The organism is Streptomyces sp. NPDC007983 (assembly GCF_042958345.1).
Classification (GTDB): domain Bacteria; phylum Actinomycetota; class Actinomycetes; order Streptomycetales; family Streptomycetaceae; genus Streptomyces.
This window is the reverse complement of sequence record NZ_JBIBJI010000010.1, coordinates 115,343-227,631: the sequence shown is the minus strand read 5'-3', so window position 1 is coordinate 227,631 and position 112,289 is coordinate 115,343. Positions and strand designations below refer to the sequence as shown.

The 112,289-nt window shown below is 71.6% G+C and carries 98 protein-coding genes, 1 tRNA gene and 2 pseudogenes (2 of these 101 running past the window's edge); 52 read left to right on the top strand and 49 right to left on the bottom strand.

Going from position 1 to position 112,289, the window contains the following annotated elements; all coding sequences use genetic code 11:
- Together ACFZCY_RS29130 and ACFZCY_RS29125 are read right to left on the bottom strand one after the other, a co-directional pair.
- Positions 1 to 1,091, bottom strand: partial view of an MFS transporter gene (locus ACFZCY_RS29130; RefSeq protein ID WP_391179596.1) — the 5' portion only. The gene continues 340 nt to the left of window position 1, outside the view; the window shows 1,091 of its 1,431 coding nt (coding positions 1-1,091); the start codon lies at positions 1,089 to 1,091; its stop codon lies off the left edge, out of view.
- Positions 1,088 to 1,666 carry a WHG domain-containing protein gene (locus ACFZCY_RS29125; RefSeq protein ID WP_391179593.1) on the bottom strand — a complete coding sequence of 193 codons (579 nt, stop codon included), beginning with the start codon at positions 1,664 to 1,666 and terminating at the stop codon, positions 1,088 to 1,090. The genes ACFZCY_RS29130 and ACFZCY_RS29125 overlap by 4 nt, the downstream gene beginning before the upstream one ends.
- An 86-nt stretch (positions 1,667 to 1,752) precedes the next feature.
- On the opposite strand from ACFZCY_RS29125, the gene ACFZCY_RS29120 reads away from it, so the two are divergent.
- The 4 genes from ACFZCY_RS29120 to ACFZCY_RS29105 all read left to right on the top strand — a co-directional run bounded on the left by ACFZCY_RS29120 (position 1,753) and on the right by ACFZCY_RS29105 (position 4,016).
- Positions 1,753 to 2,502, top strand: a complete 750-nt coding sequence (locus ACFZCY_RS29120) for a Clp protease N-terminal domain-containing protein (protein ID WP_391179590.1) — start codon at positions 1,753 to 1,755, stop codon at positions 2,500 to 2,502.
- A 130-nt stretch (positions 2,503 to 2,632) separates the two neighbouring features.
- Complete coding sequence (locus tag ACFZCY_RS29115) at positions 2,633 to 2,866, top strand: hypothetical protein (RefSeq protein ID WP_391179588.1); 234 nt, start codon at positions 2,633 to 2,635, stop codon at positions 2,864 to 2,866.
- Positions 2,867 to 3,016: 150 nt separating this feature from the next.
- Positions 3,017 to 3,640: a histidine phosphatase family protein gene (locus ACFZCY_RS29110; RefSeq protein ID WP_391179585.1), complete on the top strand. Its 624-nt coding sequence runs from the start codon at positions 3,017 to 3,019 to the stop codon at positions 3,638 to 3,640.
- 91 nt (positions 3,641 to 3,731) lie between these two features.
- Positions 3,732 to 4,016, top strand: coding sequence for a hypothetical protein (locus tag ACFZCY_RS29105; RefSeq protein WP_391179582.1), 285 nt, complete (start codon positions 3,732 to 3,734; stop codon positions 4,014 to 4,016).
- A gap of 68 nt (positions 4,017 to 4,084) precedes the next feature.
- Here the strand turns inward: ACFZCY_RS29105 and ACFZCY_RS29100 are convergent, their stop codons facing one another.
- The 5 genes from ACFZCY_RS29100 to ACFZCY_RS29080 all read right to left on the bottom strand — a co-directional run bounded on the left by ACFZCY_RS29100 (position 4,085) and on the right by ACFZCY_RS29080 (position 7,643).
- A complete protein-coding gene (locus ACFZCY_RS29100) occupies positions 4,085 to 4,321 on the bottom strand; it encodes a hypothetical protein (RefSeq protein ID WP_391179580.1) in 237 nt (78 codons plus the stop codon).
- Positions 4,322 to 4,715: 394 nt separating this feature from the next.
- Positions 4,716 to 4,788 (bottom strand) — tRNA-His (locus tag ACFZCY_RS29095).
- Positions 4,789 to 4,881: 93 nt separating this feature from the next.
- Positions 4,882 to 5,490 carry an oligoribonuclease gene (gene orn, locus ACFZCY_RS29090; protein WP_391179577.1) on the bottom strand — a complete coding sequence of 203 codons (609 nt, stop codon included), beginning with the start codon at positions 5,488 to 5,490 and terminating at the stop codon, positions 4,882 to 4,884.
- A gap of 5 nt (positions 5,491 to 5,495) precedes the next feature.
- Positions 5,496 to 6,815 (bottom strand): helix-turn-helix domain-containing protein, encoded by a 1,320-nt coding sequence (locus ACFZCY_RS29085; RefSeq protein WP_391179573.1) that lies wholly within the window; start codon positions 6,813 to 6,815, stop codon positions 5,496 to 5,498.
- Positions 6,816 to 7,301: 486 nt separating this feature from the next.
- Entirely contained in the window at positions 7,302 to 7,643 is a 342-nt protein-coding gene (locus ACFZCY_RS29080; protein WP_391179570.1) for a hypothetical protein, read from the bottom strand.
- Between the two features lie 566 nt (positions 7,644 to 8,209).
- Here ACFZCY_RS29080 and ACFZCY_RS29075 point away from each other — a divergent pair.
- Positions 8,210 to 8,731 (top strand): universal stress protein, encoded by a 522-nt coding sequence (locus ACFZCY_RS29075; RefSeq protein WP_055552630.1) that lies wholly within the window; start codon positions 8,210 to 8,212, stop codon positions 8,729 to 8,731.
- Positions 8,732 to 9,108: 377 nt separating this feature from the next.
- On the opposite strand, the gene glmS is transcribed toward ACFZCY_RS29075, so the two are convergent.
- Positions 9,109 to 10,953, bottom strand: a complete 1,845-nt coding sequence (gene glmS / locus ACFZCY_RS29070) for a glutamine--fructose-6-phosphate transaminase (isomerizing) (RefSeq protein WP_391179567.1) — start codon at positions 10,951 to 10,953, stop codon at positions 9,109 to 9,111.
- 94 nt (positions 10,954 to 11,047) lie between these two features.
- Complete coding sequence (locus tag ACFZCY_RS29065; RefSeq protein ID WP_055552634.1) at positions 11,048 to 11,323, bottom strand: hypothetical protein; 276 nt, start codon at positions 11,321 to 11,323, stop codon at positions 11,048 to 11,050.
- 229 nt (positions 11,324 to 11,552) lie between these two features.
- Here ACFZCY_RS29065 and ACFZCY_RS29060 point away from each other — a divergent pair, with 229 nt between their 5' ends.
- The gene (locus ACFZCY_RS29060) at positions 11,553 to 13,226 is read left to right on the top strand and encodes a family 20 glycosylhydrolase (RefSeq protein WP_391179564.1); all 1,674 of its coding nucleotides are present in this window, start codon (positions 11,553 to 11,555) and stop codon (positions 13,224 to 13,226) included.
- A gap of 9 nt (positions 13,227 to 13,235) precedes the next feature.
- On the opposite strand, the gene ACFZCY_RS29055 is transcribed toward ACFZCY_RS29060, so the two are convergent.
- The 5 genes from ACFZCY_RS29055 to ACFZCY_RS29035 all read right to left on the bottom strand — a co-directional run bounded on the left by ACFZCY_RS29055 (position 13,236) and on the right by ACFZCY_RS29035 (position 20,195).
- The gene (locus ACFZCY_RS29055; protein ID WP_391179560.1) at positions 13,236 to 14,240 is read right to left on the bottom strand and encodes an RICIN domain-containing protein; all 1,005 of its coding nucleotides are present in this window, start codon (positions 14,238 to 14,240) and stop codon (positions 13,236 to 13,238) included.
- 87 nt (positions 14,241 to 14,327) lie between these two features.
- A complete protein-coding gene (locus ACFZCY_RS29050) occupies positions 14,328 to 15,494 on the bottom strand; it encodes an acyl-CoA dehydrogenase family protein (protein WP_391179558.1) in 1,167 nt (388 codons plus the stop codon).
- 3 nt (positions 15,495 to 15,497) lie between these two features.
- Positions 15,498 to 16,430 (bottom strand): hydroxymethylglutaryl-CoA lyase, encoded by a 933-nt coding sequence (locus ACFZCY_RS29045; RefSeq protein WP_391179555.1) that lies wholly within the window; start codon positions 16,428 to 16,430, stop codon positions 15,498 to 15,500.
- Positions 16,430 to 18,511, bottom strand: coding sequence for a biotin carboxylase N-terminal domain-containing protein (locus tag ACFZCY_RS29040; protein WP_391179762.1), 2,082 nt, complete (start codon positions 18,509 to 18,511; stop codon positions 16,430 to 16,432). The genes ACFZCY_RS29045 and ACFZCY_RS29040 overlap by 1 nt, the downstream gene beginning before the upstream one ends.
- A 31-nt stretch (positions 18,512 to 18,542) precedes the next feature.
- The gene (locus ACFZCY_RS29035; protein WP_391179552.1) at positions 18,543 to 20,195 is read right to left on the bottom strand and encodes a carboxyl transferase domain-containing protein; all 1,653 of its coding nucleotides are present in this window, start codon (positions 20,193 to 20,195) and stop codon (positions 18,543 to 18,545) included.
- A gap of 94 nt (positions 20,196 to 20,289) precedes the next feature.
- Between ACFZCY_RS29035 and ACFZCY_RS29030 the strand changes: the two genes are divergently transcribed.
- The 3 genes from ACFZCY_RS29030 to ACFZCY_RS29020 all read left to right on the top strand — a co-directional run bounded on the left by ACFZCY_RS29030 (position 20,290) and on the right by ACFZCY_RS29020 (position 23,106).
- A complete protein-coding gene (locus ACFZCY_RS29030; protein WP_391179550.1) occupies positions 20,290 to 20,937 on the top strand; it encodes a TetR family transcriptional regulator in 648 nt (215 codons plus the stop codon).
- A 52-nt stretch (positions 20,938 to 20,989) separates the two neighbouring features.
- Positions 20,990 to 22,147, top strand: a complete 1,158-nt coding sequence (locus ACFZCY_RS29025; protein WP_391179548.1) for an acyl-CoA dehydrogenase family protein — start codon at positions 20,990 to 20,992, stop codon at positions 22,145 to 22,147.
- Positions 22,148 to 22,212: 65 nt separating this feature from the next.
- Positions 22,213 to 23,106 (top strand): acyl-CoA thioesterase domain-containing protein, encoded by an 894-nt coding sequence (locus ACFZCY_RS29020; protein WP_391179546.1) that lies wholly within the window; start codon positions 22,213 to 22,215, stop codon positions 23,104 to 23,106.
- 75 nt (positions 23,107 to 23,181) lie between these two features.
- Here the strand turns inward: ACFZCY_RS29020 and ACFZCY_RS29015 are convergent, their stop codons facing one another.
- From ACFZCY_RS29015 to ACFZCY_RS29005, 3 genes are all read right to left on the bottom strand, one after another.
- On the bottom strand, positions 23,182 to 23,991 hold the full coding sequence (locus ACFZCY_RS29015) for a phosphatase (RefSeq protein WP_391179543.1): 810 nt from the start codon (positions 23,989 to 23,991) through the stop codon (positions 23,182 to 23,184).
- A gap of 158 nt (positions 23,992 to 24,149) precedes the next feature.
- A complete protein-coding gene (locus ACFZCY_RS29010; RefSeq protein ID WP_391179540.1) occupies positions 24,150 to 25,751 on the bottom strand; it encodes a DEAD/DEAH box helicase in 1,602 nt (533 codons plus the stop codon).
- Positions 25,752 to 25,855: 104 nt separating this feature from the next.
- On the bottom strand, positions 25,856 to 26,059 hold the full coding sequence (locus ACFZCY_RS29005) for a cold-shock protein (protein WP_015607926.1): 204 nt from the start codon (positions 26,057 to 26,059) through the stop codon (positions 25,856 to 25,858).
- A gap of 407 nt (positions 26,060 to 26,466) precedes the next feature.
- Between ACFZCY_RS29005 and speB the strand changes: the two genes are divergently transcribed.
- Complete coding sequence (gene speB, locus ACFZCY_RS29000; RefSeq protein WP_391179536.1) at positions 26,467 to 27,453, top strand: agmatinase; 987 nt, start codon at positions 26,467 to 26,469, stop codon at positions 27,451 to 27,453.
- Positions 27,454 to 27,462: 9 nt separating this feature from the next.
- Here the strand turns inward: speB and ACFZCY_RS28995 are convergent, their stop codons facing one another.
- From ACFZCY_RS28995 to ACFZCY_RS28985, 3 genes and pseudogenes are all read right to left on the bottom strand, one after another.
- Positions 27,463 to 28,125 (bottom strand): M15 family metallopeptidase, encoded by a 663-nt coding sequence (locus tag ACFZCY_RS28995; RefSeq protein WP_391179759.1) that lies wholly within the window; start codon positions 28,123 to 28,125, stop codon positions 27,463 to 27,465.
- Positions 28,126 to 28,412: 287 nt separating this feature from the next.
- Positions 28,413 to 29,404: pseudogene (locus ACFZCY_RS28990) on the bottom strand (aldo/keto reductase).
- Positions 29,405 to 29,607: 203 nt separating this feature from the next.
- Entirely contained in the window at positions 29,608 to 30,195 is a 588-nt protein-coding gene (locus tag ACFZCY_RS28985; protein WP_391179534.1) for an NAD(P)H-dependent oxidoreductase, read from the bottom strand.
- A gap of 242 nt (positions 30,196 to 30,437) precedes the next feature.
- Here ACFZCY_RS28985 and ACFZCY_RS28980 point away from each other — a divergent pair, with 242 nt between their 5' ends.
- From ACFZCY_RS28980 to ACFZCY_RS28945, 8 genes are all read left to right on the top strand, one after another.
- A complete protein-coding gene (locus tag ACFZCY_RS28980) occupies positions 30,438 to 31,166 on the top strand; it encodes a TetR family transcriptional regulator (RefSeq protein ID WP_391179531.1) in 729 nt (242 codons plus the stop codon).
- Between the two features lie 250 nt (positions 31,167 to 31,416).
- Positions 31,417 to 32,361 carry an alpha/beta hydrolase gene (locus tag ACFZCY_RS28975; protein WP_391179529.1) on the top strand — a complete coding sequence of 315 codons (945 nt, stop codon included), beginning with the start codon at positions 31,417 to 31,419 and terminating at the stop codon, positions 32,359 to 32,361.
- Complete coding sequence (locus ACFZCY_RS28970; protein ID WP_391179525.1) at positions 32,354 to 33,559, top strand: acyltransferase family protein; 1,206 nt, start codon at positions 32,354 to 32,356, stop codon at positions 33,557 to 33,559. Before ACFZCY_RS28975 ends, ACFZCY_RS28970 begins: the two co-directional genes overlap by 8 nt.
- A 10-nt stretch (positions 33,560 to 33,569) precedes the next feature.
- A complete protein-coding gene (locus ACFZCY_RS28965; RefSeq protein WP_391179522.1) occupies positions 33,570 to 34,907 on the top strand; it encodes a histidine kinase in 1,338 nt (445 codons plus the stop codon).
- A complete protein-coding gene (locus ACFZCY_RS28960; protein ID WP_391179519.1) occupies positions 34,904 to 35,581 on the top strand; it encodes a response regulator in 678 nt (225 codons plus the stop codon). Before ACFZCY_RS28965 ends, ACFZCY_RS28960 begins: the two co-directional genes overlap by 4 nt.
- 118 nt (positions 35,582 to 35,699) lie before the next feature.
- Positions 35,700 to 38,426, top strand: coding sequence for a glycosyl hydrolase family 65 protein (locus tag ACFZCY_RS28955; protein WP_391179516.1), 2,727 nt, complete (start codon positions 35,700 to 35,702; stop codon positions 38,424 to 38,426).
- 131 nt (positions 38,427 to 38,557) lie between these two features.
- Positions 38,558 to 38,839, top strand: coding sequence for a helix-turn-helix domain-containing protein (locus ACFZCY_RS28950; RefSeq protein WP_391179513.1), 282 nt, complete (start codon positions 38,558 to 38,560; stop codon positions 38,837 to 38,839).
- A 198-nt stretch (positions 38,840 to 39,037) separates the two neighbouring features.
- The gene (locus tag ACFZCY_RS28945) at positions 39,038 to 42,958 is read left to right on the top strand and encodes an ABC transporter transmembrane domain-containing protein (protein WP_391179757.1); all 3,921 of its coding nucleotides are present in this window, start codon (positions 39,038 to 39,040) and stop codon (positions 42,956 to 42,958) included.
- Positions 42,959 to 43,065: 107 nt separating this feature from the next.
- Here the strand turns inward: ACFZCY_RS28945 and ACFZCY_RS28940 are convergent, their stop codons facing one another.
- Positions 43,066 to 43,509: a hypothetical protein gene (locus tag ACFZCY_RS28940; protein ID WP_039941875.1), complete on the bottom strand. Its 444-nt coding sequence runs from the start codon at positions 43,507 to 43,509 to the stop codon at positions 43,066 to 43,068.
- A gap of 181 nt (positions 43,510 to 43,690) precedes the next feature.
- Between ACFZCY_RS28940 and ACFZCY_RS28935 the strand changes: the two genes are divergently transcribed.
- Positions 43,691 to 45,097, top strand: coding sequence for a S28 family serine protease (locus ACFZCY_RS28935; protein ID WP_391179510.1), 1,407 nt, complete (start codon positions 43,691 to 43,693; stop codon positions 45,095 to 45,097).
- Between the two features lie 60 nt (positions 45,098 to 45,157).
- On the opposite strand, the gene ACFZCY_RS28930 is transcribed toward ACFZCY_RS28935, so the two are convergent.
- The 3 genes from ACFZCY_RS28930 to ACFZCY_RS28920 all read right to left on the bottom strand — a co-directional run bounded on the left by ACFZCY_RS28930 (position 45,158) and on the right by ACFZCY_RS28920 (position 49,069).
- Positions 45,158 to 47,056 carry a glycoside hydrolase family 3 N-terminal domain-containing protein gene (locus tag ACFZCY_RS28930; RefSeq protein WP_391179507.1) on the bottom strand — a complete coding sequence of 633 codons (1,899 nt, stop codon included), beginning with the start codon at positions 47,054 to 47,056 and terminating at the stop codon, positions 45,158 to 45,160.
- A 141-nt stretch (positions 47,057 to 47,197) separates the two neighbouring features.
- Positions 47,198 to 47,782: a hypothetical protein gene (locus ACFZCY_RS28925; protein WP_391179505.1), complete on the bottom strand. Its 585-nt coding sequence runs from the start codon at positions 47,780 to 47,782 to the stop codon at positions 47,198 to 47,200.
- A gap of 375 nt (positions 47,783 to 48,157) precedes the next feature.
- Complete coding sequence (locus ACFZCY_RS28920; protein WP_391179502.1) at positions 48,158 to 49,069, bottom strand: LysR substrate-binding domain-containing protein; 912 nt, start codon at positions 49,067 to 49,069, stop codon at positions 48,158 to 48,160.
- A gap of 91 nt (positions 49,070 to 49,160) precedes the next feature.
- Here ACFZCY_RS28920 and ACFZCY_RS28915 point away from each other — a divergent pair, with 91 nt between their 5' ends.
- Complete coding sequence (locus tag ACFZCY_RS28915; protein ID WP_391179499.1) at positions 49,161 to 50,063, top strand: EamA family transporter; 903 nt, start codon at positions 49,161 to 49,163, stop codon at positions 50,061 to 50,063.
- 101 nt (positions 50,064 to 50,164) lie between these two features.
- Positions 50,165 to 51,673, top strand: a complete 1,509-nt coding sequence (locus ACFZCY_RS28910) for an alpha/beta fold hydrolase (RefSeq protein WP_391179496.1) — start codon at positions 50,165 to 50,167, stop codon at positions 51,671 to 51,673.
- Between the two features lie 7 nt (positions 51,674 to 51,680).
- On the opposite strand, the gene ACFZCY_RS28905 is transcribed toward ACFZCY_RS28910, so the two are convergent.
- Positions 51,681 to 52,478, bottom strand: a complete 798-nt coding sequence (locus ACFZCY_RS28905; RefSeq protein ID WP_391179493.1) for a TIM barrel protein — start codon at positions 52,476 to 52,478, stop codon at positions 51,681 to 51,683.
- A gap of 237 nt (positions 52,479 to 52,715) precedes the next feature.
- Between ACFZCY_RS28905 and ACFZCY_RS28900 the strand changes: the two genes are divergently transcribed.
- The gene (locus tag ACFZCY_RS28900) at positions 52,716 to 53,360 is read left to right on the top strand and encodes a hypothetical protein (protein WP_391179490.1); all 645 of its coding nucleotides are present in this window, start codon (positions 52,716 to 52,718) and stop codon (positions 53,358 to 53,360) included.
- A 10-nt stretch (positions 53,361 to 53,370) separates the two neighbouring features.
- Here the strand turns inward: ACFZCY_RS28900 and ACFZCY_RS28895 are convergent, their stop codons facing one another.
- Positions 53,371 to 53,772, bottom strand: a complete 402-nt coding sequence (locus ACFZCY_RS28895; RefSeq protein WP_391179487.1) for a Rid family hydrolase — start codon at positions 53,770 to 53,772, stop codon at positions 53,371 to 53,373.
- 101 nt (positions 53,773 to 53,873) lie between these two features.
- On the opposite strand from ACFZCY_RS28895, the gene ACFZCY_RS28890 reads away from it, so the two are divergent.
- A complete protein-coding gene (locus ACFZCY_RS28890) occupies positions 53,874 to 54,257 on the top strand; it encodes a winged helix-turn-helix transcriptional regulator (RefSeq protein WP_391179485.1) in 384 nt (127 codons plus the stop codon).
- 76 nt (positions 54,258 to 54,333) lie between these two features.
- Here the strand turns inward: ACFZCY_RS28890 and ACFZCY_RS28885 are convergent, their stop codons facing one another.
- Positions 54,334 to 55,479 carry a methyltransferase gene (locus tag ACFZCY_RS28885; protein ID WP_391179754.1) on the bottom strand — a complete coding sequence of 382 codons (1,146 nt, stop codon included), beginning with the start codon at positions 55,477 to 55,479 and terminating at the stop codon, positions 54,334 to 54,336.
- Positions 55,480 to 55,933: 454 nt separating this feature from the next.
- Between ACFZCY_RS28885 and ACFZCY_RS28880 the strand changes: the two genes are divergently transcribed.
- From ACFZCY_RS28880 to ACFZCY_RS28855, 6 genes are all read left to right on the top strand, one after another.
- Positions 55,934 to 57,031 (top strand): NAD-dependent epimerase/dehydratase family protein, encoded by a 1,098-nt coding sequence (locus ACFZCY_RS28880; RefSeq protein ID WP_391179482.1) that lies wholly within the window; start codon positions 55,934 to 55,936, stop codon positions 57,029 to 57,031.
- A gap of 133 nt (positions 57,032 to 57,164) precedes the next feature.
- Positions 57,165 to 58,196, top strand: a complete 1,032-nt coding sequence (locus ACFZCY_RS28875) for an endonuclease/exonuclease/phosphatase family protein (RefSeq protein ID WP_391179480.1) — start codon at positions 57,165 to 57,167, stop codon at positions 58,194 to 58,196.
- A gap of 511 nt (positions 58,197 to 58,707) precedes the next feature.
- On the top strand, positions 58,708 to 59,676 hold the full coding sequence (locus ACFZCY_RS28870) for a UbiA family prenyltransferase (RefSeq protein WP_391179477.1): 969 nt from the start codon (positions 58,708 to 58,710) through the stop codon (positions 59,674 to 59,676).
- Positions 59,677 to 59,727: 51 nt separating this feature from the next.
- Positions 59,728 to 60,900, top strand: coding sequence for a glycosyltransferase (locus ACFZCY_RS28865; protein ID WP_391179475.1), 1,173 nt, complete (start codon positions 59,728 to 59,730; stop codon positions 60,898 to 60,900).
- Entirely contained in the window at positions 60,897 to 61,874 is a 978-nt protein-coding gene (locus ACFZCY_RS28860) for a lysylphosphatidylglycerol synthase domain-containing protein (RefSeq protein ID WP_391179472.1), read from the top strand. The genes ACFZCY_RS28865 and ACFZCY_RS28860 overlap by 4 nt, the downstream gene beginning before the upstream one ends.
- Positions 61,875 to 61,942: 68 nt before the next feature.
- Complete coding sequence (locus tag ACFZCY_RS28855; protein WP_391179469.1) at positions 61,943 to 63,334, top strand: nucleotide sugar dehydrogenase; 1,392 nt, start codon at positions 61,943 to 61,945, stop codon at positions 63,332 to 63,334.
- Positions 63,335 to 63,535: 201 nt separating this feature from the next.
- Here the strand turns inward: ACFZCY_RS28855 and ACFZCY_RS28850 are convergent, their stop codons facing one another.
- Positions 63,536 to 64,042, bottom strand: coding sequence for a GNAT family N-acetyltransferase (locus ACFZCY_RS28850; protein WP_391179466.1), 507 nt, complete (start codon positions 64,040 to 64,042; stop codon positions 63,536 to 63,538).
- A 5-nt stretch (positions 64,043 to 64,047) separates the two neighbouring features.
- Positions 64,048 to 65,106, bottom strand: a complete 1,059-nt coding sequence (locus ACFZCY_RS28845; RefSeq protein WP_391179462.1) for a substrate-binding domain-containing protein — start codon at positions 65,104 to 65,106, stop codon at positions 64,048 to 64,050.
- Between the two features lie 224 nt (positions 65,107 to 65,330).
- Here ACFZCY_RS28845 and ACFZCY_RS28840 point away from each other — a divergent pair, with 224 nt between their 5' ends.
- The 11 genes from ACFZCY_RS28840 (at position 65,331) to ACFZCY_RS28790 (ending at position 77,160) form a co-directional block, all read left to right on the top strand.
- Complete coding sequence (locus tag ACFZCY_RS28840) at positions 65,331 to 66,506, top strand: Gfo/Idh/MocA family oxidoreductase (protein ID WP_391179459.1); 1,176 nt, start codon at positions 65,331 to 65,333, stop codon at positions 66,504 to 66,506.
- 7 nt (positions 66,507 to 66,513) lie between these two features.
- Positions 66,514 to 67,470 (top strand): DUF6807 family protein, encoded by a 957-nt coding sequence (locus tag ACFZCY_RS28835; RefSeq protein ID WP_391179457.1) that lies wholly within the window; start codon positions 66,514 to 66,516, stop codon positions 67,468 to 67,470.
- A 5-nt stretch (positions 67,471 to 67,475) separates the two neighbouring features.
- Positions 67,476 to 68,234 carry a cupin gene (locus tag ACFZCY_RS28830; protein WP_391179454.1) on the top strand — a complete coding sequence of 253 codons (759 nt, stop codon included), beginning with the start codon at positions 67,476 to 67,478 and terminating at the stop codon, positions 68,232 to 68,234.
- A 71-nt stretch (positions 68,235 to 68,305) separates the two neighbouring features.
- The gene (locus ACFZCY_RS28825) at positions 68,306 to 69,604 is read left to right on the top strand and encodes an extracellular solute-binding protein (protein WP_391179450.1); all 1,299 of its coding nucleotides are present in this window, start codon (positions 68,306 to 68,308) and stop codon (positions 69,602 to 69,604) included.
- Positions 69,601 to 70,563, top strand: coding sequence for an ABC transporter permease subunit (locus tag ACFZCY_RS28820; RefSeq protein ID WP_391179448.1), 963 nt, complete (start codon positions 69,601 to 69,603; stop codon positions 70,561 to 70,563). The genes ACFZCY_RS28825 and ACFZCY_RS28820 overlap by 4 nt, the downstream gene beginning before the upstream one ends.
- Positions 70,560 to 71,438 carry an ABC transporter permease subunit gene (locus ACFZCY_RS28815; protein WP_391179445.1) on the top strand — a complete coding sequence of 293 codons (879 nt, stop codon included), beginning with the start codon at positions 70,560 to 70,562 and terminating at the stop codon, positions 71,436 to 71,438. The genes ACFZCY_RS28820 and ACFZCY_RS28815 overlap by 4 nt, the downstream gene beginning before the upstream one ends.
- A gap of 6 nt (positions 71,439 to 71,444) precedes the next feature.
- On the top strand, positions 71,445 to 72,032 hold the full coding sequence (locus ACFZCY_RS28810) for a hypothetical protein (protein WP_391179443.1): 588 nt from the start codon (positions 71,445 to 71,447) through the stop codon (positions 72,030 to 72,032).
- Positions 72,029 to 73,837: a hypothetical protein gene (locus ACFZCY_RS28805; RefSeq protein WP_391179441.1), complete on the top strand. Its 1,809-nt coding sequence runs from the start codon at positions 72,029 to 72,031 to the stop codon at positions 73,835 to 73,837. Before ACFZCY_RS28810 ends, ACFZCY_RS28805 begins: the two co-directional genes overlap by 4 nt.
- A 181-nt stretch (positions 73,838 to 74,018) precedes the next feature.
- Complete coding sequence (locus ACFZCY_RS28800; protein ID WP_391179438.1) at positions 74,019 to 75,179, top strand: Gfo/Idh/MocA family oxidoreductase; 1,161 nt, start codon at positions 74,019 to 74,021, stop codon at positions 75,177 to 75,179.
- On the top strand, positions 75,176 to 76,333 hold the full coding sequence (locus tag ACFZCY_RS28795; protein ID WP_391179435.1) for a DUF993 family protein: 1,158 nt from the start codon (positions 75,176 to 75,178) through the stop codon (positions 76,331 to 76,333). Before ACFZCY_RS28800 ends, ACFZCY_RS28795 begins: the two co-directional genes overlap by 4 nt.
- Positions 76,330 to 77,160, top strand: a complete 831-nt coding sequence (locus ACFZCY_RS28790) for a TIM barrel protein (protein ID WP_391179433.1) — start codon at positions 76,330 to 76,332, stop codon at positions 77,158 to 77,160. Before ACFZCY_RS28795 ends, ACFZCY_RS28790 begins: the two co-directional genes overlap by 4 nt.
- 25 nt (positions 77,161 to 77,185) lie before the next feature.
- Here the strand turns inward: ACFZCY_RS28790 and ACFZCY_RS28785 are convergent, their stop codons facing one another.
- Positions 77,186 to 77,575 carry a signal peptidase I gene (locus ACFZCY_RS28785; RefSeq protein ID WP_391179431.1) on the bottom strand — a complete coding sequence of 130 codons (390 nt, stop codon included), beginning with the start codon at positions 77,573 to 77,575 and terminating at the stop codon, positions 77,186 to 77,188.
- Between the two features lie 244 nt (positions 77,576 to 77,819).
- Here ACFZCY_RS28785 and ACFZCY_RS28780 point away from each other — a divergent pair.
- A pseudogene (locus tag ACFZCY_RS28780) lies at positions 77,820 to 77,999 on the top strand (GNAT family N-acetyltransferase); the annotation flags it as partial.
- 17 nt (positions 78,000 to 78,016) lie between these two features.
- On the opposite strand, the gene ACFZCY_RS28775 reads toward ACFZCY_RS28780, so the two are convergent.
- The 3 genes from ACFZCY_RS28775 to ACFZCY_RS28765 all read right to left on the bottom strand — a co-directional run bounded on the left by ACFZCY_RS28775 (position 78,017) and on the right by ACFZCY_RS28765 (position 79,556).
- Positions 78,017 to 78,364: a hypothetical protein gene (locus ACFZCY_RS28775; RefSeq protein WP_391179428.1), complete on the bottom strand. Its 348-nt coding sequence runs from the start codon at positions 78,362 to 78,364 to the stop codon at positions 78,017 to 78,019.
- Positions 78,361 to 79,005, bottom strand: a complete 645-nt coding sequence (locus ACFZCY_RS28770) for a sigma-70 family RNA polymerase sigma factor (protein WP_391179426.1) — start codon at positions 79,003 to 79,005, stop codon at positions 78,361 to 78,363. The genes ACFZCY_RS28775 and ACFZCY_RS28770 overlap by 4 nt, the downstream gene beginning before the upstream one ends.
- 71 nt (positions 79,006 to 79,076) lie before the next feature.
- Positions 79,077 to 79,556, bottom strand: coding sequence for a hypothetical protein (locus ACFZCY_RS28765; protein WP_391179423.1), 480 nt, complete (start codon positions 79,554 to 79,556; stop codon positions 79,077 to 79,079).
- Positions 79,557 to 79,816: 260 nt separating this feature from the next.
- Here ACFZCY_RS28765 and ACFZCY_RS28760 point away from each other — a divergent pair, with 260 nt between their 5' ends.
- A complete protein-coding gene (locus ACFZCY_RS28760) occupies positions 79,817 to 80,980 on the top strand; it encodes a serine hydrolase (RefSeq protein WP_391179420.1) in 1,164 nt (387 codons plus the stop codon).
- Between the two features lie 157 nt (positions 80,981 to 81,137).
- Here the strand turns inward: ACFZCY_RS28760 and rbsD are convergent, their stop codons facing one another.
- From rbsD to ACFZCY_RS28735, 5 genes are all read right to left on the bottom strand, one after another.
- The gene (rbsD, locus tag ACFZCY_RS28755) at positions 81,138 to 81,536 is read right to left on the bottom strand and encodes a D-ribose pyranase (protein WP_391179418.1); all 399 of its coding nucleotides are present in this window, start codon (positions 81,534 to 81,536) and stop codon (positions 81,138 to 81,140) included.
- A complete protein-coding gene (locus ACFZCY_RS28750) occupies positions 81,533 to 82,459 on the bottom strand; it encodes a PfkB family carbohydrate kinase (RefSeq protein WP_391179415.1) in 927 nt (308 codons plus the stop codon). The genes rbsD and ACFZCY_RS28750 overlap by 4 nt, the downstream gene beginning before the upstream one ends.
- A gap of 158 nt (positions 82,460 to 82,617) precedes the next feature.
- Entirely contained in the window at positions 82,618 to 84,567 is a 1,950-nt protein-coding gene (locus tag ACFZCY_RS28745; RefSeq protein WP_391179412.1) for a substrate-binding domain-containing protein, read from the bottom strand.
- Entirely contained in the window at positions 84,557 to 86,176 is a 1,620-nt protein-coding gene (locus tag ACFZCY_RS28740) for an ATP-binding cassette domain-containing protein (protein ID WP_391179410.1), read from the bottom strand. The genes ACFZCY_RS28745 and ACFZCY_RS28740 overlap by 11 nt, the downstream gene beginning before the upstream one ends.
- Positions 86,173 to 87,189 carry a substrate-binding domain-containing protein gene (locus ACFZCY_RS28735; RefSeq protein WP_391179407.1) on the bottom strand — a complete coding sequence of 339 codons (1,017 nt, stop codon included), beginning with the start codon at positions 87,187 to 87,189 and terminating at the stop codon, positions 86,173 to 86,175. Before ACFZCY_RS28735 ends, ACFZCY_RS28740 begins: the two co-directional genes overlap by 4 nt.
- Before the next feature lie 209 nt (positions 87,190 to 87,398).
- Between ACFZCY_RS28735 and ACFZCY_RS28730 the strand changes: the two genes are divergently transcribed.
- On the top strand, positions 87,399 to 89,606 hold the full coding sequence (locus ACFZCY_RS28730; protein ID WP_391179404.1) for an ATP-dependent RecD-like DNA helicase: 2,208 nt from the start codon (positions 87,399 to 87,401) through the stop codon (positions 89,604 to 89,606).
- Positions 89,607 to 89,792: 186 nt separating this feature from the next.
- Positions 89,793 to 91,082: a citrate synthase gene (locus tag ACFZCY_RS28725; RefSeq protein WP_361474902.1), complete on the top strand. Its 1,290-nt coding sequence runs from the start codon at positions 89,793 to 89,795 to the stop codon at positions 91,080 to 91,082.
- Between the two features lie 407 nt (positions 91,083 to 91,489).
- On the opposite strand, the gene ACFZCY_RS28720 is transcribed toward ACFZCY_RS28725, so the two are convergent.
- The 3 genes from ACFZCY_RS28720 to ACFZCY_RS28710 form a co-directional block, all read right to left on the bottom strand.
- Complete coding sequence (locus tag ACFZCY_RS28720) at positions 91,490 to 93,781, bottom strand: heavy metal translocating P-type ATPase (protein WP_391179400.1); 2,292 nt, start codon at positions 93,779 to 93,781, stop codon at positions 91,490 to 91,492.
- A complete protein-coding gene (locus ACFZCY_RS28715) occupies positions 93,778 to 93,999 on the bottom strand; it encodes a heavy-metal-associated domain-containing protein (RefSeq protein ID WP_179934388.1) in 222 nt (73 codons plus the stop codon). The genes ACFZCY_RS28720 and ACFZCY_RS28715 overlap by 4 nt, the downstream gene beginning before the upstream one ends.
- Positions 94,000 to 94,185: 186 nt before the next feature.
- Positions 94,186 to 94,836 carry a TetR family transcriptional regulator gene (locus tag ACFZCY_RS28710; RefSeq protein ID WP_391179396.1) on the bottom strand — a complete coding sequence of 217 codons (651 nt, stop codon included), beginning with the start codon at positions 94,834 to 94,836 and terminating at the stop codon, positions 94,186 to 94,188.
- 169 nt (positions 94,837 to 95,005) lie between these two features.
- Here ACFZCY_RS28710 and ACFZCY_RS28705 point away from each other — a divergent pair, with 169 nt between their 5' ends.
- Positions 95,006 to 97,429 (top strand): MMPL family transporter, encoded by a 2,424-nt coding sequence (locus ACFZCY_RS28705; protein WP_391179393.1) that lies wholly within the window; start codon positions 95,006 to 95,008, stop codon positions 97,427 to 97,429.
- A gap of 34 nt (positions 97,430 to 97,463) precedes the next feature.
- Here the strand turns inward: ACFZCY_RS28705 and ACFZCY_RS28700 are convergent, their stop codons facing one another.
- The 8 genes from ACFZCY_RS28700 to ACFZCY_RS28665 all read right to left on the bottom strand — a co-directional run bounded on the left by ACFZCY_RS28700 (position 97,464) and on the right by ACFZCY_RS28665 (position 104,992).
- Positions 97,464 to 97,676 (bottom strand): MerR family transcriptional regulator, encoded by a 213-nt coding sequence (locus ACFZCY_RS28700; RefSeq protein WP_391179391.1) that lies wholly within the window; start codon positions 97,674 to 97,676, stop codon positions 97,464 to 97,466.
- A gap of 140 nt (positions 97,677 to 97,816) precedes the next feature.
- On the bottom strand, positions 97,817 to 98,839 hold the full coding sequence (locus ACFZCY_RS28695; protein WP_391179389.1) for a Gfo/Idh/MocA family oxidoreductase: 1,023 nt from the start codon (positions 98,837 to 98,839) through the stop codon (positions 97,817 to 97,819).
- A 34-nt stretch (positions 98,840 to 98,873) separates the two neighbouring features.
- Positions 98,874 to 99,731 carry a TIM barrel protein gene (locus tag ACFZCY_RS28690; protein WP_391179386.1) on the bottom strand — a complete coding sequence of 286 codons (858 nt, stop codon included), beginning with the start codon at positions 99,729 to 99,731 and terminating at the stop codon, positions 98,874 to 98,876.
- A 101-nt stretch (positions 99,732 to 99,832) separates the two neighbouring features.
- A complete protein-coding gene (locus tag ACFZCY_RS28685) occupies positions 99,833 to 100,852 on the bottom strand; it encodes a Gfo/Idh/MocA family oxidoreductase (protein ID WP_361474918.1) in 1,020 nt (339 codons plus the stop codon).
- A 63-nt stretch (positions 100,853 to 100,915) separates the two neighbouring features.
- A complete protein-coding gene (locus tag ACFZCY_RS28680) occupies positions 100,916 to 101,836 on the bottom strand; it encodes a sugar phosphate isomerase/epimerase (RefSeq protein WP_009717803.1) in 921 nt (306 codons plus the stop codon).
- A 186-nt stretch (positions 101,837 to 102,022) separates the two neighbouring features.
- Positions 102,023 to 102,895 (bottom strand): ATP-binding cassette domain-containing protein, encoded by an 873-nt coding sequence (locus ACFZCY_RS28675; protein WP_391179381.1) that lies wholly within the window; start codon positions 102,893 to 102,895, stop codon positions 102,023 to 102,025.
- Positions 102,896 to 102,900: 5 nt separating this feature from the next.
- The gene (locus tag ACFZCY_RS28670) at positions 102,901 to 103,971 is read right to left on the bottom strand and encodes an ABC transporter permease (RefSeq protein WP_391179378.1); all 1,071 of its coding nucleotides are present in this window, start codon (positions 103,969 to 103,971) and stop codon (positions 102,901 to 102,903) included.
- Positions 103,972 to 103,978: 7 nt separating this feature from the next.
- Positions 103,979 to 104,992 carry a substrate-binding domain-containing protein gene (locus tag ACFZCY_RS28665; protein WP_391179376.1) on the bottom strand — a complete coding sequence of 338 codons (1,014 nt, stop codon included), beginning with the start codon at positions 104,990 to 104,992 and terminating at the stop codon, positions 103,979 to 103,981.
- Between the two features lie 284 nt (positions 104,993 to 105,276).
- Between ACFZCY_RS28665 and iolC the strand changes: the two genes are divergently transcribed.
- The 7 genes from iolC to ACFZCY_RS28630 form a co-directional block, all read left to right on the top strand.
- The gene (gene iolC, locus ACFZCY_RS28660) at positions 105,277 to 106,224 is read left to right on the top strand and encodes a 5-dehydro-2-deoxygluconokinase (protein ID WP_391179373.1); all 948 of its coding nucleotides are present in this window, start codon (positions 105,277 to 105,279) and stop codon (positions 106,222 to 106,224) included.
- A gap of 51 nt (positions 106,225 to 106,275) precedes the next feature.
- Positions 106,276 to 107,154, top strand: a complete 879-nt coding sequence (locus tag ACFZCY_RS28655; RefSeq protein WP_391179371.1) for a deoxyribose-phosphate aldolase — start codon at positions 106,276 to 106,278, stop codon at positions 107,152 to 107,154.
- A 66-nt stretch (positions 107,155 to 107,220) separates the two neighbouring features.
- Positions 107,221 to 108,135 (top strand): 5-deoxy-glucuronate isomerase, encoded by a 915-nt coding sequence (gene iolB / locus ACFZCY_RS28650; protein ID WP_391179369.1) that lies wholly within the window; start codon positions 107,221 to 107,223, stop codon positions 108,133 to 108,135.
- Positions 108,132 to 110,009 carry a 3D-(3,5/4)-trihydroxycyclohexane-1,2-dione acylhydrolase (decyclizing) gene (gene iolD, locus ACFZCY_RS28645; RefSeq protein ID WP_391179367.1) on the top strand — a complete coding sequence of 626 codons (1,878 nt, stop codon included), beginning with the start codon at positions 108,132 to 108,134 and terminating at the stop codon, positions 110,007 to 110,009. Before iolB ends, iolD begins: the two co-directional genes overlap by 4 nt.
- Before the next feature lie 28 nt (positions 110,010 to 110,037).
- Entirely contained in the window at positions 110,038 to 111,534 is a 1,497-nt protein-coding gene (locus ACFZCY_RS28640) for a CoA-acylating methylmalonate-semialdehyde dehydrogenase (RefSeq protein WP_391179365.1), read from the top strand.
- Between the two features lie 156 nt (positions 111,535 to 111,690).
- The gene (locus ACFZCY_RS28635; RefSeq protein ID WP_391179362.1) at positions 111,691 to 112,155 is read left to right on the top strand and encodes a hypothetical protein; all 465 of its coding nucleotides are present in this window, start codon (positions 111,691 to 111,693) and stop codon (positions 112,153 to 112,155) included.
- Positions 112,156 to 112,239: 84 nt separating this feature from the next.
- Positions 112,240 to 112,289, top strand: the beginning of a protein-coding gene (locus ACFZCY_RS28630; protein WP_391179359.1) for an FUSC family protein. 2,071 nt of this gene lie beyond the right edge of the window; only the first 50 of its 2,121 coding nucleotides appear in the window; it begins with the start codon at positions 112,240 to 112,242; its stop codon lies off the right edge, out of view.

Sequence of the window (112,289 nt, the reverse complement as noted above, 5' to 3'; positions counted from 1 at the left end):
CCGGCCCCGATCGTGAAGAAGCAGCCGCCGATCTCCAGGGCGGTCGCCGCCCGGTCGAGCCGGGAGAAGAGCAGGATGCCGAGCGCGACGAGGACCATCCCCGTGCCCGCCGTGCGCCGCGGCCCGTACCGGCGCAGCAGGACGGCCGAGACCGGCGCGCCCAGCACCATCGTCGCGGCCAGCGGCAGCACCCGCAGCCCGCTCTCCAGCGGGTCCAGGGCGAGGACGTCCTGAAGGAAGTACGTGCCGACGAACAGCGCCCCGAACAGCGCCGCCGACGCCGTCACCAGCACCCCCAGCGCCGAGGCGACCGTCGCCGAGCGCAGCACGCCGGGCGGCACCAGCGGGCTCGGCGTACGGCGCCCGTGCCGTACGAACGCGCCCCCGGCGGCCGCCGTGGCGAGGAACCCGAGCGCGGTGGCCGCCGTCCACCCGGTCTCCGGTATCCCGGCCAGCGTATGGACCAGGCACACCAGGGCCAGCGCCAGCAGACAGGCGCCCGGCAGGTCGAGCGCCACGCCGGTGCGCGGCCCGTCCGCAGGGAGGCGTACGACGAGCGCCAGCACGCCGACCACGACCGCGGGGGCCACGCTCAGGAAGAAGACCGACCGCCAGCCGAACTGCGCGGCCAGCGCCCCGCCCACGATCGGCCCGGCGGCGGCCGCCACCCCGATCCCGCTGGTGCGCAGCGCGATCGGCATCCCGAGCCGGTCCCGTGGATACGCGGCGCGCAGCATCCCCAGGGTGGCCGGCTGGAGCAGCGCGCCGAACACGCCCTGCGCGACCCGCAGTCCGATCACCCAGCCGATACCCGGCGCCACCCCGATCCCCGCCGACGCGGCGGCGAAGCCCAGCGTGCCGACGGCGAACACCCGGCGATGGCCGTACCGGTCGCCGAGCCGCCCGGCGAACACCAGCAGGCCGGCGACGGCGATGAGATAGCCCGTGCTGGTCCATTGGACCTGTACGAGCGAGGCGTGCAGATCGCGCTGCAGGGCGGGCTGGACGACGGTCAGCACGGTGCCGTCGAGGGCGACGATCACGGCGCCGGTGATGCTGCCGACGAGGGTGATCCGCTGCCGCGTCTTCACGCCGTCCCCAGATGGGCGTCCATCGCCGCCCGCAGCAACGGCTCGACGTCCTCCGTACCGGTCGCGAGCTGGAGGCTGCCCCATTGCCGCAGTTGCGCGATGCCGTGCAGATTGGCCCACAGGGCCCCCGCGACGACGCCCGCCTCGGCCTCGGGACGCACCCGGCGCACCAGCCCCACCAGCAGCTCGAACAGCGGCAGGCTGGTCTCCCGCAGCCCCAGCCGGTTGCTCTCCAGCAGATCGTGACGGAACATCAGCTCGAACATGCCGCGGTTGGCCCGCGCGAATTCCAGATAGACCCGCCCCAGCGCCATCACCTGCTCCCGGGGCCCCCGCCCCTCGCCCTCGCCCTCGGCGGCCGCCGCGGCCTCCCGGGCCAGCGCTTCGAATCCCCTCCGCGCGATGGCCGACAGCAGCGACAGATGCGTCGGGAAGTAGCGCCGCGGGGCCCCGTGCGAGACCCCGGCCTGCCGCGCGATCTCGCGCAGCGACAGGGCCGATACGCCCTCGCGGTCCACCAGCTCGACGCCCACGTCGACCAGTCGGGCCCGCAGGCCCGTGTCCTCTTCACTCATAGACAGTGTCTACCAGCGGTGAGTAGACACTGTCTATTGTCAACCATGGGTTGACACTCCCAGGAGCGTCAACCCATAGTTGACACATGACGAACTCGAACCCCGAGCGCATGACGAATCCCGTACGCCTCGACGACCTGATCGAGGCCATCAAGAAGGTCCACACGGATGCCCTGGAGCAGCTCACCGACGCCGTCCTGGCCGCCGATCACCTCGGCGAGGTGGCCGACCACCTGATCGGTCACTTCGTCGACCAGGCCCGCCGCTCGGGCGCGTCCTGGACGGACATCGGCAAGTGCATGGGGGTCACCCGGCAGGCGGCCCAGAAGCGCTTCGTCCCCAAGGGCTCCGCCGCCCCGGACCTCGACCCCAGCCAGGGCTTCACCCGCTACACCCCGCGCGCCCGGAACGTGGTGGTCTCCGCGCAGAACGAGGCCCGCGCCGGCACCCACGCCGAGATCCTCCCCGCCCACCTCGTCCTCGGCCTTCTGGCCGAGCCCGAGGGCCTGGCCGCCAAGGCGATCCTCGCCCAGGACGTCCAGCTGGACGCCGTCCGTCAGGCCGCCACCGCCACCCTCCCGCCCGCCGCCGACTCCATGCCCGCGCTCGTCCCCTTCGACGCGGGCGCCAAGAAGGTTCTTGAGCTCACCTTCCGCGAGGCCCTGCGCCTGGGCCACAACTACGTCGGCACCGAGCACATCCTGCTGGCCCTCCTCGAACACGAGGACGGCTCCGGCGTCCTCGCGGACCTCGGCATCGACAAGACCGGCGTCGAGGCGACCCTCGCCCGGATGCTGGAGCAGATCCAGGCGGCCTTCCCCGAGAAGGAGGCGTAATCCCCCGTGCGACCCGACTGCCCCGCGCCCGCGGGGCAGTCGGCGCCCCGGCCGCCGAACGGGTCGTACGGGCGGCGTAGGCCGAGAGGTACGCACATACGCCCGAAGCATCGGACTTATGATCCAACGCGTGGACATCCCCGACAGACTCATCGCCCTCCAGCAGACCGCGGACGCCGAGCACGCCAAACTGACCGGACTCGCGGACACCGAACGCGAGACCCAGTGGAAGCACTGGTACGACGCCGCGGTCACCGTGCAGGCCGCCATCACCGAGCACGCCCGGGAAGCGGGGCTCAGCCGCGCCGCGCTGGAGTCCGAGGTGAAGAAGGCCGTACGGCACCCGGCCCCGGCCGACGGCTGAGGGGGCGCGGCGGCCCGGGCGGTGTGAGGTGCGCGACCGCGCCGCGTGTTCCCTCCCCGGACCCGCTGAGCGACGATGAGAACGGCGCCCCGGCCTCCGTGACCGGGCGCCGTTCCCCGTGCCCGCTCCCCGAGAGGACGCCCGCCGCACATGCGTCTCCTGCTCGTCCGCCATGGCCAGACCACGTCCAACGTCATCCACGCCCTCGACACCGACATGCCGGGCGCGGAACTCACCGCGCTGGGGCAGCAGCAGGCGGAGGGGCTGGTGGAACGCCTCGCGGCCGAACGGATCGACGCCCTGTACGCGTCCCCGCTGCGCCGCGCCCAGCAGACGGCGGCGCCCCTCGCCCGCGCCCGCGGCCTGGAGGTCGTCGTCCGCGAGGGCGTGCGCGAACTGATCGCCGGTGACCTGGAGATGCGCGACGACGCCGAGTCCGTGCAGCTCTACCTCAAGACGGTCATGGCCTGGGCCGCCGGCCAGACAGATCTGCGGATACCGGGAGGGCAGACGGGCGAGGAGGCCCTGGCCCACTACGACGAGGTGATCGAGGAGATCGCCGCTTCGGGAGCGGAGAGCGTCACCGTCATCAGCCACGGCGCGGCCATCCGCACCTGGACCGCTGCCCGGGCCCGCAACCTCGACCCCGCCTACGCCGCCCGGAACCCCCTGGAGAACACCCAGGTCGTGACCCTGGAGGGCGACCCCCGCCACGGCTGGGCCGTCACGCACTGGGGCACCGAGCCGGTCGGCCGGCCTGCCGGGCGCCGCTGACCCCGGCAGGCACATCCGGGCTGTGTCACTCGCGCGAGCCTGGGCACCCAAGGGGGGACCGGAGGGGGGAACCTCCCGGAGGAGTACCGCCGTGATCAAGAAGCTGCACGACATGGGCCTGCGCAGCGAGCACGCCTACACCGCCGCCATCACCTCCATCGGACTGTCCGTGCTGACGTGGACTGCTTCGCTCCGCGCCGAGCCCGGCCGGGGCCTGGACCGGGCCGACCGGTGGGGCATCTTCGTCGGGGAGTGGGCGCCCACCCTCTTCGGCCTCGGCCTCGCGCTGTCCCACTACGAGCAGGAAGAGGGCTCGCTGATGGGCAAGGCCCACGCCGATGGGGAACGGCAGCGGCAGATGGCAGGCACCGCCTAGGTACGGGCACGACGAAGGGCTGACCTGCCCTGTCAGGTCAGCCCTTCGCGCTTGGCGGCGTGCGGGCGTTACGCGGCCGGCCAGCGTGGGCCCGTCTCCGGGTCCCGGCACCATGCGTACTGCCGATCAGGCGTCACCGTCAGGCCGAAGTCGTACAGCTCGGGACGCTCCTCGGCCAGCCACCAGTCCCAAGCCCGCTCCACCTCGTCCGCCAGGTTCCGGGGCCCGCCTTGGTAGGCGACCGCACGTCCACGTCCGGACCGCTTGAGCTGCCCACCCGCGGCCGCCGCCAGCTCGGCGTCCACCTCGGGTCCACCTCGACGCTGACCACAGAGCCTGCCCGCTGGTCCATGGCGGCATCCAGCGCGGCGCGCAGCCCCTCTTGATCGGTCACTTTCTGCGCGTCCCGCCCCCGGGCTGCGGCGGCGGTACCTGCCCATCGGAATTGCCCGGCGGGGGCTTGCCCTGGCTCGTGTCCGGCGGCGGCTTCTCGTGCTTCCCCACGGGCAGGTCCCCTCCGTCGTCGGGTGCGAGCGTCCATGGTGACGCTGGGCCGGGGCGGTGCGGCAGGGCAGGGGTGCGGTACGGGTCCTCTCCAGGCGGGCGTGCTGACGGAGACGCGTCGCATGGTCTGCGAATACCCGGGGTGACAGACCAAGGGCCTGACCTGCTTTCGCAGATCAGGCCCTTGGCATTCAGGGTGAGTAACGGGACTTGAACCCGCGACATCCTGGACCACAACCAGGTGCTCTACCAGCTGAGCTATACCCACCATGACCGGTGCTTTCCGCACCGGCCGAGAAAAAGTATACAGGCTCGGCGGGGGTGCTCGCTCCCGGCTGTCACGCGTGCCGGGAGCGAGTCGCTACGGCTGCCGGGCGGGCAGGACGTGGCGGGCCGCGATGGACTTCGCCGTGTCCGAGTCCGGGCCGGGCTGGGGGACGAAGACGGCCTCCCGGTAGTAGCGCAGTTCGGCGATCGACTCGTGGATGTCGGCGAGCGCGCGGTGATTGCCGTTCTTCTTCGGACTGTTGAAGTAGGCCCGCGGATACCAGCGGCGGGCCAGCTCCTTGACCGAGGAGACGTCGACGATCCGGTAGTGGAGGTACGCCTCGAGCGTCGGCATGTCCCGCAGGAGGAAACCGCGGTCGGTGGAGACCGAGTTTCCGCACAGCGGGGCCTTGCCGGCGTCCGGGACGTGCTCGCGGATGTACGCCAGGACCTGCGCCTCGGCATCCGCCAGCGTGGTCCCGCCGTCCAGCTCCGCGAGCAGCCCGGAAGCCGTGTGCATCTCCCGCACCACCTCGGGCATGGTGGTCAGCGCCTCGGCGGGCGGCCGGACAACGATGTCCACTCCGTCGCCCAGGATGTTCAGCTCGGAGTCCGTGACCAGCGCGGCCACCTCGATGAGCGCGTCGTCCGACAGCGAGAGCCCGGTCATCTCGCAGTCGATCCACACCATGCGATCGTTCATGCGTCTCACCCTACGGGGCGTTCCCGCTGGCCGGGCAGGGTCGGACGGCCCGGGGCGCGACCCGTGGCCTGCTCGGGCAGGCGAGGGGCGTACGCATCGGATTCCGGCTTGCCCGGTTCCGTACCGCCCGGTGGATGCGGCGAGTGCGGAGGGTGATGGTGGTGGCCCGTATGGGTGACGGGACCTCCGGCCCGGCGCAGCGGCATGGCGTGCTCCCCGGGGCGCTGTTCGAGCACCTCGGTGCGGTCGCCGCCGCCGAGCCGTTCGGCCCGCTCCAGCCGGTCAGGGCCGCGGTCCGGGGCGCCGCCCTGGGGTCTGCGGGCCCGGTACGCGGCCCGGTAGGCGGCCGGGGAGGACCCCAGCTGCCGCCGGAAGTGCCCGCGCAGCGCGACCGGGGACCGGAAGCCGCAGCGCCCGGCGACCTCGTCGACCGAGTAGTCGGAGGTCTCCAGGAGCCGCTGGGCCTGCAGCACCCGCTGGGTGATCAGCCACTGGAGTGGAGCGCTCCCAGTGAGCGACCGGAACCGGCGGTCGAAGGTGCGCCGGCTCATATAGGCGCGGGCGGCCAGGGCCTCGACGTCGAACTGCTCGTGCAGATGCTCGAGCGCCCACGCCACGACCTCGGCGAGCGGATCCGCGCCGATCTCCTCTGGTAACGACCTGTCCAGGTAGCGCTCCTGCCCTCCGCTGCGGCGCGGTGGCACGACGAGCCGGCGGGCCAGGGCCCCCGCGGCGTCCGCGCCGTGGTCGGTGCGCACGATGTGCAGGCACAGGTCGATCCCGGCGGCGGTGCCCGCCGAGGTCAGTACGTCGCCGTCGTCCACGAACAGCTCACGCGGGTCCACGTGGACGGATGGGTAGCGCTTGGCGAGCGTCGGCGCGTACATCCAGTGTGTGGTCGCCGGGCGGCCGTCGAGCAGCCCCGCGGCGGCCAGTACGAAGGCCCCGGTGCACAGGCCCACGATGCGCGCGCCCTCCTCGTGCGCGCGCCGTAGCGCGTCGAGCGCCGCGGCCGGTGGCGGCTGGGTGATCGACCGCCAGGCCGGTACGACGACGGTTCCGGCCCGGGACAGTGCCTCCAGGCCGTACGGTGCGGTCAGTTCCAGTCCGCCAGTCGTTCGCAGTGGCACATCTTCGCCCGCGCACACCAGCAATCGGTACCGAGGGACACCGGCGTCCTGCCGGTCGATACCGAAGACGGAGAGCGGGATGGAGCTTTCGAAGATCGGTCCGCCGCTGAACAGCAGCACCGCGACGATTTCTCGTCGCCGGCGTCCGGAGAGCTTGCGCGAGGTCTCCGGTGCGGTCGTGGAGTCCTGGCTCATGGCTCTAAGCCCCCCTCGGTGGTCGCGTCCTCTCGGTCCTGCACGTTTCCCCTCGGTCCTGAACGGTTCCCCCGCCGGTCATGGCCAAGATCGAATCTACTGTGTCGCGTGTGGTCGCCGTGACCAGTTCACCACCCGCCACTATGTCGACATGACAACTTGGCGCGAAGCATTCGATCACGAAGCGTTGCACTCGTAGGCCTCGCTGTGAAGTGGGCCTCCTGCTAGCGCCCACTTCCCGTAGGGGGTACGGGTGGCTCGTACCCCTTTCCACGCTGGCCGGAAGGGGGTTGAGCATGGCGTTTGCCAAGGGAAGAACTACGTTGCGAAGTTGGCTGAAAACCAGCGGGCGCAGACGTGCGGACGGGTCCTTCGACCGGCGTACGTCCGGCTCATGCCGCGTCGCGGTTGTCCGTACGGAGCACGACGTGGCGCGCTTACGGAGCCGGCCGGGCTCCGCCGGGACGCGCCGCTCCGGGCCCGGCGTCAGCTCCGCCGGCCGCCCCGGTGCGTCCCGATCCCGGTGCGCCCGTGCCGTCCCCGGTGCGGGCTCGCCGCGCCGGCGCCCAGCCGGGCGGCCGCGCGTTCGTAGTAGCGCAGAAAGGAGTGGCTGGCGGCGGTCACGGCGCCGAGGCCCAGGGCGGCGCCCGCCGCGCCGCTCAGGGGTGATCCGCAGAGCAGGAGGACGGCGGGGACCACGGCGCAGCCGAAGGCGGACCAGCGGACGACCTCGTTCACCGGGTCGCAGCCGGGCCCCCGGCCGGGGGCGCTGCCGGGGGCGCGGTCGGGGGCGCTGCCGGGGGCGTCGTACTCACGGATGCCTGGCACGGTGGCGGCTCCTCTCGCGCGGTGGACAGACGGGTGGACGGACCGGTGGACGGACGGTGGACGGGTGGGGAGAGGGCGGGTCGGCGGAGGCTGGAAGAGTGGTGGAACGGGGCTCGAACGCAGGTCGATCCCGGCGTCCGGGAGGAGCCCGCGGGGAGGTCGTGGCGGCGGCCGGTACGGGCCGTCCGGGCCCGTTCCGTACGGAGGTGATCGCTCCGCGGCTACTACAACGTCCGGCCTGCCGACAGGTCACTGCCGGGCGTCCGCGCGGCGTATGCGAGGGATCGGCGCGGCCCGAGTCGGGACCACTTGGGGCATTGCGTTACGGGCCGCCCTCCGGCATGCTCCGGGGAACGCTTCGGCCGCTCCGCTGCCGGGGCAACCTCTGGGCAGGCGAGGAATGGCGCCGTACCCTGGGGGGTAAGGGCTTGGAAAGATGAATCCCGGACGGATTTTCTTCGTTCGATACTCGTCTCGAGCTCTAGCGGAGCTCTAGTCCCCCGCCAACTTCAACCTGAGCCCCCGCCGTATCCCTCCGCACGAGGACACCCTTCGCCGAGACACCGATGGCCGGTCACGAAATCCCCGAACCCGCGGACCGCAAGCGGGTCGCCGATCACCTGGCGCACCCCCAAGCGGCGGAAGAAACACGTCATTCCTGCGACCCCGCCTTCCAGCACGGCGTCGTGGTCGGATTCGACGGTTCCACATCGAGCGAGCGCGCCCTCGCCTACGCCATCGGCATGGCCCGGCGCTCCGGCTCAGGTCTGATCATCGTCCATGTGGCCAATCGGCTGCCGACGACCGTCTGGGCGGGCTGTGAGCCCCCCGTCTTCGTCGACGTTCCCGATCACCGCACCGAGGTGCTGGGCCTTGAGCTGGCCTGTGCCGATCACCTCACCGAGGTGCCGTGGATCCTCGTCGAGCGGGGCGGCGACATCTGTCATGAGCTGGAGGAGGTCGGCCGGGAGTACGCGGCCGACGCGATCGTGGTCGGCTCCACGCACGGGCTGGTGGGGCGGATCTTCGGCTCGGTCGCGGGGCGGCTCGCGCGGCGCGCGCAGCGGCCCGTCATCGTCATCCCCTGACATCCCCCGGACCATCCGCCGAGCATCCCCCGAGCCCGGGCCCGGTTTGGGCCCCGTGCTTTTCTCCAGCGGTCCCGCGCTGAAACCTCCGGGCGGGCACCGCCGCGGCCGGACGTTCAGAACTGGACAGCCTCAACTCCCTTTTTCCGCAGCCGAGATGGTCCCAAGACCGTCTTGACACCCGCGGAAACTACCCGTGCGTAGAGGTGAATTGGGCACGTGTGCGGGGCATAAACCGTTCGGCGTGGCGCCGGGCGGGAAGTGACGGTTCCCGCGCGGTGGCCAGCGCCGGCGTAAGGGCGACGCCGGCCCAGGGGCGGCCCCCGCGTGCGTGGTGGCGCACGCGGGGGACCGCCGAATCCAGGGTCAGCCGGAGATCACTCCACGGTCACCGACTTCGCCAGGTTGCGCGGCTTGTCGATGTCCCGGCCGAGCGCCAGCGCCGTGTGGTACGCCAGCAGTTGCAGCGGGATGCCCATCAGGATCGGGTCCAGCTCGACCTCGTTGCGCGGTACCACGACCGTGTGGTCCGCCTTCTCCTGCTCCCGGTGCGCGACGGCCAGGATCCGGCCGCTGCGGGCCTTGATCTCCTCCAGCGTCGCGCGGTTCTTCTCCAGCAGATCGTCGTCCGGGAGAACCGCGACGGTGGGCACCTCGGGCTCGATGAGCGCGAGCGGTCCGTGCTTCAGCTCCGAGGCCGGGTACGCCTCGGCGTGGACGTAGGAGACCTCCTTCAGCTTCAGGGACGCCTCGCGCGCCACCGGGTAGCCGCGCACCCGTCCGACGAACATCATGCTCTTTGCATTCGCGTATTCCGCGGCGAGCTTCTTGATCTCTTCCTCGCCGCGCAGCACCTCGGAGATCTGCTCGGGCAGCTTGCGCAGCCCCGCGATGATCCGCTTGCCGTCGGCGACCGACAGGTCGCGGATCCGGCCGAGGTGGAGTGCGAGCAGCGCGAAGGCGACGGCGGTGTTGGTGAAGCACTTGGTGGAGACGACGCACACCTCCGGCCCCGCGTGGACGTACACCCCGCCGTCCGTCTCGCGGGCGATCGCGCTGCCCACGACGTTGACGACACCCAGCACCCGCGCGCCCTTGCGCTTCAGCTCCTGGACGGCGGCCAGCGTGTCGTACGTCTCGCCGGACTGGCTGACCGCGATGTACAGGGTGTCCGGGTCCACGACCGGGTTGCGGTAGCGGAACTCGCTGGCGGGCTCGGCGTCCGCGGGGATGCGGGCCAGCTCCTCGATCAGCTGCGCGCCGATCAGGCCCGTGTGGTACGCCGAACCGCAGCCGAGGATCTTCACCCGGCGGACCCCGCGCGCCTCGCGCGCGTCCAGGTTCAGCCCGCCCAGCCGGACGGTGGAGAAGCGGTCGTCGATCCGGCCGCGCAGCACCCGGTCCACGGCGTCGACCTGCTCGTGGATCTCCTTGTGCATGTACGTGTCGTGGCCGCCCATGTCGTACGACTCGGCCTCCCACTCCACCGTCGTCGGCGAGGGGGCGGTGCGGCTGCCCTCGGTGGTGTAGGTGCGGTAGTCGTCGGCCTTGATGGTGGCCATCTCGCCGTCGTCCAGGGTGATCACCTGACGGGTGTGGCTGACCAGGGCGGCGACGTCCGAGGCGACGAACATCTCCTTCTCGCCGATGCCCAGCACGACGGGGGAGCCGTTGCGGGCGACGACGATGCGGTCCGGGAAGTCCGCGTGCAGCACGGCGATGCCGTACGTGCCCTCGACCAGGGCGAGCGCATGGCGGACCTTCTCCTCCAGGGTGGCCGCCTGCGAGCGGCCGATGAGGTGGGTGAGGACCTCGGAGTCGGTGTCGGAGACCAGCTCCACGCCGTCGGCGGCGAGCTTGGCGCGCAGGTCGGCGGCGTTGTCGATGATGCCGTTGTGGACGATCGCGACCTTGCCGTCCGCGTCGAGATGCGGATGGGCGTTGATGTCGTTGGGTGCGCCGTGGGTGGCCCAGCGGGTGTGCGCGATACCGGCGGTGCCCGAGAAGCGCTTGGGCAGCCTGGCCTCAAGGTCGCGGACCCGGCCCTTGGCCTTGGCGGTCTTCAGCCCGGCGGCGGACTGCCCGTTCTGTGCCCCCTTGCCCGGCTTGGCCTGGATCGCGATGCCCGCGGAGTCGTAACCGCGGTACTCCAGCCGCTGCAGCCCCTCCAGCAGCAGCGGTGCCACGTCGCGTTTTCCGATGTAGCCGACGATTCCGCACATGGTGTTCAGGCCCTCCCGATTGAATCGATCATGAATGCTCGTGCTCGGTGTCGCTCCGGCGGTGGCGGCCGCCTGTTCGGGCGTGGCGCAGACGTCACCCGTAGACGATGCGGCGCAGCTGGCGCAGCGAGAGTTCGGGCGGTGCCACCGCGCGGTACGGCAGCTCGGCCGTGATCCGCTCGAAGATGTCCGCGTTGGTCAGTCCGCCGGACTGCAGCTCGCGGTGGCGTCGCCGGACGAACTCCTCCGTCGTCTCGTCGAAGTACGCCAGTACGTCCAGCACCACCCGGGCCGCCTCGCCGCGGCTGAGCGGCGTACTGCGGACCAGGTGGTCGATGAGGTCATCGTGGGACATACGGCGATCGAGCATCCGTTGATACTGCGGTCCCTCGGGGTGTTTCGCAAAATTCCTGCCCGATATCGGGCAGACTCCGGTCTCAATGGCGAGAAAACCGATGGAGTACGGCCTGTTTGGCGGTGGTGAACTCCTCCTCGGTGAGGCCCCCTCCGGTGAAGATCGCCGAGTTCGCGCAGACGTGCCGGATCTCGCGACACATTGGTCTACACCTTGACCCCAACTGGGCGGCGCGGTACGCAAGATGTCGCGGTACCCACGATGCGACGCTTCGTTGAAGGGAACCCCTGTGAGACGACGCCGTGCTCGACTGCTGTGCTCCCTCCTGCTGACCGTGGCGGCGGGGGCGTCAACCGCCGCCACGGCCTCGCCGCCCTCCTCGGCCGCCTCGGTCTTCGGCTCGGACGCCGCCGGCGCGCCGGTGCCGCTGGACCGGGTCGTGCCCGCACCCGCCTCCGTACGGCCCGGCAAGAGTCCGTACACGCTGCGCCCGGCCACCCCGATCCGGGTGGCGCCCGGCTCCCGCGCCGCGCGCGCGGCGGGCGACTATCTGGCGGGCCTGCTGCGCCCCTCCACCGGCTACCGGCTGCCGGTCACCACGCGCGGGGGCGTGGACGGCATCCGGCTGCGGATCGTGCCCGTACGACAGCGCGCCGCGAAGGGGCTCGGCGCGGAGGGCTACCGGCTGGAGGTGACCCGGCGCACGGTCACCATCAGCGCCCGCACCTCCGCCGGGCTCTTCCACGGCATCCAGACGCTGCGGCAGCTGCTGCCCGCGTCCGTCGAACGCGCCACCCGGCAGCCCGGCCTCTGGCGGATCTCCGGCGGCACCATCACCGATGTGCCGCGCTACGCCTGGCGGGGCGCGATGCTCGACGTCTCACGGCACTTCTTCACCGTCGACCAGGTCAAGACGTACGTCGACCAGCTCGCCCTCTACAAAATCAACAAACTGCATCTGCACCTCTCCGACGACCAGGGCTGGCGGATCGCCATCGACTCCTGGCCCCGGCTGGCCACCCACGGCGGCTCCACCCAGGTCGGCGGCGGGACCGGCGGCTACTACACCAAGGCCGACTACCGCGAGATCGTGCGGTACGCGGCCTCCCGCCACCTCACCGTCGTCCCCGAGATCGACATGCCCGGCCACACCAACGCGGCCCTCGCCTCCTACGCCGACCTCAACTGCGACGGCGTCGCCCCACCGCTCTACACCGGCACCGAGGTCGGCTTCAGCTCGCTGTGCGTGCCCAAGGAGGTGACGTACGACTTCGTCGACGACGTCATCCGCGAACTCGCCGCCCTCACCCCCGGCCGCTACCTCCACATCGGCGGCGACGAGGCACACTCCACCAGCCACGCCGACTACGTGGCCTTCATGGACCGGGTGCAGCCGGTCGTCGCCAAGTACGGCAAGACCGTGGTCGGCTGGCACCAGCTGACCGGCGCCCGCCCCGCCGAGGGGGCGATCGCCCAGTACTGGGGGACGAACGGCAGCGAGAAGGAGGTCGCCGACGCCGCCAAGAACGGCACCCGGCTCATCCTCTCGCCCGCCAACCGCGCCTACCTGGACATGAAGTACGACCCGAGCACCCCGCTGGGGCTCAGCTGGGCCGGATACGTCGAGGCGAAGCAGTCCTACGACTGGGACCCGGGCAGCTACATCGCCGGAGCCCCGCCGTCCTCGGTGCTCGGCGTGGAGGCCCCGCTGTGGTCGGAGACCCTCTCCACCAGCGCCCACATCGCGTACATGGCCTTCCCCCGCCTCCCCGGCATCGCCGAACTGGGCTGGTCGCCCCGGTCCACGCACGACTGGGACGGCTACCGGGTGCGGCTCGCCGCACAGGCGCCACGCTGGGACGCCCTCGGCATCGACTACCACCGCTCCCCGCAGATCCCCTGGCCCGCCACCGGGTGAGCCGCATGCTCAGTTGCTGGTGATGGAAGGAATCGCCGTCGGCGCCCGGACCGGATCGAAGCGGAAGATCTGGCCCGTGTCGCCGGCGGTGCAGGGCAGTTGGACCACCGGGTCCCCCTTCCGGGTCGAACCGCCGGGCAATGACACGCACTGGCCCGTGTGCACCGGCTTGATCCGGTAGCCGCGCACCGGCTTCGTGACCCGCTGGATGCGAAACCGCTCGGCGGCGCCCCGGTGCCCGCAGTAGTCGTCCATCATCTGCGCGCCTCCCTCGGAGCTCGCCTTCCCCACGCCGAGACATCCGTAGCCGAGGGCGGGATGGAGGGACCGGATCCGGTAGACGGAGTCCTGCGCCCCCTCAAGGGCGTACGTCGGAATGGCGCTCCGGCAGTCGGTCTGGAAGACATCGCCGCCGTCCTGGCTCTCCAGCTCGGACAGGCACAGCGAGGAGATGACCGAACGGATGCGATAGGTGCCCGGCGCGGGAGCGACCGAAGCGGGCTCTGCGGACGACGCGGCGGTGTCCCGTGTCTTCGGCTCGTCGTCGTCGGCCGTCGTCGCCACGGCGAGCGAGGCCGCGCCGACGACCAGCACCGCCAGCGCCACCTCGATCAGCCGCCCTTTCGGTATGCTCCGGCGCCGTCGGCCGGCCGCGCCGGGCGCGACCTGCCGCTCCACCGGCTCCGGCCGGGGAGGCGCCTCCGGCTGCTGCGACGGGTCGCTCTGCGGCGGCTGTTGCGCCGCAATTCTCTCCCGCGCCTCCAGCCATTCCCCGATACGCGGCTCCTCGCCGCAGGCGCGCAGGAACGCCACCAGCGTTTCGGTCCGTGGCAACGCGTCCTGCCGCAGCGCATCGGCGAGCGTGCTGCGCGCCAGCACCTCCCCGCGCTCGGCCGCCCGGCTTTCCAACTGCCGGTATGTCAGCCCCGACCGTTCCTTGAGTGCGCGCAGCAACGCCATGAATTCCCCGGCACTGCGCACCGCCCCCGGCTCGTACTCCCCCTGGCTCCCCATGCTCCGACATGGTGACGGTGCGCTGCTCGGGTAACAACGCCCTTTCACGCCACGCTGGTTGCCCCGTCAACCTCCCGGCCGGGGAGGTCAGCTCGCGAAGCCCAGCTCCCGTGCGATCAGCATCCGCTGCACCTCGCTCGTCCCCTCCCCGATTTCCAGGATCTTGGAGTCCCGCCACATCCGGGCCACCGGGTATTCGTTCATGAAGCCGTAGCCGCCGTGGATCTGTGTCGCCTCGCGGGCATTGGTGACCGCGACCTCCGAGGAGTACAGCTTCGCGATCGACGCCTCCTTCTTGAACGGCTCGCCGCGCACCAGGCGGGAGGCCGCGTCGCGCCAGGCGACGCGGGCCATATGGGCGCGGGTCTCCATGTCGGCGATCTTGAACTGGATGGCCTGGTTGGCGCCGATCGGGTGGCCGAAGGCCTCCCGGGTCCTGGCGTACGACACCGACTCGTCCACGCAGCCCTGGGCGAGCCCGGTGGCCAGGGCGGAGATGGCGATGCGGCCCTCGTCGAGGATGCGGAGGAACTGGGCGTAGCCGCGGCCCAGATCGCCCAGGAGGTTGGCGGCCGGGACGCGGCAGTCGGCGAAGGACAGCTCGCGGGTGTCCGAGGCGTTCCAGCCGACCTTGGAGTAGGGGGCGGCGACGGTGAGGCCGGGGGTGCCGGACGGCACGATGATGGAGGAGATCTTGGGGCGGCCGTCCTCGGTGCGGTCGGTGACGGCGGTGACGGTGATCAGGGCGGTGATGTCCGTACCCGAGTTGGTGATGAAGCACTTGGTGCCGTTGATCACCCACTCGTCCGTGGCCTCGTCCAGCCGGGCCGTGGTGCGGGTGGCGCCCGCGTCGGAGCCGCCGCCCGGCTCGGTCAGGCCGAAGGCGCCCAGGGTCTCCCCGGAGCACAGCCCGGGCAGCCACTGGCGCTTCTGCTCCTCCGTCCCGTAGAGGAAGATCGGCATCGCGCCGAGCGAGACCCCGGCCTCCAGGGTGATCGCGACGGAGGAGTCCACCCGGGCCAGCTCCTCCAGGGCCAGGCACAGCGCGAGGTAGTCGCCGCCCATCCCGCCGTACTCCTCCGGGAAGGGCAGACCGAACAGCCCCATCCGGCCCATCTCGCGGATGATCTCGTACGGGAACTCATGGTGCTCCCAGTACTCCCCGATCTTCGGGGCTACCACATCGTGCGCGAATTCCTCCACGGTGCGGCGCAGTTCCTCGTGCTCGGGGGAGAGACGATGGTCGATCGCCATGACTCACATCTCCTTCTGGGAGAGGGCGCGGACGGTGCGGGACGGGCTGGGTCGGCCCAGGTGCCGGGCCATCCACACGCTGGTGGCGGTGAGACGGCGGATGTCGACCCCGGTCTCGACGCCGAGGCCGTCGAGCATCCAGACCAGGTCCTCGGTGGCGAGGTTGCCGGTGGCGCTCTTCGCGTACGGGCAGCCGCCCAGGCCGCCCGCGGAGGCGTCGACGGTGGTCACGCCGTGCTGGAGCGCGGCCAGGGTGTTGGCGAGGGCCTGGCCGTAGGTGTCGTGGAAGTGGACGGCGAGCCGGTCGGTGGCGATCCCCGCCTCGTTCAGCGTGGCCAGCAGCTCCAGCACATGGCCGGGGGTGGCCACGCCGATGGTGTCGCCGAGGCTCACCTCGTCGCACCCCATGTCGATCAGGCGGCGGCTGACCGAGACGGTCTGCGAGATCGGGACCGGGCCCTCCCAGGGGTCGCCGAAGCACATCGACAGATAGCCGCGCACGGACACCCCCGCCTCGCGCGCCGCGGTGACGACCGGCTCGAACATGGCGAGCGCGTCGTCCACCGTCCGGTTGAGGTTGGCCCTGGCGAACGACTCGGTCGCGCTGGCGAAGACGGCGATCTCGCGCGCGCCGAGCGCGAGCGCGCGGTCGAGTCCGCGCTGATTGGGCACCAGCACCGGGAGCCGGGCGCGCACGTCGTCGATCAGCGGCATCAGCTGCTCGGCGTCGGCCAGCTGGGGCACCCACTCCGGGCGGACGAAGCTGGTGGCCTCGATGGTGGTCAGCCCCGCGCCGGCCAGCCGCCGGATGAACTCGGCCTTCACGGCGACCGGTACGAGCGCCTTCTCGTTCTGCAGCCCGTCCCGCGGCCCCACCTCATGGATACGCACCCGGGCGGGCAGCCCCGGGGCCGGGACGGTCATGGGAAGGGTCATCACTCACGCTCCTCGGTCTCGCGGGTCTCGCGCGGAGTGACGACCGCCAGCAGCTGGTCCATGGCGACCGTGCTGCCGGGGGTCACCTCCAGCTCGGTGACGGTCCCGTCGTGCGGGGCGGAGATGAGGTGCTCCATCTTCATCGCCTCGACCACCAGCAGGCCCTGGCCCGCGGTGACCTCGTCCCCGACGGCCGCCTTCACGACGGTGACGGTGCCGGGCATGGGAGCCGTCAGCTCCCCGGCGTGCGCCGCCGCGGCGCCTCCGCGCAGCGCCTCCTCAATGGGGTCATGCCCCACCACGCGCCAGGCATCCCCGCCCCGCCCCAGCCAATGGCTCGCGCCGTGGGCGACATACCGGAAGCGGTGGGTGACCCCGTCGAGATCCAGCAGCACCGAGCCGTCCTCCAGCGCCACGAGCCGCGCCGCCGCCTCGGGAGCCGGGCTGCCGGTGCCGTCCGCGCGCTCGATCCGCACCCGCGCCTCGTGGGCCCGGCCGCGCACCCGGACGGTCACCGGGTCGTGGCCGGGGACCCGCAGCCGGTGGACCGTCCAGGCGGGCTCGCCGCCGATCCGCCACCCGGTGGGCACGGAGAACGGGTCGACCCAGCCGCCCGCACGGGCTTCGCCGCCCCGCGCGCCGGGCGGCTCCAGCGCCGCCTGGCGCAGCAGCGCCGCCGCCACGTGGACCTCGTCGGGGATGGTGGCCGGGAGGAGCGAGGCCGCCGCGCGGTCGACCAGACCGGTGTCCAGCTCGCCCGAGGCGACCTCCGGGTGGGCGGCCAGGCGGCGGAGGAAGCCCGTATTGGTGTCGACGCCGAGGACGGTCAGGGAACCGAGGGCGGCGCGCAGCCGGCGCAGCGCCGTGGGGCGGTCCGGGCCGTGGGCGACGACCTTGGCGAGCATCGGGTCGTACACCGTGCCGACCTCGGTGCCGGTGCTCAGACCGGAGTCGACGCGCACCCCCTCGCCCGTGGGCTCGTCCAGGGCGAGCACCGGACCGGCCGACGGCAGGAAGTCCACCCGGCCGTCGCCCGCCACGCGGGCGGTCTCGGCGCAGATACGGGCCTCCACCGCATGGCCGCGGAAGGAGACCTCGTCCTGTCCGCACGGCAGTGGTTCGCCCGCGGCGACCCGCAGCTGCCACTCCACGAGGTCCAGCCCGGTGATCAGCTCGGTGACCGGGTGCTCGACCTGGAGGCGGGTGTTCATCTCCATGAAGCAGTACGCGGACGGGTCGGCGCCCGGCACGATGAACTCCACCGTGCCCGCGCCCACATAGCCGCATGAGCGGGCTGCCTGGACCGCGGCCTCACCCATCAGCGCCCGGGTGGTGTCGTCCAGCAGAGGGCTGGGCGCCTCCTCGATGATCTTCTGATGGCGGCGCTGCAGCGAGCATTCGCGCTCGCCGAGGTGGATCACGTGACCGTGGCCGTCGGCCAGCACCTGGATCTCGATGTGGCGCGGCCGGTCGATCCAGCGCTCGACGAGCAGCGTGTCATCGCCGAACGCGCCGCGCGCCTCGCGCCGGGCGGCCGCGATCTCGTCGGCGAGCAGCGCCTCGTCGCGCACCAGCCGCATGCCCTTGCCGCCGCCGCCCGCGGACGGCTTGAGCAGCACGGGCGTGCCGATCTCCCGGGCGGCGTCGATGAGCTGGGCGTCCGTCAAGCCGCTGCCGGACGAGCCCGGCACCACGGGCACCCCGGCAGCCCGCACGGTCTCCTTGGCGCGGATCTTGTCGCCCATCAGCTCGATGGCCCCGGCCGGCGGGCCGATGAAGGCGAGCCCGGCGTCGGCGCAGGCGCGGGCGAACGCCGCGTTTTCCGCGAGGAAGCCATAGCCGGGGTGGACGGCCTGGGCGCCGGTGCGGTCCGCCGCCTCCAGCAGCCGCTCGATCGACAGATAGCTCTCCGCCGCGGCCGCCGGGCCGATCCGCACGGCCGTGTCCGCCTCCCGGACGTGCCGGGCGTCCGCGTCGGCATCGCTGAACACGGCGACCGAGCGGACGCCGAGCCGCCGCAGGGTGCGGATGACCCGCACCGCGATCTCCCCGCGGTTGGCCACCAGGACGGTGTCGAACATCGCATGCGCCGCGCTCATCGGGTGCATCCCCTCACATCCGGAAGACGCCGTAGCCGGGCGCCGCGGGTTCTTTGGCCGTGCGGTCGGGCAGCGGTGCGCTCGCGCACGCGGTGAGGGCGAGGCCGAGCACCGTACGGGTCTCCAGCGGGTCGATCACCCCGTCGTCCCACAGCCGGGCCGTGGCGTAGTACGCGCTGCCCTGGGTCTCGTACTGCTCGCGGACCGGCGCCCGGAACGCCTCCTCGTCCTCCGCGCTCCACTCCTCGCCGCGCGCCTCCAACTGGTCGCGCTTGACCGTCGCGAGGACGGAGGCGGCCTGCTCGCCGCCCATCACCGAGATCTTGGCGTTGGGCCACATCCACAGGAAGCGCGGCGAATAGGCGCGGCCGCACATCGAATAGTTGCCCGCGCCGTAGGAGCCGCCGATGACGACCGTCAGCTTGGGCACGCGGGTGCAGGCGACCGCGGTGACCATCTTGGCGCCGTGCTTGGCGATGCCGCCCGCCTCATAGCTGCGGCCGACCATGAAGCCCGAGATGTTCTGCAGGAAGACCAGCGGCATGCCGCGCTGATCGCACAGCTCGATGAAGTGGGCGCCCTTCTGGGCCGATTCGGAGAACAGGATGCCGTTGTTGGCGACGATGCCCACCGGATGGCCCATGATCCGGGCGAAGCCGGTGACCAGCGTCGTCCCGAACTCGGCCTTGAACTCGGCGAACCGCGAACCGTCCACCACCCGCGCGATCACCTCGCGCACGTCGTACGGCGTGCGGGAGTCGACCGGGACCGCCCCGTACATCCCCGCGGGGTCGACCGCGGGCTCCTCGGAGGGCGTGAGCGGCCAGGGCGGGGCGCCCTGCTGGGCGGGGGAGGGCGGCAGGGTGGAGACGATCGTACGGACGATGCGCAGGGCGTGGGCGTCGTCCTCCGCGAGGTGGTCGGTGACGCCCGAGACGCGGGAGTGGACCTCGCCGCCGCCCAGCTCCTCCGCGGTGACGACCTCGCCGGTGGCCGCCTTCACCAGCGGCGGCCCGCCCAGGAAGATCGTGCCCTGCCCGCGCACGATGACGGCCTCGTCGCTCATCGCCGGGACGTAGGCCCCGCCCGCCGTGCAGGACCCGAGCACCGCCGCGACCTGCGGAATTCCGGCGCCGGACATCCGGGCCTGGTTGTAGAAGATCCGCCCGAAGTGGTCGCGGTCCGGGAAGACCTCGTCCTGCATCGGGAGGAATGCGCCGCCGGAGTCGACCAGATAGACGCACGGCAGCCGGTTCTCCAGCGCGACCTCCTGGGCGCGCAGATGCTTCTTCACCGTCATCGGGTAATACGTGCCGCCCTTGACGGTGGCGTCGTTGGCGATGACGACCACCTCACGGCCTGCGACCCGCCCGATCCCGGCGATCACCCCCGCCGCCGGGGCCTGGCCCTCGTACAGCCCGTCGGCGGCGAGCGGCGCCAGCTCCAGGAACGGCGAGCCCGGGTCCAGCAGGGTGTCCACCCGGTCGCGCGGCAGCAGCTTCCCGCGCGCGGTGTGCCGGGCCCGCGCCTTCTCGCCGCCGCCCAGCCGGGCCGCGGCGAGCTTCTCGCGCAGCCGCGCGGCCAGCTCGCGGTGCGCGGCCTCATTGGCCTGCCAGGCGTCCGACCCCGGGTCGGCGCCGCTTCGCAGCACCGGTGCCTGCTCCATCGCCACGGGCCCCCTCTTGTCCTGCGGTTAGTGGTCGTTAACCTGATACCCACCAGGTTAACGACCACTAACCCTGCTGTCTAGAATTGCTTCCATGAGCACGCAAGCCCCTGCACCGACCCGCCGTGAACAGATCCTCAAGGAGGCCGCCCGGCTCTTCGCCGAGCGCGGCTTCCATGGCGTCGGCGTCGACGAGATAGGCGCGGCGGTCGGCATCAGCGGCCCCGGTCTCTACCGTCACTTCGCCGGCAAGGAGGCGATGCTGGCGGAGCTGCTGGTCGGCATCAGCGGCCGGCTGCTGACCGGCGGCAAGCGGCGCGCCGCGGAGGCGGCGGAGGCCGGGGACGCCCCGGCGGCCGTGCTGGACTCGCTCATCGAGGGCCATATCGACTTCGCCCTGGACGACCGCCCGCTGATCATCCTCCACGACCGCGAGCTGGACCGGCTCCGGGACACCGACCGCAAGCTGGTGCGTTCGCTCCAGCGGCAGTACGTGGAGCTGTGGGTCGAGGTCGTGCGGGAGGTCTATCCCGGGCTCGCCGAGGCCGATGCCCGGGCCTGCGTCCACGCCGTGTTCGGGCTGCTCAACTCCACCCCGCATCTGGGCCGCCCCGGCGCCCTCCCCGGCCGCGCGGCCACCGCCGCCCTGCTGCACCGCCTGGCCCTGGGCGCGTTCGGCGCGGCCCATGATGCGGACGGCGTCCGGCGAACCGGGCCTTCAAAGGCTGGACACGCTGACTAACTGGGCGGTAACTTCGACTGAGCAAGCGCTTAGCCAGAGGGAGGCCGCAGAGATGCGTCGCACGGTGTTCAACGAGGATCACGAGGCGTTCCGGGAGACCATCCGCGACTTCATCGCCGCCGAGGTCGTGCCGTACTACGAGGAGTGGCGGGAGGCCGGTCAGGCTCCGCGCGACTTCTACAAGAAGCTCGGCGAGCTGGGCATCTTCGGCATCGAGGTCCCCGAGGAGTACGGCGGCGCGGGCGAGACCAGCTTCAAGTTCAACGCGATCATCACCGAGGAGTGCGCCCGCGCCGGGGTGAGCTTCGGCGGCAGCAGCGTCCACACCGCGCTGTGCCTCCCGTACATCCTCAAGTACGCCAACGAGGAGCAGAAGCGGCGCTGGCTGCCCTCCTTCGTCTCGGGCGACATGATGACCGCCATCGCCATGACCGAGCCGGGCACCGGCTCGGACCTGGCGGGCATGAAGACGACCGCCAAGCTGTCCGAGGACGGCACGCACTACGTGCTCAACGGCGCCAAGACCTTCATCACCGGCGGCGTGCTCGCCGACCGCGTGCTGGTCTGCGCCCGCACCGCCCCCGCCACCCCCGAGGACCGCCGCGGGGGCATATCGATCCTGGTGGTGGACACCAAGAGCGAGGGCTACGCGGTCGGCCGCAAGCTGGAGAAGCTGGGGCTGAAGACCTCCGACACCGCCGAGCTGTCGTTCACCGACGTCAAGGTGCCGGTGGAGGACCTGCTGGGCGAGGAGGGCAAGGCGTTCGGCTACCTCGCGCACAACCTGCCGCAGGAGCGCCTGGGCATCGCCGTCAGCGCGTACGCGCAGTCCGCTGCGGCGGTCGAGTTCGCCAAGGCCTACGTCCGGGACCGCGAGGTCTTCGGCAAGAGCGTGGCGTCCTTCCAGAACACCAAGTTCACGCTGGCCGACTGCAAGGCCGAGGTGGACGCGATGCAGGCGGTCGTCGACCGGGCCCTGGACGCGCACGACGCCGGTGAGCTGACCGCCGCCGACGCCGCCTCGGCGAAGCTGTTCACCACCGAGCGCGCGGCCGTCGTCATCGACAAGTGCCTGCAGCTGCACGGCGGCTACGGCTACATGATGGAGTACCCCATCGCCCGGCTGTACGCGGACACCCGCGTCACCCGCATCTACGGCGGCACCAGCGAGGTCATGCGGTCCATCGTCGCCAAGTCGATGGGGCTGTGACGGCCGCCATGCGCACGCGCATCGGCAACGGCGCCGCAACACGGGTCTGCAAGACTGCTTGAACCATGAATGACGCACTACAGAGCCTCCTCGATCTGCTCGACCTGGAGCGGATCGAAGAGGACATGTTCCGCGGCACCAGTGATGCCGCACCTCTCGTGCCGCGGGTCTTCGGCGGCCAAGTGGCCGCCCAGGCCCTGGTCGCCGCCGGCCGCACGGTCCCGGAGGACCGCCCGCCGCACTCGCTGCACGCCTACTTCCTGCGGCCCGGCGACCCCGGGGCGCCGATCGTCTACACGGTCGACCGGATCCGCGACGGCTTCTCCTTCACCACGCGCCGCGTGGTCGCCGTCCAGCACGGGCAGCCGATCTTCCATCTGTCCGCCTCCTTCCAGCTGCACGAGGAGGGGCTGGAGCACCAGGAGCCGATGCCGGAGGTGCCGGATCCCCTCTCGCTGCCCGCCGCCGAGGAGCTGCTGCCCCGGTACGAGCACCTGTTCGCCGGGCCGGGGGTGGTCGACCGGATGCTGCAGGCACGGGCCGCCGTCGACCTGCGGTACGTGGACGCCCCGCCGTACGGCAGCGTCGGACGGCCCCGCGAGCCGAAGTCGCAGGTTTGGTTCCGGACCGACGGCAAACTGGACGGCGCCGCCGACGATCCGCTGCTGCACGTCTGCCTGGCCACCTATGTGTCCGACATGACGCTGCTGGACTCGGTGCTCCTCGCCCACGGCCGGGGCGGCTGGGCGGTCGGGGACATCGTCGGCGCCAGCCTCGACCACGCCATGTGGTTCCACCGGCCGTTCCGGGTGGACGACTGGCTGCTGTACGACCAGGAGAGCCCGTCCGCGTCCGGCGGCCGGGGCCTGGCCAAGGGCCGCATCTTCACCGCCGACGGGCGGCTGGCCGTCTCGGTGATCCAGGAAGGGGTCATGCGGGTCCCGCGCCCGAAGAAGTAACCCCCGGGAGGGACGAGGTGACGCGCGTCCACCGTGGCGTGCGGCTGCTCTGACGCGCGTCCCGGGCGACGCGCGTCAGAACTGGGCCGTCAGCCCCGCCGCGTCCAGCAGATAGGCCGTCATCGGCGCGTAGAACCTCGCGTTGGTGACGTGGTCGTCCAGCGGGACCACCGCCTGGAGCGTCCCCTCCGCCTCGCCGAGGAACAGCGCCGGGTCGTTGCAGTCCGCGTACCCCACCGCGTCGATGCCCCGCTGCCCCGCGCACCCGGCCCAGCCGTGGTCGGCGACCACCAGGTCCGGCAGCGGCCGCCCCTCCCGGGCCAGCCCGTCCAGGATCGCCGCCATGGGGGCGGGGGAGTGGGTGTGCCACAGGGTGGCGCCGCGCTCCAGCATGGCCACGTCGCAGAACTGGAAGACGTACCCCTCGTCCGCGTGCAGCCCGCCCGGGATCTCGACGATCTCGCACCCCGCCGCGTGCAGCGCCGACGCCGTCGCGCTGTGCACCTCCAGCAGCCCGCCCGGGTGCCCCGTGGCGAACAGCACCCGCTGCTGCGCCTCGGCCGCCTTCCGCAGCACCGAGGCCATCCGGTCCAGCGCGCCGACCGTCAGCTCCGGATCGATGGTGTCCTGCCCGGTGCGGTGCTCCGGGTCGTCGATCACCCCGCACCGCTCCGCCATGACGGCCAGCACGTCCTGCTCGTCCACCCAGCGGTCTTCCAGCTCCAGCCCCAGCCAGTAGTGGCGGTCACCGTTCGCGAGCTTGCGGTAGTGGGAGAGGTTGTTCTCGCGGGGAGTGGCGACGTCACCCGCGATGCGCGTACGGACGAGATGGTCGATCAGCTCGGTACGGCTGGGCACGGTACTGGGTATCGGCATGTGGCCCATTGTCGCCCCTGTGCCCGGGGAATGGGGGGCATTGCCCGCTGTGCGGACGTGCCGCGGACGTGCCGCCGGACGGGACGGGAGCGTGACGCGGTCATGACCAGCCCGGGGCGCCCCGGGGAGACCCGGACGCGCCCGGCCAATACGGCGCCGGACCGCCCCTAGCGCCCGGAACGGCGGCTACGGGCCACCCCGCCGCCGGAGCCCCGCCCCGATCCGCCGCCGGTCCCGCGCCCGGTCCCACCGCCCCCGCGCTGCGCTCCGCCGCCGGAACCGCGCTGCGCCCCGCCGCCGGACCCGCTGCCGGTACCGCGCCCCGACCCGCTGCCGGTGCCGCGCTGCGCCCCGGCGCCGGTGCCGCGCCCCGAGCCGCCCCGGGAACCGCGGCCCGAGCCACCGCCGCCGCCACCGCGGCGCGCCTGCCGGGGGCCCGGAGCCTGCCGGGGTGCGGGGGCGCTGATCGTCACCGGGACGCCCGAGGGCTCCTGCGCGCCGGTGATACGGGTCAGCTCGTCGTCGGTCGAGTGCACCCGGGCCGTGTTCGGGGTGATGCCCGCGTCGGACATCAGCCGGGTCATCGCACGGCGCTGGTCGGGCAGGACGAGGGTGACGACGCTGCCGGAGCCGCCCGCGCGGGCGGTGCGCCCGCCACGGTGCAGATAGTCCTTGTGGTCCGCGGGCGGATCCACGTTGAGGACCAGGTCCAGGTCGTCGACATGGATGCCGCGGGCCGCGACGTTCGTGGCCACGAGCGCGGTGACGTCGCCGGTCTTGAAGCGCTCCAGGGTCTTGGTGCGCTGCGGCTGGGACTTGCCGCCGTGCAGCGCCGCCGCCCGTACGCCGTTGGCCAGCAGATGGCGGGTCAGCCGGTCGACGGCGTGCTTGGTGTCCAGGAACATGATGACGCGGCCGTCGCGGGCGGCGACCCGGGTGGCGACGGAGCGCTTGTCGGTGTCCGCGATGTGCAGCACATGGTGCTCCATCGTGGTGACCGCGCCCGCCGAGGGGTCGACCGAGTGCAGCGCCGGGTCGGTGAGGAACTCGCGCACCAGCTTGCTGATGTTGTTGTCCAGCGTCGCGGAGAACAGCATGCGCTGGCCGTCGGCGGGCACCTGCCGCAGCAGCCGGGTCACCTGGGGCAGGAACCCCATGTCGGCCATCTGGTCGGCCTCGTCGAGCACCGTGATGCGCACCTGGTCCAGTCGGCAGTCACCGCGGTCGATCAGGTCGTGGAGGCGGCCCGGGGTCGCGATGACCACCTCGGCGCCGTTGCGCAGGGCGTCGGCCTGGCGGTTGATCGACATGCCGCCCACCACGGTGGCCGGGCGCAGCCGCAGCCGGCGGGCGTAGGGCGTGAGCGCGTCGGAGACCTGCTGGGCCAGCTCCCGCGTGGGCACCAGGACCAGGCCGAGCGGACGGCGGGATTCGGCGCGCTGCCCGGCGGTACGGGCCAGCAGCGCGAGGCCGAAGGCCAGGGTCTTGCCGGAGCCGGTCTGCGCGCGCCCGAGGACGTCGCGGCCGGTGAGAGCGCTGGGGAGGGTGGCCGCCTGGATCGGGAACGGCACGGTGACGCCCTGGTGCGTCAGCTCCGCCGCGAGGCCGTCCGGAAGGTCCAGCTCGGCGAACGTGGCGACGGCGGGCAGCACCGGGGTGGTGCCGCGCGGCAGGGCGAATTCGTTGCCGCCGTCGGAGGGACGGCTGGTACGAACGGGTGGCCGGGAGTGTGACCGGGGCTTGCGGGGCGAGCGGGCGTAACGGCTCATGCGGCGCCTTCCTGTAACGGGCGGGGATCGGCCCGCGGAAAGCGGGCACGAGCCGGGGCCCGCACCTCATCAGGTGCGGGCCCCGGCTCGCGGTATGCGCTGCGTCAGGCGGGAACGATGTTCTCGGCCTGCGGGCCCTTCTGGCCCTGCGTGACGTCGAACGACACCTTCTGGCCTTCCTGCAGCTCGCGGAAGCCCTGGGTGGCGATGTTCGAGTAGTGGGCGAAGACGTCGGCGCCGCCGCCGTCCTGCTCGATGAAACCGAAGCCCTTTTCCGAGTTGAACCACTTCACGGTGCCGGTAGCCATGTCATTTCTCCTTCAATGGGGGGCCGAACCGGAATCCGCATCCAACGGATTCCGCGTCGCCGCATTGACCCCATCCGGAAACGACCGGTGAAAACAAAAATGCGCCTGACGCTACATCCCGTCAGGCGCACATAACGTTCATGGGTACCAAAACTGCAACTGCCACGAGCTTAACACGCGAGGGGCCCGGGCGGGGGGAGACACCGATCACGCGGCAGGGCCACGCCACCGGGCGCGCTACCGGGCGGGGCGCCAGGTGTACAGACGCCAGTCGCGGCACCTGCCGCGCCACCAGGCACGACACCAGCGGGGCCGTCGGGCCAATGGACGCGGTGTCCAAATCGCCCGGGCCGGGTGCTGGGGATCGTACATGTGGGGGAACGGCCGCTCTGCCTACGCTCGAACTCATGACCGCAGCAGACCGTGAGCCCACCGGAACCCCCGTCGGCCCCGTCGACTCGTCCCGCATCCCGCGCTACGCGGGCCCCGCCACCTTCGCCCGGCTGCCGCGCGTCGACGAGGTCGGCGGCACCGCGGACGTCGCCGTGGTCGGCGTGCCCTTCGACACCGGCGTCTCCTACCGCCCCGGCGCCCGCTTCGGCGGCAACGCCATCCGCGAGGCGTCCCGGCTGCTGCGCCCGTACAACCCGGCGCAGGACGCGGCGCCCTTCGCCCTCGCCCAGGTCGCCGACGCCGGGGACATCGCCGCGAACCCGTTCGACATCAACGAGGCGGTGGAGACCGTCCAGGCCGCCGCCGACGACCTCCTCGACAGCGGCGCCCGCCTCATGACCCTCGGCGGCGACCACACCATCGCCCTCCCGCTGCTGCGGTCCGTCGCCCGCAAGCACGGCCCGGTCGCCCTGCTGCACTTCGACGCCCACCTGGACACCTGGGACACCTACTTCGGCGCCGAGTACACCCACGGCACGCCCTTCCGGCGCGCCGTCGAAGAGGGCATCCTCGACACCGCCGCCCTCTCGCACGTCGGCACCCGGGGCCCGCTGTACGGGAAGAAGGACCTGGACGACGACGAGAAGATGGGCTTCGGCATCGTCACCTCCGCCGACGTCATGCGGCGCGGCGTGGACGAGGTCACCGACCAGCTGCGGCAGCGCATCGGCGACCGCCCGCTCTACATCTCCATCGACATCGACGTCCTGGACCCGGCCCACGCCCCCGGCACCGGCACCCCCGAGGCGGGCGGCCTCACCTCCCGCGAACTGCTGGAGATCCTGCGCGGCCTGGCCGGATGCCACCTGGTCTCCGCCGATCTGGTCGAGGTCGCCCCGGCGTACGACCACGCGGAGATCACCGCGGTGGCTGCCTCCCACACGGCGTACGAACTGACGACGATCATGGCCCGCCAGATCGCCGCCTCCCGTACCGCCTGAGCGCGCCCGTCAGGGCCTTCCCGCGAGCTCCCGAGGGCCGTACAGCGCCGCCGGGGCGCCGGTGTGGAGGGCCCAGTAGCGGTCGCCGTAGGACCAGTGCCACCACTCGGTCGGGTAGTTGACCAGTCCGGCGGAGGTCAGCGCCGCGCCCAGGGCGTCCCGGTGGGCGCGGGCCGCGGCGGGGATGTTCGTCGCCTCCGTGTAGCAGGCGCGGGCGCTCTCCTCCGGGGTCGCGTCCCAGGGGGTGCCCATGTCCAGCTCGTGCCCGTCCGCGTCGGCGAGGGTGAGGTCGACGGCGGCGCCGGCGCTGTGCGGGGCGAGTTCGGGCGGCGATACGTAGCGGCTCGCCGCCGCCCGGATCTCCCCGTCGGACCAGGCGGGGTGCGCGGCGCGCAGCCGGGCGGCGTAGCGCGCGAAGTAGTGCCGCTGCAGCTCGAGCGGCCGGTACCCCTCGATGAACAGCAGCCGCAGCCCCGGCGGCAGCGCCGACTGCGCCGCCAGCAGCCGCTCCAGCAGACCCTGCCGCAGGAAGGCGTAGGCCCCGGCGGGGTCCGCCGCCCGGCCGTCGACCAGCACCCGCGGTGCGCGGCGTACGTCCGTCAGCGGCTCCCCGCACTCCCTGACCGGCACGGCCGCGACCCTCGGGTCGGACATCAAGGTGATTTCAGGCATGGGGCGATCGTCGCAGCTACCCCTGTGCGGTGGGGCGCACGACCACCTCGCCGACGTCGATGTCCGCGGGCTGTTCGAGTTCTCGTGCAGCGAGGTGAAGCCCACGCCCCGCTCGCACAGTTCGGCGACCATGCTGATGAGGTCTTGGCGGCTGCGGCCGTAGCGGTCGAGCGAGGGGACGACGAGGAGGTGTCACCTCCTGTGCCACACGGCCGGGCCGCTTGTGGGGGTGTGATCCCGGCCGTGTGGCCTCGGTGGGGGCAGTGGTGTCCGACCCGGGGTGGATCTCAGGTCCAGGTCGGCACGTTTCCCCCGGCGCAGCGGGCGCCGAAGCCGCCGTGGGGCAGGATCTCGTCGATGGCCTTGAGGTCGGCGTCGGTGAGGGTGAGGTCGGCGGCACCTGCGTTTTCCTCGACGCGCTTCGGGCTGCGGGGGCCGGGGATGGGCACGATGTGCCCGCCCCGGGTCAGGAGCCAGGCCAGGGCGAACTGGGAGACGGTGGCGTTCTTGGCCGCCGCGAGGGCGGCGAGCCGGCCGACGGCTTCGACGTTCTTCTCGAAGGTGCCCGGCTGCCAGCGCGGGTCGACGTTGCGTATGTCGCTGCCTTCGTACTGGCCGGCGGGCTTGGCGGTGCCGGTGATGAACCCGCGGCCGAGGGGGGGGAGTAGGCGACGAAGCCGATGCCGAGTTCGTCCAGGACCGGGAAGAGCTGCTCGACGTCCCGCTCGAACAGGGAGTATTCGGTCTGCAGGACGGAGACCGGCTGCACGGCGTGTGCCTTGCGGATCGTCTCGGGTCCGGCCTCGCTGAGGCCGAAGTACTTCACCTAGCCCGCGTCGATCAGTTCCTTGACGGTGCCCGCGACCTCCTCGATGGGCACCTCGGGGTCGACGCGGTGCTGGTAGAAGACGTCGATGTGGTCCACGCCGAGGTAGCGCAGGCTGTTGTCGGCGACCTTGCGGATGTTGTCGGGCCGGCTGTTGAGAGGGCCGCCGATCTGCTCGGGAGGCACCGACATGTCGACGCCGAACTTGGTGGCCAGGACCACGTCGTCGCGGAAGTCCTTGACCGCCTTGCCGACCAGGATCTCGTTGGATCCGGTGCCCCAGCCGTACATCTCGGCGGTGTCGAAGAAGGTGACGCCCAGGTCGTGGGCGCGCCGGAGGGCGGCGACGTCGGCCTCCTCGCCGGTGGGCCCGTAGGCCATCGTCAGGCCCATCGCGCCGTAGCCGATGGCCGAGACCTCAAGGCCCTGGCTTCCCGGTGTCCGGTTCTGCATGGTGCACTCCTCTGAGCGGGATAAGAGGTGCTTTGTGGTCGATGCGCCTCGTGCGTCCTCTCGCCGAACCGAACGTTTCTGCTGGGTGCGCTCGCTGGCGTGACCCCGTCGACGAGGGCAGGTTCCACCCGTGACCTCCTGGACCGGAGTTGCTGTTCGCTCGTGCAGGGTGGGGCTGCCGGGGCGGTTCACGGACCGCTGTGTCAGTGCGCTGCGGCGGCCAGTCCGGCGCGGTGGGTCCGGGTGTGCTCGGCGACGCGCCGGCCGAGGTGGCGGGCGGTGCTCAGGTCTGCGTCGTGGACCGCGGGGGTGTCGTTGAAGCTCTGCGCGCCGGCGCCGAGGTAGAAGCCGAGGCGGTTGTCGTCCTGGGCGCTGGAGGTGGTGGTGTTCCAGCCCGGCAGGAGATTCAGGCTCACCCAGAGCATTCCGTGCTGGGCCGCCAGGAGCGAGAGGTACTGCAGGGTGTGCAGCTTGTCGCCGCTCATGGAGCCGGAGTTGGTGAATCCCGCCGCGAGCTTGTCGCTCCAGGCGCGGGTCATCCACCGCTTGCTGCTGGCCTCGGCGAAGGCGTGGAACGCCCCGGACGCCGTACCCATGTAGGTGGGGGTACCGAAGATGATGGCGTCCGCGGCATCCATCAGTTCCCAGTCGGCGTCGCCGAGGGAGGCGACGTCGACGCGGTGGACCTGCGTCCCGGCGATGGAGCGCGCGCCGTCCTCGACGGCCGCGGCGATCTGCGCGGTGTGGCCGTAGCCGGAATGCGACGCGATGACGATCGAGATATCGGACATGTGTGTTCCTCTCCTGCCGTAATGGCGGCGTGTGCGATGGGGTGCCGGCGGGCGACGAGCTGCCCGCTGCGGCGGTCGGCCGCACTGCTCCACCAGTCGGGGACCGGCGGCCCGGGCCAGGGCGCGGCGCATGCCCGGGGTGTCGCGGACCGGGGCCGGCCAGAACCAGCCCGGATCACCGTTCCGCCTTTTCGAGTGTCACTGTTAAGACGGCGATACGCAAATTGCGATATCGTTGTTCCATGAGCGAGGAACGACGCGCCGCGCGGCGCCAGGTACTGCAGGTGGCGGCCAAGCTCTTGGAGGAGGGCGGCAGCGAGGCGGTCTCCACGCGCGCTGTCGCCGCAGCCGCAGGCGTCACGGCCCCCGCGCTGTACCGGATGTTCGACGACAAGGACGGACTCCTGGCCGAGCTGGCCGCCTACGGGTTCGAGATGTACCTGGCCGAGAAACGGAAGGCCCTGGCACTGACCCCCGACGACCCGGTGGCCGACCTCTACCGCGGCTGGGACCTCCACGTCGACTTCGGAGTGCACCACCCCGCGTTCTACGTGCTCATGTACGGCACTGTGCGGCCCGGGCGGCGGCCCCCCGCCGCGGACGAGGCGCATGCCCTGCTGGTGAGACTGCTGCGCCGCGCGGCCGAGGCCGGGCGCCTTCGGGTTCCGGTGGAGCAGGCGACCCGCGTCATCCACGCGGCGACGACGGGTGCCACGCTGGCGCTGATCGGCGAAGAGCCCTCGAAGCGGGACCTGACCACTTCAGCACGGCTGCGGGACACCGTCATCACCTCCGTCACCACGGACCCGCCCGCCTCGTCCGGGTCGGACCTGGCCTCGCGCGCACTCGCCCTCGACGCCGCACTGGAAACCGCGCTCACCACCGGCCCCCCGGCCGCGGGCGCCGGGGTGCCCCTGAGGGCCACGGAGACGGCCCTGTTCCGCGAATGGTTGCAGCGGCTGGCAGGCTGAACCGGCCGCGTGCGATGTGACCGGGGTCGGGCCTGGGCTTCTGGCTGCCGGTGCGGCCCAGGACGCGACCGGTGGCCAGACCCTGAGGGCGGTGTGCCCTGAGGGGGGCGGTGTGCCCTGAGGGGCGCCTCGCGTCGTACCCGTCATACCTGAGAGCCACGCGGCGAGTGCACCCCCTGGAGTGACGCCAACTACCCGCCCCGCTCCCTACCTTCCGTACATACGACATCCGGTACGGAAGGGGACATCGATGGCATCCCGTGTGCGCGGCCGCCTCCGCCGCACTCTGCTCGGCATGCTCGTCGCCGCCTCGGTGGCCGTGCCGGTGGCGGGTGCCGCGCGGCCCGCGGCGGTCCCGGCGCCCGCGCCGTCGGCGCTGCCCCCGCTGACCGCCGCGACGCCCGCCGCCCTCGACGCGCGGTACGCCGCCCACCGCGCGGACATACGGGCCGCCGAGCGGATGGCCGCCGGCCACGGGGACCGGCGGCGGGCGGCCGCGCTGCGGGAGATGGCGGCACCGTCCCGGCAGTTCCTCTCCTTCGACGGGCGGGACGGGGGCCGTTCCGTCGAGGTCTTCGGGGATCTGTCGCGCGCCGCGCGGGTCGCCGTCCTGGTACCGGGTTCGGACACCAGCCTCGACCGGTACGGGCGCCTGCGCGCCGGGGCCGTCGCGCTGAAGCACCAGCTGGGGCAGCGGGGCGCCGTCGTCGCCTGGCTCGGCTACGAGACGCCGGGCACGGTGAGCCCCGAGGTGCTGACGGCCGGTCTGGCCGACCGTGCGGCGCCCCGACTCGCCTCCTTCGTCGGGGAGTTGACCACCGCCGCGCCCCGGGCCCGGATCTCGCTGCTCTGCCACTCCTACGGCTCCCTGGTCTGCGCCCGGGCCGCGCACGGGCCGGCGGTCGCTGACATCGTCCTGTACGGCAGTCCCGGAGTCGGCGCCTCCGGCGTCGGCCAGTTGCACACCCGGGCCGCCGTCTGGGCGGGCCGGGGCGCGCACGACTGGATCGGCCACGTCCCGCATGTGCGGATCCCGCTGCTGTTCACCACCGTCGGGCTGGGCACCGATCCCGTCTCGAAGGGGTTCGGCGCCCGGATCTTCGACGCGGGCGACGGCGGTCACAGCGACTACCTCAAGCCCGGTTCCGTCAGCCTGCGGAGCCTGGCCCGGATCGTGGAGGACGGCCGTGCGTGAGCTGATCCGGCGCATCGACGCCGCCACCCCGCCCGACCGCGACCGCGCCGTGGACGCGCTGCGCGCCTTCGCCATCCTCGGAGTGGTCCTCGGCCACTGGCTGGTGACCGCCCTCGTCGCCGACAGCGGCACCGTGCGGACCGCGAGCCTGCTGCTGTATCAGCCCCACCTCGTCCCGCTCTCCTGGGCGTTGCAGACCCTCGCTGTCTTCTTCCTGGTGGGCGGGCAGATGAGCGTGAGGAGTCACGAGTCCGCCCGCGCCCGGGGCGTGACGTACCGCCAGTGGCTGGGCGTCCGGATGGCCCGGCTGTTCCGCCCGGTCGCCGCGCTGCTGGTGGTGTGGACCCTGGCGGCGGGGGCGATGCTGGCCTCCGGAGTGGGCCTGACGACCCTGCACACCCTGCTCAAACTGGTGCTGTCACCGCTCTGGTTCCTGCTGGTCTTCGCGGCGCTCACGGCGGCGACCCCGCTGGTGGCGCGGCTGCATCCGCTGTGGCCGCTCGCCGTCGTCCTCCATGTCGACCTGGTCCGGTTCGGCCTCGGCGGGCCCGCCTGGCTCGGCTGGATCAACCTGGCGGCGGGCTGGCTGGTCCCGTACTGCCTGGGCGCGGCATGGGCGCGCGGCGGACTGCGGGGGCGCACGACCGGCTGGGTGCTACTGCTCGGTGGCGGTGCGGTCACGGCCGGGCTCGTCCTGTTCGGCGGCTATCCGGCGGCCATGGTCGGGGTGCCGGGCGCCGCGATATCCAACCTCAACCCGCCGACCCTGGCCGCCGTCACCTTCGGCCTGGCCCAGTGCGGTGCGGCCCTGCTGCTGCTCGGACCACTGCGGCGGGCGCTGGCGCGGCCCGCGGTCTGGGCGGGGGTGGCGCTGCTGAACCTCTCCGCGATGACCGTCTTCCTATGGCACCAGACCGCAATGATGGCGGTCACCGCCACCGCCCTGCGGCTGAGCGGCCCCCTGCCCGGTCTGCACACCGTGCCCGCCGACCCGGCCTGGCTGGCCGCCCGCCTGGCCTGGCTGCCGGTGTTCGCGGCGGCGCTGCTGATATGCCGCGCGGCGTTCGGCACGCACGAGCACGCCGGACCGCGCACGGGCGGCCGGGTGGTACGCGAGGGCCGGGTCGTACGCGAGGGCCGCCAGGGCGGGGCTGCGGGGGTGGCGCGGAAGGGAGCGGGAGTGGTGCGGCGTGGATAGGGTCGCGTCCATGAGGGGGCGGGCGTTGGCGGGGCGGTTGGCGCGGGGGCTGCGGACGGTTCCGGGCGCCCTGCGCGAGGACTTGTGGACGACGGCGGCCGATCCGCTGCCGCGCCGGAGCGGGCCGAGCTGGCTGGACTGGCTGCCCGCGTTGGCGCTCCCGGTGGTGCTGGGCGCGGTGGTGCTGTTCATCGCGTGTGTCGACAAGTACGGGGAGCTGTACGGGTTCGGCCCGGGTCTCGGAGTCCTGCTCGCCGCGGTCCAGTCCGTGGCGCTCGCCGCGGCGCTGTTCCGGCCGGTCCCGGCGTGGTGGTCGATGACGATCGTGACGATGGTGATCGTGCTGACCGCGAGGCCCGGGGCCATCTCCGAGACGACGTTCCCCTGGTCCGGCGAGGGGCTGACGGTGCAGGCGCTGGTGCTGTTCCTGCTGGCGCTGCGCACCCGCCCCCGGATAGCGGCCGAGGTGCTGGCGATCAGCGTGCTGGTGGGCCTGGTCTCCCGCGTCTCCATCAAGCCGGGGCCGCCCCCCGAGAGCGACGCGGGGTTCTTCGTCTCGGTCCTGGTGACCGCCGTGGTGGTCGGCACCGCGCTGCGCGGCCGCCGGGTGGCCCGGGCGCGGCTGGTGGAGCAGGAGGAGATCACCGCCGGCGAGCGGGCCCGCCGCACCCTGCTGGAGGAGCGCAACCGGATCGCCCGCGAGCTGCACGACGTGGTCGCGCACCACATGTCGGTGATCTCCATTCAGGCGCAGGTCGCCCCGCACCTGGCCGAGAACCCCTCCGACGAGCTGAAGGAGAACCTCGCGGGCATTCGCCGGAGCGCGGTCGAGGCGCTGACCGAACTGCGCCGGGTGCTGGGCGTGTTGCGCTCCGAGGACGCCCTCGCCGATGGCGTGCGGCACGCCCCGCAGCCCACCCTCGACCGGCTGGACGAGCTGGTGGGCAGGGTGCGGAGCACCGGGATCGCGGTGGCCGTCGACATCACCGGCGAGCGGCGGCCGCTGCCGCCGGGCATCGAGCTGTCGGCGTTCCGCATCGTGCAGGAGGCGCTGAGCAATGTGCTGCGCCACGCGCCGGGCGCGCAGGCGCGGGTGGAGCTTGGCTACCACGCGCGCGCCCTCGCCCTACGGGTCAGCAACACCCCGCCGGACGGCCCCGCCCCGCCCTCGCCGGGCGCCGGGCACGGGCTGCTCGGGATGCGCGAGCGCACCGCGATGCTCGGGGGCGAGCTGGCCACCGGCCCGATGCCGGACGGCGGTTACGAGGTGACCGCCGTACTGCCCATGCGAGAGCCCACCCCCTCCCCGGCCGCCTGGCCGACCGAGACCGCCGAGGACACCGCATGACCACGAGCATCCGCGTCCTGATCGCCGACGACCAGAGCATGGTCCGCCAGGGCTTCACCGTCCTGCTGAACGCCGAATCCGGCATCGAGGTCGTCGGCCAGGCCGTGGACGGGGAGGACGCCATCGCCCAGGTCGCCGAACTCGCCCCCGATGTCGTGCTGATGGACATCCGCATGCCCGGGCTCGGCGGCATCGAGGCCACCCGCCGGCTCACCGAACCGGACGGTGCCACCGTCAAGGTCCTCGTCCTCACCACCTTCGACCTCGACGAGTACGTGTACGAGGCGCTGCGCGCGGGCGCGTCCGGGTTTCTCCTCAAGGACGCGTCGGCCGAGGAACTGGCCCATGCGGTACGGGTGGTGGCGGCCGGGGACGCGCTGCTCGCCCCGAACATCACCAAGCGCCTGATCACCGAGTTCTCCCGGGTGACCGCCGGCGCCCCGCGCGCTCCCCTCAAGGACCGCGTCGGCGATCTCACGGAGCGCGAGACCGAGGTGCTGGCCCTGATCGCACAGGGCCTGTCGAACGCGGAGATCGCCACCCGGCTGGTGGTGGCGGAGCAGACCGTGAAGACCCATGTCGGCCGGATCCTGTTCAAGCTGGGCCTGCGCGACCGCACCCAGGCCGCGGTCTTCGCGTACGAGACAGGCCTGGTGCGCCCGACCGCGCTCTGACAGTTCATCTCCATGAACTGATGTTCAGAGGTTGAAGACATCGCCCTATCCATTGACCTGTCGTGTTCACCTCTTTATCGTCACTGCGACCGTCACCGGCGAACCACGACGGAGAACAATGACGTACTCCACCCCCCGGCTGCCGCGCACCGCCCGGCTGGTCGCACCGCTGCTCGTCTGCGGGCTGATCGCCGCCGTGCCTCCGGCGTCCGCCGCTCCCGAATCCGACTCCTCAGCGGCGGCACGGGCCGGCGCCGGGGGCTGTGCGCGTGGGCCGTCCGGCGGCTGGGCGCTGACCTCGGACCGCATCGATCCCAAGGACAGCTACCACGCGTACGTGGGCAACGGCTATCTCGGGCAGCGCGTGCCGCCGAACGGCACCGGTTACACGGGCGGCGGCGACAAGACCGGATGGCCGCTGTTCACGCCCCGCTATGACGGCGCGTTCGTCTCCGGTCTGTACGCGCACAACAAGAAGACCACCGAGAACCGGCAGGTCGCGGCCGCCATCCCCAACTGGTCCACCCTGAACGTGGCCACCGGGGGCAAGGGTTCGGAGACCTTCGGCCCGGGGACGTCCGCGGGGCGCGTCTCGCACTACCGGCAGACCGTCTTCATGCGCTGCGGCTTCGTCCGTACGTCCCTCACCTGGACGGCGGCCGACGGCCGCGCCACCGACCTCACCTACGACGTGCTCGCCGACCGGAACGACGCGCACGTGGGCGCCGTACGGCTGCGCATGACCCCGCACTGGAGCGGCGACGCCACCGTCACCGACCGCATCGACGGGCGCGGCGCGCGCCGCATGACGCAGACCGGCGGCGGAACGCACGGCGGCCGTACGGTCGATGTGGCCTTCCGTACGGACGGCACCGAGACCGACGGCGCCGTCGCGTCCACCCTGCGGCCCGGCCGTAACGTACAGAACACGAACGCGGAACGGGTCGCCAAGGACGGCAAGTTGAGCGCCCGGCAGGCCGTCCGCTTCCCGGTGCGGCAGGGGCGCGCGTACGAGTTCACCAAGTACGTCGGCGTCGACACCGCGCTGACCTCCCACGCCCCGCGCGCCGACGCCGTCGCCGCCTCCCGGCGGGCCGCCGACCGCGGCTGGCCCGCGCTGTTCGCCGAGCACACCGCCGCCTGGCGGAAGCTCTGGCGCTCCGACATCGAGATCGGCGGCCGCCGGCAGCGCGATCTGCAGGACTGGGTGCGCTCCGCGCAGTACGGGCTGCTGTCCGCCACCCGCGCGGGCTCCCGCAACAGCATCTCCCCGACCGGGCTGACCAGCGACAACTACGGCGGCCTGATCTTCTGGGACGCCGAGACCTGGATGTACCCGGGGCTGCTGGCGAGCCACCCCGAACTGGCCAAGTCCGTAGTCGAGTACCGCTACAAGACCCGCGCGGGCGCCCGTACGAACGCGCGCAAGCTCGGCTACCCCGGCCTCTTCTACCCCTGGACCAGCGCGAGCAAGGGCGGGCTGTGGACCGAGTGCCACAGCTGGGACCCGCCGCACTGCCGCACCCAGAACCACCTGCAGAGCGATATCGCCCTCGCGGCCTGGCAGTACTTCCAGGCCACCGGGGACGCCACCTGGCTGCGCGAGCGCGGCTGGCCGGTGCTCAAGGGGATCGCCGAGTTCTGGGCCGGACGCGTCACCCACAACGCCGACGGCAGCTACTCCATCAAAAACGTCGCGGGCCCCGACGAGTACAGCAACGGCGTGGACGACGCGGTGTTCACCAACGCCGGAGCCGCCACCGCCCTGCGCGACGCCGCCCGCGCCGCCCGCGTCCTCGGTGAGAAGCCCCCCGCCGCCTGGACCCGGATCGCGGACAAGCTGCGCATCCCGTACGACAAGAAGAAGCAGGTCTTCCAGCAGTACGACGGCTACAAGGGTTCGCTGATCAAGCAGGCGGACACCGTGCTGCTCATGCATCCGCTGGAGTGGCCGATGTCCCGGGAGGCCGCCGCCAAGACGCTCGACTACTACGCGGCGCGCACCGACCCGGACGGCCCGGCCATGACCGACTCGGTCCACGCGATCGACGCCGCGTCCATCGGGGAGCCCGGCTGCTCCTCGTACACGTATCTGATGCGCTCCATCAAGCCGTTCGTGCGCGGCTCGTTCGACCAGTTCTCGGAGGCGCGCGGCGAGAAGGCGGGCGCCGAGGACCCGCTGGCCGGGTCGCCCGCCCAGGACTTCCTCACCGGCAAGGGCGGCTTCCTCCAGGTCTTCACCCACGGCCTGACCGGGATGCGGATGCGCGAGGACGCCGTACGGCTCGACCCCACGCTGCCGCCGCAGCTGCGCGACGGCGTACGCCTGCGCGGCCTGCGCTGGCAGGGCCGTACGTACGACGTGGCGATCGGCCCGCACGAGACGACGGTGCGGCTGACCGCCGGTGCGCCGTTCGACATCGAGACGCCGCAGGGCGGGAAGCAGGTCGTGAGCGAGGGCGCCCCCGCCGTCCTCAAGACCCGCCGCCCGGACCTCACTCCGACCACCAACCTCGCCCGCTGCCAGGAGGCGACGGCGAGTTCGCGGGAGCCGGGCATGGAGCCGGGCGCCGCCCTCGACGGCAACGCGGCCACCGCCTGGGTGCCCGACGCGGCCCAGGGCACGCTCACCGCCGACCTCGGCCGGACCGTACGGATCGGCGAGGTCACCCCGCGGTGGACCACCACCCGGCCCGCCTCGCACCGCGTCGAGACCTCGCTCGACGGCAGGCACTGGCGCGACGGGACGGCGGGCCCGGCCCGCTACGTCCGCGTCACGCTGCGCTCTGCGGACGACAAGAAGCGCGCGGGCATCGAGGAGCTGAAGGTGACGCGGGACCGGTGACCCGGGGACCGGGCAGCGCGGCGCCGGCGTACCGCGGTACGCCGGCGCCGCGTGGCGTCCCGCTGCGGTCCTCCTGGGCGTGGACCAACTGAGCGTGGACCAATTCTTATACCGGCATTAGTATCACGGTCATGGTGCGCACTCCTCTCACTCCGCTGGAACGCGAACGCGGCCGCTTCCTCGGCGCCCTGCTGCGGCAGGCCCGCGGCGAACGCAGCATGGCGGACGTCGCCGCCGGGGCCGGGATCTCGGCCGAGACCCTCCGCAAGATCGAGACCGGTCGGGCCCCCACCCCCGCCTTCTTCACCATCGCCGCCCTGGCCACCGCCCTCGGCCTGCGGCTGGACGACATCGCGGCGCGCTGTGCCGCGGTCACCATCCCGGAGGAGGCGCCGCGCGACGAGGCGGCGTAAGGGCCCCGGCCCCCGGCCCGTTTGTTGCGGAAGGATGAAATCCGCACACCTGTGTGTTGGGCCTTCCGGTAGCAGTGGAAAACCGGGAGGTCACGAGTGGCGGACGGCAAGGGCGACAAAGGCGGCAAGGGCGGCAACGGCGACACAACTGATACCGGCGCGGGGTCCGGCTGGGCACGGCGGCTGATCCGCCACAGCATGCGGTACCGCCGCAATGTGCTGCTCGCGCTCGGGGCCTCGCTCGCCGGGATGGGCGTCATGGCGCTGGTCCCGCTCGTCACCAAGCTGATCATCGACGAGGTGATCGTCCGGCACGACCGGGCGCTCGCGCCCTGGGCGGTCCTGCTGATCGTCGCGGCCCTCGTCGTCTACGCCCTCACCTACGTCCGCCGCTTCTACGGCGGACGGCTCGCGCTCGACGTCCAGCACGATCTGCGGACCGAGATGTACGACTCGCTCGCCCGCCTCGACGGCAGGCGCCAGGACGAGCTGTCCACCGGCCAGATCGTCGGCCGCGCCACCAGCGACCTCCAGCTGATCCAGGGCCTGCTCTTCATGGTGCCGATGATGATCGGCAACGTGCTGCTCTTCCTGGTCTCCCTCGTCGTGATGGCCGTGCTCTCCCCGCTGCTCACCGTCGTCGCCCTCGCCGTCGCCCCCGCCCTGTGGGTCATCGCCTCGCGCAGCCGCGTCCGGCTCTTCCCCGCCACTTGGTACGCCCAGGGGCAGGCCGCCGCCGTCGCCGGGGTCGTGGACGGGGCCGTCACCGGCGTCCGCGTCGTCAAGGGCTTCGGCCAGGAGGCCCAGGAGACGGGCAAGCTCCGCGAGGTCGGCCGTAAGCTCTTCGCCGCCCGGCTGCGCACGGTCCGGCTCAACGCCCGCTACACCCCCGCCCTCCAGGCCGTCCCCGCCCTCGGCCAGGTCGCGATGCTGGCGCTCGGCGGCTGGATGGCCACCCGCGGGCAGATCACCCTCGGCACCTTCGTCGCCTTCTCGACCTACCTCGCGCAGCTCGTCGGTCCGGTGCGGATGCTCACCATGATGCTGACCGTCGGCCAGCAGGCCCGTGCCGGAGTCGAGCGGGTCTACGAACTCATCGACACCGAACCGGTCATCCAGGAGCGCCCGGACGCGCGCGAACTGCCCGCCGACGCACCCGCGACGGTCGAATTCGATCACGTCACCTTCGGCTACGACGCCGACCGGCCCGTGCTCTCCGAGGTGTCACTGCGCATCGAACCGGGCGAGACGGTCGCCGTGGTCGGCGCCTCGGGCAGCGGCAAATCCACCCTGTCCATGCTGCTGCCCCGCTTCTACGACGTGACGGATGGCGCGGTGCGGATCGGCGGCCACGACGTCCGCGAGCTGACATACGCCTCGCTGCGTGCCGCCATCGGGCTCGTCCCCGAGGACAGCTTCCTCTTCTCCGACACCGTGCGCGCCAACCTCGCCTACGGGCTTCCGGACGCCGACGACGAGCAGATCAGGGCCGCCGCCCGCGCCGCCCAGGCCGACGGCTTCATCTCCGCCCTCCCCGACGGCTACGACACCCAGGTCGGCGAGCAGGGCCTCACCCTCTCCGGCGGCCAGCGCCAGCGCATGGCCCTGGCCCGCGCGATCCTCACCGACCCCCGGCTGCTCGTCCTCGACGACGCCACCTCGGCGGTCGACGCACGCGTGGAGCACGAGATCCACGAGGCGCTGCGCGGCGTCATGGCGGGCCGTACGACCCTCCTCATCGCCCACCGCCTGTCCACCCTCGCCCTCGCCGACCGCATCGCCGTCCTGGACGGCGGCCGCCTGGTGGACCTCGGCACGGACGAGGAACTGCGCAAGCGCTGTGCGCTGTACCGCCGCCTGCTGACGGACCCGGACGAGCTGAGCGGCATCGCCCGCGACCCGGCCGGGCGCCTGGCCGTGCGGCCGCGCGGCGGGGACGACCCGGAGCACGCGGGTCCGGCGGTGGCGGGGCTCGCCGGGTCGTTCGGCGGAGAGGCCGCCGCCACCGGGCTGGTCGAGCCGTGCCATGACGGCGCGGCAGACGGAAACGGCGCCGCAGACGGGAACGGCGCGGCCCACGCGAACGGCGCCACTCACGGGAACGGCGACCGGCCGGTGGCGCGCGGCGGCGACGACCCCGAGCATGCCGCACCGCGCGCGGACAGCGTGACCCCCGAGCTGTGGGTGCGGCGCGACGGGGACGACCGGACCGCCCCGGAGGCGCGCTCCACCGCCACGCCCGCCCCCGGGATGGCCGGGGCGCTGACCGGGATGCCCGCCACGCCCGACCTGCTGGCCAAGGTGGAGGCCCTGCCGCCCGCCACCGACACGCCCGAGGTGGACGAGGAGCGGGCCGCGCGGCCCGAAGGGGCGTACGGACTGCGGCAGTTGCTGCGCGGGTTCAGGGCGCCGCTGCTGTTCTGCCTGCTGCTGGTGGCGGTCGACGCGGTGTCCGGGCTGCTGCTGCCCGTGCTCATCCGGCACGGCATCGACCAGGGCGTCCAGCGCCTCGCGCTCGGCGCGGTGTGGGCGGCGTCCGGGCTGGCGCTGGTCGTCGTCCTCGCGCAGTGGGCCGCGCAGTTCGGCGAGACGCGGCTGACCGGCCGCACCGGCGAGCGCATGCTGTACGCCCTGCGGGTCAAGATCTTCGCGCAGTTGCAGCGGCTCGGGCTCGACTACTACGAGCGCGAGCTGACCGGCAAGATCATGACGCGGATGACCACCGACGTGGACGCCTTGTCGTCGTTCCTGCAGACCGGTCTGGTCACCGCCGTCGTCAGCCTGCTGACCTTCTTCGGGATCCTGGTCGCGCTCCTGGTGATCGACGTCCAGCTCGCGCTGGTGGTGTTCGCGACCCTGCCGCCGCTGATCATCGGCACGTTCGTCTTCCGCCGCAAGAGCGTCAAGGCGTACGAACTCGCCCGCGAGCGCGTGGGCACCGTCAACGCCGACCTCCAGGAGAGCGTGGCGGGGCTGCGGATCGTGCAGGCGTTCCGGCGCGAGCGCGTCGGCCGGGAGCGGTTCGCCGCGCGCAGCGACGCGTACCGGCAGGCGCGGGTGCGCGGCCAGTGGCTGATCTCGGTGTACTTCCCGTTCGTCCAGCTGCTGTCGTCCACCGCCGCCGCGCTGGTGCTGATCGTCGGCTCCGGGCGGGTGAGCGACGGGACGCTGACGGCGGGCGCGCTGGTCGCCTATCTGCTCTACATCGACCTGTTCTTCGCGCCCGTCCAGCAGCTCTCCCAGGTGTTCGACGGCTATCAGCAGGCCACGGTGTCGCTGGGCCGCATCCAGGAGCTGCTGCGGGAGCCGACCACCACCCCGGCGGCGAAGAACCCGCGCGCGGTGCGGACGGTCCGCGGCGAGGTCGCCTTCGAGGACGTGCGCTTCCGGTACGGCGGCGACGAGGCGGGGGCCGCCGAGGAGGCCCTGTCGGGCATCGACCTCACCATCCCGGCCGGGCAGACGGTGGCGTTCGTGGGGGAGACGGGCGCGGGCAAGTCCACGCTGGTCAAGCTGGTCGCCCGCTTCTACGACCCCACCGGCGGCGCCGTACGGGTCGACGGCACGGATCTGCGTGAGCTGGACCTCACCGCCTACCGCAACCGGCTGGGCGTCGTCCCGCAGGAGCCGTATCTCTTCCCGGGTACCGTGCGCGACGCCATCGCCTACGGGCGCCCCGGCGCGAGCGACGCCGAAGTGGAGGCGGCCGCACGGGCGGTCGGCGCCCACGCCATGGTGGCCTCGCTCGACGGCGGCTATCTGCACGCGGTCTCCGAGCGCGGGCGCAATCTGTCGGCCGGGCAGCGCCAGCTGATCGCGCTCGCGCGCGCCGAGCTGGTCGACCCGGACATCCTGCTGCTCGACGAGGCCACGGCCGCGCTCGACCTGGCCACCGAGGGCCTGGTCAACCAGGCCACGGACCGGCTCGCGGGCCGGCGCACCACGCTGGTCGTCGCGCACCGGCTGACCACCGCGGCCCGCGCGGACCGGGTGGTGGTCCTGGACCACGGACGGGTGGTCGAGGACGGTACGCACCAGGAGCTGGTGGCACGGCCTGACGGCCGGTATGCCGAGCTGTGGCGCACCTTCACGGGAGAGACGGCCCCGGTGGGGGCGTAACGCCCCCGCCTTCGGGGCGGGTTCCGCCGCCTCATGAGTGCGCCGTCCGGCCGTGAACTATACGGCCGGTAACTCTCGGCGTTCGCCGCTCATCACGTACCGTGACGTCACGGTTCCATGCCGCTCGCCCTCGCGATGCCCTCCACCTCGCGCCGGTCCGCCTCCCGCTGCTCCGCCTCGGCCGCCACGCGCTGCTTGTGGCGGTGCAGGAAGTCGGGGTCCTGGGCCCGGTCCTGGGGCACCAGCACCTTCATGCCCTTGGCGTGCGGGCTGTCGCCGAGGTCGACGACCACCCGCTCGTCCTGGGAGGTGAGCAGGCCGAACAACACCAGCAGCTCGGCCTGCAGGGCGGGGGTGAACAGCTCTTTCTCCTCGGGCCCCATGCCGAGTTCGTACGTCCCCCCGCGGACGGCGGGGGAGGTGCTCAGCTCGCGCAGCAGCCGCATGAGCAGCTCCAGCGAGCGAGGATCGATTCGTTCCTGCAATTCGGTCAGATACTGCGTCAGCCGCTCGGCCCGTTCGCTCCGGTCGTGCCGTTCGTCTCGGTCCATGTCAGCAGGATGCGCCATCACAGCCCGCTACGAAAGGGGGTGACGGCAACAACTCTCCGTATTCGGCGGCCGGTTGGCGTGATCGGAAGCCTCTAGCCACTGTCGTCTGTGCCCCGATAGGTTCTCGGCGACCTGTGCGATTGATGTGCACGCAGGTGATGTGCACCCAAGGGGAGGGCGAATGGGCAAGGGGCTCAGATGGCTGTTGTCGCTCGTGATAATCGTGGGGGCGGTCGGCGCCGGTGCGGGCAGCGCACCGGCGGCAGCGGCCGCCCCCGCGAGCGGGCCGGACATCAAGGAACGCGTCCTGGCGATACCCGGGATGAGCTTCGTCGAGGAGCAGCCGTACGACGGCTACCGCTTCCTCGTCTTCACCTACCGGCAGCCGGTCGACCACCGGCATCCGTCCAAGGGCACCTTCGAGCAGCGGTTCACCCTGCTGCACAAGGCCACCGACCGGCCGACGGTCTTCTACACCTCCGGCTACAACGTGACCACCGCGCCGCGCCGCAGCGAGCCCACGCAGCTCGTGGACGGCAACCAGGTGTCCATGGAGTATCGGTTCTTCACGCCGTCGCGGCCCCAGCCCGCCGACTGGTCGAAGCTGGACATCTGGCAGGCCGCCAGCGACCAGCACCGGCTGTACCGGGCGCTGCACCGCGTCTACGGCAAGAACTGGCTCGCCACCGGCGGCAGCAAGGGCGGCATGACCGCCACCTACTACCGCCGCTTCTACCCGCACGACATGGCGGGCACCATCGCCTACGTCGCCCCCAACGACGTCGTCAACAACGAGGATTCGGCCTACGACCGCTTCTTCGCGGGCGTCGGCACCGCCGAGTGCCGCACCAAGCTGAACGCGGTCCAGCGCGAGGCGCTCGTGCGGCGCGACGAGATCGTGGCGCGCTACCAGAAGTGGGCCGACGAGGAGAAGCAGACCTTCACGGTCGTCGGCAGCGCCGACAAGGCGTACGAGAACGTCGTTCTCGACCTGGTGTGGGCCTTCTGGCAGTACCACCTGCTCAAGGACTGCGCGGACGTCCCCGCCACCACGGCCTCCACCGATGAGCTGTACAAGTTCATCGACGACATCTCCGGCTTCTCCGCCTACACCGACCAGGGCCTGGAGACCTACACCCCGTACTACTACCAGGCGGGCACCGAACTGGGCGCACCCACCTTCAAGACCCCCCACCTGGACGGTCTGCTGCGCTACCCGGGCATCTACAACCCGCGCAACTACGTCCCGCGCGACATCCCGATGCGCTTCAAGCCGGCCGCGATGCGGGACGTGGACCGCTGGGTCCGCCATGACGCGCGGCGGATGCTGTTCGTCTACGGGGAGAACGACCCGTGGGGCGCCGAACCGTTCCGCCTGGGCAAGGGCGCGCGCGACTCCTACGTCTACACCGCCCCCGGCGGCAACCACGGCTCCAACATCGCCCAGCTGACGGCGGACGAGAAGGCGAAGGCCACGGCCGCGGTCCAGAAGTGGGCGGGTGTCCCGGCCTCGTCCAAGCCGCTGGCCCGCCACGACGCGAAGCTGGACCAGCGGGAGGTGGAGCGCGAGCCGGCCCTGAGGCCGTAACGCTCCTGCCCGGCCTCCTGCCCCGCCCCAGTTCCGTCCGGGGCGGGGCAGGAGGCTTCGCTAGTACGAGAGCCCGTGCCCGATCGGGTACAGCACCCGGTGCGGGGCATCCGCGCGGCGCACCGCCACCGGCAGCCGTCCGCGCGGGTCCCGCTCACCGGCGATGACCCGGGCGGCGGCGCGTACTTCGACGTCCGTCCAGCCGTAGGTGGCCAGCGACGCGCCGGGGTCGTTGCCCAACTGGGCGATGTCGTACGGGTCCTTGATCGCCACGTGCACCACCGGCATCCCGGTCGCGGACACCTCGGAGACCAGCCGCCGCTGACCGGACCCGGCGTCGACGTCGCGCGTCAGGACGATCACCGCGTCCCGCTCGCGCGCCGCCGCCACGGCCTCGTCGATCCGCCCCGGCGACGGATCGGGCGCGCTGCCGGTGCCGGTGGACAGCGCCTTCGCCGTGAAGCCGAGCGCGCCGAGGGCACGGGCGAGGACGGCCGTCGGCGGACCGCCGGTGCCGGTCGGGGCGGCGGGGTCCACGCCGACCACGAGCAGCCTGCGGTGGCGGCGGGGCGACAGCGGCAGCAGCCCGCCGCGGTTGGTGATCAGTGTGGTGGTGCGGTCCGCGATCCGGGCGGCGGTGGCGGCGTGCGCGCGGGTGCCCACCGTACGGTCCACCGCGCGGCCGCTGGTGTACGGCTCGTCCAGCAGCCCCCGGCGCGCCTTGAGCCGCAGGACGCGCAGCACCGACGCGTCGAGCCGGGCCTCGCTGATCTCGCCCTTCCGCACCGCCGTACGCACGCTGTTCCAGGCGGCGGGCAGATCGGGCGGGGTCAGCAGCTGGTCCACACCCGCCTTCAGCGCGAGCACCGGCACCCGGCCGTCGCCGTACTTCTCGCGCACGCCCTGCATGCCGAGGGAGTCGGTGATCACGACGCCGTCGTAGCCGAGTTCGTCGCGCAGAACGCCGGTGATGATGGGGCGGGAGAGGGTGGCCGGGTCGTCGGCCGGGTCGAGCGCGGGGAACAGCAGATGCGCGGTCATGACCGAGTCGATCCCGGCGGCGATGGCGGCCCGGAACGGCGGCGCGTCCAGCCGCTCCCACTCCTTGCGGGAGTGGGTGATGGTCGGCAGCCCGACATGGCTGTCCACGGAGGTGTCGCCGTGCCCCGGGAAGTGCTTGGCGGTGGCCGCGACCCCGGCGCCCTGATAGCCCTGGACCTGGGCCGCGACCAGCCGGGCGACCGCCTTGGGGTCGGCGCCGAAGGAGCGGATGCCGATCACCGGGTTGGCCGGGTCGACGTTGACGTCCGCGTCCGGCGCGTAGTCCTGCCGGATGCCGAGCGCGGCCAGCTCCGCCCCGGCGATCCGGGCCGCCGCCCGTACGTCCGGCACGCTGCCGCCCGCGCCGAGCGCCATCGCCCCCGGCAGCAGCGTGGCGGGCGCCCCGATCCGGGCCACCATGCCGTGCTCCTGGTCGGTCGCGAGGAGCAGCGGCACGCCCGCCGAACCGTCCAGGGCGGCCTTCTGCAGACCGTTGGAGAGCGCGGCGATCTGCCGGGGGTCGCGGACGTTGTGCGCCCACTCGGTGTACATGATCCCGCCGAGGTGGTACCTGGCCACCAGCTCGGCGGCGCTGCCGACGCCGTACTTCTTACGGTTGGCCGCGGCGTCGGCCGGGTCGGGAGCGGTGGCGGAGTGGCCGTACACCGACAGGACGAAGAGCTGGCCGATCTTCTGGTCCAGCGTCATGCGTCCGAGCAGGTCCGCGGCGCGGTCCCGATCGCTGGGGCGGGTGGGCGCGGGCCGGTGCGGTGCCGCCGACGCGGAGGGCGACGAGGACGGTGAGGCGGACGTCGACCCGGACGTCTCCGGCGAGCTGAGCGTCCGCGGGCTGCAGGCGGTGGCGACGGCGGCGGTCGCCGCGGCGAGCAGGGCGCGGCGCGAGGTCGGCTTGGGCACCCGCACTCCTTCCATGAGCTTCGGAGGGGGTGACTGGCGTTCATATGACACGCTGGTGTGCCCGGTGGGGCCCGGTCAATGGGAACCGGTGATTCGCTTCAACTTCGTTCATGAGTGGGCGCCTTCGGTCGTGATGAGTCGTCACGGGGCGACGAATCGCGGCCGTGCGGGCAGCCGGTCCTTCGGCACGGTGAAGACGGCGACGATGTGGAACGGCGCGAAGCACTCCGGCGGCGGCGTGGGATGCGCGGCCGCGACCAGCGTGAGCCGATCCCCGCCCCCGGGACGATGCAGCGTGGCGGACGGCCACTTGGCGCATCCGGTGGTCGCGGACCAGCCGACGAGCGCGTTGCGGCCGAAGTCGTTCTTCCCGGCCTCGGCGAGAATCGCCTCGCCCCGCTTCCCGAAGCGCCGGGCGAAGGCGGCGAGCTGACCCTCGTTCCGCAGCACGGCATGCGCTTCGGGCACGGCGCCGGTCGTGCTGGTCACATAGGCGAGCCCCGTATCGACGCGGCCCGTGCCGCCGACGCTCTGGGAGGGGTGCGCGCCGGCGGCGGGGCGCTGATGGCCGCAGGCGGCGAGGAGGGTGGTCAGCGACGCAGCCAGCAGCGAGGCCGATACCGCGATGCGGAGACTCCCCATCAGCACGCCGCTTGGACGACCCGCCGACCGGTCCGGTTCCACGGCCGAGCCCGACTTCGCGAATCGGTGCGTACGGTGATACATGCGCCCATGGTGACACCGGCGCCGCGCACACATCGCCGCCGTGCGGGCCCGGGCCCCATCCCGGCCCAGGGCCTGGGGGCCGGGGCGCCGCTGGTTCGGGAACGGGTTCGGCCGGAGACTCAGGCAGCGCAGCGGCCGTTCCTCCGCGGGCACCGCGAGCGTGTCGGCGGCGCGCGCACCCCGTAGCACGGTGCCCCTCGGCGCGGCGCCCGCCTTCCACGTACCCGCCCTACGGCACGAATCGCCGCGCGCGGGCCCCGGCCCTCCTCCCAGCCTCGGGCGTACAGCCCCCCGGGGGCGCGGCCCGCGCGTGGGGGCCCGGGGGCGTCCCCCGGTTCGGGAAGGGGCGGGGTGGGGGATCTTCCGCCGGAGGCGTCACACGGCGGCGGCGCGCCGCGGCCACTCGTCGGCCAGCACCGCGACCGTCTCCGTGATCGCGGGGCGGCGCGCGGCGCCCTCGCGCCAGAGGGCGTAGAGGCGGCGTACCGGCACCGGCTCCAGGGGCACCGCCCGCACCCCCTCCGGCAGGGGGCCCCGCCCCAGGCGCGGCATCAGGGCGATGCCCAGGCCCGCCGCCACCAGGGCGATCTGGGTGTGGTTCTCCGCCGCCTGGTAGGCCAGGTCCGGTTCGCTGCCCGACGCCCGCAGCGTCCGTACGAGCCAGTCGTGGCACACCGTCCCGGGCGGCTGGCAGATCCACCGCTGCCCCGGCAGATCCTCCCGCCGCAACGTCCCCCGCCCCGCCAGCGGATGCCCCACCGGTGCGAGGACATCGCACAGGTCGTCCCCGATCCGCGCCCGGCCGAGACCGTCCGGGGCGGGCAGCGGTGCGATGTCCCAGTCGTGGGTGACGGCCAGGTCGATGACGCCCTGCGCCGCCAGGTCCACCGACAGATGCGGGTCGATCTCGACGAGCCGGGCGTCCAGCGAGGGGTGCTCGGCGGCGAGCCGGGCCAGGACGGCGGGCATCAGCCCCCGCGCCGCGGACGGGAACGCGCCGATCACCAGCCGCCCGGTCGGCCGCCCCCGCCGCTCCTCCAGGCTGGTTTCCGCCTGTTCGACGATCGCGAGGAGCTGCTGGGCGGTGGCGGCCAGGTGCTGGGCCGCGTCGGTCAGGACGACGCCGCGGCCCTGCCGCTCCAGCAGCGTCGTCCGGGTCTCCCGCTCCAACTTGGCGATCTGCTGCGAGACGGCGGACGGCGTGTAGCCGAGCGCGATGGCGGCCGCGCTGACCGAACCGTGCACGGCCACCGCGTGCAGCGCCCGCAGCCGGGACAGATCCAGCATCGACCGCTCCCTCACTCTTTACGAATGCTGCATCCAACCATGAAGCCATCCGCGCTGGTGCTACAAGGTCGGGTCACGTGATGCTCGACGCATGCGACCTGCGCACATCGGCCTCGCCGTGCTCGTCACGGCCCTGTGGGGCGTCAACTTCGTGGTCATCGACGTCGGCCTCGACCACTTCCCGCCCCTCCTCTTCTGCTCCCTCCGCTTCCTGGTGGCGGCGGTGCCCGCGATCTTCCTCGTCGGCCCGCCGCGGGTCTCCTGGCGGTGGATCGTGGGCGTCGGACTCGCACTGGGCGTGGCGAAGTTCGGGCTGCTGTTCATCGGGATGCACGAGGGGATGCCCGCCGGGCTGTCCTCGCTGGTGCTGCAGATCCAGGCGGTGTTCACCGCGCTGTTCGCGGCCGTCGTCCTCGCCGAACGCCCCGGCCGCCGACGGCTGCTGGGCATGGCGGTGGCGCTCGCCGGTATCGCCGTGGCCGCCGTCGACGAGGGCACCTCGGGCCCGTTGCTCGGCTTCGTCCTCGTCATCGCGGCGGCGGCCTTCTGGGGCGTCTCGAACGTCCTCACCCGCAAGGCCGCCCCGCCCGACCCGCTGAGCTTCATGGTGTGGGTGAGCGTGGTACCCGTACTGCCGCTGCTCGGCCTGTCGCTGATGTTCGAGGGCGCGGACCCCGGCCTGCACGCGCTGGCCGCCCTCGACTGGGCCGGGGCGGGCGCCATCGTCTACGTCGCCTGGCTCTCCACCGTGCTGGGCTTCGGCCTCTGGGGCTTCCTGCTGCGCACGTACGACGCCTCCGCGGTGGCCCCCTTCTCCCTGCTGGTACCGGTCTTCGGCATGTCCTCGGCGGCGCTGGTGCTGGGGGAGGGGATCAGTCCGCTGCGCTGGCTGGCGGCGGCCCTGCTGGTGGGCGGCGTGGCGCTGACGTCGCTCCCGACCGCACGCCCGCGCAACCCCGACTCCCGCTCCGGGCATTCCCTGGTTGCCCCCTGATCCCGGTGCTGGACGGTTGTGGCCCCCTCGGCGCGCTGCGAGGGTCGTCGCGGGGTGGCCACTCCTGAGATCCACGTGCGAAGGACCATCGGGAGGAACCTGTGCAACCGTTAGCCAAGGCGCTCGCCGCAGCGCTCGCCGCCGGAGCGCTGATGCTCGGCGCGGGCGTGGCGGACGCCGAGCCGTCAGTGGGAGCGGGGAGTTCATCCTCGACAAGCCCGGGGCCGCCGCCCCCGGTCGACTGGAAACCGTGCCCCGAGGACCGTGCGGCCGAGTGCGGAACCCTGCGCCTGCCCGTCGACTGGGCACGCCCGGGCGGTGAGAAGTTCGACCTGGCGGTGGCCCGTCGCAAGGCGACCGACTCGGAACGCCGGGTCGGTGTGCTCCTGGTCAACCCGGGAGGACCGGGCGAATCGGGGGTCGACTTCGCGCTCGACCGCGCCACGACGTACTTCAGCGCGGACGTGCGGGCGAAGTTCGACATCATCGGTTTCGACCCGCGGGGTATCGGAGCCAGCCGGCCGGTGACGTGCTCGCAGGAGCTGCTCGACCGGCGGCCATCGCCGTACCCGCGCGACCAGGCGGAGTTCGGCCGGCTGGTCGCCTACAACCGAGAGCTGCGCGAGGACTGCCGCCGGCACACCGGTGCGATGTTCGACCACGCCGACACGCTCGGCGTCGTCCGGGACATGGAAGCCCTCCGCAGATCACTCGGCGAGCAGAAGATCAACTACTTTGGGCACTCCTACGGCACGCTGATCGGCGAGCAGTACGCGGAGCTGTACGGCGACCGGATCCGCGCCATGGCCCTCACCGCGAACATCGACCACAGCCTCGGTACCCGGGACTTCCTCGTCTCCGCGGCGACCACCGCCGAGGACTCCTTCCACCAGTTCGTGAAGTGGTGCGACCGCTCGCGCTCCTGCGCACTGAACGGCCGGGACGTCACCGCCGTATGGGACGGCCTGCTCGCCAGGGCCGACCGCGGCGAGATACGGGACCCGGACCATCCGGACCGGGCCCTCACCGCGAACGCGATCACCCGGGAAGCCTTCGGCACGTTCTACGGTCCGGACTGGAGCCGACTGGCGACGTACGTGGCCGAACTCGACGCGCAGACAGCCGCGGCACCGTCGGGGCCGTCCACGCCCCCGAACACGGCGCGGGAGGCGTCGACTGCGGCGGACCCCTTCGCAGCGGTGTTCTGCCAGGACTGGCGCATCCGGGCCGGGGACTACGCGGACTACGCCCGTGTGACCGCGGCCGAACTACGGGCCGCGCCCCACATGCGCGGCTCACCCCGCATCCACGACGCGGTGGCCCGATGCATCGGCTGGCCGGACGAGGTGAACAACCCGCAACGCCGCCTGCGCATCACCAAAGCCCCCAAGATCCTGCTGATGCACTCCCGCCACGACCCGGCGAACCACTACTCATGGGTGACCAACGTGCACCGGCAGACGCGCGGGACGACGGTCCTGCTGACCTACGAGGGCGCGGGCCACAGCGTCTACGGGCGCAGTGACTGCACGCGCGGCGCGGCCGACGCGTACCTCACGGCGCTGAAGGTGCCGGGCGACGGAAGCCGCTGCGCCGCGGCCGGGCCCTGAACCGGGCTCAGGCCGCGTCGGCGAGCAGCCGCAGCAGGTGGTCCCGGCCCGGCGCCAGCAGCTCCGGCAGCTCCCGCGCCGCCGGGTACCACCGCTTCTCGTACTCCCAGCACAGCCAGCCGTCCCACCCCTCACGGCTGAGCAGCTCCACGCACTCGGTCAGCGGCAGCACGCCCGTGCCCAGGGGCAGCGGGGTGGTGTCCTCGGCGGAGGCGATGTCCTTGACCTGGACGTAGCCCAGGTGCGGGGAGAGCGCCGCGTAGCTGGTGGCGGGGTCCTCGCCGCCCAGCCAGGGGTGCATCACGTCCCAGATCGCGCCGACGCTGCCGTGCCCGACCGGCCCGAGGACGCGGGCCGCGTCGGCGCCGGTGCGGTGCGAGTCGTGGGTCTCCAGCAGCAGCCGTACGCCCAGATCGGCGGCGTGCGGCGCGATGGCTCCCAGGCGGCGGGCGGCCGTCGCGTCGGCCTCGTCGGGGCTCTGGTCGCCGCCGCCGGGGAAGACGCGGACGTACCGCGCGCCCAGGTCGTGGGCGAGCGCGAGGAGCTCCCGCAGCCCGGTCCGGACCGGCTCGTCGGGGCCCTCCGCCGCGACCCGTACGTACCCGGCGACGGTCAGGATGTCCACCCCGGCGTCCCGGAACTCCCCGGCCACCCGGGCGCGTTCGTCCGCCCCGATCCCGGGATGCACCGGCTCCTCGGGGTGCGCGCGCAGCTCGACGCCGTGATACCCGTTCCCGGCGGCGAGCCGGGCGACATCGGTCATGGGCATACCGGGGACGCCGAGGGTCGAGAAGGCGAGCTTCATGGCGGACTCCGTGGGTCGTGGGGGCTCAGCAGAGGGCGGGGACGATCCGGCGGGGTCAATCCTGCCGTGCCGAAGACCCGTAACCCGGCACCGGCGACCCCAAACCCTCCCTCGCGCCGACGGACGGCACCTTCGGGTGCCGATTCAGCGGGCAGGATGGACCGGTCCGCCTCGACTGAGCGGCGGAGAGGCGAGAGGAGAGGGAGGAGAGGGATGCAGCCCGGACATGGTGGAGAGGTGGCCGACGCCGCGGAGCTTGCCGCCCGGCTGCGGCACGTGTACTGGATCGGCGGGGGCAGCGGCGCCGGAAAGTCGACGATCGCCGGCCGGCTCGCCGAGCGCTACGGCTGGCGCCTCTACGCGACCGACGACGTGATGCGCGATCACGCCGGGCGGGCCACCCCCGAGGAGGCCCCCTACTTGCACGAGTTCATGGCCATGGACATGGACGAGCGATGGGTGAACCGCTCTCCGGAGCTCATGCTCGAGACGTTCCATTGGTTTCGGGGTGAGGGCTTCGGCCTGATCGTCGAAGACCTCCTTCGCCTGCCGCGGGAGCCGTGCGTCATCGTGGAGGGATTCCGGTTGCTGCCGCGCTTGGTGAAGCCTCTGCTCGCCGCTCCCGAGCACGCCGTCTGGCTTCTTCCCTCCCCCGATTTCCGCCAGGCCGCCTTCCGGAGCCGGTCGGTACCGGGGGAGGGGTTCGTGTGGAGGACCAGCGATCCGGCGCGGGCCGGCCGCAACCTCGCCGAACGGGACCACATGTTCACGCGACGCCTTCGGGAGGAAACCGGGCGTCTGCGGCTGCGTGCCATTCAGGTCGGCACGACGACGACGGAAGACGAACTCGCCGAGCAGGTGACCGCGGCGTTCCGGCTCTGACCGCGAGAACTCAGGCGGGCAGCTTCGTGTCGACGACGAAGCTGATCTCGATGACCTGGCCGGGGAAGGTCAGTTCGGTGACACCGAGGACCGTGCTGGCCGGGCGGTGGTCGCCGAAGTACGCCCGGTTGCCCTCTGCCGCCGCCGCGGCGCTGCGCCGCAGGTTCACCACGTACAGCGTCTGCGAGACGACCTGGTTCCGGGTGACGCCGTAGTGGTCCAGGACCTTGTCCATGGCGCCGTAGGTCTGCGTGAGCTGGGCGGCGAAGTCGTCCGCGTGGCGGAACTCGCCCGCCTCGTCGAGCGAGAGCTGTCCGGAAACATGGATCAGATCGCCGGACTTGATCGCCTGTGAGTAGCCGAAGTCGCTCTCGGCCGGCACGTCATGGTTGAAGACATCGATGGTGGCCAACAGTCTCGCCCTTCTGTTCCACTCTCTTGCGGTTACTCGGAAACTGTAGGAGAGTGACCGCTGACCTGGAAGAACGCACTTTTCGGTGACTGAGGAACCTGATGGTGACCAAGCAGCAGCTCAAGGGCCTGCCCGAGGACGCGGACCTGAGGCGCGCGGACTCCCTGGCGCGGGAGATCTTCTCGGACGTCGCCAACAAGTGGGCGCTCCTGGTCATCGAGGCGCTCGGCGAGCGCACCCTGCGCTTCAGCGAACTGCGGAACGAGGTCGAGGGCGTCAGCCACAAGATGCTCACCCAGAACCTGCGCATGCTGGAGCGCAACGGTCTGGTCGACCGGAAGGTGCACCCCACTGTGCCGCCGCGGGTCGAGTACACCCTCACCGAGCCGGGCCGGGCCCTGCGCGCCACGGTCGACGCCCTCTGCGGCTGGACGCACCGGTACCTCGGTCACATCGAGGGCGCGCGCCACCGCTTCGACGCCTGACGGGTGGGTGCGCGGCGCCCGGCGGGTCTCTCCAGGCGGCGCACAACTCATCCGCGGTACGTACGTGGGCGTTCCCTCACCCCACTGCCAGCCGCCACAGGGACGTCACCTCCGCCGCGCGGGCCCGGTGCAGTGGGTCGGCGGAGTCGGTGGCGCGGGGGTGGACGGGCCGGGTGTCCAGCCGGTCGACGACCCGCAGTCCGGCGGCCTCGAAGGCGCCCAGCAACTCCTCGCGGGTCCGCAGCCCCAGGTGTTCGGCGAGGTCGGAGAGGATGAGCCAGCCCTCGCCGCCGGGGGTGAGGGCGTCGGCGAGCCCGTTCAGGAAGCCGTGCAGCATGCGGCTGCCGGGGTCGTACACCGCGTACTCGACCGGCGAGCTGGGGCGCGCCGGGACCCAGGGCGGGTTGCAGACGATCAGCGGGGCGCGGCCCGGCGGGAAGAGGTCCGCGCGGACCACCTCCACCCGCTCGGCGACGCCCAGCCGCTCCGCGTTCTCCCGCGCGCAGGCCAGCGCCCGCGCGTCCTGGTCCGTGGCCACCACGCGCTCCACACCGCGCCGCGCGAGCACGGCGGCCAGCACGCCCGTACCGGTGCCGATGTCGAAGGCGGCCGTGGGGGACGCGGGCAGCGGGGCTTCGGCCACCAGGTCGACGTATTCGCCGCGCACCGGCGAGAAGACCCCGTAGTACGGATGGACGCGGTCGCCGCCGAGCGCCGGGATCTCGACGCCCTTCTCCCGCCACTCGTGCGCGCCGATCAGCCCCAGTAATTCCCGCAGCGAGATCACCGAGGGGCCCTGCGCCGCGCCGTACACCTGCGTACACGCCTCCCGTACGTCGGGCGCGCGGCGCAGCGGTACGGCGAGGTCGGCGTCCAGCGGCACCAGCAGCATGCCCAGCAGCCGGGCCCGCCGCCCCTGTTCCTGGCGGTGCCGGTGGAACGCCTCCGCCGCGCTCTCCGCCGGTCCGCGCCGCCCCCGGGGCCGCCGCGGCCCCCGGTCGACCCGCCGCGCCAGCGCGGCGAGCAGCTGCCGGGCGCCCTGGTAGTCACCGCGCCACAGCAGCGCGGTGCCCTCGCAGACGAGGCGGTACGCGGCGTCGGCCGTCATCCGGTCGTCCGCGAGCACAACCCGCCGGGGCGGCGGCGCGCCACTCTCGGAACGCCACTGGGCGGCCTGGTCCCGGCCGTCGTCGGTCCACTCGATGAGGTCCTGCGTACTCAGGGGGCACACCCTTTGCTCTCGTGCCGTTCGCACCTGCGGTGCGTATGGAGTGATCCTTCCGGTGCGGGCGCCCCGGCGCGAGCAATTTTCCATGACGGTGGCGCCCGAACCCCCTTGACCGTGGATCGCGGGCTGTCGGCATCAGGCCGTAGGACCGCCTCCAAACGTGTGTCCGTGTGATTCACCCGCACCAGTCCCGTCGCATCCGCGTTTGTCCTAAGGAACTCCCTTGTCTATGCCGTTTTTTGACATTTGGCTTGATCAATGCACCCCCGCTCGCCGGTCACGTAAGTGGCTCTTGTTGCGTGGTCATAGGCATGTCATTGTCGTGTACATCGAGACCAGAGGGGAGAAAGAGACGCATGAATCTCATGAACCTCAAAGAGACTGAGAAACTGGATATCGAGGACGCGCACCAGCCCCATCGAGCCGTCATACGAAAGCGGGCGGCCTCGTGGTGACCAACGCCCCGGATACGCCACCGCACACGGACCGCCCCGCGCTCCCCGCCAGCGTCGCCGTCACCGGTGCCGCCGGTGTGCTCGGCGTCAACCTGGTGGACCGCCTGGTGGACTCCGGCTGCCAGGTCCGGGCGTTGGACCTGCGGCCGGTGCCCGGCAGACCCGGGGTCACGACGTTCACGGGGGACATCCGCGACCCGGCGGCCCTCGCCGAGGTGTTCCGGGGCGCCGACGCCGTGGTGCACTCCGCCTCCGCGGTGCCCAGCTACCCCGCGGCCGACATACGGTCGATCGTCATCGAGGGCACCACCACCGTGCTGGAGGCGGCCCGTGCCGCCGCCGTGCCCCGAGTGGTGCACATCTCCACGACCGCCGTTTACGGACTGCCCCGGATGGTGCCCACTCCCGAGGACTACCCGAAGAAGCCCGTGGACCCCTACAGCTCCGCGAAGGCGGCAGCGGAGAAGGTCGCCGAGCGGTTCCGGGCCGAGGGGATGAGCCTGTCGGTGCTGCGGCCCAAGACCTTCCTGGGCCCGACCCGGATGGGGTTGTTCGACATGCTCTTCCAGTGGGCCGAGGAGGGCAGGCACTTTCCCGTGCTCGGCAAGGGGGACGTGCGCACCCAGATGCTGGCGGTCGACGACCTCGTGGACGCGGTGCTGCTGGCGCTGTGCGCCCCGGACGAGGTGGCCCGCGACACCTACAACATCGGTGCTGCCGAGTTCGGCACCCTGCGGGAAGACTTCCAGTGCGTGCTGGACGCGGCAGGGCACGGCAAGCGGGTGGTGTCGATACCGAGTAAGCCCGCGGTAGCGGTACTGCGCACCTTGTCACGGGCCAAGCTGTCGCCGGTGTACGACCGGCTGATACTCAAGCTGCTCGCCGATTCCTACGTCAGTATCGACAAGGCCCGCGACAAGCTCGGTTATCGTCCCCGGTTGTCCAACCGGGACGCCATCCTGCAGTCCTACGACTGGTGGCGCACCCAGCGGGCGGCTGCCGCGTCCGGCTCGGCGGCGGTCGGCGTCGGACGAACCAGCGGCGACCCCTGGCGGCAAGGCATGCTGACACTGGCGAAAGCGTTCTTCTGACATGCCGGCCATCGGGGTCGGAGCGCCGGACAACGACCCGTCCTTACCCCCGGCCGGCCATCGGGACGTGCTCCGGGACGGCCCGCCGGACAGGCCGCGAACAGGACGCCGGCGCAGAATCACGCGCCTGCTGGTGGCGGCCACGGCGGCTTGGGCGATCTTCCTCGTCCTGCTCGTCCTGCTCACCGGCCGCTGGTGGCCGTGGTACGTCGTCCAGAACATCCCACCGCTGACCCTGGTGGCGGTGCCCCTGCTGCTGCTCCTCCTCGTGCCGCTCGCGCGGCCGGCGCGCCGCCGGCTCTCCGCCGCGTTGGTCGTGCTGCTGTTGGCCGGGGCCCACCTGGCCGGATTCGGCCCAGGGTGGGGCACCGCCGCCGCCAACCCCGCCGGTACGCCGGTCAAGGTCTTCGCCTGGAGCACCCGCTACTGGCAGATGGCCGACGACAAGGACGCCTTCTACGCCTTCCTCCGCCGGCAGGACAGCGACGTGTACCTCCTCCAGGAGTACCTGTACTGGAAGGGGAGCAAGCCGGTCCGCATCGACGACTCGGCCCGGCTGCGCGCGGAGTTCCCCGGCTACCGGATGTCCGTGGAGGGCGAGTTGATCACCCTCTCCCGGCTTCCCATCGTGAAGGCCTACCACCAACACGTTTCCCCCAAAGGCAACAACTGGTACTGGAAGGGGAGGAAGTTTCAGCGCACCGACATCCGGGTCGGCGGGCGGACGCTCTCCTTCTACAACGTGCACCTTCCGGTGCCCTTTCACCTCGGCAACCCCCTGAAAGGCAGTACCTACCGGTTCCACCGGAACCATGGCCTCTGGTGGACCGGTGAGCTGCGCAAGCTGCGCGCGGATCTGGCCGGTAACTCCCATCCGGCCGTGGTGACCGGTGACTTCAACTCGTCCTGGATGGGGCTGTCCCCCTTGGGAGCCGGCACCAGCCTGCACAACCCCACCGGCTCGTGGCTGCCCGCTCGCTCCTGGCCGCTCTCCGGTTTCGCACTGCCCCGGCTGTGGCGCCTGGACTGGCTGTTCACCGATGACGACCTGGCCGTTTCCCGATACCGCTTCGGCAGTGGCGGCGCGGACTTCTCGGACCACATGGCCCAGGAAATCCGCGTGGTCGTCCCGGACCGGGCGCGCTCCGCGGGATCTGGCCGGTAATCCCATCCGGCCGTGATGGCCGACGACTTCAACTCGCCCAGGACTCCGATTCCGCCTTGCCCCGGCCATGGCGCCTGGACTGGCTGTTCACCCATGACGACCTGGCCGTTTCCCGGCAGCGGCGGCGTGGAGTTCCCGACCACGCGGCTCAGAGATCCATGTGGTCGTCCCGGACAGGGCGCGCTCCGCACATTCCACGCACACCCCAGGAGACCAGAAAGGGACGCACTGTGGCGCAACCCGACAGGTTCGATGTGATGGTGATGCTCGACTGCTCCACCCCGTACGCGGGTGGTCCGACGGAAGCGGGGGACTCCCCACCCAGGGCGGGCGGCGGACACATGGCCCGGCTACGCCGCCTCGATGCGCACGGAGAGCCGTTCCGGCGACTCCTGAGCGGTTCCCGGTCATGAAGGGGCTGGACAGCGAAGACACCGTGGGTGACCCGGGCGGCCCGGCTGCGACCGCGTCGCACGGCCCCCGAGCGGCCGTGCCCCCCACGGCACCGACGATGCCCTCCCTCGAACCGGTCCTCGAACCGGTCCGCGCCACGAACGGGTCGCACGGTCCGCTCCTGGAGGGCACCCCAGGCGCCAAGCCCCGGCGCTCCCCGTTACCGGCGCCGCTGGTGCTGCTGCGCCCCCACCAATGGGTGAAGAACGTCTTCGTCCTCATCGTCCCGTTGGCCGTGGACCCTGCGATGCTCGCGCGCCACATCGCATGGGCGCTGGCCACCGTGGTCGCGTTCACGGCGGCCTCCGGCGCGGTCTACGTCCTCAACGACTGGCTCGACCGGGAGCAGGATCGGCTCCACCCGGTCAAACGTCATCGGCCATTGGCCAGCGGGCAGGTCGGTCCACTCGGCGCGCTGCTGCTGGGCGCGGGCTGTCTGGCGATGACAGCGACCGCGGGAGCACTGCTGCCACCGGCGGTGCGGGTTGTCATCGCGGGGTATGTGGTTCTCAACCTGGCCTACTGCCTGGCGTTGAAGCACTACCCGCTGGTCGATGTCAGCCTGGTGGCAGTCGGCTTCGTCCTTCGTGCCGTGGCGGGCTGTCTGGCGGTGGGAGCGCCCTTCAACCCCACCCTGACCATCTGCGTGTACTGCACCTGCCTGCTGATGTCGATCGGCAAGCGGCGGCACGAGCTGGTGACCGCGAACCTCCGGGGACAGGCAGCCGCGCAGCGGCCCGCGCTCGCGGGGTACTCGGTACCCCTGCTCGACCAGCTCATAGCCGTGCTGCTGGCTGCCACGCTGATGAGTTACGAACTGTACGTTCTCTCCGCACCGCATCCGCACGCCGCCGTGCTGGCCGTCGTCACCGTGCCCTTCGCCATCTTCGCCCTGTGCCGGTACATGCAGCTGCTGTCGGTGCACCGCAGCGGTGGGGAACCGGGCCGGGACGTGCTCACGGATGCGCCGCTCGTGATCAACGCCGTTCTGTGGCTGGCCTGTCTGGCCGTCGGCCGACTTGTGTGAGGCACACGGATGAGAAAGCCGCACATCGTCAACAGTCGAAGGGGAGCTGTCATGAAAGACCACGAATTCGATGTAGCGATCATCATCAACTACTACGCGCCGTACGTCAGTGGACTGACCATACACACCCAGCGGATTGCCGAGGGGTTGGCCGAACGAGGGTACCGCGTCGCGGTCGTGGCCGCTCAGCACGACAAGACGCTGCCTCTTCGAGAGGTCCGCGCCGGCGTCTCGGTTTTTCGCGCTCCGGTCCGCCATACCATTGGCCGAGGGCTGGTGAGTCCGCAGTTCGTATCACTTGCGCGACACGTCGCCCGTACGTCGGCGATCGTCAACCCGCACGCACCGATGCTTGAAGTGGGACCCATCGCGATGGGTGTGCGGGACCGGCCACTGGTGACGACGCACCATATGGACCTCTGGCTGCCGTCAGGCGTGGTCAACACGGTCGCGAGGCGCGCGGTCGATGTGTCCACGTGGTCCGCGCTGCGGCTTTCTGACGCGGTCGTGGTGAACAGCACCGATCAAGCACGTGGTTCAAAGCTGTGGCCCCTGATCAAACGGAGGAACTGGCGAGGAATCGCACCGCCATGCCTTGACCGGCGTGGTGGTGAGCCCAGTTATCGTGACGGAAGCGGCCTGCACATCGGGTTCCTCGGGCGCATTGTCGAGGACAAGGGAATCGAATACCTGATCAGAGCATTTCAGTCGCTCGGTGATCCCGATGCTCGATTGCTGATCGGTGGCGATTGGATCAAGGTGGCCGGTGGCGGCATCGAAGATCGGCTTCGTCCGCTCATCGGCGACGACAAGCGGGTGCAAATGCTCGGCCTGCTGAGCGGAAGTCAGATCGACAATTTCTACGCGTCGATCGATGTCTTCGCTCTGCCATCCGTTGCCGAGTCCTTCGGCACCGTCCAGGCCGAAGCGATGATGGTCGACGTTCCATCGGTCACCACGAACCTTCCAGGAGGGCGTTCGCCCGTTCTGGAAACGGGATTCGGACGCCGGATTCCGCCACGTGACCCGGCCGCGTTGGCCCGCGCGATCACCGAGCTGGCCGCTCTGACTCCCGAAGAACGCGCCGAGGGAGGTCGCCGGGCCCGGGAGCTCTACAGTGTGGAGACTTCCCTCGACGCGTACGAGGAGCTGTTCCATCAGATCACCCCCATGAGGGACGGCTCGGTGATCGGTGCGCAGCGCCAGAACACGCTCATGCGATGATGGCGAGTTCATTGTCGAACCGCCAGCGCATACTCAAGCTTCTGCGGGTGGTCGTCTATTCGGCCATGGTGATATTCCTGTGCTGGCAGGTCTGGAGCGTGCGAGACGGACTTGGCAACAGCATAGGATCCATTGGCTGGAAAGCCGTTGCTTTCGCGACCGCTTTCACCGCGATATCCCAGTTTCCCGGCTTCTTCGGATGGCGGCTACTGGTAACCGGTTCCGGTGTGCGACTGACTCATGCCGACGCGGCTTGGATCTACTTCGTGTCCGGGGCGACGCGCTATCTTCCTGGCGCGATCTGGCCTGCTGTCACGCAAGTCGCGCTCGCGAGGAGAGTCGGAGCACCAACGGGCACATTCATGACGACCGGTCTGGTCGCTGTCGTCCTGACCGCCCTCAGTGGCGGCATGGTCGGTGTGCTGGCGCTCCCACGCCTGGTGGCGGACGATCCCATGTGGTGGCTCATGCTCCCCATATTGCTCTCCGCCGGTGCGGTCATGCTGGCGCCGCGCCTGCTCACGCGACTGCTCGGCTTTGGGCAACGCATAGTGCGGCAAGGGGATGCTGAGATCGCACTGCCTGCTCGCAGGGATTCCATGGGAATGATCGCTTTCAGCATCCTCGGATGGTGCTGCAACGGCATGCATGCGGCGATCATCGCGATTGCCCTCGGCGCACCTCCGATATCCGCGATAACGCTGGGCGTGGGCGGTTTCACGCTCAGCGCGGTTGCCGGAACGTTGTCGCTGGCACCTGCTGGTATCGGGGTGCGTGAGGCAGTGCTCGGCCTCACGCTCGGAGTTCTGATCAGTGGTCCGAACCTGGTCACGCTGCTGCTGCTGAGCCGAGTCCTCACGACCTTGGGCCATGTGAGCGTGACCCTTGGCGTTCTGGGAACGGTGGCCGGAAATCGCTACCTGAAACGGCGACGAGACAAAGAAAAAACGGTAGAGGCCCTGTCCGCACCTTAGTTGTGGAGGACCCGCAGGTCCTCATCTTCCTGGCCCGACCCTGAGCACGATCAAGTCTGGAGGTATACATGGCAGCCATCGCAGGACCGGAGGAGACAACCGGCCCGAGGCCCGGCGACGACAGCGACGTGCCGGCCCCCCGCCTGACCGTCATCGGCACTGGCTACCTCGGTGCCACCCACGCGATCTGCATGGCCGATCTCGGCTTCGACGTCCTGGGCGTCGACGTGGACGAGTCCAAGATCAAACGGCTCAACGAGGGTGAGGTGCCCTTCTTCGAGCCTGGCCTGCCCGAACTGCTGGCCAAGGCCATGGACTCCGGCCGACTGCGGTTCACCACCAGCTTCGAGGAAGCGGCCGAGTTCGGCGACGTCCACTTCATCTGCGTCGGCACCCCCCAGCAGGAGGGGTCCGACGCGGCGGACCTGCGGTACGTCGACAGCGCGGTGACCGCCCTCGCGCAGCACCTGTGCCGCCGTACGCTCGTGGTCGGCAAGTCCACCGTGCCGGTGGGCACCGCCGCCCGGCTGACCGAGCTCGTCCAGCGCCTCGCCCCGGCGGGCGACCAGGTGGAACTCGCCTGGAACCCCGAGTTCCTCCGCGAGGGCTACGCCGTCGATGACACCCTCCGCCCCGACCGGCTGGTCTTCGGTGTCTCCTCCGCCTGGGCCGAGGAGCGGCTGCGTGCCGCGTTCGCGCCCATCGTCGCCACCGGCACCCCGGTGGTCGTCACCGATCTGACCACGGCCGAACTGGTCAAGGTCGCCGCCAACTCCTTCCTCGCCACCAAGATCTCGTACATCAACGCCATGGCCGAGGTCTGCGAGGCCACCGGGGGCGACGTGCGCGGCCTTGCCGAGGCACTCGCCTACGACGATCGCATCGGAGGCCGTTTCCTCAAGCCGGGACTGGGCTTCGGCGGCGGCTGCCTGCCCAAGGACATCCGCGCGTTCGCCCACCGCGCCGAGGAACTCGGCGTCGGCCAGGCCGTCGCCTTTCTGCGCGAGGTCGACGCCATCAACAAGCGCCGCCGCTCCCGCACGGTCGACCTGGTGCGCGAGCTCGCCGGCGTCACCGGCGGCGACCTCACCGGCGTTCGCGTGGCCGCGCTCGGCGCCGCCTTCAAGCCCAACTCGGACGACATCCGCGACGCCCCCGCCCTCGACGTCGCCTCCGCCCTGCACCGGCTGGGCGCCCACGTCACCGTCGTCGACCCGCAGGCCACGGAGAACGCCCGCCGTGTCCATCCCGAGTTGGATTACGGCACGGACGCGATCTCCGCCGCCATCGACGCCGACGTGGTCGTCCTGCTCACCGAATGGGCCCAGTTCCAGGAGATCGACCCGGAGATCATGGGCTCTGTCGTCGCCCACCGCCGCATCGTCGACGGCCGCGACGCCCTCGACGCGGCGCGCTGGCGCGCGGTGGGATGGGAGTACCGGGCGCTCGGGCGGCCCTGACGGGCGGTCGTGGTGATCGCCCCCGCCGACACAAGAGCTTGCGGGGCTCGGCGGGGGCGGTGACCGCGGGTGACCCGGGCGAGATCGCCGGCATGGCGGTCTTTCCGCCCCGATGACACCCCGCCATGATCTGGCAGGCCAGCCACTTCGACCAGACGTTCTACTCGTGCGGCGATGTGGTCTTCCCCGGCGGGTGACCCGCTACGCCAGCGGCGCGAGGCGCCAGTCCTGGGCGGTCACCGGACCCGCGCCGTACCCGGGGTGCGGCTCCTCGGCGGTCAGCTCGAACCCCGCCCGCTGGTAGATCCGGCGGGCGGTGGCCTGGACGTCGGTGGTCCACAGCACCAGCTCGCGGTAGCCGGCCCCGCGGGCGAAGTCCACGCACGCCGCCACCAGCCGCTCGCCGAGCCGCAGGCCGCGTGCGTCCGGTTCGACGAAGAGCAGCCGCAGCCGGGCCGTCGCGGGGGCCTCGTCCCGTACGCACATCACCGAGCCGACGGGCCGGCCGTCGCGCTCGGCGATCCACGTCCGCTCGTGCGCCGGGTCGTGCCGGGTGCCGAAGTCGCCGACGATACGGGCGACCAGGGCCTCGAACTCGGCGTGCCAGCCGTACTCCTGGGCGTACACCACGCCGTGCCGGTGGACGATCCAGCCCAGGTCGCCGGGGCCGGGGTCGCGTAGCCGGACCTTCGCCATGTCGTCAGCCACCTGCCTCAGCGCCTCGGCGGGGCCGTCGAGGCCCGGGCCATGAGTTCGGCGCGCACCATGGCCACCCCGCCCGGCGGCTGCGGTTCGCGGCCGAGCGCCAGCCGTCCGGCCCGTGCGCCCGCCTCGTGCAGCGGCAGCCGCACCGTGGTCAGGGCGGGGACGGCGTCGGCGCTGAAGGGGAGGTCGTCGAAGCCCGCCACCGATACGTCCTCGGGGATCCGCAGCTCCCGGTCGCGCAGCGCCGCGCAGACGCCGAGGGCGATGGTGTCGTTGGCGGCCACGACGGCGGTCAGACCGGCGTTGCGGCGCAGGAGTTCGAGGGTCGCGTCGTAACCGGAGGCGCGGTCGTAGAGGCCGTGGACGGTCAGCTGCTCCGCGTCCCCGTCGAGTCCGGCCGCGGCCAGGGCCTCCCGGTGGCCCTCCAGCCGGTGGCGGGTGGTGGTGCGCTCGGCGGGGCCCGCGACGTAGCCGATGCGGCGGTGGCCGAGGGTCAGCAGGTGTTCGGTGAGCCTGCGGGCGCCGCCGCGGTTGTCGAAGGTGAGGGTGATCGCGTCCTCGATGGGGGGTCGCCCGCACAGCACCACTCGGGTGCCGGAGGCGGCGAGCCGGGACGCCTTGGCGGTGACCGCGGCGGCGTGGTCGGGGTCTTCGACCGCGCCGCCGGTGAGGACGACGGCGGCGGCGCGCTGACGCTGGAGGAGGGTGAGGTAGTTCAGCTCGCGCTCGGGCGACCCGCCCGTATTGCAGATGACGGCCAGCTTCTCGGCGCCGCGCCCGGGCTCGCCGCCGTTGCCGCCCGGGGCGCCCATCTCGGACTGCACGGCGCCCGCGATGATGCCGAAGAAGGGGTCCGCGATGTCGTTGACCAGCACCCCGACCAGATCGGACGTGGCGGCGGCGAGAGCGCTTGCCGGGCCGTTGACCACATACTCCAGGTCCTCGACGGCGCGCAGCACCCGGGCCCGGGTCGATTCGGCGACCGGGTAGTTGCCGCTCAGGACGCGCGACACGGTGGCCGCCGAGACCCGAGCCCGTGCGGCCACATCGGCCAGGGTCACTGCCATGTTTCCTCCGTTGGATGGTCACCTGGGTCGCCTGGTGGGGCATCGCGTGCGCTGGTGGGGCCGGGTCCATGCTCTCACTGGTCAGCACCGCCGCGGCCATCGCATATCGAACCGGGAACGGGCGCGGGAATCTGTTCGCCGGGGTCTTGTCCTGACATCCGGGCCCTGCCTAGGGTCGACCCTCAGCAAGCGCTTTCCGTCCCGTTGGCGAGGAGCCTCACTCCATGGCGACACCGCAGTCCGCCGCCGCAGCAGCCACCGCCCGTATCCGTGCCGCGGTCATCGGCACCGGAGCCATCGTCACGGGCAGCCATCTGCCCGCCCTGCGCGATCACGCCGACCGGGTCGACCTGGTCGCCGCCGTCGATGTGGACGAGGAACGCCTCGACGCGTTCCGTGCGACGGCCGCCGAGAGCGCCGGATTCACCGTCGCCGGATATCCCGATGTGCCCGCGATGCTGCGGGCCGAGCGCCCCGACCTGGTCCTCATCGGCACCCCGCCGTCCCTCCACCGTGAGCAGACGGTGGCCGCGCTCACGGCGGGCGCGTGGGTGCTGTGCGAGAAGCCGCTGTGCCTCACGCTCGCCGAGTACGACGAGATCGCGGCGGCGGAGCGGGAGGCGGGCGGCCCGTACGCGTCCGTGGTCTTCCAGCACCGCTACGGCTCGGGCGCCGTCCACGCCCAGGACCTGCTGACCACCGGTGCCCTCGGCCGCCCGCTGGTGGCCCACTGCCAGACCACCTGGCACCGGGACACCGCCTACTACGCCGTGCCCTGGCGCGGCCGCTGGGACAGCGAGGGCGGCGGCCCCTCCATGGGCCACGGCATCCACCAGATGGATCTGCTGCTCCACCTCCTCGGCGACTGGACCGAGATCCGCGCCATGGCCGGGCGGCTGGTCCACGACGTGGAGAGCGAGGACGTCTCCACCGCGCTGGTCCGCTTCGAGAACGGCGCGATGGCCACCGTCGTCAACAGCGTGCTCTCGCCCGACGAGGTCAGCCGCATCCGCATCGACTGCGCGGACGCCACCGTCGAGCTGACCCACCTCTACGGCCACCGCAACGACGACTGGGTCTACACCCCCGCCCCGCACGTCCGCGACGAGCCCGCCCGGCAGGAGCACTGGCGCACCCCCGCCGCCGATCTGCCCAGCTCGCACGCCGCCCAGCTGACCGGGCTGCTGGACGCCATGCGGGACGGCGTACGGCCCCCGGGCAGCGGCCCGGACGCCCGCCGCACCCTCGAATTCATCGCCGCGCTCTACAAGGCGGCCTTCACCGGGCAGCCCGTGCACGCGGGAGAGATCGCGCCCGGCGACCCGTACTACGACGCCATGCACGGAAACCACCCCGAGTGGGCGCCGAAGGCCCCGCAGGCCCCGAAGAAGGAGAGCTGAGGCCGTCATGACCCAGCAGATCACCGTCACCCACACACACGGCGAGCGGATCTCGGTCGCCTCCGGCGGCGTCGAGCTGATGGCCTACGTCTACAAGCCCGACCCGGACGCCTTCGAGGCCCGTAAGCCGTACGCCCACCCGCTGCGCACCCTCGCCGGAAGCCCGGTCTCCGGTTACCGGCCCAACGACCACCGCTGGCACAAGGGCCTGCAGATGACCTCCAGCCATCTGTCCGGCCAGAACTTCTGGGGCGGCAACTCCTACCTCGGCCCCGACCAGGGCTACCAGCGGGTCGAGGAGCGGGTCGGCTCCATGCGGCACGACGGCTTCGAGGAGTTCACGGTCACCGACGACCGGCTGCGCTTCACCGAGAAGCTCACCTGGGTCGAGAACGGGGGCCAGGAGTGGGCGCGCGAGCTGCGATCCATCGAGCTGCACTCGGTCGAGCCGGACGAGGGCAGCTGGGCCCTGGACTGGTCCATCCGGCTCACCAACATCCGTGGTGAGGCGCTGCACTTCGGCTCCCCGACCACCGCGGGCCGCGAGATGGCCGGGTACACCGGGCTCAACTGGCGCGGCCCCCGCGACTTCACCGGCGGCGACGCCTTCGGCCCGGACGGGCGCGGCGGCGAGGGCGAGGCGGGCGCCTCGGACCTGATGGGCACCCCGGCCGCCGACGCCCCCTGGATCGCCTTCACCGCCGAGCACGACGACGTCGACGCGCACTCGACGCTGCTGTTCGCACACGCGCCGGAAAACCTCGACGACGCGGAGGCGATCCACGCCTCCCACTGGTTCGTGCGCTCCGAGCCGATCCCCTCGGTCGCCCCCTCGTGGGCGTTCTTCGAGGAGTTCGAGCTGCCGCCGGGGGAGTCCTTCGGCTACCGCTACCGCGTGGTGGTCGCCGACGGCGCGTGGGACCGGACGCGCGCCGAGAGCTACCTCAAGAACCACGGGTGGTGAGCGAGATGGCTGCGTCTTCTGCGATGCCCGCCCCGCTGCCGGGCGGCGTGGGGATGTCCCACATCAGCGCGTACGAGTGGGAGGCGGCCGACGGCGTCTGCGGCGGCAGCCCCCACCTCCACCTCGCCTGCACCGAGGCGTACGTGGTCACCGCCGGGCGCGGCGCCGTCCAGACCCTGACTGTGGCCGACGGCTTCACCGAGACGCCGCTGGAGCCGGGCGCGGTGGTGTGGTTCACCCCGGGCACCGTGCACCGCATGGTGCAGGGCGGCGGCCTGAAGGTGACCGTGCTGATGCAGAACAGCGGGCTGCCCGAGGCCGGGGACGCGGTGTTCACGTTCCCGCCGGAGGTGCTGGCCGACCCCGAGCGTTACGCGGCGGCCGCCGCACTGCCCGCCAAGGAGGGCCCGGAGGCGGAGGCGGCCGCCCGGCGCCGCCGGGACCTCGCGATCGAGGGCTACCTCACCCTGCGGGCCGCCGCCGAGAAGGGCGACGACGCACCGCTGCGCGCCTTCCACGAGGCGGCGGTGCGGATCGTCGCCCCCAAGGTCAAGGACTGGGAACCGCGCTGGCGGGACGGCGCGCTCGCCGCGGCCCGGCGCACCGGTGAGCAGCTGACCGCGCTCGCCGAGGGCGATCCGGCCCACCTCGCCGAGGCGCGGGTCACCGCGACCGGGCCCAGCCGCCGCGGCGGCTACGGCATGTGCGGGCGCCGGGACGAGTACGAACTGCCCGGTGTGACGCTCCCGTACTACGGCGAATAACCACCGGCATTCCCCCTCACACACACGGCAAGGCACATTCGCACAACCACAGGAGGGAGGTCGGCCCCGGTATGCGCGGAAACAGGACAACGGTGTCCTGCGCCCTGGCGCTCGTCCTCACGCTCGGCGGGACTCTCACGGGCTGCGGCGGCGAGGGCGGCGGTGGCTCGGGCGGCAAGGTCACCCTGCGGTTCACCTGGTGGGGCAACCCCGACCGGGCGGCCCGTACGGAACAGGCCGTCAAGCTGTTCGAGAAGCGCCACCCCGACATCGACATCAGCACGTCGTTCGCGGGCTTCGACACGTACAAGGCGAAGCTCGCCACCCAGGCGGCGGGCGGCGACGCACCCGATGTGATGCAGCTCGACTACCGGCAGATCAACCAGTACTCGACCTCCGGGATCCTGCTGGACCTGGGCAAGCACCCGGAGCTGCGGACCGCGGAGATCGACAAGAGGCTGCTGGCCACCGGGGTGGTGAAGGGCAAGCGGTACGCGATCCCGGTGGCCCGCAACACCGAGACCGTGGCGTACGACGCGGCGCTGTGGCGCGCGGCGGGCGTCCCCGAGCCGACCCTCGACTGGACCTGGGACGACTGGGCCGACGCGATGCTCAAGCTGTCGAAGTCGAAGGCGAAGGCCGTCAAGGGCCAGGCCGGCTCCACCGACCCGGGCCAGAGCGAGGACATCTTCGAGGTCTGGCTGCGCGGGCGGGGCAAGTCCCTCTACACCCATGGCGGCACCCGCCTCGGCTTCACCGCCGACGATCTGACGCGCTACTGGGAGTGGTGCACCAAGCTCCGCAAGGAGGGTTCGGTGGCCCCCGCCGAGGTGACCACGCAGATGGACGGATCGGTGGAGACCACCGCGCTCGGCCTCCGCAAGGCAGTCTCCAGTTTCAACTGGGACAGCGCGGCCAGCGGCTATCAGGCGATCGTCGGCGAGGGGGTGCGGCTCGCGGCGCTGCCGGTCGACTCGAGCGGGAGGCGGGGCCAGTACTACAAGTCGTCGATGTTCTACGGGGCGTCCGCCAAAACGGCACACCCCAAGGAGGCGGCCCGGTTCATCGACTTCCTGCTCAACGACCCGGAGGCGGGGGCCATCCTCGGCGCCTCCCGGGGCATCCCGGCCAACGGGTCCCTCCGGGAACGGGTACTGCCCAAGCTCGGGGGCTTCGACAAGGTCGTCTTCGACTTCCAGAAGCAGTTCGAGGGCAAGCTCGACGCCCCACCAAAAGCTCCGCCCAAGGGTGACGCCTCCCTCCAGACCACCTTCCAGCGCGACTACGACCAGGTGAGTTACGAGCGGATGTCGCCGCGTGAGGCGGCCGAGGAATACATCACCGAGGCGAAGGCGGAGCTGAGGCAATGAGCGCGACCATGACCCGCTCCGAGGGCGGCGCTTCGGCCCGTACCGGCGAGAGGCGGGCGCCGAAGCGCGAACGGCAGGGCGCAGCGTGGGTGTTCCTGTCCCCGTGGGTGATCGGCGCGGCCGTGCTGACGCTGCTGCCCATGGCCGTGTCGCTGTATCTGTCGTTCACCGACTACGACATGTTCGACTCGCCGAGCTGGGTGGGCTTCCGCAACTACACCCAGATGTTCACCGAGGACCCCCGCTACTGGCGGTCGGTCACCACGACCCTGACGTACGTCGTGGTCGCGGTGCCGCTGCAACTGGCGGTGGCCCTCGCCGTGGCGCTCGTGCTGAAGTCCGTCAAGCGGGGCAAAAGCTTCTACCGCTCGGCGTTCTACGCGCCCTCGCTGCTCGGCGCGTCCATGTCCATCGCCCTCGTCTGGCGGGCGATCTTCAACAACGGCGGCACCGTCGACAATCTCCTCTCCGGCATCGGCATCCACATCGGAGGCTGGACCACCAAGCCGGGCTGGGCGCTGCTCGCGGTCGCGCTGCTGACCGTATGGCAGTTCGGCGCCCCCATGGTGATCTTCCTGGCCGGGCTCCAGCAGATACCCGTCGAGCTGTACGAGGCGGCGGCCGTGGACGGGGCGAGCTGGTGGCGGCAGTTCCGCTCGATCACCATCCCGATGCTGTCGCCGGTGCTCTTCTTCAACCTGGTGCTCCAGATGATCCAGGCGTTCCAGGTCTTCACTCCCGCCTTCGCGGTCAGCGGCGGGCAGGGCGGACCCGCCGACTCCACCCTCTTCTACACGCTCTACCTCTACGACCGTGGCTTCGTGGCCTCCCGCATGGGCTACGCCTCCGCCATGGCATGGGTGCTGCTGCTGGCCATCGCGGTCGTCACCGCCGTGCTCTTCCGCACCTCCCGCGCCTGGGTCTTCTACGCCAACGACAACACCGAGGGGGGCCGATGACCACCGCCCCGATCACCACCACGGCCGCGGCGCCCAAGCGCCCCGCGCCCGTCCGTCGGATCGTCCTGCACGTCTGCCTCATCGCCGCGCTGCTGGTGATGCTCTATCCGCTGGCCTGGATGGTGGCGACCTCGTTCAAACCGGCCGACGAGGTCATCGCCAGCCTCAAATTGCTGCCCAGCCACTTCGAATGGGGCAACTACTCGACCGCCCTGGACGGGGTCGACGAGGTCAGCGTCGGGCGGCTGCTGTGGAACTCGCTGCTCATCGCGTGCGGCGCCGTCCTCGGCAACGTCATCAGCTGCTCGCTCGCCGCGTACGCCTTCGCCCGGCTGCGGTTCCGGATGCGCGGACCGCTGTTCGCCTTCATGATCGCCACGATCATGCTGCCGCACCACGCGATCCTCATCCCGCAGTACATCATCTTCAACCAGCTCGGCATGGTGAACACCTACTGGCCGATGATCCTGCCGAAATTCCTGGCCACCGACGCCTTCTTCGTCTTCCTCATCGTCCAGTTCATGCGCGGGCTGCCGCGCGAGCTGGAGGAGGCGGCCCGGATCGACGGCTGCGGGCCGTTCCGCTCCTTCTTCAGCGTCATCCTGCCGCTGACCAGGCCCGCACTGATCACCACCGCGATCTTCACCTTCATCTGGACCTGGAACGACTTCTTCACCCAGCTCATCTACCTCTTCGAGCCGGAGAAGTTCACCCTGACCCTGGCCCTGCGCTCCTTCGTGGACGCCTCCAGCCAGTCGGCGTTCGGCCCGATGTTCGCGATGTCGGTCTTCGCCCTGCTGCCCATCGTGCTCTTCTTCCTCGCCTTCCAGCGCTTCCTGGTCGAGGGCATGGCCAGCTCCGGGCTGAAGGGGTGAGCCGCCATGCCGTCCTCCGCGACCACCCGTGAACCGGGCGAGCTGACCGGCCCGCGCTTCGCCCTCTTCGCCGACGTCCTGGCGGTGGGGCTGGCCACCGCCGCCGCCTCGCTGCCGCTGATCACCGCCCCTGCCGCCATGTCCACGGCCTGCGCCGTCCTCGACCGGCGGGTACGGGAGGACGCCCCCGCCACCGCGGGCGGCTACCTCCGCGCCCTGCGGTCCCGGCTGCGCACCGGCGATCTGCTGGCCGGGGCCGGGATGCTGGCCGGTGGCGCGCTGCTGCTGTTCAACGCGCTCGCGTCCGGGGCGGGGCTGCCCGGCGCGGTCGCCTTCCGGCCCGCCCTGCTCGTGGTGGCCGGGCTGCTCACGGTCGTCCTGCTGCGGGCCTGCGCCCGCCCCGAATCGGGCACGAGCTGGCGCACCGCGCTACGCTCGGCCGCGTACGCCAGTGTGCGCACGCCCCGCGCGAGCCTCGTCCTGCTGCTGGCCGTGGCCACCGCCGCCGTCTGCGCCTGGGCCTACCCGCCCCTCCTCTTCCTCGTCCCCGGCCCGCTCGCGATCGCCGCCAGAGCCACGGAGCACCACCCATGAGCCTGCCCCGCCGTCACTTCCTCGCCGGAACCGCCGCCGGCGGAGCCTCCGTCAGCGGGGTGTTCGCCGCCGGCGCGCCCCAGGCCGCGGCCGCCGCTCGGGGCCGTACCGACAAGCCGTTCCTGGAACTGCTCACCAAGGCCGCCGACAAGCGGGTGGCCGAGGTGGTGGACGGACTCGACGCCACCCTCGCCCAGCTGAACAACCTCGGCCAGGCCCGCCCGGCCGCCCGCAGCCTGCGGCTGCTGACCTCCGTCCATGTGTGGGCCGACGCCGAGCACCACCACGACGCGGCGCTCGTCGCGCCGATGACCCGGCTCGCCGACGCGCTGGCCGCCGCCCAGTTCGACGACGGCCTCTTCGACCAGGGCGCGGTGCACTCCCCGCCGGACACCGCCTTCTCGATCGTCGACCTGGGCCTGCTGTACGGCCTGCTGGACGACGACGACCACCCGTCCACCGCGAAGGTCCGCGCCACCCTGAAGAAGATCCTCCGCAAGGCCGGATCGGGGCTCTCCACCGGCGGGCTGCACACCCCCAACCACCGCTGGAAGGTGTGCGCCGCGCTCGCCCGTATCAACTCCTTCTGGCCCGACGCCCGCTACACCCGCCGCATCGACGCCTGGCTGGCCGAGGGCATCGACCAGTACGAGGCGGGCCAGTACAGCGAGCGCAGCGCCACGTACGCGCCCATCGTCACCAACCCCGCGCTGCTGACCCTCGCCCGGCTCACCGACCGCCCGAAGCTGTACGACACGGTGCGCCGCAACCTGGAGGCCACGCTCCACCTGGTGGAGCCCAACGGCGATGTGGAGACGGTGCATTCGCGCCGCCAGGACCAGAAGACGGTCAAGCATCTGTCCGAGTACTGGCTCCAGTACCGGGCGCTGGCGATACGGGAGAAGGACGGGCGCTTCGCGGCCATGGCCGAAACCGTCCAGCGGCGCGGGGCGGACCAGACCTTCGACGAGACCCCGCTCGGGGACTTCCTCGCCGAGGTGCTGGACGAACCGGAGCTGGCCGCGCCGCTGCCGAAGGCCACCGCCGTGCCCGCCGAGTTCACCTGGCACGACAAGGACAGCGGGCTGGTGCGGATCGGCCGGGGCGCCACCCGTACGTCCCTCTTCGGCGGTACGGACTTCCCCGACGTCCACGCGATCTCCTCGGGCCTGTCCACCAACCCGACCTTCTTCAAGTGGCGCAAGGGCGCCGCGATCCTGGACTCGCTGCGGCTGTCCCCGCAGTTCTTCTCGCTCGGCCACTTCCGCGCCGAGAACGTCGAGCGGACGGCGGACGGCTGGCGGCTGTGGGCGGACGTCCGCGCCGGATACCATCTGCCGCTGCCGCCGCAGCACCGCCGCCCCGACGGCCGCTACCCGCTGACCGACGACGGCCGCTTCTGGTCTGCGATGGACTTCCCGCACCGTCCCAAGCAGTGGCGCACCCTGCACACCGAGGTGCGGGCGAGCGAGGCGGACGGCGGCTGGAACCTGGACGTCGAGGTCGGCGAGTCCGAGGTCCCGCTCGCCTTCGAACTGTGCTTCCGGGCCGGGGGCACGCTGAGCGGCGTCGAGCCCGTACCGGGCCAGAAGGACACGTATCAGCTGGTCAAGGGGTACGGAACCTATACGTCGGGCGATGACGTGATCACCTTCGGCCCGGGCAACGGCAGCGGCCCGCGCCAGCCCGCCGTCGTGGACCCGGGGGAGCGCTACACCTGGATGGGCGGCGATCTGCCCGTGTCCGGGCTGCGCGTGCTGATCACCGGGCGCTCGCCGCTCGCGTATCGCTTGACTCTGCGGTGACTCCGCGGTGACTCCGTGATGAAGCGCTGACCGCCCCTGTCCCACCCCTGTGCATGCCCTGTACAGGGGTGGCCGGGGCGGCTAGCGTAGCCTTTAGTAAGCGCTTACTGTGAAGCGCTTACTGCGACGCTTACCACCACCTCCGGTGGATCTGGTGACTCTGGTGAGGAGACGAAGCCACGTGACACGCAAGACCGTGCGGATCGCCATGAACGGTGTGACCGGCCGGATGGGATACCGCCAACACCTCGTCCGGTCGCTCCTCGCCATCCGCGAACAAGGCGGCGTCGACCTCGGCGACGGCAGTGTGCTGTGGCCCGAACCGCTGCTCGTCGGCCGCCGCGAGCACGCCCTGAAGGAGATGGCCGAGCGCCACGGCCTCGACCCCGTCGCCGACGTCTCCACCGACCTGGACGCCGTGCTCGCCGACGACAGCGTCGACATCTACTTCGACGCGCAGGTCACCGCCGCCCGCGAAGAGGCCATCAAGAAGGCCGTCGCGGCGGGCAAGCACATCTACACCGAGAAGCCGACCGCCACCGGCCTCGACGGCGCCCTCGAACTGGCCCGGCTCGCCCAGGCCGCGGGCATCAAGCACGGCGTCGTCCAGGACAAGATCTTCCTGCCGGGGCTGCTGAAGCTCAAGCGCCTCATCGACGGCGGCTTCTTCGGGAAGATCCTCTCGATCCGCGGCGAGTTCGGCTACTGGGTCTTCGAGGGCGACTGGCAGAGCGCCCAGCGCCCCTCGTGGAACTACCGCGCCGAGGACGGCGGCGGCATCGTCGTCGACATGTTCCCGCACTGGGAGTACGTCCTGCACGAGCTGTTCGGCCCCGTCCGCACCGTCCAGGCCCAGGCCACCACCCACATCCCGCACCGCTGGGACGAGCAGGGCAAGCCGTACGACGCCACCGCCGACGACGCGGCCTACGGCATCTTCCAGCTCGAGGGCGGCGCCATCGCCCAGATCAACTCCTCCTGGGCGGTCCGCGTCAACCGCGACGAGCTGGTCGAGTTCCAGGTCGACGGCACCGAGGGCTCGGCCGTCGCGGGCCTGCGCAACTGCCGCGTCCAGCACCGCTCGGCCACCCCCAAGCCGGTCTGGAACCCGGACCTCCCGGCCACCGAGTCCTTCCGCGACCAGTGGCAGGAGATCCCGGACAACGAGGAGTTCGACAACGGCTTCAAGGCCCAGTGGGAGCTGTTCCTGCGCCACGTCGCGCTGGACGAGCCCTGGCGCTGGGACCTGCTGGCCGGTGCGCGCGGTGTGCAGCTCGCCGAGCTGGGCCTCGCGTCCTCGGCGGAGGGCCGTCGGCTGGACGTACCGGAGCTGAGCCTGTGACCCTCCACCTGCCCGGGCCGGGCGGTACGACCCGCCCCTACGCACCCCGCACCGAGCCCCTCTCCCTGACGACCGGCGCCCCGCTCACCTCCCGCGTCGTGTTCTCGGCCGCCCATGTGGTCGCCGACCCGTACGCCGACGTCAGCCCCGACAGCCCCGCCGCCGTCGACTGGGACGCCACCCTCGCCTTCCGCCGCCACCTGTGGTCGCACGGGCTCGGCGTCGCCGAGGCCATGGACACCGCCCAGCGCGGCATGGGACTGGACTGGGCGGGCGCCGCCGAGCTGATCCGCCGCTCGTCGGCCGAGGCCACGGCGGTCGGCGGCCGCATCGCCTGCGGCGTCGGCACCGACCAGCTGCCCCCCGGCGACCGCACCCTGGACGAGGTCCGCGCCGCCTACGAGGAACAGCTCGCCGTCGTCGAGGCCTCCGGCGCCCAGGCCATCCTGATGGCCTCCCGCGCCCTGTGCGCCGCCGCCAAGACCCCGGACGACTACCTCGACGTCTACGGCCATCTGCTGCGCCAGGCCACCGAGCCGGTCGTCCTGCACTGGCTGGGCCCGATGTTCGACCCGGCCCTGGAGGGCTACTGGGGCAGCGCCGACCTGGACGCCGCCACCCGTACCTTCCTCGACGTGATCGCCGCCCACCCCGACAAGGTCGACGGCATCAAGGTCTCCCTGCTCGACGCGCAGCGCGAGATCGACCTGCGGCGCAAGCTCCCCGACGGAGTGCGCTGCTACACCGGCGACGACTTCAACTACCCCGAGCTGATCGCGGGCGACGACCGCGGCTTCAGCCACGCCCTGCTGGGCATCTTCGACCCGCTGGGCCCGCTCGCCGCCGAGGCCGTACGCCGCCTGGACACCGGCGACACCGCGGGCTTCCGCGCCCTGCTCGACCCCACCGTGGAACTCTCCCGCCACCTCTTCCGGACCCCGACCCGCTACTACAAGACCGGCGTGGTCTTCCTGGCCTGGCTGGCGGGCCACCAGTCGCACTTCACGATGGTGGGCGGCCTGCAGTCGGCCCGTTCGCTGCCGCACCTGGCGCGGGCGTACGAACTGGCCGACGGCCTCGGCCTGTTCCCGGACCCGGCGCTGGCGGAGTCCCGTATGAAGCACCTGCTGTCCGTTCATGGAGTCGCCCAGTGAATGCCGTGCCGCGCCTGAGCCTGAACCAGGAAACGATCAAGCAGTGGTCGCTGCCGGAGCTGGCGGAGGGCTGCGTCAAGGCGGGCGTCATGGGCGTCGGTCTGTGGCGCGAACCGGTCCAGAAGTACGGCGTGGAGGCCGCCGCCCGGCTCATCCGCGACGCGGGCCTGACCGTCACCTCGCTGTGCCGCGGCGGATTCTTCACCGCGCTCGATCCCGATGAGCGCGCCGCGGCCCTCGCCGACAACCGCGCCGCCATCGACGAGGCCGCCACCCTCGGCACCGACACCCTGGTCCTGGTCTCCGGCGGCCTCCCGCCCGGCAGCCGCGACCTGTTCGCCGCCCGCGAGCGCATCGCCGACGCTCTGGGCGAGCTGGGCCCGTACGCCGCCGAGCGTGGCGTCCGCCTGGCCATCGAGCCCCTGCACCCGATGTACGCATCCGACCGCTGCGTGGTCTCCACCCTCGCCCAGGCCATCGACCTGGCGACCCGCTTCCCGGCCGACCAGGTCGGCGTCGTCGTGGACACCTACCACCTGTGGTGGGACGACACCATCGCCGGCCAGATCGCCCGCGCGGGCGCCGAGGGCCGCATCGCCGCCTTCCAGCTCGCCGACTGGATCACACCACTGCCGGAGGGCGTGCTGCTGGGCCGGGGCCAGCTCGGCGACGGCGCGGTCGACTTCCGCTGGTTCCGCGAACAGGTCGACGCGACCGGCTACGACGGCCCCATCGAGGTCGAGATCTTCAACCCGGACCTCTGGGCCCGCGACGGCGCCGAGGTCCTGGCGGAGGTGGCCGACCGCTACCGCGCGCTGGTGCTGTAGCGACCGCCGTCGGCTGCCCGTTCGCCTATGGGGTCACCGCTGGGGTCACCGCTGGGGTCACCGCGTATCCGGGCACCGACGGCCACCGCACCGTCAACACCACCGACTCCTCCTCCGCGCACCAGGAGTGGTCGACCCCGCGCCCCCACACGACGTAATCACCCTGCTGCTCCAGGAGGACGCTGCGGCCGGGCAGCTCGACGCGGAAGCGGCCGCTGATGAGCGCCAGCAGAGCCGTCCGCTCCTCGCCCCGCACCCACTCCGCCCGCTCGTCCCCGGGCGGGTGGACGCCCCACTTGATCTCCACGTCCTCGCTGTGGCGGGGGTCGTCGGCCTCCTTGAAGTGCCCGAGGATCCACCCCCGGTCCAGTGCCGCGTCCTTGCCCGCGTTGCCTACGTACACGCTGTCGTTCACGCTTCCGGAAGCTAGCAGGTGAGCCGGATGGGGTGCGGTCATGGCTCTACGGCGCTGATGCCCGTAACTCCGTTGCGCGGGCGGCGAAGTGTGGCTACGGTCGCGGCGCCGCGAGAGACGCGTGCTCATCGGTGACGAGGAAGCTTGATGAATATGGCTGCCACCAGCCCTCATCGGCCTGCCCTCGTCCGGCCCGCGCACGGCACCCGCACTGGGCCGATGACTTCCCCCCCGAGGCCACGGCTACGCCCCCGAGGCCACCCGCGCCCTCACCGCCTTCGCCCTGGCCGCACCGGGCGTCCACACGGTCCACGCCACAGTCGAACTGTCGAACCCGCCCTCCATCAGAGTGCTGGAGAAGTCCGGCTTCCAGCGCCACAGCACCCGACCCGAGCAGAACACGGCTCGCTACCAGGCGCGCTGACCACGAGCCCGTACCGGTCAGCGCGGCAGTCCCGGGGCCGGTTTCGAGGGGGACGGCCGGGGGCGGGTGCTGTCGCTCGGGGTGGAGGTGGGGGTGGGGGTGGGGGTGTCGGAGACGCGGGGGTGGTGGGCCGGTGGCTCCGGACGGCTTCGCTCCGGGGAGCCGGGAAGGAGCAGGAAGCAGAGGACGGCGGTGGCGGCCGCGGCCGCGACGACGAGGGAGGTGGTCCGCCAGATCCGGCGGGTTCCCCAGGCCCGGCCCGTGGGAGGCCGCGCCGGTGACAGGTCGTGGGCGGTGATGAGCCGCGCACGGGCATCGAGGGCGGTGCGCAGCCGTCGTTCGACAGCGGGACGCGTCGTTGTCATCGGGCCGCCTCCAGCAGCTTCTCGAGGGTGTCCAGCGCGCGGCTCGCGGTGGACTTCACCGTTCCACGGGACACGCCCAGGGTCTCGGCTATCTGCGCCTCGGTCAGGTCCGACCAGTAGCGCAGCACCAGCACCTCACGCTGACGCCGGGTGAGTTTCGCCAGCGCGTCCAGAACCTGGCGGTGCTCCTCGGCGAGCAGCAGCCGCTCGTCGACCGGTGCGCCCTGCCCCTGGTGGGGCGGGGTGTACGCGCGCGCCGTGCGGCGTCTGCGCAGCACGGAGCGGGCGGCGTTGACGACAGCGGTGTGCAGATAGGCGTGTGCGTCCTCCAGGCTGTCCAACGCGGAACCGTGCCTGCGGCACACCGCGGCGAAGGCGTCCTGGACGACATCCTCGGCGGTGTGCTGGTCGTCCACCAGGAACACAGCAAGTCGGACCATGTCCAGCCGCCGGGCCCGGTACAGATCGGCCAGCGTGGGGCTCGGCCCCCGGCTGTCCCGGCCGTCCTGGCCGTCGTCCGCCGGCTTGAGCAGCCGGAACCGCCGCCGCGCGGGTGGCGGTTCCACGCCCGGCGGCGAGGCGGTCGTCCGGGTACGGCGGAGCAGCCGGACCCACCACGGCAGGACATGAGTGAGCTGCATCGTCCTCGTTCACCTCATCGGTGGGCCGGGGCCGGCTCCGGATCCGGCCCTGACCCATCCGGGACTGACGGCTAGCGGTGGGCCGGAGCGGAGGGCACCGGCTTGGGGTGCGCGGAACCGGGGACGGAGGGGACGGGCCTGGGCCGGGTGGATTCGGGCGTGCTCGGCACGGGCTTGGGCTGAGTGTCACCCGGGACGGAGGGCACCGGCTTGGGCTCGGTGTCGTCCGGGGCGGACGGCACGGGCTTGGGCTGAGTGTCACCCGGGATGGAGGGCACCGGCTTGGGCTCGGTGTCACCCGGAGCGGATGGCACGGGCTTGGGCTCGGTGTCACCCGGAGCGGACGGCACCGGCTTGGGCGCTGCCGATTCGGGCGCGGACGGCACCGGCACCGGGGTGGACGTGCTCGATGTGGTGGCCGGTCGCGAGTGGTCGGCGGTGGCCGCCTGGGCGGCCATGCCGCCGCCCACGAGCAGGGCGATACCGGCGGCCGACCCCAGAACCCAGGTGCGCGCGGGGCGGTTCGGCTTCTGTGCGCGGATGTGCCGCATGGGGACGCCTCCAAGAGGTCGAGGGAACACTGACGGGTCAGGCGGCGCCGGGGGCCGGAAGACCCGCCCCGGAAACCCGCCTTCACCCCACCAGACGTGCGGCCCCACCCGAGGTTGTCGCGGCCACCCGGAAATTTTTCCGCGACGGCGGGGTCACCTCTCCGCGGCGCCGGAGCAAGCCGATCAACCCCCGGGGCGCGGGCCGCGTCACTCACACCGCGGGGGCCACCCAGGCCCCCACGTGACCCGGAGGTCTACGGATGAGACAGAGAGCGGCACGCGGCGGCTTATGCGCACTGGTGGTGAGCCTGGCCCTGGGCGCCGCCATCCTCACGCCCGCGCACGCCGCCACGACGGACGGCCACGAGGCCACGCGTGACGCGCTGCGGGAGTGGGTGGAGGAGGGCGGGATGCCCGGGGTGGCGGCCATGGTGCGGGACGGCGAGAAGACCTGGTTCGGGTCGGCGGGGTATGCGGACACCGATACCGGTCGGAAACGGTCGCTCGATGACCACTTCCGGGCGGCGAGCATTACCAAGCCGTTCATCGCGACCGTCCTCCTCCAACTGGAGGCGGAGGGACGGCTGAGCCTGGACGACCCGGTCGGGAAGTGGCTGCCCGGGGTGGTGCGGGGCAACGGCAACGACGGCGGCGGAATCACCCTGCGGCGCCTGCTCAACCACACCAGCGGCCTCTACAACTACACCGATGACCCGGACTTCCAGGTCAACACCTCCGGCAGCGGCTTCCCCGAGCACCGCTACGACACCTACACGCCCGAGGACCTGGTGGCGGTCGCGATGAAGCATCCGCCGCACTCCGCGCCGGGCGGGGAGCCGTGGTACTCGAACACCAACTACGTCCTCGCGGGGATGGTCATCGAGAAGGTGACGGGACACTCCTACGCGCAGGAGGCGACGCGGCGGATCATCAAGCCGCTGAAGCTGCGCGAAACGTCGTTCCCCGGCACCGACCCGCGAATGCCCAGGCCGCACCCCGTCGCGTACTCATGGCTCCACGACGACTCCCCCGATGCGCCGGTCCACGACGCCACCGAGCAGAACATGAGCTGGCTGGGCGCGGCGGGCGAGCTGATATCCACCGCCGGTGACCTCAACCGTTTCGACCGCGCCCTGATGCGCGGCCGACTGCTGCCCCGCGCCCAGCTGGACGAGATGCTGGACGAGGTGCCCTCGAGCGGGATCGGGTACGGGCTGGGGGTCGAAGTGGCCACCTTGTCCTGTGGGGTGACCGTGGTGGGCAAGAGCGGCCGCACCAATGGTTCGCTGTCGGCGGTGGTGGGCACGGAGGACGGCACGCATCAGCTGGCGTTCAACGCCAACGGAGACCGGCTCCCGGACTCGTCCCGCTACTTCGAGGTGATCGAGGCGGAGTTCTGCGGACCTGAAGTAACGGATCAATAACTTCCGAAAATCGTGCAACCCTTCCGCACCCTGGCCGGTCGTACCTGGCATCGGGCTTCCTGGAGGGGATCTGGGGGGATTTCAGAGGAAGCCCTGGGGAGGGGAAACGAGGGGCCTGGTCGACGGACCGGGCCCCTCGAAACGCGTCCGGGCACCGTCAGAACGGCACGCCGCACCGCAGCAGCACGTTCGCGTACGGCCGTGCCTCGCCGGTCCGTACGACCAGCTTCGCCGTGGCCGTCCGGGACTTCAGCTCCTCGTGGGACACGAGATCCAGAGCGGGGTACGGGAAGCAGGCGTCGAGCAGGGCCATCGCCGCCGGGTTGTGCTCGCTCACCTCCTGCGCCGCGACCGCCCCCTCGGTCACCAGCTCGTCCAGCAGCCCGGTCAGCACCTGCTCGAAGGACGGCACGCCCGCCCTGAAGGCGAGGTCGACGACGACGGGAACGGAGGACGGTATGGGCAGGCCCGCGTCGCACACCATCACCGTGTCGGTGTGGCCCAGCAGCGCGATGCCCGCGCTCAGATGACGGTTGAGGATCCCCGCACGCTTCACAGTGCGGCCACCTCGTCGGCGGTCGGGAACGACACCTGCGCCCCGGCCCGGGTCACCGCGGCCGCGCCGACGCGTACGGCGTACCGGACCGCGGTCTCCAGGTCGTCGCCGACGCCCAGGCGCCAGGCGAGCGCGCCGGTGAAGGCGTCACCGGCGCCCGTGGTGTCCACGGCGTCGACCGGCAGGCTGGGCACCCGGACCGTACGGTCGCCGTCGGCGACGAGCGCGCCCGCGCCGCCCAGGGTGACCACCACCGAGCGCGGGCCGCGCGCCAGCAGCGCCGACGCCCACGCCTCGGGGTCCGTGGCGTCCCCGGCCGGATCGTCGCTCAGCAGATACCGCGCCTCGTGCTCGTTGACGACGAGGGGATCGCACGCGGCCAGCACCTCGGCGGGGAGGGGCGCGGGCGGCGAGGGGTTGAGCACCACGCGCGGCCCGGGCCGGTCGCCGAAGCCCCCGTCAGCGGTGCGCACCACCTCGGCGACCGTCTCCAGCGGGATCTCCAGCTGGAGGGAGACGACGCGGGCGGCGGCCAGCAGGCTCCCGGCGCCGCGCACGTCCTCGGGGGTGAGCCGGGAGTTGGCGCCGGGGGAGACCACGATGCTGTTGTCGCCCGAGGGGTCCACCGTGATCAGCGCGACTCCGGTGGGCGCGCCGCCGACCAGGACGCCGACGGTGTCGACCCCGGCCTCCCGCTGCGAGTCCAGCAGCAGCCGGCCGTAGGCGTCGTCGCCGACCCGGGCCAGCAGGGCCGTACGGGCCCCCAGCCGACCGGCGGCGACGGCCTGGTTGGCGCCCTTGCCGCCCGGGTGGACGGCCAGGTCGGAGCCGAGGACGGTCTCCCCGGCCCCGGGGCGGCGGTCGACGCCGACCACCAGATCGGCGTTGGCCGAGCCCACGACCAGCAGGTCGTAGTCGTGCATGCGGTATGTCCTTTCAGACGGGCGATTTTGTCAGCCGTCATTCGTCAGCCGTCACTTGTCAGCTGATACCTGTCAGCTGATACCTGTCAGCCGATACCCGCCAGCCGTTGGTCGTCAGCCGACACCTGTCATCTGTTACGTGTCAGCCGGTGAGCCGTTCACTTCGCCGCGACGACCTTCACCGGGACCTTGACCGCACCCGCGATCTTCTGACCCTTCGCGGCCTTGATCGCGTTCCGTACGACCAGCCGCCCCAGCTGCTCGGGCTGCTGGGCGACGGTCGCGGTGAGCGTGCCGTTCCGTACCGCCTTGAGACCGTCCGGTTCGCCGTCGAAGCCGACGACCTTGACGGACTTGCCCGCCTTGGAGCCCAGCGCCTTGATCGCGCCGAGCGCCATCTCGTCGTTCTCGGCGAAGACGCCGTCGACGCCGGAGTGGGCCTGGAGCAGGTTGGTGGTCACGTCCAGGGCCTTGGTGCGGTCGAAGTCCGCGGGCTGCTTGCCGACGACCTTGATGCCCGGGTACGCCTTCAGTCCCTCCGCGAAGCCCTGGCCGCGCTCGCGCGAGGCGGACGTACCGGCGACGCCCTGGAGGACCAGGATCCGGCCCTTGCCGCCCAGCCGCTCGGCCAGCGTCCTGGCGGCGAGCTTGCCGCCCGCAATGTTGTCGGAGGCCACCAGGGACGCGACGTCCGCCTTGTTGACGGTGCGGTCGGCCGCGAGCACCGGTATACCGGCCTTGTTGGCCGCCTTGACGGACGGGCTCGCCGCGTCGGAGTCGACCGGGTTGATGATGATCGACTTCATGTTCTGGCTGGTGAAGTTCTGTATCTGATTGGCCTGCTGGGAGGCGTCGTTCTGGGCGTCGGTGACGGTGAGGCTGATCCCGGCGCGCTTGGCCTCGGCCTGCGCGCCCGCCTTGAGCTGGACGAAGAAGGGGTTGTTGAGGGTCGAGACCGACAGCCCCACCTTGGTCTTCGCGCCGCTGTCCGAACCGGAGTGCCACAGGGACGAGCCGAAGGCGAACGCGGCGACGACCACGGCGGCCACCGCGAACTTCCCTGCGTTCACGGCCGCCTTACGGCCGCCACCGGAGGGACCGCCCGCCGACGCGCCCGGCGCCGCGGGCCGGGCCCCGGCGCGCCGGCGCACCGTGTCGAGCAGCACCGCGAGCGCGATGACGACGCCGATGACGACCTGCTGCCAGAAGGCGGAGACCTCCAGCAGGTTGAGCCCGTTGCGCAGCACGGCCAGGATCAGCGCGCCGATGAGCGTGCCGGACGCCTTGCCGACGCCGCCGGACAGGCTCGCGCCGCCGATGACGACCGCGGCGATCGCGTCCAGTTCGTAGCCGACCGCCGCCTGCGGCTGCGCGGAGGACAGCCGGGAGGCGAGCACGATGCCCGCGATCGCGGCGAAGCCGCCGGACAGGGCGTAGATGACCAGCTTCTGACGGCCCACCCGGATGCCGGAGAGCCGGGCCGCCTCCTCGTTGCCGCCGATCGCGTACATGGCGCGGCCCGCGTACGTGCGGCCCAGTACCGCGGAGGTGATCAGGCCCATGGCGATCATCACGAGCACCGGGACCGGCAGCCAGCCGCCGAGCGTGTCGCCGAGGCCGGACACCGAGTCCGGGACGGAGATGGGGCTGCCCTGCGAGATGACCAGGGCGAGGCCCCGGCCGACCGACAGCATCGCGAGCGTGGCGATGAACGGCGGCAGCTTGCCGAACGACACCAGCGCCCCGCTGACCAGGCCGCACGCGACGCCGGTGGCGACGGCGAGCAGCGCCGCGAGCCACACCGGCAGCCCCTGCGAACTGGCCGACCAGGCGAGCACCGTGGCGGACAGCGCGGCCACCGAGCCGACAGACAGGTCGATGCCCGCGGAGACGATGACGAAGGTGACGCCGAAGGCGAGGATCGCGGTGACCGCCGCCTGGACGCCGACGTTGAGGAGATTGTCGGTGGTGAGGAAGTCGCCGGACAGCAGCGACATCGCCGCCACCAGCAGCACCAGGGCGCTCAGCGCGCCGTTGTCGAGCAGCACGCGGCGCAGTACGGCCGGGCCCCCGGGGTCCTTCGTGGACGCGAGCGTGTCAGTGGCCACGGGAGCCCTCCTTTTCGTTGACGCCGACTCCTTCGACGGCGCCGTCTGTGCTTCCTTCGACGCCCTTGACGTCCTTCACCGCCAGGGCCATGACGGCGTCCTGGGTCGCTTCCCGCGCCGTCAGCTCTCCGGCGATCCGGCCCTGCGCCATGACCAGGACGCGGTCGCTCATGCCCAGCACCTCGGGGAGGTCGCTGGAGATCATCAGGACGGCGTGGCCGGAGGCGGTGAGTTCGTTGATGAGCTGATAGATCTCGACCTTGGCGCCCACGTCGATGCCGCGGGTCGGCTCGTCGAGGATGAGCACCTTGCTGTCGGCGAGCAGCCACTTGCCGATGACGACCTTCTGCTGGTTGCCGCCGGAGAGGGTGCGCACGTGCTGGTCGAGTCCGGCCATCCGGACCGCCAGCTGCTCGGCGATCCGCTCCGCCGCGCGGCGCTGCCCGGCCCGGTCGACGAACCCGGCGCGGGTGGTGCCGCGCAGCGTGACCAGGCCCAGGTTCTCCTGCACGGACGCGTCCAGGACGAGCCCCTGGCCCTTGCGGTCCTCCGGTACGAGGCCGATCCCGGCGTCCATCGCGGCGACCACGTCATGGCGGGGCAGCGGCACGCCCGCGACCTCGACGGTGCCGGTGTCGTACGGATCGGCGCCGAAGAGGGCCCGTACGACCTCCGTACGGCCCGCCCCGACGAGACCGGCGAGGCCGACCACCTCCCCGGCACGCACGTCGAAGTCGATGTCCTGGAAGCTGCCGCCGCGGCCGAGTCCCCGGACCTTCAGCAACGGCTCGCCCGCACTCCCGGAAGCGCTGCCGGACGCCGGGCGCTCCCTCGGGTACTGCTGCTCGATGGACCGTCCGACCATCAGCCGCACCAGTTCGTCCTGATCGGTGGTGGCCGGGACCTGGGTGACGCTGCGGCCGTCGCGCAGGACGGTCACGCGGTCGCCCAGGGCGGCGATCTCCTCCAGGTGGTGGGTGATGAAGACGACGCCCACCCCGTCCGCGCGCAGCGTGCGGACGATCCGGAAGAGCTTGTCGACCTCCTCCGTGGTGAGCACGGCGGTCGGCTCGTCCATGATCAGGACGCGGGCGTTCAGGCTGAGCGCCTTGGCGATCTCGACCATCTGCAGCCGGGCGATTCCCAGGTCGCGGACGCGCGTACGGGGGGAGACGTCCACGCCGACGCGGGTGAGGAGTTCGGCGGCCCGCTCGTCCATCGCCGTACGGTCGATCAGCCCGAAGCGGCGCGGCTGACGGCCCAGGAAGATGTTCTCGGCGACGCTGAGGTCGGGGACGAGGTTGAACTCCTGGTGGATGGTGGCGATGCCCAACCGCTCGGCGTCCTGCGCCCCGTGGATACGGACCGGACCGCCGTCGACCAGCACGCGTCCCCCGTCGGGGCGGTGCGCGCCGGACAGCATCTTGATCAGCGTGCTCTTGCCCGCGCCGTTCTCGCCGAGGAGGACGTGCACCTCGCCCCGGCGGAGGTCGAAGTCGACGCCGTCCAGCGCGACCACGCCGGGAAACGTCTTGCGGACCCCCTCCATCCGCAGGATCTCCGCCCCGTGGTCCGCCGGTTCCGGCTCGGGGCTGGGCGTCGTGGTCATGGCGTGCTCCCTTCGGGCTCGCCGCAGGAGCGGCGGGGGACCAGGCGGGCGGACAGGGTCACCGATGCGGCCGTCCGCCCCTCGACGCGGTCGATCAGCGCGCCGATGGCTGCGTGGCCGAGGTCTCCGGTGGGCTGGGCGATGGCGGTGATCGGCGGATCGGTGTGGACGAACCACGGGATGTCGTCGAACGCGGCGAGCGCCACGTCGTCGGGCACCCGCAGCCCGCGGGAGCGGATCTCGTCCATCGCGCCGAGCGCCATCAGATTGTCGGCGGCGAAGATCGCCTCCGGCGGGTCGGGCAGATCCAGGAAGCGGGCGGTCACCCGCCGCCCGCTGTCGGCCTGGAAGTCGCCCTGGCCGATGTGGTCGGCGGACAGGGCGAGACCGAACTCGCGCAGGGCGGAGCGGAAGGCGTCCACCCGTTCGCGCCCGGTGGTGGTGGCAGCCGGGCCCGCGATGATGGCGAGCCGGCGGTGGCCGAGGGCGTGCAGATGAGCGACCAGATCGCGGACCGCGCCCCGGCCGTCGGTGCGCACGACGGGCACCTCGTCCAGTCCCTCGCCCTCGATCCAGCGGTCGACGAAGACCATGGGCGTGCCGTTGCGGGCGGCGTCCAGCATCAGCGGGGAGCCGCCGTCGGTGGGGCTGACCAGCAGGCCGTCGATGCGGCGGTCCACCAGGGTGCGGACGTGGTGGTCCTGGAGGTCGGGCCGCTCGTCGGCGTTGCCGATGACCACGCTGTAGCCCCGGTCCCGGGCCGCGTCCTCGACCGAGCGGGCCAGCTCGGTGAAGAAAGGGTTCAGCACATCGCTGATGACCAGCCCGAGGGCGCGGGTCTGATGGGTGCGCAGCGAGCGGGCGACGGCGTTGGGCCGGTAGCCGAGGTCGGCGACGGCGGCGAGCACCTTGTCCCGGGTGTCCGTCCGTACGGACGGGTGGTCGTTGAGCACCCGGGAGACCGTCGCGACGGAGACCCCGGCGCGCTGCGCCACGTCCTTGATGGCCGGCATCGCCCCACCTCCTCGTGGAATCGATTACATCGATGACGCCGAGGGAGATTGGAATCGATTACACGAGGGCGGGGCAAGATGCCGGAGCGGGCCGCAATCGGATCGTGATGTTCCGCTCCGCCCGAACCGTCACCGCGGGCCCTCCGGGTTATCCACAGGCTCGCTTCGCACCCTGACCCGGTGTCCGCCCCCGGCGGTACGGTCGGTGCATGCTCAAACTCGCGGTGGTCGAAGGGGTTCTGGAGCGGATCACCTACGCCAATGAGGAGAACGGGTACACGGTCGCCCGGGTCGACACCGGCCGTGGTTCGGGCGATCTGCTGACCGTCGTCGGCTCGCTGCTGGGCGCGCAGCCGGGCGAGTCGCTGCGGATGGAGGGCCGCTGGGGTTCCCACCCGCAATATGGCAAACAGTTCACCGTCGAGAACTACCAGACCGTGCTGCCCGCCACGGTGCAGGGCATCCGGCGCTATCTCGGATCGGGCCTCATCAAGGGCATCGGCCCCCGGATCGCCGACCGGATCACCGAGCACTTCGGTGTCGACACCCTCGATGTCATCGAAGAGCAGCCGAAGCGGCTGATCGAGGTCCCCGGCCTCGGCCCCAAGCGGACGAAGATGATCGCCGCGGCCTGGGAGGAGCAGAAGGCCATCAAGGAGGTGATGGTCTTCCTCCAGGGCGTCGGCGTCTCCACATCCATCGCGGTGCGGATCTACAAGAAGTACGGCGACGCGTCGATCGCGATAGTGAAGAACGAGCCGTATCGGCTGGCCGCCGACGTCTGGGGCATCGGCTTCCTCACCGCCGACAAGATCGCCCAATCGGTCGGCATCCCGCACGACAGCCCCGACCGGGTCAAGGCCGGTCTGCAGTACGCGCTGTCCCAGTCCGCCGACCAGGGCCACTGCTACCTCCCCGAGGAGCAACTGATCGCCGACGCCGTGAAGTTGCTCCAGGTCGACACCGGCCTGGTCATCGACTGCCTGGGCGAGCTGGCGGCCGAGGACGAGGGCGTGGTGCGCGAGCCGGTACCGGGCCCGGAGGACGGCGAGCCGGTCTCGGCGGTCTATCTGGTGCCCTTCCACCGCGCCGAGATCTCGCTGGCCGGTCAGGTGCGGCGGCTGCTGCGCACCGAGGAGGACCGGATGCCCGCCTTCCAGGGCGTGGACTGGGACGCGGCGCTGGGCTGGCTCGCCAAGCGCACCGGCGCCGACCTGGCGCCCGAGCAGAGCCAGGCGGTGCGGCTCGCGCTCACGGAGAAGGTCGCGGTGCTCACCGGCGGCCCCGGCTGCGGCAAGTCCTTCACCGTGCGGTCCGTGGTGGAGCTGGCCCGCGCCAAGAAGGCCAAGGTGGTGCTCGCGGCCCCCACCGGCCGGGCCGCCAAGCGGCTCGCCGAGCTGACCGGGGTCGAGGCGTCCACCGTGCACCGGCTGCTGGAGCTGAAGCCCGGCGGGGACGCGGCGTACGACAAGGACCGCCCGCTGGACGCCGACCTCGTGGTCGTCGACGAGGCGTCGATGCTCGATCTGCTGCTGGCCAACAAGCTGGCCAAGGCGGTCCCGCCGGGCGCCCATCTGCTGTTCGTGGGGGATGTGGACCAGCTGCCGAGCGTCGGCGCCGGGGAGGTGCTGCGGGATCTGCTGGCCGACGGCAGCCCGGTGCCGGCCGTCCGGCTGACCCGGATCTTCCGCCAGGCGCAGCAGTCCGGGGTGGTCACCAACGCCCACCGGATCAATTCCGGCGCCCCGCCGATCACGCAGGGCCTGTCGGACTTCTTCCTCTTCGTGGAGGACGACACGGAGGAGGCCGGGCGGCTGACCGTGGATGTCGCGGCCCGCCGCGTGCCCGCGAAGTTCGGCCTCGACCCCCGCCGTGACGTGCAGGTCCTCGCCCCGATGCACCGCGGCCCGGCGGGCGCGGGCACGCTCAACGGACTGTTGCAGCAGGCCATCACCCCGGCCCGGCCGGACCTGCCGGAGCGGCGTTTCGGCGGCCGGGTCTTCCGTGTCGGCGACAAGGTGACGCAGATCCGCAACAATTATGAGAAAGGGGCCAACGGGGTCTTCAACGGCACGGTTGGAGTCGTCACCTCCCTCGACACCGACGAGCAGCGGCTGACCGTGCTGACGGACGAGGACGAGGAGGTGCCGTACGACTTCGACGAGCTGGACGAGCTGGCTCACGCCTATGCGGTGACCATCCACCGCTCCCAGGGCAGTGAGTACCCGGCCGTCGTGATTCCGGTGACCACCGGGGCCTGGATGATGTTGCAGCGGAACCTGCTGTACACGGCGGTGACCCGGGCCAAGCGCCTTGTGGTGCTGGTCGGATCGCGCCGCGCGCTCGGGCAGGCGGTGCGTACCGTCTCGGCGGGCAGACGCTGTACGGCGCTGGATCACCGGCTCGGCGGGGCATAGGAGTCGAGTGTGTCAAGAGGGTTTCCGAACGGTGACGGACGGGGCAGGATGGCCGTGTAGGCGGCACTGAGTGCCGCCAAAAGGCCCTTCAGTCGACCCCGAGTGCACGTTCATCACCCGAGTAGGGGAAGGTGGGGGGAGTCAGGGCACCTCGAGGAAGAGAACCAGACGTCGGTGAGGGATGACGTGAGCGACAACTCTGTAGTACTGCGGTACGGAGACGACGAATACACCTACCCGGTGGTCGACAGCACCGTCGGCGACAAGGGCTTCGACATCGGCAAGCTGCGCGCCCAGACCGGTCTGGTGACCCTGGACTCCGGTTACGGCAACACCGCCGCGTACAAGTCCGGCATCACCTACCTGGACGGTGAGCAGGGCATCCTGCGGTACCGCGGGTACCCCATCGAGCAGCTGGCGGAGCGCGCCTCCTTCCTGGAGACCGCCTTCCTTCTGATCAACGGTGAGCTGCCGACGGTCGACGAACTGGCCGCGTTCCGTGAGGACATCACCCGCCACACGCTGCTCCACGAGGACGTCAAACGGTTCTACGACGGCTTCCCGCGGGACGCGCACCCGATGGCGATGCTGTCCTCCGTGGTCAGCGCGCTGTCGACGTTCTACCAGGACAGCCACAACCCGTTCGACGAGAAGCAGCGCAACCTGTCGACGATCCGGCTGCTGGCCAAGCTGCCGACCATCGCGGCGTACGCGTACAAGAAGTCGGTCGGCCATCCGTTCGTCTACCCGCGCAACGACCTCGGTTACGTCGAGAACTTCCTGCGCATGACCTTCTCGGTCCCGGCGCAGGAGTACGAGCTGGACCCGGTCGTGGTCAGCGCGCTCGACAAGCTGCTGATCCTGCACGCCGACCATGAGCAGAACTGTTCGACCTCGACGGTCCGGCTCGTCGGCTCCTCGCAGGCCAACATGTTCGCCTCCATCTCGGCGGGCATCAACGCCCTGTGGGGCCCCCTGCACGGCGGCGCCAACCAGTCGGTGCTGGAGATGCTGGAGGGCATCCAGGCGTCCGGCAGCGATGTCGACACCTTCATCCGCAAGGTGAAGAACAAGGAAGACGGCGTGAAGCTCATGGGCTTCGGGCACCGCGTCTACAAGAACTTCGACCCCCGGGCGAAGATCATCAAGTCGGCGGCGCACGATGTCCTCTCCGCGCTCGGCAAGTCCGACGAGCTGCTCGACATCGCGCTCAAGCTCGAGGAGCACGCGCTCGCCGACGACTACTTCGTGGAGCGCAAGCTCTACCCGAACGTGGACTTCTACACCGGTCTGATCTACCGGGCGATGGGCTTCCCGACCGAGATGTTCACCGTGCTGTTCGCGCTCGGCCGGCTGCCGGGCTGGATCGCCCAGTGGCACGAGATGATCAAGGAGCCGGGCTCCCGCATCGGCCGCCCGCGCCAGATCTACACGGGCGTCGTCGAGCGCGACTTCATCCCGGTGGAGCAGCGCTAGAGACGGCGCTGAAGCGCGGCCCTGAAGGCGGCGCCGAACAAAGCGAGAAGCGCCCCGCTGCCGATCCCCCCACGGGTCGGAGCGGGGCGCTTCCCTTGTCCCGGTTCGGATTCCCCCCACGGGATCCGGCCCGGGCGTTCTGTGGGCCGTACGGGCTCGTACGGACGCGATCTGCCGGGACGCGTACGTACGGGAGGGCCGCTCAAAGCTCCCCGGGTACGTCGCCCCGGCCACGCGTAGCAGGATGCGTCCCCCAAGACGTATCCCCACCGCCCCATTAGACTCGCGACCCCCCTCAATGGTTACGTTGGGTTGTCTGTGATCTGCGTCTCTTGCCATATGGGGGCGTAAAAGGGCAAGAGCCCCGATTCAAAATTCGAGGCTCTTGTGTATGGGTGTTGTGCGGCTTATGGGGACTTGGTGGAGACCGTGGACGCCGTGAAGGAACGCAGTCGCAGGCTGTTGCTGACGACGAACACGGAGGAGAACGCCATCGCGGCGCCCGCGATCATCGGGTTGAGCAGACCGGCCGCGGCGAGCGGCAGCGCGGCGACGTTGTAGCCGAACGCCCAGAACAGGTTGCCCTTGATGGTGGCGAGGGTCCGGCGGGCCAGCCGGATCGCGTCGGCGGCCACGCGCAGGTCGCCCCGGACGAGGGTGAGGTCACCGGCCTCGATCGCCGCGTCCGTCCCGGTGCCCATGGCGAGGCCGAGGTCGGCGGTGGCCAGGGCGGCGGCGTCGTTGACCCCGTCGCCGACCATGGCGACCGTCCGGCCCTCGTCCTGCAGCCGCTTCACGACGTCGACCTTGTCCTGCGGCAGGACGCCGGCGATGACCTCGTCGATGCCGACCTCGCGGGCGACCGACTCGGCCACCCGCCGGTTGTCGCCGGTCAGCAGCACCGGGGTGAGGCCGAGGGCGCGCAGCTGGGTGACGGCTTCGGCGCTGGTCTCCTTGACGGCGTCGGCGACGGTGAGGACGCCGCGGGCGTGCCCGTCCCAGGCGACGGCGACCGCCGTATGGCCTTCCGCTTCGGCCGCGGCCTTGGCGGTCGCCAGATCCTCCGGCAGGTCGATGGACCACTGGGCGAGCAGCGTGTCGCGGCCGACGAGCACGGCGTGTCCGTCGACGACGCCCTGGACGCCGAGCCCGGGCACCGATGCGAAGCTCTCCGGCGCCGGGAGCGCCCCGGCGCGCTCGGCCGCGCCGTCCGCGATGGCGCGGGCGATGGGGTGCTCACTGGCGTGCTCCACGGCGCCCGCGAGCCGCAGCAGCTCGTTCTCGCCGGTGCGCTGGGCGGGGATGATCTGGTGCAGCCGCATCCTGCCGGTGGTCACGGTGCCGGTCTTGTCGAGGACGACGGTGTCCACCCGGCGGGTCGACTCCAGCACTTCGGGGCCCTTGATGAGGATGCCCAGCTGGGCGCCGCGGCCGGTGCCGACCATGAGCGCGGTCGGGGTGGCCAGGCCCAGGGCGCACGGGCAGGCGATGATCAGGACGGCGACGGCGGCGGTGAAGGCGGCGGTGGCGTCGTTCGTCGTCAGCCACCAGGCCAGCAGGGTGCCCACGGCGATCAGCAGCACGATCGGCACGAAGACGCCGGAGACCCGGTCGGCGAGCCGCTGCACCTCGGCCTTGCCGTTCTGCGCGTCCTCCACCAGGCGGGCCATCCGGGACAGCTGGGTGTCGGCGCCCACCCGGGTGGCCTCCACGACGATGCGGCCCGCCATGTTGACGGTGGCGCCCGCGACCGTGTCGCCGACCGCGACGTCCACCGGTACGGATTCGCCGGTCAGCATCGAGGCGTCGACGGCGGAGCTGCCCTCGGCCACCGTGCCATCGGTGGCGATCTTCTCGCCGGGGCGTACGACGAAGCGGTCCCCGACCGCCAGTTCGCGCACCGGGATCCGTACTTCCTTGCCTCCGCGCAGGACGGCGACGTCCTTGGCGCCCAGCTCCAGCAGGGCGCGCAGCGCCGCCCCCGCCCGCCGCTTGGACTTCGCCTCCAGATAGCGGCCGATGAGGATGAAGGTGGTGACCCCGGCGGCCGCCTCCAGATAGATCGAGGACGAGCCGTTGGCACGGGTGACGGTGAGGTCGAAGCCGTGCCGCATGCCGGTCATGCCCGCGTCGCCGAAGAACAGGGCCCACAGGGACCAGCCGAGCGCCGCGAGGGTGCCGAGGGAGACCAGGGTGTCCATGGTGGCCGCGCCGTGCCGGGCATTGGTCCAGGCGGCCTTGTGGAAGGGGGCGCCGCCCCAGACGACGACCGGCGCGGCGAGGGTGAGGGAGAGCCACTGCCAGTTGTCGAACTGGAGTGAGGGCATCATCGCCAGCACCACGACGGGCAGGGACAGGACGAGCGAGACGAGCACGCGGTGGCGCAGCGGGTCGTGCTCGCCCGGCGCCGGGGCCGCGGCCTCGGGGCTGTCGGGGGCGGGCTCGGGCTCCGGCTCGGCGGGGGGCGGCTCCTCGGCGGTGTAGCCGGTCTTGATGACCGTGGCGATGAGGTCCGCGACCTCGACGCCGCTGCCGTAGGACACCTGGGCCTTCTCGGTGGCGAAGTTCACCGTGGCGGTGACGCCGTCCAGCCGGTTGAGCTTCTTCTCGATGCGCGCCGCGCAGGAAGCGCAGGTCATACCGCCGATGGCCAGTTCGACCCGCGCCTCGTGCCCGGCGGCGGGAGCCGTGATGGTCATGCGAGCTCGTACCCCGCTTCGTCGACGGCGGCGCGGACCGCCTCGTCGTCCAGCGGGGCGGCCGAGACGACGGTGACCTGGCCGGTGGAGGCCACGGCCTTGACGGAGCTGACGCCGTCGAGGGCGCCGATTTCCTCGGCGACGGCACCCTCGCAGTGGCCGCAGGTCATGCCGGTCACCTGGTAGACGGCGGTGACGGTGTTCGCCTCGGAGCTCATGGACTTCTCCTCTGTGGGGGAGTGGCTGACGGTACGCGAGGGGCGCCGGTTGGCGCAGCGCCTCCTGACCTTTTCAACTCTATACCCCTAGGGGGTATTCCCGGAAGCCGGGGGTGCGCCCGCTCTCGACAGGGGGCGTCGCGCGATGGCCGCGATACGCCCTGGGGGTGTCACGGCCGGTGGCGGTCAGTGCCGGGCGGGTGCCGCCTTGGTGCCGATGGCCGGGGCCAGGTACCCGTAAAGGCAGGCCTTCATCTCGGTGATGTATGCCGCCTGCTCCTCGCCCTCGTGGGAGAGGATCAGCTCCAGCCCGGCCTTGAACAACGCGAACGCCATGTTCGCGATGCGCGTGCGGCGCTCCGCGGGCAGCTCGGGGGCGTAGGTGCCGATCAGCTCCTCGACCCGGGTCTGCAGCGCGGTGTGGAGCGCGGCGTGCTCCTCGGCGACCGCGCCCGGGGTGTCGGAGGAGCAGATCAGGGTGAGGAAGACGGGGTTGGCGCGGTTGAACTCGATCAACGGGTCGAGGACCACGTCCAGCATCTCGCCGAGCGGCAGTGCGGCGTTCTCGTCGGTGAAGGCCACGCCGTGGGCGTCCCGCATCTGCCGGGTGAGGCGGTCGCCCAGCTCGACGGCGATGGCCTCCTTGTTCGGGAAGAACTGGTACAGCGTGCCGGGGGAGACCCCGGCCTCGCGGGCGATCGCGTTGGTGCTCGCGGAGGTGTAGCCGGTGCGGCAGAAGACGCTGGCGGCGGCGTCCAGCAGCTGCTGGATCCGGCGCTCGCCGCGTGCCTGCCTGCGGCGAGGGTTCGCGGGTCGGTCCACCTGGCTCTCGGTCACAATCCACAGCTTCCCATGTGCGATTGACAAACACGAGTGGCCGCTCGCATTCTTGAGAAATGCGAGCGGTCGCTCGTGTTTGCCGCTCCGTGGCAATCAGCGACCCATGCTGCCTGCCTGCCCGAGCGGGGGCCGGCCGCATGGGCACAGGTGAAGGGGACACCGCGTCATGACCGATGTCAATCGGCCGCCCGGCGAGCGGACCGGAGGATGGACCCGCCTGGTCACCGCCAGGCCGCGGCTGTCCCTGCTGGTCGCCCTGCTCTTCACGGCGCTCGCCGTCGTGGCCGGGAGCGGAGTCGCCGACCGGCTGTCCGGCGGCGGCTGGGAGGACCCGGCGTCCCAGTCCTCGTACGCCACCAAGGCGCTGGAGAAGCGCTTCCCCGCCTCCCAGCCCAACCTCATCCTGCTCGTCGACAGCGGCGGCAAGAAGGTGGACGACCCGGCGGTCGCCGCCGAGGCCCGGGCGCTCGCCAAGAAGCTCGCGGGCGAGAAGGCGGTCACCGGCGTCACCTCCTACTGGGACACCGGCGCGTCCGCCCTGCGCAGCAAGGACCGCGGTGAGGCGATCATCGCCGCGCGCATCACCGGCGACGAGACCGCCGCGGGCAAGGCGCTGGAGCGCATCGCCCCCGACTTCCGCGGACAGCACGGACCGGTCGAGGTCTCCGTCGGCGGACCGGTCGCGGTCAAGCAGGAGATGCAGACCACCATTCAGGAAGACCTGCTGCGCGCCGAGATGATGGCCCTGCCCGTCACCCTGGTGCTGCTCGTCATGGTCTTCGGCAGCGCGGTGGCCGCCCTGCTGCCGCTCGGCATCGGCGTCATCGCCATCCTGGGCACCGACGCCGTGCTGCGCGTGCTCACCGAGTTCACCGATGTCTCGGTCTTCGCGCAGAACCTGACCACCGCGCTCGGCCTCGGGCTCGCCATCGACTACGCCCTGTTCATCGTGCGGCGCTTCCGCGAAGAGCTGTCGGCGGGCGGGGAGACGCTTCCGGCCGTCGCCGCCACCCTGCGCACCGCCGGGCGGACCGTGCTCTTCTCGGCGCTGACCGTCGCCGTCTCGCTCGCCGCGATGATGGTCTTCCCGCAGTACTTCCTGCGCTCCTTCGCCTACGCGGGCATCGCCGTGGTGCTCATCGCCGCGGCCGCCGCCCTGGTCGTGCTGCCCGCCGCGCTCGTCCTGCTCGGCGACCGGGTCAACAAGTGGGACCTCACCCGGCTGCTGCGCCGCGGCCGCCCCGCCGGTCGAGCGGCCGGCGGGACCGCCGGCGGGGCCGCCGACGGGGCGGCCACCGGGGCCGCCGCCGACCGGGCCGAACCGGGCGCGGGCTGGGGGCGGTTCGCCCGGCTGGTCATGCGGCGCGCCCCGGTCTTCGCGCTGGCCACCGTCGCCGGGCTGGTGGCGCTGGGGCTGCCCTTCCTGCGGGTGGAGTTCGGCACCGCGGACGACCGCCAGCTGCCCTCCGGCGCCGAGTCCCACGTGGTCCAGCAGCACATCCGGGACGGCTTCGCGGGCGGACCCGGCGGCGGGGTGGAGATCCTCGCCGAGGGCAAGCCCGGTGCCGCCGCGCTCGCCGACTACAGCGCCAAGGTCTCCGCCCTCCCCGGAGTGCTGCGGGTGGACAGCCCGGCCGGGCACTTCGCGGACGGCCGCCAGGTGGGCAGGCCCGGCCCGGCCGAGGCGGCGCGCGCGGCGGGCGGCGCGGCGTATCTCAGCGTGCAGCCCAAGGGCGAGGGCGTGGAGCCCGCCACCCAGGACCTGGTGCGGGACATCCGGGCCCAGAGTCCCCCGTTCCGCGCCTCGGTGACCGGCACCGCCGCCGTCCTGGTGGACACCAAGGAGTCCCTGGGCGACCGCGTCCCCTGGGCGGGCGCGATCATCATCGCCGTCACCCTGCTGCTGGTCTTCCTGCTCACCGGAAGCGTGCTGATCCCGCTCCAGGCCGTGCTGCTCAACGCGCTCAGCCTCACCGCGATGTTCGGCGCCATGGTGTGGGTCTTCCAGGAGGGGCACCTGTCCGGGCCGCTGTCGTTCACCAGCTCCGGCGACATAGAGACCACCCTGCCGGTGCTGATGTTCTGCGTCGCCTTCGGTCTCTCCATGGACTACGGCGTCTTCCTGCTCTCCCGGATCAAGGAGGAGTACGAGCGCACGGGGGACCATGAGGCGGCGGTGGAGTTCGGACTGCGGCGCACCGGCGGGCTGATCACGGCGGCGGCGCTGATCCTGGCCGTGGTCATGGTGGCCATCGGCACCTCCCGGGTCACCAACACCAAGATGCTCGGCCTCGGTATCGCCCTGGCCGTGCTGATGGACGCGATGGTGGTGCGCAGTCTGCTGGTACCGGCGGTGATGAAGCTGACCGGCCGGGCCACCTGGTGGGCCCCGGGCCCGCTGCGGCGGCTGCACACCCGGTTCGGGCTGAGCGAAGGGGAGTCCGCACCCTCGTCCTGCGCTCCCTCCGGTGCCTCTCCGGGTGGCGGTGGCTCGGGCGGCACCTCCGAAGACCCCGGCGGGAAGGCGGACGGGGGCGCGGCCTCCGGGGACGAGAAGGGCCGCCGCCGGGACCGGGTGAGCGCCCGCTGACCCACCGCAGCGCCCGGCGCGATCCGCGAGGCACTCACTGGTCCTTGCCCTCGCGGCGGGCGCGGCGGTTGCCGGGTCTGCGGGCCACCCAGCCCCGGATGGTGTCCGCGTACCAATACGGCTTGCCGCCCTCCACCAGGTCGGGGGGCGGCATGTGACCGTGCTTGCGATAGGACCTTACGGTGTCGGTCTGCACACCGATATGTGCGGCGATCTCCTTGTAGGACCACAGCCTTCGATCGGTCATCACTCGCGCCCTTTCACTCGGCCTGTGTCCGGTGAACGACGCCGGGTGACGGGCGGCTAGGGGCTGTTGAACACCTGTGACGTAAGCCGCGCGGAGATGTGACGGCTGTGACCGACGGGTGACGCACGGTCCCCGTGGGCTCAGGGCTCCAGCTCGGACATCCGTTTGGTGATCTCGGCGAGCCGCACCGGGCGGTGCTCCAGCCGGGACAGCTCGCACGCCTCGGCCACCAGCAGCGCGGAGAGCGCCTGCCGGCCGGAGCACGGGTTGGGCGCCTCGCCCCGGGCCGCCGCGACGAAGGCGGCCAGCTCCGCCCGGTACGCGGCCTCGAACCGCTCCAGGAAGTTGGCCCAGGGCCGGGCGGGCCCGGGGGGACCGCCCGGTTCGGCCGAGGTGAAGGGCGTACGGTCGTCCAGGCCGACCACGAACTGGTCGCGGTCCCCGGACAGTTCCATCCGTACGTCGTAGCCGGCCCCGTTGTAGCGGGTGGCGGTCGCGGTGACCAGCGTGCCGTCGTCCAGGGTGAGCAGCGCCGCCGCCGTGTCGACGTCGCCCGCCTCGCGGAAGAAGGCCGCGCCGCCGTCCGAACCGGAGGCGAACACCTCCACCACCTCGCGGCCCGTCAGCCAGCGCACGGCGTCGAAGTCGTGCACCAGACAGTCCCGGATGAGCCCGCCCGAGTGGGGCAGGAACTCCGGCGGCGGGGGCGCGGCGTCGGAGGTGATCGCCCGCAGGGTGTGCACCCGGCCGAGCCGCCCGTCCCGCAGCGCCTCCCGCGCGGCCAGATATCCGGCGTCGAACCGGCGCTGGAACCCCATCTGGAGCATGGTCCCGGCCCGTTCGACCTCGCCCAGCGCGCGGACCGTGCCCGCGAGGTCCAGGGCGATGGGCTTCTCGCAGTACGTGGGCAGCCCGGCGCGCGCCGCCCGGGTGATCAGCTCGGCGTGGGTGACGGTCGGGGTGGCGATCACCAGGGCGTCGATGCCGCTCTCGAAGACCGCGTCCACCGACACGGCGGCCCGGGCGCCGACACGCTCGGCCACCTCGGCGGCCCGCCCGGCGTCGGCGTCACCGATCAGCAGGTCGTCGACCCCGTCCGTACCGGCCAGGGCGGCGGCGTGGAAGGTGCCGATGCGGCCCGCGCCGAGGAATCCGATGCGCATGAAGGTGTGTTCCCGTCTGTCGTGACGTCCGGTGTTACTTCCAGGTGGAGAGGTACTCGTCGATCTTCTTGCGCATGAAGAGGGACGATTCGCGGGCCCGGTCCTCCCAGGCGAAGACGCAGGAGGTCAGCGTGCCGTCGAAGTCGTTGTCGCGCAGCGCGCCGAACAGCGCGTCGAAGTCGACCTCGCCCTGCCCGATGTCCAGGTGCTGGTGGATACGGGCCGTCGAACCGGGCGGGTTGATGATGTAGCGCAGCCCCGAGGACGCGGTGTGATCGAAGGTGTCGGCCAGATGCACATGGGTGAGCAGACCGCCCGCGTGCTTGATCAGGCCGGGGGCGTCGTTGCCGTGGTGGAAGGTGTGCGGGGCGCAGTAGAGGTAGGAGACCAGGGGGTGGTTGATGCCCCGGATCATGTTGATCGCCTCGTACCCCTCCTCGATGAAGTCATCGGGGTGCGGCTCCAGCGTCAGCTTGATGGACTCGCGCTCGAAGACCGGCAGCAGCTCCTCGATCGACCGCCAGAACTGGCCCTCGCTGCGGCTGGGGTCCTCGGGGCGGCCGTTGAACTCCGAGATCATGCTGTCCACGCCCAGATCGGCGGTGATCTGGATGGCCCGCTTCCAGTAGCGGACGGCGGCCTGGCGCTCGTCCTCGTCCGGGCCGGACCAGCGGAACAGCGGCAGTACGGAGGAGATCTTCACCCCGGCGGCGTCCAGTGCCTTGCGGAACTGGCGCACCGTGCCGTCGTCCACCCGCGGGTGCTTGAAGAAGGGGATGAAGTCGTCCCGGGGCGACAGCTCGATGTACTCGAAGCCCAGCTCGGCCACGAGGGCCGGGAGTTCGAGCAGAGGCCCCTTGCGCAGCATGTGCGGGTCGAGTGCGATCTTCATGAGGGGGAGGAAACCTTTCGAACAGGCAGAACGTGAGGGTGTACGGAAGGCAGGGCGGGCCGGCCGTGGCGGCGGCCGGCCGGCCCGCCCGCCCGTAGCCGTCAGGCGTAGAAGGCGGGGCGCACGATCATGTCGACGGGCGTGCGCTCACCGGTGGTCTGCGCACGCACCCCCGCCTCGCACACGGCGGCCGCGGCGTAGCCGTCCCAGGCGCTCGGGCCCTCGACCTCGCCGCGCTTGGTGGCGTTGACCCAGGCCTGCACCTCGCGGTCGTACGCCTCCTCGAAGCGGGCCACGAAGTCGGGGGCGATCTCGCCGCCCCAGGTGCCGGGGCGGTTGACGAGCATGCCGTGGGCGTCGCCGACGCGGGCGGTGCCGCGCTCGCAGACCGCCTCGGCCTGGACCTGGTAGCCGAAGCCGCAGCTCGCGAAGATCTCGACGTTGACGATCGCGCCGCCGGTGGTCTCGAAGATCACCAGCTGGGGGTCGGCAAGCCCCTCGGGGGCGTGCGAGTTGGGGGTCGGCTTGAGCACGGTGACGTTGGCGATCTCCTGCTCCAGCAGCCAGCGCGACTGGTCCATCTCGTGCACCACGGAGTCGTTGATCAGCATCTCGGTGGTGAAGTACGAGTGCACCGAGGCGTTGCGGTGGCGGCAGTGCATCAGCAGCGGGCGGCCCAGCTCACCGGAGGCGAGCAGCGACTTGAGCTTCATGAACTCGGTGTCGTAGCGGCGCATGAAGCCGACCTGGACGCGGCGGTGGCCGAGCCGCTGCTCGGCCTCCAGCACCCGCAGCGCGGACTCCGAGTCCGGGGTCAGCGGCTTCTCGCACAGCACCGGCAGATCGTGCTCGAACGCGCTGAGCAGCGCGGCCTCGTGCGCGGGGCCGGGCGAGGCGATCAGTACCGCGTCCACGCCCGGCGCGGCCATGGCGGCGGCCGGGTCGGTGAACGCCTGGCAGCCCTCGGACAGGTCGGCGACGGCCTTGGCGCGCGCCTCGTCGATGTCGACCACGGCCGCCACCCGGGCGCCGCTGATCACGTCGTTGATGCGGCGGACGTGGTCGGCGCCCATCTTGCCGGTCCCGATGACGGCGATCCCGAGCGTGCCCTGCTGGCTCATAGGTGTCTCTTTTCTCTTTCTGCTCGTCCGGCGGATCGAAAGGGGATCGGAGGAGGCGGGAGGTCAGGCGCCGCAGGAGCGCAGGAAGCGGCGGGTGCGCTCGGCGATCGGGAAGGGCTGGTCGGGCGGGCAGGGGTACATGTCCTGCTCGACGATGGCGAACAGGTCCACGTCCAGCTTCTGGGCGGCCGCCAGGACCGGTTCCAGCTCCGGGACGCCCTTGGGCGGTTCGCACATCACGCCGCGCTTGACGGCCGGGCCGAACGGCACCCCGTTCTTGACCACGTCGGCCAGGATCTCCGGGTCGACCTGCTTGAGGTGGAGGTAGCCGATGCGCTCGCCGTAGGTCTCGATGAGCTTGACGCTGTCCCCGCCGCAGTAGGCGTAGTGGCCGGTGTCCAGGCAGAGGTTGACCAGGTCGGAGTCGGTGGCGTCGAGGAATCGGGCCACGTTCTCCTCGCCGTCGATGTGGGTGTCGGCGTGCGGGTGGACGACGATGTCGAGCCCGAAGCGCTCGCGCACCTCACGGCCCAGGCGCTCCATGCCGGTGGACAGGTGGCGCCACTGCTCGGCGGTCAGCTCGGGCGGCTCGATGATCTCGGCGGTCTTGTCGTCGCGCCAGAAGGAGGGGATGACCACGAGGTGCTTCGCGTTCATGGCCCGGGTCAGCTCCGCCACCTGGGAGACGTGCTCCCAGGTGGCGTCCCAGACCTCGGGGCCGCGATGCAGGGAGGTGAAGATCGTGCCCGCCGAGACCGTGAGGTTCCGGCGGGTGATCTCCTCGGTGAGCCGGGCGGGGTCGGTCGGCAGATAGCCGTACGGGCCCAGCTCGATCCACTCGTAGCCGGCCTCCGCGACCTCGTCGAGGAAGCGCTGCCAGGGGACCTGCTGCGAGTCATCGGGGAACCACACCCCCCATGAGTCGGGGGCCGAGCCGACCCGGATGCGGTCCAGGGCGGGTACGGGGGAGGCGGCGGCAGTCATGGAAGAGGGTCTCCTCTCGCCGGCCCTGGGGACCGGGGAAGGGGGCAGTGCGGGTCGCTTGCTCTGGGTGGTGTCCGGGGCCCGCGTTTCATGCTGGTTTGGGCAGCTTTACGGGCCGGGCCGGTGGCCGTCAAGAGTTCGTCAGGACATTCGGACGTAATGTCAGGAGGAATGTCCGGTGGATGGTCAGGGCGAGGGGGTCTCGACGGCCTCGGGAAGCTCCTCCACATCGACCCCGCGCACCTGTGCCAGCTCGTGCTTGAGAGCGGCCAGCTCCGTGCCGCCGGCCATGTGGTTGGTCAGTTCCTCCAGGCTGACGTCGTCCCGGGTGGCGTTCAGCTCCAGGGCGCCGAGTCTCAGCACCGAGAAGTGGTCGCCGACCATGTACGCATGGTGCGGGTTGTGGGTGATGAAGATGACGCCCAGCCCTCGCTCACGGGCCGCCGCGATGTACTTCAGGACGACGCCGGACTGCTTGACGCCCAGCGCCGCGGTGGGCTCGTCCAGGATCAGCACCCTGGCGCCGAAGTACACCGCCCGCGCGATGGCCACGGACTGCCGCTGGCCTCCGGAGAGGGTGCCGATGGGCTGTTCGAGGTTGTCCAGGTGGATGCCCATGGCGGACAGCTCCGCATGGGTGGTCTCCTTCATCCGCTCGATGTCGAGCCGGCGGATGGGCCAGGGGCCGCGGGTCAGCTCGGAGCCGAGGAAGAAGTTCCGCCACACCGGCATCAGCGGCACCGTGGCCAGGTCCTGGTAGACGGTGGCGATGCCGAGGTCCAGGGCCTCGCGCGGGTTGTGCAGCCGCACCGGCTTGCCGTCGACGATGTACTCGCCCTCGTCATGCTGGTGCAGCCCGGAGATGATCTTGATGAGGGTGGACTTCCCGGCGCCGTTGTCGCCGAGTACGCAGGTCACCCGGCCCGGCCGGACGTCGAGGTCGATGCCCTCCAGGGCCCGGATGTTGCCGTAGAGCTTGCCGACGCCCTTGAGCTGGACGACCGGCTCCATCCCGTCCTCGGCGGCGGGGGTGGGCTTCGTGAGGTCGTTGGCGGACATTCCCATCACCTCCTGGCGGCCTGACGGCGCACCCACAGATTCACCAGCGTCGCGAGCAGCAGCATCACGCCGACGAAGAACTTGAACCAGTCCGGGTTCCAGTTGGCGTAGACGATGCCCTGGTTGACCATGCCGAAGATGAACGCGCCGAGGAGCGCGCCGATCGCGGAGCCGTAGCCGCCGGTGAGCAGACAGCCGCCGATCACCGCGGCGATGATGTAGTAGAACTCGTTGCCGACGCCCTCACCGGCCTGCACGGTGTTGTACTCGAAGAGCAGGTGCATGCCGACGAACCAGGCGGCGAGGCCCACCGTCATGAAGAGCGCGATCTTGGTGAGGTTCACCGGTACGCCGACCGCCCGGGCGCTCTCCTTGGAGCCGCCGGCCGCGAAGATCCAGTTGCCGAACTTGGTGCGCAGCAGGACCCAGGTGGCGAGGGCGGCGAAGCCCAGCCAGTAGAACACGGTGATGTTCACATCGACGCCGAGGACCGGGACGTCGGAGGCGAAGACCGCTTTGGCCGAGTCGAAGCCGTCCATGTCGTTGATGGTGTTGGTGGCGACGTTGTCGGTCAGCAGCTTGGTGATGGCCAGGTTCAGGCCCTGGAGCATCAGGAAGCTGGCGAGCGAGACCAGGAAGCTGGGCAGCCCGGTCTTGATCAGCAGCAGGCCGTTGATCAGGCCCACCGAGAGCGAAAGGACCAGGGCGACCCCGACGCCGACCCAGACGTTGGCGGTGAGCTGGAAGCTGAGCAGGCTCGCGGTCAGCGCCGAGGAGGTGACGGCGACACCGGCCGACAGGTCGAACTCGCCGCCGATCATCAGCAGGGAGACGGCGAGCGCCATGATGCCCAGGGTCGAGCCCTGGTAGAGCACGGTGGCGAACGAGTCCGCCTGGCGGAAGGTCGGGGCGACGGCGAAGAAGAAGACGTAGACGCCGACGGCGGCGACCAGTGCGCCGATCTCCGGCCGGGCGAGGGCCCGGCGGGCCAGCGAGCGTTCGGTGGTGCGGCTCTTGGGGCTCGCCGCCGGGGTGGCCGGTGGCATGGCGGCGGTGGGCGGGGCGGCTTGGGTCATGGCCGGATCACCGTGTGCCCTTCGCGGCGAACTTGGCGATCTTCTCCACGTTGTCCTTGGTGACGAACGCGGGGCCGGTCAGCACTGGCTTCTCGCCGCCGCCGCTGAAGTTGCCGTTGTTCTTGTAGAGCCACAGGGAGTCGACGGACAGATAGCCCTGGAGATAGGGCTGCTGGTCCACCGCGAGCTGCACGTCCCCGCTCTTGACGGCGGCGATGAGGTCCTTGTTGAGGTCGAAGGTGGCGACCTTGGCCTTGCCGCCCGCCTCCTTGGCGGACTGCACGGCGGTCAGTGCGAACGGCGCGCCGAGCGTGACCACGTAGTCGATGCTCGAATCCTGCTTGAGCTTGGCGGAGATCGTGGACTTGACCGACGGCATGTCGGTGCCGTTGACGTAGAGGGTCTCCGTCTTGCCCTTGAAGGTCTTCTTCACGCCCGCGCAGCGGGCCTCCAGGGCGACATGGCCCTGCTCCTGGATGACGCAGATGTTGTGCTTGGCGCCCAGCTGGTTGAGGCGCTTGCCGAAGGCCTGTCCGGCGAGGTTCTCGTCCTGGCCGAAGTATTCGAGCAGCCCCTGGGACTTCCAGTCCTCCAGGCCGGAGTTGAAGCCGACGACGGGGATCCCGGCCTTCTCGGCCTTGGCGATCGCGCCCTTCATCGCGGCGGGCTTGGCGAGGGTGACGGCGATGCCGTCAACCTTCTGGTTGATCGCGTTCCGGATGAGGTTGGCCTGGTCGCCGCCGTTGGGATTGCTGGAGTAGACCAGATCGACGTTGTCCTTGGCCGCGGCCGCCTTGGCGCCCTTGCGGACCGTGTCCCAGAAGGTGTCCCCGGGGGCGGCATGGGTGATCATCGCGATCTTCATCCGGGGGGTGTTGGCCTTGCCTGCGGAGATGTCGTCCGCGGCGTCCTGGGCCTTCTTCCCCCCTTGGCTACTGCAGCCCGTTGCGAGGAGAACCGTTACGGCGGCGATGGTGGCGAGTCGCGCTCTGTGGCGTCGGCGGTCGAATCTGAGGTCCATCTCTTCCAGCACCTCTCAAGCCAGGTCCGGTGTTAACACGGCCGTTGCATGAGGGGGAGCCAACTCCTCGCGCCCACTGCCTGTCAAGGGTTTGTCATGACAACATTTCATCTGGACGTAACGAGGCGATAACGCGCCCCGCGGTGGCTCTCGTGGTTACGTCCGAATGTAATGACAAATCCTTGACAGGGGGCCGTGAGCACGTCTAGACCTGAAGGGGCCGGGCGGGACCCGGTGTTCGTCCACGACAACCCTGAGCTGCGTACTTTGCCGAAGGGGCACGCATGAGTGAGCCGTACGACCTGATCACGATGGGCCGCATCGGAGTGGACCTCTACCCGCTCCAGACCGGAGTGCCGCTGCCGCAGGTCGAGTCATTCGGAAAGTTCCTGGGCGGCTCGGCGACCAACGTCGCGGTGGCCGCCGCCCGCTTCGGCCACCGCTCCGCGGTGATCAGCCGTACCGGCGCGGACCCGTTCGGCGAGTACATCCACCAGGAGCTCCAGGGGTTCGGCGTGGACGACCGCTTCGTCACGCCGGTCGAGGACTACCCGACCCCGATCACCTTCTGCGAGATCTTCCCGCCCGACGACTTCCCGCTCTACTTCTACCGCCGCCCCAAGGCCCCCGACCTGGAGATTTACCCCGACGAGCTGGACCTCGACGCGGTCCGCGCCGCCCGGATCTTCTGGATGACCGGCACCGGCCTCAGTGAGGAGCCCAGCCGCGGCAGCACCCTCACCGCCCTCGCCCACCGCGCCAAGAGCGGCATCACCGTCTTCGACCTCGACTGGCGCCCCATGTTCTGGAAGGACCCCGAGACGGCGCGCCCCTTCTACGCCGAGGCCCTGCGCCACGCCACCGTCGCCGTCGGCAACGTGGACGAGTGCGAGATCGCCACGGGTGTACGGGAACCGAAGGCATGCGCCCAGGCCCTGCTGGACGCGGGCGTGGAGCTGGCCGTCGTCAAACAGGGCCCCAAGGGGGTCCTCGCCGTGCACCGCGACGGCACCGCCACCGAGGTCCCGCCCGTCCCGGTCGACGTCGTCAACGGACTCGGCGCGGGCGACGCGTTCGGCGGCGCCCTGTGCCACGGGCTGCTGGCGGGCTGGGACCCGGAGCGGATCATGCGGTACGCCAACGCCGCGGGCGCGATCGTCGCGTCCCGCCTCGCCTGCTCCTCCGCGATGCCCACCCAGGCCGAGGTCGAGGCCCTGCTCAGCCACGAGTGACGCGGGCGCCCGCGTCGCCACCGAGCCTCACATGAAGAGAGGACCCCTGCTTTGAGCATCAGCATCTCCGACCTCGTGACGGTACGGAGCCGGCATCCCGAGGCCATCGCCGAGGCTGCCGCCCGCCGGGTCCGCCGCCCGCTCATCGGCGACAGCGGCCGACTGATGATCGTGGCCGCCGACCACCCGGCGCGCGGCGCCCTCGCCGTCGGCGGGCACAAGCTGGCCATGGCCAACCGGGCCGATCTGCTGGAGCGGCTGTGCGTGGCGCTGTCCCGCCCGGGCGTCGACGGGGTGCTGGCCACCGCCGACATCCTGGAGGACCTGCTGCTGCTCGGGGCCCTCGACGGCAAGGTCGTCATGGGCTCGATGAACCGCGGCGGGCTGGCCGGTGCCTCGTTCGAGCTGGACGACCGCTTCACCGGCCACCGCCCGCAGGACATCGCCCGGCTCGGCTTCGACGCCGGGAAGCTGCTGCTGCGGGTCGACTACGACGACGCCGGGTCGCTCAACACCATGCTCACCACGGCCCGCGCCATCGACGACATGGCCGAGCGGCGGCTGCCGGTGTTCGTCGAGCCGTTCATCTCCCGCCGGATAGACGGCAGGGTCTCCAACGATCTGAGCGCCGAGGCCGTCACCAAGTCCATCGCGATCGCCTCCGGGCTCGCCGGGACCTCCGCGTACACGTGGCTGAAGGTGCCGGTCACCGAGGACCCGGACGAGATGGCCGCCGTCATGGAGACGAGCACCCTGCCGGCGGTGCTGCTCGGCGGTGAGGTGGGGAAGGACCAGGAGGGGGCGTACGAGAAGTGGCGCAAGGCGCTGCGGCTGCCCACCGTCCAGGGCCTGGTCGTCGGCCGCTCGCTGCTCTACCCGGCGGAGGGCAGCGTGGAGACCGCCGTGGACACCGCCGTCGGCCTGCTGTGAAGCCGGCCCGCTGGGAAAGTCGGCCCGCTGTGAATCGGCCCCGGAACCGGAGGAAACACTGACGCCATGACCACCAACGAATCGTCCCTCGGCTTCCATGTGCAGGCCGGTAAGGGTGCCGACGGTCCGTACGTCCTGGACATCGATCCCGGGCGGGCCGGCTGGGGCTACTCCAGCCTGCGCGTGCTCGACCTGCCGCCCGGCGGCTCGCACCAGCTGGTCACCGGCGGCAGCGAGTGGATCGTGCTGCCGCTCAGCGGCGGCTGCACGGTGATCACCGAGGGCGAGACCTTCGAACTGCACGGCCGGGAGAGCGTGTTCAGCGGGGTGAGCGACTTCGCGTACGTCCCGCGCGACGCGCACGCCACGATCGCCAGCGGCGCCGGGGGCCGCTTCGCGCTCACCGGCGCCCGCTGCGAGCGCCGGCTGCCCGCCCGCTACGGGCCCGCCTCCGCCGTCCCCGTCGAGCTGCGCGGCACCGGCAACTGCTCGCGCCAGGTCAACAACTTCGGCGCCGCCGGGGTCTTCGAGTGCGACAAGCTCATCGCCGTCGAGGTGCTCACCCCCGGCGGCAACTGGTCCTCGTACCCGCCGCACAAGCACGACGAGTGCCGCCCCGGCGAGGAGAGCGAGCTGGAGGAGATCTACTACTTCGAGATCGCCGAGGCCCACGGCAACGAGGGCGTCGGCTATCAGCGGGTCTCGCCCTCCGGCCACGGCCGCGGCACCGATGTGCTGGCCGAGGTCCGCTCCGGCGACGCGGTCCTCATCCCGGACGGCTGGCACGGGCCGTCCATCGCCGCGCCCGGCCACGACATGTACTACCTCAACGTCATGGCGGGCCCCGGGGAGGAGCGCGCCTGGCTGATCTGCGACCACCCCGACCACGGCTGGATCCGCTCCACCTGGCCCGACCAGCCCGTCGACCCCCGCCTTCCGCTGTACGAAGCCCCTGAAGCTCCCGCAGGAGACGCCCGATGACCACCCGCCGCCTCACCGTCGCCCAGGCCCTGGTGGAGTTCCTGGCGCACCAGTACACCGAGCGGGACGGGCAGCGGCACCGCCTGATCAACGCCACCTGGGGCATCTTCGGCCACGGCAATGTGGCCGGGATCGGCCAGGCGCTGCTGGAGGCCGGGCAGGACACCATGCCCTACCTGCAGGGCCGTAACGAGCAGGCGATGGTGCACGCCGCGGTCGGCTACGCCCGGCAGTCCAACCGGCTCGCCGCCCAGGCCGTCACCACCTCCATCGGCCCCGGCGCCACCAACCTGGTCACCGGCGCCGCGCTGGCCACCGTCAACCGGCTGCCGGTGCTGCTGCTGCCCGGCGACATCTTCACCACCCGGCCCGCAGACCCCGTGCTCCAGCAGCTGGAGGTGGCGTACGCGGGCGATGTGTCCGTCAACGACGCGCTGCGCCCGGTCTCCCGCTACTTCGACCGCGTCGTACGTCCCGAGGCGCTGATCCCGGCCGCGCTCGCCGCGATGCGGGTGCTCAGCGACCCGGCCGAGACCGGCGCGGTCACCCTGGCCATGCCGCAGGACGTGCAGGCGGAGGCGTTCGACTGGCCGGAGGAGTTCTTCGCCGACCGGGTGTGGCGGGTGCGCCGCCCCGTCCCGGAGGCGGCCGAGACCGAGGCCGCCGCGCGGGCGATCCGCGCGGCCCGGCGGCCGCTGGTCGTCGCGGGCGGCGGCGTCCACCACAGCGAGGCCGAGGGCGCCCTGCGGGCGTTCGCCGACGCCACCGGCATCCCGGTCGCCTCCACCCAGGCGGGCAAGGGCTCGCTGCGCTACGACCACCCCGCCGACATCGGCGGCATCGGGCACACCGGCACCGCCGTCGCCGACGACGTGGCCCGCACCGCCGACCTGATCATCGGGGTCGGCACCCGCTACAGCGACTTCACCACCGCCTCCGCGACCCTCTTCGCCAACCCGGACGTCCGGTTCCTCAACCTCAACATCACCGGCTTCGACGCCCACAAGCTGAGCGCCACCACGCTGGTCGCCGACGCCCGCGCCGGTCTCGAGGCGCTGACCACCGAGCTGGCCGGTCACCGGGTCGACGAGACGTACGAGGCCGAGTACCGGACGGCCAAGGTCCGGTGGGAGCGCCGGGTGGACGCCGCGTACGCCGCCGAGGACGCCTCCGTACGCCCCTCCCAGACCCAGGTGCTGGGCGCGCTGGACACGGTGGTCGGCGACGACGACGTGGTGATCAACGCGGCGGGCTCGCTCCCCGGCGACCTGCACAAGCTGTGGCGGGCCCGCTCGCCCCGCCAGTACCACCTGGAGTACGGCTACTCCTGCATGGGCTACGAGATCCCGGGCGCCATCGGCGTACGGCTCGCGGCCCCCGACACCCCGGTATGGGCGCTGGTCGGGGACGGTACGTACCTGATGATGCCGACCGAGATCGTCACCGCGGTCCAGGAGGGCATCAACATCAACGTCGTCCTCCTCCAGAACCACGGCTACGCCTCGATCGGCGGCCTGTCGGAGACGACCGGCGCCGAGCGGTTCGGCACCGCCTACCGCTTCCGCTCCGCCGACGGCACGTACACCGGCGATCCGCTCCCCGTGGACCTGGCCGCCAATGCCGCCTCGCTCGGCATGGACGTGCTGCGCGCCGAGACCGTGGCCGAGCTGCGGGAGGCCCTTGCGGCGGCCCGCGCCTCGGACCGTCCCACATGTGTCTATGTGGAGACCGAAACGGGCGACACAGTGTCGGGCGCACCCGACGCACAGGCGTGGTGGGATGTGCCCGTAGCCGAGACCGCGACCCGCCCGGCCGCCGTGAAGGCCCGCGAGGAATACGACCGGCACGCCGCCGGCCGCCGCCGCCACCTCTGACGTTTTTCGAGAGAAAGGCTTCGCACCCATGAAGACCGTCAACCACTGGATCGGCGGGAAGTCCGTCGAGGGCACGTCCGGCAATCACGGCCCGGTGTTCAACCCCGCCACCGGCGCCCAGGACACCCGGGTCGCCCTCGCCTCGGTCGAGGAGGTCGACGCGGCCGTCGCCGCCGCGAAGGAGGCGTTCCGGTCCTGGGGCACCATTTCGCTGTCCAAGCGCACCGCGATCCTCTACAAGTACCGCGAGCTGCTGGACGCCCACCGCGACGAGATCGCCGAGCTGATCACCGCCGAGCACGGGAAGGTGCACTCGGACGCGCTCGGCGAGGTGGCCCGCGGGCTGGAGATCGTCGAGCTGGCCTGCGGCATCGCCGAGAAGCTCAAGGGCGAGCTGTCCACCCAGGTCTCCACCGGGGTCGACGTCTCCTCGATCCGCCAGCCGCTGGGCGTCGTCGCGGGCATCACGCCGTTCAACTTCCCGGCCATGGTGCCGATGTGGATGTTCCCGGTGGCCGTCGCCTGCGGCAACACCTTCGTCCTCAAGCCCAGCGAGAAGGACCCGTCGGCCTCCCACCGGCTGGTCGAGCTGGCGGCCGAGGCAGGGCTGCCGGACGGTGTGCTCAACGTCGTCAACGGCGACAAGGTGGCCGTGGACCGGCTGCTGGAGCACCCGGACGTCGCCGCGGTCAGCTTCGTCGGCTCCACCCCGATCGCCAAGTACATCCAGTCCAAGGCCGTCGAGCACGGCAAGCGGGTGCAGGCGCTCGGCGGCGCCAAGAACCACATGCTGGTGCTGCCCGACGCCGACCTGGACTTCGCCGCGGACAACGCGATCAACGCGGCCTACGGGTCGGCCGGTGAGCGCTGCATGGCGGTCTCCGTCGTCGTCGCCGTCGGCGACATCGGCGACGACCTGGTGAAGAAGATCGCCGACCGCGCGGCCAGGCTCCGGATCGGCCCAGGCAACGACCCGTCCTCCGAGATGGGCCCGCTGATCACCAAGGAGCACCGGGACAAGGTCGCCGGTTACGTCCACGGGGCCGCCGCCCAGGGCGCCGAGGTCGTCGTGGACGGCACCGGCTACACGGTCGATGGCCACGAGAACGGCTTCTTCATCGGCGTCTCGCTGCTGGACAAGGTCCCCACCACCGCCGACGCCTACCGCGACGAGATCTTCGGCCCGGTGCTGTGCGTGGTCCGCGCCGAGACGTACGACGAGGCCATCGAGCTGATCAACTCCTCGAAGTGGGGCAACGGCACCGCGATCTTCACCCGCGACGGCGGCGCCGCCCGCCGCTTCCAGCTGGAGGTGGAGGCGGGCATGGTCGGCGTCAACGTGCCGATCCCGGTGCCGGTGGGCTACCACTCCTTCGGCGGCTGGAAGGACTCGCTCTTCGGTGACCAGCACATCTACGGCAACGACGGCGTGCAGTTCTACACCCGCGGCAAGGTCGTCACCACCCGCTGGCCGGAGCCGTCGGAAGAGGTCGGCATCAACCTGGGGTTCCCCAAGAACCACTGATCGCCTGACGGTCGCTTCCCCCGCCGGTCCCGGACCGGCGGGGGATTCGCCATGCCGGATTCTCCTCGCCACAGTGCAACCATCCACCACTCTTGTAGGTCTTCTTGAGTGTTCGCCCGAACCATGGGCACACGACCACATTCAGGGGGATCTCCTATGCTTCGTACCCTTCGTCGCTCCGCGGCGGTCGCCGGTAGCTGCGCGGCCGCGCTCGGCCTCGGGCTCGTGCTGGCCGCGGGCTCGCCCGCGGCCGCCGCGTCCCACGGTGTGAAGACCGATCCGAACGGCCGCTTCACCGCCGAGGAGATCCACCACTTCCTGGAGGGCTTCTACGGCAACCACGGGCCCCGCCCCTGGGAGCGCGAGCACCTGGTCTCCGACTACCTCAAGGAGCGGATCGCCCAGACCCCCGACTACGACCTGCTGCTGTGCGCCCAGAACGAGCCGCGGGACATCGAGGTCGGCGAGGTGACCACGGCCCAGTCCGCACGGGTCGGCTGGGCGACGATCACCACGTACTGGGGCCAGGGCTCGCCCAGCTCCTTCACCGCGTACGTCGACCTCGACGCGTCCCGGCCGATCGAGCTGCTGAACGTGGACTGCGCAACACCTGAGGGCTGACGAGGGCCGAAAGGGCGGGTAAGCGAGGAATCGGCCAAAGACGGCCGGTTCCTCGCTTGCAGATCAAGGTCGTAGTCTCGCCGTATGAGCTGGTCACACGCGCTGAAGCAGACGGCCCAGACGGGTTTGACGAT

What these genes read in the sequence shown, in the direction of transcription:
- ACFZCY_RS29025 (WP_391179548.1), top strand. Translation starts at nt 20,990, where the DNA reads ATGCGTCGCACGGTGTTCAACGAGGATCACGAGGCGTTCCGGGAGACC.
- ACFZCY_RS28665 (WP_391179376.1), bottom strand. Translation starts at nt 104,992, where the DNA reads ATGGACCTCAGATTCGACCGCCGACGCCACAGAGCGCGACTCGCCACC.
- ACFZCY_RS28965 (WP_391179522.1), top strand. Translation starts at nt 33,570, where the DNA reads ATGAGGGGGCGGGCGTTGGCGGGGCGGTTGGCGCGGGGGCTGCGGACG.
- ACFZCY_RS28765 (WP_391179423.1), bottom strand. Translation starts at nt 79,556, where the DNA reads ATGCGGCACATCCGCGCACAGAAGCCGAACCGCCCCGCGCGCACCTGG.
- ACFZCY_RS29060 (WP_391179564.1), top strand. Translation starts at nt 11,553, where the DNA reads ATGTCGCGGTACCCACGATGCGACGCTTCGTTGAAGGGAACCCCTGTG.
- ACFZCY_RS28640 (WP_391179365.1), top strand. Translation starts at nt 110,038, where the DNA reads ATGAAGACCGTCAACCACTGGATCGGCGGGAAGTCCGTCGAGGGCACG.
- ACFZCY_RS28860 (WP_391179472.1), top strand. Translation starts at nt 60,897, where the DNA reads ATGATGGCGAGTTCATTGTCGAACCGCCAGCGCATACTCAAGCTTCTG.
- ACFZCY_RS28890 (WP_391179485.1), top strand. Translation starts at nt 53,874, where the DNA reads ATGGTGACCAAGCAGCAGCTCAAGGGCCTGCCCGAGGACGCGGACCTG.
- ACFZCY_RS28775 (WP_391179428.1), bottom strand. Translation starts at nt 78,364, where the DNA reads ATGACAACGACGCGTCCCGCTGTCGAACGACGGCTGCGCACCGCCCTC.
- ACFZCY_RS28945 (WP_391179757.1), top strand. Translation starts at nt 39,038, where the DNA reads ATGCGGTACCGCCGCAATGTGCTGCTCGCGCTCGGGGCCTCGCTCGCC.
- ACFZCY_RS29125 (WP_391179593.1), bottom strand. Translation starts at nt 1,666, where the DNA reads ATGAGTGAAGAGGACACGGGCCTGCGGGCCCGACTGGTCGACGTGGGC.
- ACFZCY_RS28770 (WP_391179426.1), bottom strand. Translation starts at nt 79,005, where the DNA reads ATGCAGCTCACTCATGTCCTGCCGTGGTGGGTCCGGCTGCTCCGCCGT.
- ACFZCY_RS28760 (WP_391179420.1), top strand. Translation starts at nt 79,817, where the DNA reads ATGAGACAGAGAGCGGCACGCGGCGGCTTATGCGCACTGGTGGTGAGC.
- ACFZCY_RS28960 (WP_391179519.1), top strand. Translation starts at nt 34,904, where the DNA reads ATGACCACGAGCATCCGCGTCCTGATCGCCGACGACCAGAGCATGGTC.
- ACFZCY_RS28715 (WP_179934388.1), bottom strand. Translation starts at nt 93,999, where the DNA reads ATGAGCTCCGAGGCGAACACCGTCACCGCCGTCTACCAGGTGACCGGC.
- ACFZCY_RS28830 (WP_391179454.1), top strand. Translation starts at nt 67,476, where the DNA reads ATGGCTGCGTCTTCTGCGATGCCCGCCCCGCTGCCGGGCGGCGTGGGG.
- ACFZCY_RS28840 (WP_391179459.1), top strand. Translation starts at nt 65,331, where the DNA reads ATGGCGACACCGCAGTCCGCCGCCGCAGCAGCCACCGCCCGTATCCGT.
- iolB (WP_391179369.1), top strand. Translation starts at nt 107,221, where the DNA reads ATGACCACCAACGAATCGTCCCTCGGCTTCCATGTGCAGGCCGGTAAG.
- speB (WP_391179536.1), top strand. Translation starts at nt 26,467, where the DNA reads ATGACCGCAGCAGACCGTGAGCCCACCGGAACCCCCGTCGGCCCCGTC.
- ACFZCY_RS28685 (WP_361474918.1), bottom strand. Translation starts at nt 100,852, where the DNA reads ATGAGCCAGCAGGGCACGCTCGGGATCGCCGTCATCGGGACCGGCAAG.
- ACFZCY_RS29050 (WP_391179558.1), bottom strand. Translation starts at nt 15,494, where the DNA reads ATGGCGATCGACCATCGTCTCTCCCCCGAGCACGAGGAACTGCGCCGC.
- ACFZCY_RS29040 (WP_391179762.1), bottom strand. Translation starts at nt 18,511, where the DNA reads ATGTTCGACACCGTCCTGGTGGCCAACCGCGGGGAGATCGCGGTGCGG.
- ACFZCY_RS28935 (WP_391179510.1), top strand. Translation starts at nt 43,691, where the DNA reads ATGGGCAAGGGGCTCAGATGGCTGTTGTCGCTCGTGATAATCGTGGGG.
- ACFZCY_RS28730 (WP_391179404.1), top strand. Translation starts at nt 87,399, where the DNA reads ATGCTCAAACTCGCGGTGGTCGAAGGGGTTCTGGAGCGGATCACCTAC.
- ACFZCY_RS28955 (WP_391179516.1), top strand. Translation starts at nt 35,700, where the DNA reads ATGACGTACTCCACCCCCCGGCTGCCGCGCACCGCCCGGCTGGTCGCA.
- ACFZCY_RS28865 (WP_391179475.1), top strand. Translation starts at nt 59,728, where the DNA reads ATGAAAGACCACGAATTCGATGTAGCGATCATCATCAACTACTACGCG.
- ACFZCY_RS28680 (WP_009717803.1), bottom strand. Translation starts at nt 101,836, where the DNA reads ATGACTGCCGCCGCCTCCCCCGTACCCGCCCTGGACCGCATCCGGGTC.
- ACFZCY_RS29035 (WP_391179552.1), bottom strand. Translation starts at nt 20,195, where the DNA reads ATGGAGCAGGCACCGGTGCTGCGAAGCGGCGCCGACCCGGGGTCGGAC.
- ACFZCY_RS28825 (WP_391179450.1), top strand. Translation starts at nt 68,306, where the DNA reads ATGCGCGGAAACAGGACAACGGTGTCCTGCGCCCTGGCGCTCGTCCTC.
- orn (WP_391179577.1), bottom strand. Translation starts at nt 5,490, where the DNA reads ATGAACGATCGCATGGTGTGGATCGACTGCGAGATGACCGGGCTCTCG.
- ACFZCY_RS28905 (WP_391179493.1), bottom strand. Translation starts at nt 52,478, where the DNA reads ATGAAGCTCGCCTTCTCGACCCTCGGCGTCCCCGGTATGCCCATGACC.
- ACFZCY_RS28735 (WP_391179407.1), bottom strand. Translation starts at nt 87,189, where the DNA reads ATGCCGGCCATCAAGGACGTGGCGCAGCGCGCCGGGGTCTCCGTCGCG.
- ACFZCY_RS28820 (WP_391179448.1), top strand. Translation starts at nt 69,601, where the DNA reads ATGAGCGCGACCATGACCCGCTCCGAGGGCGGCGCTTCGGCCCGTACC.
- ACFZCY_RS28870 (WP_391179477.1), top strand. Translation starts at nt 58,708, where the DNA reads ATGCCCTCCCTCGAACCGGTCCTCGAACCGGTCCGCGCCACGAACGGG.
- ACFZCY_RS29005 (WP_015607926.1), bottom strand. Translation starts at nt 26,059, where the DNA reads ATGGCTACCGGCACCGTGAAGTGGTTCAACTCGGAAAAGGGCTTCGGT.
- ACFZCY_RS28925 (WP_391179505.1), bottom strand. Translation starts at nt 47,782, where the DNA reads ATGTATCACCGTACGCACCGATTCGCGAAGTCGGGCTCGGCCGTGGAA.
- ACFZCY_RS28855 (WP_391179469.1), top strand. Translation starts at nt 61,943, where the DNA reads ATGGCAGCCATCGCAGGACCGGAGGAGACAACCGGCCCGAGGCCCGGC.
- ACFZCY_RS28920 (WP_391179502.1), bottom strand. Translation starts at nt 49,069, where the DNA reads ATGCTGGATCTGTCCCGGCTGCGGGCGCTGCACGCGGTGGCCGTGCAC.
- ACFZCY_RS29110 (WP_391179585.1), top strand. Translation starts at nt 3,017, where the DNA reads ATGCGTCTCCTGCTCGTCCGCCATGGCCAGACCACGTCCAACGTCATC.
- ACFZCY_RS28805 (WP_391179441.1), top strand. Translation starts at nt 72,029, where the DNA reads ATGAGCCTGCCCCGCCGTCACTTCCTCGCCGGAACCGCCGCCGGCGGA.
- ACFZCY_RS28670 (WP_391179378.1), bottom strand. Translation starts at nt 103,971, where the DNA reads ATGACCCAAGCCGCCCCGCCCACCGCCGCCATGCCACCGGCCACCCCG.
- ACFZCY_RS28815 (WP_391179445.1), top strand. Translation starts at nt 70,560, where the DNA reads ATGACCACCGCCCCGATCACCACCACGGCCGCGGCGCCCAAGCGCCCC.
- ACFZCY_RS29075 (WP_055552630.1), top strand. Translation starts at nt 8,210, where the DNA reads ATGGCCGGTCACGAAATCCCCGAACCCGCGGACCGCAAGCGGGTCGCC.
- ACFZCY_RS28810 (WP_391179443.1), top strand. Translation starts at nt 71,445, where the DNA reads ATGCCGTCCTCCGCGACCACCCGTGAACCGGGCGAGCTGACCGGCCCG.
- ACFZCY_RS28995 (WP_391179759.1), bottom strand. Translation starts at nt 28,125, where the DNA reads ATGCCTGAAATCACCTTGATGTCCGACCCGAGGGTCGCGGCCGTGCCG.
- iolC (WP_391179373.1), top strand. Translation starts at nt 105,277, where the DNA reads ATGAGTGAGCCGTACGACCTGATCACGATGGGCCGCATCGGAGTGGAC.
- ACFZCY_RS28940 (WP_039941875.1), bottom strand. Translation starts at nt 43,509, where the DNA reads ATGGACCGAGACGAACGGCACGACCGGAGCGAACGGGCCGAGCGGCTG.
- ACFZCY_RS29065 (WP_055552634.1), bottom strand. Translation starts at nt 11,323, where the DNA reads ATGCTCGATCGCCGTATGTCCCACGATGACCTCATCGACCACCTGGTC.
- ACFZCY_RS29010 (WP_391179540.1), bottom strand. Translation starts at nt 25,751, where the DNA reads ATGAGCCGTTACGCCCGCTCGCCCCGCAAGCCCCGGTCACACTCCCGG.
- ACFZCY_RS29020 (WP_391179546.1), top strand. Translation starts at nt 22,213, where the DNA reads ATGAATGACGCACTACAGAGCCTCCTCGATCTGCTCGACCTGGAGCGG.
- ACFZCY_RS29030 (WP_391179550.1), top strand. Translation starts at nt 20,290, where the DNA reads ATGAGCACGCAAGCCCCTGCACCGACCCGCCGTGAACAGATCCTCAAG.
- iolD (WP_391179367.1), top strand. Translation starts at nt 108,132, where the DNA reads ATGACCACCCGCCGCCTCACCGTCGCCCAGGCCCTGGTGGAGTTCCTG.
- ACFZCY_RS28950 (WP_391179513.1), top strand. Translation starts at nt 38,558, where the DNA reads ATGGTGCGCACTCCTCTCACTCCGCTGGAACGCGAACGCGGCCGCTTC.
- ACFZCY_RS28835 (WP_391179457.1), top strand. Translation starts at nt 66,514, where the DNA reads ATGACCCAGCAGATCACCGTCACCCACACACACGGCGAGCGGATCTCG.
- ACFZCY_RS28975 (WP_391179529.1), top strand. Translation starts at nt 31,417, where the DNA reads ATGGCATCCCGTGTGCGCGGCCGCCTCCGCCGCACTCTGCTCGGCATG.
- ACFZCY_RS29045 (WP_391179555.1), bottom strand. Translation starts at nt 16,430, where the DNA reads ATGACCCTTCCCATGACCGTCCCGGCCCCGGGGCTGCCCGCCCGGGTG.
- ACFZCY_RS28720 (WP_391179400.1), bottom strand. Translation starts at nt 93,781, where the DNA reads ATGACCATCACGGCTCCCGCCGCCGGGCACGAGGCGCGGGTCGAACTG.
- ACFZCY_RS28740 (WP_391179410.1), bottom strand. Translation starts at nt 86,176, where the DNA reads ATGACCACGACGCCCAGCCCCGAGCCGGAACCGGCGGACCACGGGGCG.
- ACFZCY_RS28695 (WP_391179389.1), bottom strand. Translation starts at nt 98,839, where the DNA reads ATGCGCATCGGATTCCTCGGCGCGGGCCGCATCGGCACCTTCCACGCC.
- ACFZCY_RS29120 (WP_391179590.1), top strand. Translation starts at nt 1,753, where the DNA reads ATGACGAACTCGAACCCCGAGCGCATGACGAATCCCGTACGCCTCGAC.
- ACFZCY_RS29015 (WP_391179543.1), bottom strand. Translation starts at nt 23,991, where the DNA reads ATGGGCCACATGCCGATACCCAGTACCGTGCCCAGCCGTACCGAGCTG.
- ACFZCY_RS28915 (WP_391179499.1), top strand. Translation starts at nt 49,161, where the DNA reads ATGCGACCTGCGCACATCGGCCTCGCCGTGCTCGTCACGGCCCTGTGG.
- ACFZCY_RS28985 (WP_391179534.1), bottom strand. Translation starts at nt 30,195, where the DNA reads ATGTCCGATATCTCGATCGTCATCGCGTCGCATTCCGGCTACGGCCAC.
- ACFZCY_RS28980 (WP_391179531.1), top strand. Translation starts at nt 30,438, where the DNA reads ATGAGCGAGGAACGACGCGCCGCGCGGCGCCAGGTACTGCAGGTGGCG.
- ACFZCY_RS28750 (WP_391179415.1), bottom strand. Translation starts at nt 82,459, where the DNA reads ATGCACGACTACGACCTGCTGGTCGTGGGCTCGGCCAACGCCGATCTG.
- ACFZCY_RS28705 (WP_391179393.1), top strand. Translation starts at nt 95,006, where the DNA reads ATGACCGATGTCAATCGGCCGCCCGGCGAGCGGACCGGAGGATGGACC.
- ACFZCY_RS28675 (WP_391179381.1), bottom strand. Translation starts at nt 102,895, where the DNA reads ATGTCCGCCAACGACCTCACGAAGCCCACCCCCGCCGCCGAGGACGGG.
- ACFZCY_RS29055 (WP_391179560.1), bottom strand. Translation starts at nt 14,240, where the DNA reads ATGGGGAGCCAGGGGGAGTACGAGCCGGGGGCGGTGCGCAGTGCCGGG.
- ACFZCY_RS29085 (WP_391179573.1), bottom strand. Translation starts at nt 6,815, where the DNA reads ATGAGCCAGGACTCCACGACCGCACCGGAGACCTCGCGCAAGCTCTCC.
- glmS (WP_391179567.1), bottom strand. Translation starts at nt 10,953, where the DNA reads ATGTGCGGAATCGTCGGCTACATCGGAAAACGCGACGTGGCACCGCTG.
- ACFZCY_RS28700 (WP_391179391.1), bottom strand. Translation starts at nt 97,676, where the DNA reads ATGACCGATCGAAGGCTGTGGTCCTACAAGGAGATCGCCGCACATATC.
- ACFZCY_RS28845 (WP_391179462.1), bottom strand. Translation starts at nt 65,106, where the DNA reads ATGGCAGTGACCCTGGCCGATGTGGCCGCACGGGCTCGGGTCTCGGCG.
- ACFZCY_RS28635 (WP_391179362.1), top strand. Translation starts at nt 111,691, where the DNA reads ATGCTTCGTACCCTTCGTCGCTCCGCGGCGGTCGCCGGTAGCTGCGCG.
- ACFZCY_RS28690 (WP_391179386.1), bottom strand. Translation starts at nt 99,731, where the DNA reads ATGAAGATCGCACTCGACCCGCACATGCTGCGCAAGGGGCCTCTGCTC.